Source organism: Kribbella sp. NPDC004138 (genome assembly GCF_053603655.1).
On record NZ_JBSGFZ010000013.1, the window covers coordinates 1 to 110,965 of the forward strand.

Annotated in this window: 116 protein-coding genes (1 of these 116 cut by a window edge); 58 read left to right on the top strand and 58 right to left on the bottom strand. The window is 69.2% G+C overall.

Going from position 1 to position 110,965, the window contains the following annotated elements:
* From ACWEOO_RS19285 to ACWEOO_RS19300, 4 genes are all read left to right on the top strand, one after another.
* Positions 1-555, top strand: a 555-nt coding sequence (locus ACWEOO_RS19285; RefSeq protein ID WP_452144146.1) for an ABC transporter ATP-binding protein, incomplete at its 5' end; no start/stop codon positions are given.
* Between the two features lie 4 nt (positions 556-559).
* Positions 560-994 carry a phosphatase domain-containing protein gene (locus tag ACWEOO_RS19290; protein WP_452144147.1) on the top strand — a complete coding sequence of 145 codons (435 nt, stop codon included), beginning with the start codon at positions 560-562 and terminating at the stop codon, positions 992-994.
* A gap of 21 nt (positions 995-1,015) precedes the next feature.
* On the top strand, positions 1,016-1,411 hold the full coding sequence (locus ACWEOO_RS19295; protein WP_452144148.1) for a RidA family protein: 396 nt from the start codon (positions 1,016-1,018) through the stop codon (positions 1,409-1,411).
* On the top strand, positions 1,408-1,935 hold the full coding sequence (locus ACWEOO_RS19300; RefSeq protein ID WP_452144149.1) for a GrpB family protein: 528 nt from the start codon (positions 1,408-1,410) through the stop codon (positions 1,933-1,935). Before ACWEOO_RS19295 ends, ACWEOO_RS19300 begins: the two co-directional genes overlap by 4 nt.
* Positions 1,936-1,994: 59 nt before the next feature.
* Here ACWEOO_RS19300 and ACWEOO_RS19305 read toward each other — a convergent pair whose 3' ends face one another.
* On the bottom strand, positions 1,995-2,396 hold the full coding sequence (locus ACWEOO_RS19305) for a hypothetical protein (protein ID WP_452144150.1): 402 nt from the start codon (positions 2,394-2,396) through the stop codon (positions 1,995-1,997).
* Positions 2,393-2,890, bottom strand: a complete 498-nt coding sequence (locus ACWEOO_RS19310) for a DoxX family protein (protein ID WP_452144151.1) — start codon at positions 2,888-2,890, stop codon at positions 2,393-2,395. The genes ACWEOO_RS19305 and ACWEOO_RS19310 overlap by 4 nt, the downstream gene beginning before the upstream one ends.
* An 82-nt stretch (positions 2,891-2,972) precedes the next feature.
* Here ACWEOO_RS19310 and ACWEOO_RS19315 point away from each other — a divergent pair, with 82 nt between their 5' ends.
* Positions 2,973-3,605: a MerR family transcriptional regulator gene (locus ACWEOO_RS19315; protein WP_452144152.1), complete on the top strand. Its 633-nt coding sequence runs from the start codon at positions 2,973-2,975 to the stop codon at positions 3,603-3,605.
* On the opposite strand, the gene ACWEOO_RS19320 is transcribed toward ACWEOO_RS19315, so the two are convergent.
* On the bottom strand, positions 3,602-4,075 hold the full coding sequence (locus ACWEOO_RS19320; protein WP_452144153.1) for a MarR family winged helix-turn-helix transcriptional regulator: 474 nt from the start codon (positions 4,073-4,075) through the stop codon (positions 3,602-3,604). The genes ACWEOO_RS19315 and ACWEOO_RS19320 overlap by 4 nt on opposite strands.
* Positions 4,076-4,175: 100 nt before the next feature.
* Here ACWEOO_RS19320 and ACWEOO_RS19325 point away from each other — a divergent pair, with 100 nt between their 5' ends.
* Complete coding sequence (locus ACWEOO_RS19325; protein ID WP_452144154.1) at positions 4,176-4,757, top strand: NADPH-dependent FMN reductase; 582 nt, start codon at positions 4,176-4,178, stop codon at positions 4,755-4,757.
* Entirely contained in the window at positions 4,754-5,116 is a 363-nt protein-coding gene (locus ACWEOO_RS19330) for a DoxX family protein (RefSeq protein ID WP_359936067.1), read from the top strand. Before ACWEOO_RS19325 ends, ACWEOO_RS19330 begins: the two co-directional genes overlap by 4 nt.
* Before the next feature lie 5 nt (positions 5,117-5,121).
* Here ACWEOO_RS19330 and dnaB read toward each other — a convergent pair whose 3' ends face one another.
* Positions 5,122-6,915: a replicative DNA helicase gene (gene dnaB, locus ACWEOO_RS19335; RefSeq protein ID WP_452144316.1), complete on the bottom strand. Its 1,794-nt coding sequence runs from the start codon at positions 6,913-6,915 to the stop codon at positions 5,122-5,124.
* A gap of 417 nt (positions 6,916-7,332) precedes the next feature.
* Here dnaB and ACWEOO_RS19340 point away from each other — a divergent pair, with 417 nt between their 5' ends.
* Both ACWEOO_RS19340 and ACWEOO_RS19345 read left to right on the top strand, forming a co-directional pair.
* Complete coding sequence (locus ACWEOO_RS19340; protein WP_452144155.1) at positions 7,333-8,655, top strand: MATE family efflux transporter; 1,323 nt, start codon at positions 7,333-7,335, stop codon at positions 8,653-8,655.
* 41 nt (positions 8,656-8,696) lie between these two features.
* A complete protein-coding gene (locus tag ACWEOO_RS19345) occupies positions 8,697-9,440 on the top strand; it encodes a hypothetical protein (RefSeq protein ID WP_452144156.1) in 744 nt (247 codons plus the stop codon).
* Here ACWEOO_RS19345 and ACWEOO_RS19350 read toward each other — a convergent pair.
* Genes ACWEOO_RS19350 through ACWEOO_RS19395 form a run of 10 tightly spaced genes read right to left on the bottom strand, consistent with a single transcriptional unit; the run spans position 9,437 to position 19,392 of the window.
* Positions 9,437-9,790: a YrdB family protein gene (locus ACWEOO_RS19350; RefSeq protein ID WP_452144157.1), complete on the bottom strand. Its 354-nt coding sequence runs from the start codon at positions 9,788-9,790 to the stop codon at positions 9,437-9,439. The two genes, ACWEOO_RS19345 and ACWEOO_RS19350, sit on opposite strands and share 4 nt — an antisense overlap.
* A gap of 14 nt (positions 9,791-9,804) precedes the next feature.
* The gene (locus ACWEOO_RS19355) at positions 9,805-10,182 is read right to left on the bottom strand and encodes a DUF4913 domain-containing protein (RefSeq protein WP_360164705.1); all 378 of its coding nucleotides are present in this window, start codon (positions 10,180-10,182) and stop codon (positions 9,805-9,807) included.
* The gene (locus ACWEOO_RS19360; RefSeq protein ID WP_359936076.1) at positions 10,172-12,007 is read right to left on the bottom strand and encodes a type IV secretory system conjugative DNA transfer family protein; all 1,836 of its coding nucleotides are present in this window, start codon (positions 12,005-12,007) and stop codon (positions 10,172-10,174) included. The genes ACWEOO_RS19355 and ACWEOO_RS19360 overlap by 11 nt, the downstream gene beginning before the upstream one ends.
* 6 nt (positions 12,008-12,013) lie before the next feature.
* Entirely contained in the window at positions 12,014-13,609 is a 1,596-nt protein-coding gene (locus tag ACWEOO_RS19365) for an ATP/GTP-binding protein (protein WP_452144158.1), read from the bottom strand.
* 34 nt (positions 13,610-13,643) lie between these two features.
* On the bottom strand, positions 13,644-15,152 hold the full coding sequence (locus ACWEOO_RS19370) for an SCO6880 family protein (RefSeq protein ID WP_363706457.1): 1,509 nt from the start codon (positions 15,150-15,152) through the stop codon (positions 13,644-13,646).
* Entirely contained in the window at positions 15,139-16,752 is a 1,614-nt protein-coding gene (locus ACWEOO_RS19375; RefSeq protein ID WP_452144159.1) for a type IV secretion system protein, read from the bottom strand. The genes ACWEOO_RS19370 and ACWEOO_RS19375 overlap by 14 nt, the downstream gene beginning before the upstream one ends.
* Before the next feature lies 1 nt (position 16,753).
* The gene (locus ACWEOO_RS19380; RefSeq protein WP_363706460.1) at positions 16,754-17,611 is read right to left on the bottom strand and encodes a hypothetical protein; all 858 of its coding nucleotides are present in this window, start codon (positions 17,609-17,611) and stop codon (positions 16,754-16,756) included.
* A complete protein-coding gene (locus ACWEOO_RS19385; protein ID WP_452144160.1) occupies positions 17,608-18,474 on the bottom strand; it encodes a PT domain-containing protein in 867 nt (288 codons plus the stop codon). Before ACWEOO_RS19385 ends, ACWEOO_RS19380 begins: the two co-directional genes overlap by 4 nt.
* The gene (locus ACWEOO_RS19390) at positions 18,475-18,756 is read right to left on the bottom strand and encodes a TrbC/VirB2 family protein (protein ID WP_363706464.1); all 282 of its coding nucleotides are present in this window, start codon (positions 18,754-18,756) and stop codon (positions 18,475-18,477) included. It abuts the gene before it with no gap.
* A 15-nt stretch (positions 18,757-18,771) separates the two neighbouring features.
* Complete coding sequence (locus tag ACWEOO_RS19395; RefSeq protein WP_359936090.1) at positions 18,772-19,392, bottom strand: DUF6668 family protein; 621 nt, start codon at positions 19,390-19,392, stop codon at positions 18,772-18,774.
* A gap of 248 nt (positions 19,393-19,640) precedes the next feature.
* Between ACWEOO_RS19395 and ACWEOO_RS19400 the strand changes: the two genes are divergently transcribed.
* Both ACWEOO_RS19400 and ACWEOO_RS19405 read left to right on the top strand, forming a co-directional pair.
* Positions 19,641-21,056, top strand: coding sequence for a hypothetical protein (locus ACWEOO_RS19400; protein ID WP_452144161.1), 1,416 nt, complete (start codon positions 19,641-19,643; stop codon positions 21,054-21,056).
* Positions 21,053-21,250, top strand: coding sequence for a hypothetical protein (locus tag ACWEOO_RS19405; RefSeq protein WP_359936094.1), 198 nt, complete (start codon positions 21,053-21,055; stop codon positions 21,248-21,250). The genes ACWEOO_RS19400 and ACWEOO_RS19405 overlap by 4 nt, the downstream gene beginning before the upstream one ends.
* A 102-nt stretch (positions 21,251-21,352) precedes the next feature.
* Here ACWEOO_RS19405 and rplI read toward each other — a convergent pair whose 3' ends face one another.
* The 5 genes from rplI to ACWEOO_RS19430 all read right to left on the bottom strand — a co-directional run bounded on the left by rplI (position 21,353) and on the right by ACWEOO_RS19430 (position 24,421).
* Positions 21,353-21,799 carry a 50S ribosomal protein L9 gene (rplI, locus tag ACWEOO_RS19410; protein WP_359936096.1) on the bottom strand — a complete coding sequence of 149 codons (447 nt, stop codon included), beginning with the start codon at positions 21,797-21,799 and terminating at the stop codon, positions 21,353-21,355.
* A gap of 14 nt (positions 21,800-21,813) precedes the next feature.
* Complete coding sequence (rpsR, locus tag ACWEOO_RS19415) at positions 21,814-22,047, bottom strand: 30S ribosomal protein S18 (protein ID WP_012924539.1); 234 nt, start codon at positions 22,045-22,047, stop codon at positions 21,814-21,816.
* 72 nt (positions 22,048-22,119) lie between these two features.
* On the bottom strand, positions 22,120-22,707 hold the full coding sequence (locus ACWEOO_RS19420; RefSeq protein ID WP_452144162.1) for a single-stranded DNA-binding protein: 588 nt from the start codon (positions 22,705-22,707) through the stop codon (positions 22,120-22,122).
* A 92-nt stretch (positions 22,708-22,799) separates the two neighbouring features.
* Positions 22,800-23,090, bottom strand: a complete 291-nt coding sequence (rpsF, locus tag ACWEOO_RS19425; protein WP_130386399.1) for a 30S ribosomal protein S6 — start codon at positions 23,088-23,090, stop codon at positions 22,800-22,802.
* A 197-nt stretch (positions 23,091-23,287) separates the two neighbouring features.
* A complete protein-coding gene (locus tag ACWEOO_RS19430; protein WP_452144163.1) occupies positions 23,288-24,421 on the bottom strand; it encodes an MFS transporter in 1,134 nt (377 codons plus the stop codon).
* A gap of 94 nt (positions 24,422-24,515) precedes the next feature.
* On the opposite strand from ACWEOO_RS19430, the gene ACWEOO_RS19435 reads away from it, so the two are divergent.
* Both ACWEOO_RS19435 and ACWEOO_RS19440 read left to right on the top strand, forming a co-directional pair.
* Entirely contained in the window at positions 24,516-25,016 is a 501-nt protein-coding gene (locus ACWEOO_RS19435; protein WP_359936103.1) for an Lrp/AsnC family transcriptional regulator, read from the top strand.
* 31 nt (positions 25,017-25,047) lie between these two features.
* Positions 25,048-25,854, top strand: coding sequence for a deoxyribonuclease IV (locus ACWEOO_RS19440; RefSeq protein WP_452144164.1), 807 nt, complete (start codon positions 25,048-25,050; stop codon positions 25,852-25,854).
* On the opposite strand, the gene ACWEOO_RS19445 is transcribed toward ACWEOO_RS19440, so the two are convergent.
* Positions 25,844-26,371: a hypothetical protein gene (locus ACWEOO_RS19445; protein ID WP_452144165.1), complete on the bottom strand. Its 528-nt coding sequence runs from the start codon at positions 26,369-26,371 to the stop codon at positions 25,844-25,846. The two genes, ACWEOO_RS19440 and ACWEOO_RS19445, sit on opposite strands and share 11 nt — an antisense overlap.
* 28 nt (positions 26,372-26,399) lie before the next feature.
* Between ACWEOO_RS19445 and ACWEOO_RS19450 the strand changes: the two genes are divergently transcribed.
* Positions 26,400-26,930 (top strand): NUDIX domain-containing protein, encoded by a 531-nt coding sequence (locus ACWEOO_RS19450; RefSeq protein WP_452144166.1) that lies wholly within the window; start codon positions 26,400-26,402, stop codon positions 26,928-26,930.
* Here the strand turns inward: ACWEOO_RS19450 and ACWEOO_RS19455 are convergent.
* From ACWEOO_RS19455 to ACWEOO_RS19465, 3 genes are read right to left on the bottom strand one after another with little or no spacing between them, the layout of a single operon-like run.
* Entirely contained in the window at positions 26,899-28,107 is a 1,209-nt protein-coding gene (locus ACWEOO_RS19455; RefSeq protein WP_452144167.1) for an MFS transporter, read from the bottom strand. The genes ACWEOO_RS19450 and ACWEOO_RS19455 overlap by 32 nt on opposite strands.
* 31 nt (positions 28,108-28,138) lie before the next feature.
* The gene (locus ACWEOO_RS19460) at positions 28,139-28,852 is read right to left on the bottom strand and encodes an SDR family NAD(P)-dependent oxidoreductase (RefSeq protein WP_452144168.1); all 714 of its coding nucleotides are present in this window, start codon (positions 28,850-28,852) and stop codon (positions 28,139-28,141) included.
* Positions 28,849-29,412, bottom strand: a complete 564-nt coding sequence (locus ACWEOO_RS19465; protein ID WP_452144169.1) for a TetR/AcrR family transcriptional regulator — start codon at positions 29,410-29,412, stop codon at positions 28,849-28,851. The genes ACWEOO_RS19460 and ACWEOO_RS19465 overlap by 4 nt, the downstream gene beginning before the upstream one ends.
* Positions 29,413-29,533: 121 nt before the next feature.
* Between ACWEOO_RS19465 and ACWEOO_RS19470 the strand changes: the two genes are divergently transcribed.
* The 4 genes from ACWEOO_RS19470 (at position 29,534) to ACWEOO_RS19485 (ending at position 33,472) form a co-directional block, all read left to right on the top strand.
* Positions 29,534-30,451: an SDR family NAD(P)-dependent oxidoreductase gene (locus ACWEOO_RS19470; RefSeq protein WP_452144170.1), complete on the top strand. Its 918-nt coding sequence runs from the start codon at positions 29,534-29,536 to the stop codon at positions 30,449-30,451.
* A gap of 127 nt (positions 30,452-30,578) precedes the next feature.
* Positions 30,579-31,709, top strand: coding sequence for a lipid II:glycine glycyltransferase FemX (locus ACWEOO_RS19475; protein WP_452144171.1), 1,131 nt, complete (start codon positions 30,579-30,581; stop codon positions 31,707-31,709).
* Between the two features lie 4 nt (positions 31,710-31,713).
* Entirely contained in the window at positions 31,714-32,715 is a 1,002-nt protein-coding gene (locus ACWEOO_RS19480; RefSeq protein WP_359936121.1) for an alanine racemase, read from the top strand.
* Positions 32,716-32,749: 34 nt separating this feature from the next.
* Positions 32,750-33,472 carry a methyltransferase domain-containing protein gene (locus ACWEOO_RS19485; RefSeq protein WP_452144172.1) on the top strand — a complete coding sequence of 241 codons (723 nt, stop codon included), beginning with the start codon at positions 32,750-32,752 and terminating at the stop codon, positions 33,470-33,472.
* A 43-nt stretch (positions 33,473-33,515) separates the two neighbouring features.
* On the opposite strand, the gene ACWEOO_RS19490 is transcribed toward ACWEOO_RS19485, so the two are convergent.
* Positions 33,516-34,673: an NAD-dependent epimerase/dehydratase family protein gene (locus tag ACWEOO_RS19490; protein WP_452144173.1), complete on the bottom strand. Its 1,158-nt coding sequence runs from the start codon at positions 34,671-34,673 to the stop codon at positions 33,516-33,518.
* A 156-nt stretch (positions 34,674-34,829) separates the two neighbouring features.
* Here ACWEOO_RS19490 and ACWEOO_RS19495 point away from each other — a divergent pair, with 156 nt between their 5' ends.
* Positions 34,830-35,303: a GtrA family protein gene (locus tag ACWEOO_RS19495; RefSeq protein ID WP_452144174.1), complete on the top strand. Its 474-nt coding sequence runs from the start codon at positions 34,830-34,832 to the stop codon at positions 35,301-35,303.
* On the opposite strand, the gene ACWEOO_RS19500 is transcribed toward ACWEOO_RS19495, so the two are convergent.
* Both ACWEOO_RS19500 and ACWEOO_RS19505 read right to left on the bottom strand, forming a co-directional pair.
* Positions 35,203-37,389 (bottom strand): glycosyltransferase family 2 protein, encoded by a 2,187-nt coding sequence (locus tag ACWEOO_RS19500; RefSeq protein WP_452144175.1) that lies wholly within the window; start codon positions 37,387-37,389, stop codon positions 35,203-35,205. The two genes, ACWEOO_RS19495 and ACWEOO_RS19500, sit on opposite strands and share 101 nt — an antisense overlap.
* Complete coding sequence (locus ACWEOO_RS19505; protein ID WP_452144176.1) at positions 37,386-38,285, bottom strand: NAD-dependent epimerase/dehydratase family protein; 900 nt, start codon at positions 38,283-38,285, stop codon at positions 37,386-37,388. Before ACWEOO_RS19505 ends, ACWEOO_RS19500 begins: the two co-directional genes overlap by 4 nt.
* Positions 38,286-38,545: 260 nt before the next feature.
* Here ACWEOO_RS19505 and ACWEOO_RS19510 point away from each other — a divergent pair, with 260 nt between their 5' ends.
* The gene (locus ACWEOO_RS19510; protein WP_452144177.1) at positions 38,546-42,496 is read left to right on the top strand and encodes a GH92 family glycosyl hydrolase; all 3,951 of its coding nucleotides are present in this window, start codon (positions 38,546-38,548) and stop codon (positions 42,494-42,496) included.
* 160 nt (positions 42,497-42,656) lie between these two features.
* Here the strand turns inward: ACWEOO_RS19510 and ACWEOO_RS19515 are convergent, their stop codons facing one another.
* From ACWEOO_RS19515 to ACWEOO_RS19535, 5 genes are all read right to left on the bottom strand, one after another.
* Positions 42,657-42,971 (bottom strand): hypothetical protein, encoded by a 315-nt coding sequence (locus ACWEOO_RS19515; RefSeq protein WP_359936147.1) that lies wholly within the window; start codon positions 42,969-42,971, stop codon positions 42,657-42,659.
* Positions 42,972-43,018: 47 nt separating this feature from the next.
* Complete coding sequence (locus ACWEOO_RS19520; protein ID WP_452144178.1) at positions 43,019-44,212, bottom strand: mannosyltransferase family protein; 1,194 nt, start codon at positions 44,210-44,212, stop codon at positions 43,019-43,021.
* 82 nt (positions 44,213-44,294) lie between these two features.
* A complete protein-coding gene (locus ACWEOO_RS19525) occupies positions 44,295-46,526 on the bottom strand; it encodes a transglycosylase domain-containing protein (RefSeq protein ID WP_452144179.1) in 2,232 nt (743 codons plus the stop codon).
* Positions 46,527-46,652: 126 nt separating this feature from the next.
* Positions 46,653-47,603 carry a TIGR00366 family protein gene (locus ACWEOO_RS19530; protein ID WP_452144317.1) on the bottom strand — a complete coding sequence of 317 codons (951 nt, stop codon included), beginning with the start codon at positions 47,601-47,603 and terminating at the stop codon, positions 46,653-46,655.
* Positions 47,492-47,893, bottom strand: a complete 402-nt coding sequence (locus ACWEOO_RS19535; RefSeq protein WP_452144180.1) for a hypothetical protein — start codon at positions 47,891-47,893, stop codon at positions 47,492-47,494. The genes ACWEOO_RS19530 and ACWEOO_RS19535 overlap by 112 nt, the downstream gene beginning before the upstream one ends.
* Positions 47,894-48,108: 215 nt before the next feature.
* Between ACWEOO_RS19535 and ACWEOO_RS19540 the strand changes: the two genes are divergently transcribed.
* The 12 genes from ACWEOO_RS19540 (at position 48,109) to ACWEOO_RS19595 (ending at position 57,891) form a co-directional block, all read left to right on the top strand.
* Positions 48,109-48,693, top strand: coding sequence for a PadR family transcriptional regulator (locus tag ACWEOO_RS19540; RefSeq protein WP_131284360.1), 585 nt, complete (start codon positions 48,109-48,111; stop codon positions 48,691-48,693).
* Positions 48,690-49,769, top strand: a complete 1,080-nt coding sequence (locus tag ACWEOO_RS19545; RefSeq protein WP_452144181.1) for an inositol-3-phosphate synthase — start codon at positions 48,690-48,692, stop codon at positions 49,767-49,769. Before ACWEOO_RS19540 ends, ACWEOO_RS19545 begins: the two co-directional genes overlap by 4 nt.
* Before the next feature lie 22 nt (positions 49,770-49,791).
* Entirely contained in the window at positions 49,792-50,622 is an 831-nt protein-coding gene (locus ACWEOO_RS19550) for a DUF72 domain-containing protein (RefSeq protein ID WP_452144182.1), read from the top strand.
* Positions 50,623-50,768: 146 nt separating this feature from the next.
* Entirely contained in the window at positions 50,769-51,182 is a 414-nt protein-coding gene (locus ACWEOO_RS19555; protein WP_355693811.1) for an ester cyclase, read from the top strand.
* Between the two features lie 112 nt (positions 51,183-51,294).
* Positions 51,295-51,516, top strand: coding sequence for a hypothetical protein (locus tag ACWEOO_RS19560; protein WP_452144183.1), 222 nt, complete (start codon positions 51,295-51,297; stop codon positions 51,514-51,516).
* Positions 51,513-52,535, top strand: coding sequence for a hypothetical protein (locus ACWEOO_RS19565; protein WP_452144184.1), 1,023 nt, complete (start codon positions 51,513-51,515; stop codon positions 52,533-52,535). The genes ACWEOO_RS19560 and ACWEOO_RS19565 overlap by 4 nt, the downstream gene beginning before the upstream one ends.
* On the top strand, positions 52,516-52,959 hold the full coding sequence (locus ACWEOO_RS19570) for a hypothetical protein (protein ID WP_452144185.1): 444 nt from the start codon (positions 52,516-52,518) through the stop codon (positions 52,957-52,959). Before ACWEOO_RS19565 ends, ACWEOO_RS19570 begins: the two co-directional genes overlap by 20 nt.
* Before the next feature lie 15 nt (positions 52,960-52,974).
* Entirely contained in the window at positions 52,975-54,081 is a 1,107-nt protein-coding gene (locus ACWEOO_RS19575; protein WP_452144186.1) for a hypothetical protein, read from the top strand.
* A 119-nt stretch (positions 54,082-54,200) separates the two neighbouring features.
* Positions 54,201-55,388, top strand: a complete 1,188-nt coding sequence (locus tag ACWEOO_RS19580) for a M20 metallopeptidase family protein (RefSeq protein WP_452144187.1) — start codon at positions 54,201-54,203, stop codon at positions 55,386-55,388.
* 128 nt (positions 55,389-55,516) lie between these two features.
* Positions 55,517-55,726, top strand: a complete 210-nt coding sequence (locus tag ACWEOO_RS19585; protein WP_359936169.1) for a hypothetical protein — start codon at positions 55,517-55,519, stop codon at positions 55,724-55,726.
* Entirely contained in the window at positions 55,723-56,070 is a 348-nt protein-coding gene (locus tag ACWEOO_RS19590) for an ArsR/SmtB family transcription factor (protein ID WP_363706524.1), read from the top strand. The genes ACWEOO_RS19585 and ACWEOO_RS19590 overlap by 4 nt, the downstream gene beginning before the upstream one ends.
* 114 nt (positions 56,071-56,184) lie before the next feature.
* Positions 56,185-57,891, top strand: a complete 1,707-nt coding sequence (locus ACWEOO_RS19595; RefSeq protein ID WP_452144188.1) for a SulP family inorganic anion transporter — start codon at positions 56,185-56,187, stop codon at positions 57,889-57,891.
* Between the two features lie 170 nt (positions 57,892-58,061).
* On the opposite strand, the gene ACWEOO_RS19600 is transcribed toward ACWEOO_RS19595, so the two are convergent.
* A complete protein-coding gene (locus ACWEOO_RS19600) occupies positions 58,062-58,550 on the bottom strand; it encodes a MarR family winged helix-turn-helix transcriptional regulator (protein ID WP_452144189.1) in 489 nt (162 codons plus the stop codon).
* A gap of 95 nt (positions 58,551-58,645) precedes the next feature.
* On the opposite strand from ACWEOO_RS19600, the gene ACWEOO_RS19605 reads away from it, so the two are divergent.
* Positions 58,646-59,068, top strand: coding sequence for a nuclear transport factor 2 family protein (locus ACWEOO_RS19605; RefSeq protein ID WP_452144190.1), 423 nt, complete (start codon positions 58,646-58,648; stop codon positions 59,066-59,068).
* A 51-nt stretch (positions 59,069-59,119) separates the two neighbouring features.
* On the opposite strand, the gene ACWEOO_RS19610 is transcribed toward ACWEOO_RS19605, so the two are convergent.
* Positions 59,120-60,049, bottom strand: coding sequence for a pre-peptidase C-terminal domain-containing protein (locus tag ACWEOO_RS19610; protein WP_452144191.1), 930 nt, complete (start codon positions 60,047-60,049; stop codon positions 59,120-59,122).
* 253 nt (positions 60,050-60,302) lie between these two features.
* Positions 60,303-61,760 (bottom strand): M12 family metallo-peptidase, encoded by a 1,458-nt coding sequence (locus ACWEOO_RS19615; protein WP_452144192.1) that lies wholly within the window; start codon positions 61,758-61,760, stop codon positions 60,303-60,305.
* A 148-nt stretch (positions 61,761-61,908) separates the two neighbouring features.
* Here ACWEOO_RS19615 and ACWEOO_RS19620 point away from each other — a divergent pair, with 148 nt between their 5' ends.
* On the top strand, positions 61,909-62,370 hold the full coding sequence (locus ACWEOO_RS19620; protein ID WP_452144193.1) for a YciI family protein: 462 nt from the start codon (positions 61,909-61,911) through the stop codon (positions 62,368-62,370).
* On the opposite strand, the gene ACWEOO_RS19625 is transcribed toward ACWEOO_RS19620, so the two are convergent.
* Genes ACWEOO_RS19625 through ACWEOO_RS19635 form a run of 3 tightly spaced genes read right to left on the bottom strand, consistent with a single transcriptional unit; the run spans position 62,352 to position 64,731 of the window.
* Positions 62,352-63,476, bottom strand: coding sequence for a zinc-dependent alcohol dehydrogenase family protein (locus tag ACWEOO_RS19625; RefSeq protein WP_452144194.1), 1,125 nt, complete (start codon positions 63,474-63,476; stop codon positions 62,352-62,354). The two genes, ACWEOO_RS19620 and ACWEOO_RS19625, sit on opposite strands and share 19 nt — an antisense overlap.
* Positions 63,473-63,889, bottom strand: coding sequence for an acyl-CoA thioesterase (locus ACWEOO_RS19630; protein WP_363706537.1), 417 nt, complete (start codon positions 63,887-63,889; stop codon positions 63,473-63,475). Before ACWEOO_RS19630 ends, ACWEOO_RS19625 begins: the two co-directional genes overlap by 4 nt.
* Positions 63,886-64,731: an SAM-dependent methyltransferase gene (locus ACWEOO_RS19635; protein ID WP_452144195.1), complete on the bottom strand. Its 846-nt coding sequence runs from the start codon at positions 64,729-64,731 to the stop codon at positions 63,886-63,888. The genes ACWEOO_RS19630 and ACWEOO_RS19635 overlap by 4 nt, the downstream gene beginning before the upstream one ends.
* A 187-nt stretch (positions 64,732-64,918) precedes the next feature.
* Here ACWEOO_RS19635 and ACWEOO_RS19640 point away from each other — a divergent pair, with 187 nt between their 5' ends.
* On the top strand, positions 64,919-65,398 hold the full coding sequence (locus tag ACWEOO_RS19640; protein ID WP_452144196.1) for a DUF4188 domain-containing protein: 480 nt from the start codon (positions 64,919-64,921) through the stop codon (positions 65,396-65,398).
* Positions 65,399-65,411: 13 nt separating this feature from the next.
* A complete protein-coding gene (locus tag ACWEOO_RS19645; RefSeq protein ID WP_452144197.1) occupies positions 65,412-66,752 on the top strand; it encodes an MFS transporter in 1,341 nt (446 codons plus the stop codon).
* On the opposite strand, the gene ACWEOO_RS19650 is transcribed toward ACWEOO_RS19645, so the two are convergent.
* The 4 genes from ACWEOO_RS19650 to ACWEOO_RS19665 all read right to left on the bottom strand — a co-directional run bounded on the left by ACWEOO_RS19650 (position 66,654) and on the right by ACWEOO_RS19665 (position 71,030).
* Positions 66,654-67,841 (bottom strand): ABC transporter permease, encoded by a 1,188-nt coding sequence (locus ACWEOO_RS19650; RefSeq protein WP_452144198.1) that lies wholly within the window; start codon positions 67,839-67,841, stop codon positions 66,654-66,656. The genes ACWEOO_RS19645 and ACWEOO_RS19650 overlap by 99 nt on opposite strands.
* A gap of 164 nt (positions 67,842-68,005) precedes the next feature.
* Positions 68,006-68,695, bottom strand: a complete 690-nt coding sequence (locus ACWEOO_RS19655) for an ABC transporter ATP-binding protein (protein ID WP_355693776.1) — start codon at positions 68,693-68,695, stop codon at positions 68,006-68,008.
* Positions 68,692-69,987 (bottom strand): peptidoglycan-binding protein, encoded by a 1,296-nt coding sequence (locus ACWEOO_RS19660; RefSeq protein WP_452144199.1) that lies wholly within the window; start codon positions 69,985-69,987, stop codon positions 68,692-68,694. Before ACWEOO_RS19660 ends, ACWEOO_RS19655 begins: the two co-directional genes overlap by 4 nt.
* Positions 69,984-71,030: a hypothetical protein gene (locus ACWEOO_RS19665; RefSeq protein WP_452144200.1), complete on the bottom strand. Its 1,047-nt coding sequence runs from the start codon at positions 71,028-71,030 to the stop codon at positions 69,984-69,986. Before ACWEOO_RS19665 ends, ACWEOO_RS19660 begins: the two co-directional genes overlap by 4 nt.
* A 113-nt stretch (positions 71,031-71,143) precedes the next feature.
* On the opposite strand from ACWEOO_RS19665, the gene ACWEOO_RS19670 reads away from it, so the two are divergent.
* The 3 genes from ACWEOO_RS19670 (at position 71,144) to ACWEOO_RS19680 (ending at position 74,231) form a co-directional block, all read left to right on the top strand.
* Entirely contained in the window at positions 71,144-71,842 is a 699-nt protein-coding gene (locus ACWEOO_RS19670) for a response regulator transcription factor (protein ID WP_452144201.1), read from the top strand.
* Positions 71,832-73,721 carry a sensor histidine kinase gene (locus ACWEOO_RS19675; RefSeq protein WP_452144202.1) on the top strand — a complete coding sequence of 630 codons (1,890 nt, stop codon included), beginning with the start codon at positions 71,832-71,834 and terminating at the stop codon, positions 73,719-73,721. The genes ACWEOO_RS19670 and ACWEOO_RS19675 overlap by 11 nt, the downstream gene beginning before the upstream one ends.
* Positions 73,722-73,808: 87 nt before the next feature.
* On the top strand, positions 73,809-74,231 hold the full coding sequence (locus tag ACWEOO_RS19680) for an MmcQ/YjbR family DNA-binding protein (protein ID WP_452144203.1): 423 nt from the start codon (positions 73,809-73,811) through the stop codon (positions 74,229-74,231).
* Positions 74,232-74,246: 15 nt separating this feature from the next.
* Here ACWEOO_RS19680 and ACWEOO_RS19685 read toward each other — a convergent pair whose 3' ends face one another.
* From ACWEOO_RS19685 to ACWEOO_RS19710, 6 genes are read right to left on the bottom strand one after another with little or no spacing between them, the layout of a single operon-like run.
* Complete coding sequence (locus ACWEOO_RS19685; RefSeq protein ID WP_359935018.1) at positions 74,247-75,194, bottom strand: LLM class F420-dependent oxidoreductase; 948 nt, start codon at positions 75,192-75,194, stop codon at positions 74,247-74,249.
* Positions 75,195-75,938: an SDR family oxidoreductase gene (locus ACWEOO_RS19690; RefSeq protein ID WP_452144204.1), complete on the bottom strand. Its 744-nt coding sequence runs from the start codon at positions 75,936-75,938 to the stop codon at positions 75,195-75,197. It abuts the gene before it with no gap.
* Positions 75,939-75,946: 8 nt separating this feature from the next.
* Positions 75,947-76,600: a histidine phosphatase family protein gene (locus tag ACWEOO_RS19695; protein WP_452144205.1), complete on the bottom strand. Its 654-nt coding sequence runs from the start codon at positions 76,598-76,600 to the stop codon at positions 75,947-75,949.
* Positions 76,601-77,650 (bottom strand): phosphotransferase family protein, encoded by a 1,050-nt coding sequence (locus ACWEOO_RS19700; RefSeq protein WP_452144206.1) that lies wholly within the window; start codon positions 77,648-77,650, stop codon positions 76,601-76,603.
* Between the two features lie 5 nt (positions 77,651-77,655).
* Positions 77,656-78,459: an SDR family NAD(P)-dependent oxidoreductase gene (locus ACWEOO_RS19705; protein ID WP_452144207.1), complete on the bottom strand. Its 804-nt coding sequence runs from the start codon at positions 78,457-78,459 to the stop codon at positions 77,656-77,658.
* Positions 78,456-79,697 carry an acyl-CoA dehydrogenase family protein gene (locus ACWEOO_RS19710; RefSeq protein ID WP_452144208.1) on the bottom strand — a complete coding sequence of 414 codons (1,242 nt, stop codon included), beginning with the start codon at positions 79,695-79,697 and terminating at the stop codon, positions 78,456-78,458. The genes ACWEOO_RS19705 and ACWEOO_RS19710 overlap by 4 nt, the downstream gene beginning before the upstream one ends.
* Before the next feature lie 56 nt (positions 79,698-79,753).
* Between ACWEOO_RS19710 and ACWEOO_RS19715 the strand changes: the two genes are divergently transcribed.
* On the top strand, positions 79,754-80,341 hold the full coding sequence (locus tag ACWEOO_RS19715) for a TetR/AcrR family transcriptional regulator (protein ID WP_452144209.1): 588 nt from the start codon (positions 79,754-79,756) through the stop codon (positions 80,339-80,341).
* 38 nt (positions 80,342-80,379) lie between these two features.
* Here the strand turns inward: ACWEOO_RS19715 and ACWEOO_RS19720 are convergent, their stop codons facing one another.
* From ACWEOO_RS19720 to ACWEOO_RS19730, 3 genes are all read right to left on the bottom strand, one after another.
* Complete coding sequence (locus ACWEOO_RS19720) at positions 80,380-82,506, bottom strand: prealbumin-like fold domain-containing protein (RefSeq protein WP_452144210.1); 2,127 nt, start codon at positions 82,504-82,506, stop codon at positions 80,380-80,382.
* 544 nt (positions 82,507-83,050) lie between these two features.
* The gene (locus tag ACWEOO_RS19725; protein WP_452144211.1) at positions 83,051-84,502 is read right to left on the bottom strand and encodes a M81 family metallopeptidase; all 1,452 of its coding nucleotides are present in this window, start codon (positions 84,500-84,502) and stop codon (positions 83,051-83,053) included.
* A gap of 63 nt (positions 84,503-84,565) precedes the next feature.
* Complete coding sequence (locus ACWEOO_RS19730) at positions 84,566-85,588, bottom strand: LacI family DNA-binding transcriptional regulator (protein ID WP_452144212.1); 1,023 nt, start codon at positions 85,586-85,588, stop codon at positions 84,566-84,568.
* Between the two features lie 113 nt (positions 85,589-85,701).
* Here ACWEOO_RS19730 and ACWEOO_RS19735 point away from each other — a divergent pair, with 113 nt between their 5' ends.
* Entirely contained in the window at positions 85,702-87,597 is a 1,896-nt protein-coding gene (locus ACWEOO_RS19735) for a discoidin domain-containing protein (protein WP_452144213.1), read from the top strand.
* Here the strand turns inward: ACWEOO_RS19735 and ACWEOO_RS19740 are convergent.
* A complete protein-coding gene (locus tag ACWEOO_RS19740; protein WP_452144214.1) occupies positions 87,588-88,817 on the bottom strand; it encodes an amidase in 1,230 nt (409 codons plus the stop codon). The two genes, ACWEOO_RS19735 and ACWEOO_RS19740, sit on opposite strands and share 10 nt — an antisense overlap.
* 68 nt (positions 88,818-88,885) lie before the next feature.
* Here ACWEOO_RS19740 and ACWEOO_RS19745 point away from each other — a divergent pair, with 68 nt between their 5' ends.
* Positions 88,886-89,335 carry a GNAT family N-acetyltransferase gene (locus tag ACWEOO_RS19745; protein WP_452144215.1) on the top strand — a complete coding sequence of 150 codons (450 nt, stop codon included), beginning with the start codon at positions 88,886-88,888 and terminating at the stop codon, positions 89,333-89,335.
* Here the strand turns inward: ACWEOO_RS19745 and ACWEOO_RS19750 are convergent.
* Positions 89,332-89,943 carry a hypothetical protein gene (locus ACWEOO_RS19750; RefSeq protein WP_452144216.1) on the bottom strand — a complete coding sequence of 204 codons (612 nt, stop codon included), beginning with the start codon at positions 89,941-89,943 and terminating at the stop codon, positions 89,332-89,334. The genes ACWEOO_RS19745 and ACWEOO_RS19750 overlap by 4 nt on opposite strands.
* 18 nt (positions 89,944-89,961) lie before the next feature.
* Between ACWEOO_RS19750 and ACWEOO_RS19755 the strand changes: the two genes are divergently transcribed.
* Positions 89,962-90,756, top strand: a complete 795-nt coding sequence (locus tag ACWEOO_RS19755) for an aminotransferase class IV (RefSeq protein WP_452144217.1) — start codon at positions 89,962-89,964, stop codon at positions 90,754-90,756.
* Here ACWEOO_RS19755 and ACWEOO_RS19760 read toward each other — a convergent pair.
* Positions 90,731-92,191, bottom strand: a complete 1,461-nt coding sequence (locus ACWEOO_RS19760; RefSeq protein WP_452144218.1) for a CCA tRNA nucleotidyltransferase — start codon at positions 92,189-92,191, stop codon at positions 90,731-90,733. The genes ACWEOO_RS19755 and ACWEOO_RS19760 overlap by 26 nt on opposite strands.
* A gap of 24 nt (positions 92,192-92,215) precedes the next feature.
* Between ACWEOO_RS19760 and ACWEOO_RS19765 the strand changes: the two genes are divergently transcribed.
* The 10 genes from ACWEOO_RS19765 to ACWEOO_RS19810 all read left to right on the top strand — a co-directional run bounded on the left by ACWEOO_RS19765 (position 92,216) and on the right by ACWEOO_RS19810 (position 103,001).
* On the top strand, positions 92,216-94,513 hold the full coding sequence (locus ACWEOO_RS19765) for a hypothetical protein (protein WP_452144219.1): 2,298 nt from the start codon (positions 92,216-92,218) through the stop codon (positions 94,511-94,513).
* On the top strand, positions 94,506-96,152 hold the full coding sequence (gene murJ / locus ACWEOO_RS19770; protein ID WP_452144220.1) for a murein biosynthesis integral membrane protein MurJ: 1,647 nt from the start codon (positions 94,506-94,508) through the stop codon (positions 96,150-96,152). Before ACWEOO_RS19765 ends, murJ begins: the two co-directional genes overlap by 8 nt.
* A 102-nt stretch (positions 96,153-96,254) precedes the next feature.
* Complete coding sequence (locus tag ACWEOO_RS19775) at positions 96,255-97,922, top strand: protein kinase family protein (protein ID WP_452144221.1); 1,668 nt, start codon at positions 96,255-96,257, stop codon at positions 97,920-97,922.
* Positions 97,919-98,647, top strand: a complete 729-nt coding sequence (sigM, locus tag ACWEOO_RS19780; RefSeq protein WP_359934980.1) for an RNA polymerase sigma factor SigM — start codon at positions 97,919-97,921, stop codon at positions 98,645-98,647. The genes ACWEOO_RS19775 and sigM overlap by 4 nt, the downstream gene beginning before the upstream one ends.
* 124 nt (positions 98,648-98,771) lie before the next feature.
* Complete coding sequence (locus tag ACWEOO_RS19785; RefSeq protein WP_452144222.1) at positions 98,772-99,533, top strand: anti-sigma factor family protein; 762 nt, start codon at positions 98,772-98,774, stop codon at positions 99,531-99,533.
* A gap of 153 nt (positions 99,534-99,686) precedes the next feature.
* Complete coding sequence (gene trxB, locus ACWEOO_RS19790; protein ID WP_452144223.1) at positions 99,687-100,676, top strand: thioredoxin-disulfide reductase; 990 nt, start codon at positions 99,687-99,689, stop codon at positions 100,674-100,676.
* Between the two features lie 47 nt (positions 100,677-100,723).
* The gene (gene trxA / locus ACWEOO_RS19795; protein ID WP_355475881.1) at positions 100,724-101,041 is read left to right on the top strand and encodes a thioredoxin; all 318 of its coding nucleotides are present in this window, start codon (positions 100,724-100,726) and stop codon (positions 101,039-101,041) included.
* A gap of 43 nt (positions 101,042-101,084) precedes the next feature.
* Positions 101,085-102,209 carry an N-acetylmuramoyl-L-alanine amidase gene (locus ACWEOO_RS19800; protein ID WP_452144224.1) on the top strand — a complete coding sequence of 375 codons (1,125 nt, stop codon included), beginning with the start codon at positions 101,085-101,087 and terminating at the stop codon, positions 102,207-102,209.
* Positions 102,210-102,294: 85 nt separating this feature from the next.
* Entirely contained in the window at positions 102,295-102,549 is a 255-nt protein-coding gene (locus tag ACWEOO_RS19805; RefSeq protein ID WP_452144225.1) for a type II toxin-antitoxin system prevent-host-death family antitoxin, read from the top strand.
* The gene (locus ACWEOO_RS19810) at positions 102,546-103,001 is read left to right on the top strand and encodes a type II toxin-antitoxin system VapC family toxin (protein ID WP_452144226.1); all 456 of its coding nucleotides are present in this window, start codon (positions 102,546-102,548) and stop codon (positions 102,999-103,001) included. The genes ACWEOO_RS19805 and ACWEOO_RS19810 overlap by 4 nt, the downstream gene beginning before the upstream one ends.
* Here ACWEOO_RS19810 and ACWEOO_RS19815 read toward each other — a convergent pair.
* Positions 102,979-105,108 (bottom strand): MMPL family transporter, encoded by a 2,130-nt coding sequence (locus ACWEOO_RS19815; protein WP_452144227.1) that lies wholly within the window; start codon positions 105,106-105,108, stop codon positions 102,979-102,981. The genes ACWEOO_RS19810 and ACWEOO_RS19815 overlap by 23 nt on opposite strands.
* 73 nt (positions 105,109-105,181) lie before the next feature.
* Here ACWEOO_RS19815 and ACWEOO_RS19820 point away from each other — a divergent pair, with 73 nt between their 5' ends.
* Positions 105,182-105,508, top strand: a complete 327-nt coding sequence (locus tag ACWEOO_RS19820) for a PadR family transcriptional regulator (protein WP_359934966.1) — start codon at positions 105,182-105,184, stop codon at positions 105,506-105,508.
* Here ACWEOO_RS19820 and ACWEOO_RS19825 read toward each other — a convergent pair.
* From ACWEOO_RS19825 to ACWEOO_RS19840, 4 genes are read right to left on the bottom strand one after another with little or no spacing between them, the layout of a single operon-like run.
* Positions 105,488-106,126, bottom strand: a complete 639-nt coding sequence (locus tag ACWEOO_RS19825; RefSeq protein ID WP_452144228.1) for a permease prefix domain 1-containing protein — start codon at positions 106,124-106,126, stop codon at positions 105,488-105,490. The genes ACWEOO_RS19820 and ACWEOO_RS19825 overlap by 21 nt on opposite strands.
* A 29-nt stretch (positions 106,127-106,155) precedes the next feature.
* A complete protein-coding gene (locus ACWEOO_RS19830; RefSeq protein ID WP_452144229.1) occupies positions 106,156-106,548 on the bottom strand; it encodes a DUF2784 domain-containing protein in 393 nt (130 codons plus the stop codon).
* Positions 106,549-106,550: 2 nt separating this feature from the next.
* Complete coding sequence (locus tag ACWEOO_RS19835) at positions 106,551-107,204, bottom strand: GNAT family N-acetyltransferase (RefSeq protein ID WP_359934960.1); 654 nt, start codon at positions 107,202-107,204, stop codon at positions 106,551-106,553.
* A gap of 47 nt (positions 107,205-107,251) precedes the next feature.
* Positions 107,252-107,449 carry a hypothetical protein gene (locus ACWEOO_RS19840; protein ID WP_452144230.1) on the bottom strand — a complete coding sequence of 66 codons (198 nt, stop codon included), beginning with the start codon at positions 107,447-107,449 and terminating at the stop codon, positions 107,252-107,254.
* 195 nt (positions 107,450-107,644) lie between these two features.
* Between ACWEOO_RS19840 and ACWEOO_RS19845 the strand changes: the two genes are divergently transcribed.
* The 4 genes from ACWEOO_RS19845 to ACWEOO_RS19860 all read left to right on the top strand — a co-directional run.
* A complete protein-coding gene (locus ACWEOO_RS19845) occupies positions 107,645-108,955 on the top strand; it encodes an aminotransferase-like domain-containing protein (RefSeq protein WP_359934956.1) in 1,311 nt (436 codons plus the stop codon).
* A gap of 144 nt (positions 108,956-109,099) precedes the next feature.
* Positions 109,100-110,047 carry a D-alanine--D-alanine ligase family protein gene (locus tag ACWEOO_RS19850; protein ID WP_359934954.1) on the top strand — a complete coding sequence of 316 codons (948 nt, stop codon included), beginning with the start codon at positions 109,100-109,102 and terminating at the stop codon, positions 110,045-110,047.
* Between the two features lie 15 nt (positions 110,048-110,062).
* Positions 110,063-110,887, top strand: a complete 825-nt coding sequence (locus tag ACWEOO_RS19855) for an SURF1 family protein (protein WP_452144231.1) — start codon at positions 110,063-110,065, stop codon at positions 110,885-110,887.
* Positions 110,884-110,965, top strand: the 5' end (the start) of a protein-coding gene (locus ACWEOO_RS19860) for a DUF3817 domain-containing protein (RefSeq protein WP_359934950.1). Its footprint extends 275 nt past the window's final position; only the first 82 of its 357 coding nucleotides appear in the window; its start codon is at positions 110,884-110,886; the stop codon falls past the right edge of the window. Before ACWEOO_RS19855 ends, ACWEOO_RS19860 begins: the two co-directional genes overlap by 4 nt.

Below are 110,965 nucleotides of genomic sequence, written 5' to 3' on the forward strand. Positions count from 1 at the left end.
ACCCGCACGCAGATCGCCGAGCTGCAGCACCGGCTCGGTGTCACCACCGTCTACGTCACGCACGACCAGATCGAGGCCATGACCATGGGCGACCGTGTCGCGGTCCTCAAGGACGGCGTGCTGCAGCAGGTCGACACCCCGCTGAACCTCTACGACCGGCCGCGGAACAAGTTCGTGGCCGGCTTCATCGGCTCGCCGGCGATGAACCTGATCACCGCCGAGATCACCGACGGCGGCGCCAAGATCGGCGACTACGTCGTACCGATCGCCCGGGACGTACTGGCCAAGGCCGGCGACGACAAGACACTCACGCTCGGCATCCGGCCGGAGGCGTTCCACCTCGCCGACGACGGCCTGCCGGTGAAGGTCTCGGTGATCGAGGAGCTCGGCTCGGACGCGTACCTGTACGGGACCGCCGAGCACACCAGCGACCAGATCATCGCCCGGATCGGCACCCGCCTGCACAACGACAAGGGCACCGTCGTCCACCTGGCGCCGGACCCCGAGAAGCTGCACCTGTTCTCGACCTCCACGGAGGACCGCCTTGTAGCTTGACCCTGTGGGTCATTGGGAGAAGGACACACCAGGTGTGATGGAGCTGCCGTCGGGTCGGCTCGTCCGCGGACGCGGTCTGCGGCACGGCCCGGCGGCAGAGCCATTTCCGACGTACGGCGTGTACCTGCTCGGCAAGGAACCGCCGGACGTGCCGTGGGAGACGCGGTGGATCAAGTGGCCGGACTTCCGGCTGCCCGTTGACCGCGCCCAGGCGCTGACGGTCTTCCGCGAGGCGCTGGAGCGGTCCGGGACCGGCCGGGTCGAGTTCGCCTGCGGCGGCGGGCGCGGACGGACCGGAACGGCGCTCGCGTGTCTTGCGGTCCTCGACGGCGTACCCGCTGACCAGGCCGTCGACTACGTCCGGCAGCGCTTCGACAAGCACGCGGTGGAGACGCCGTGGCAACGCCGGTACGTGCTAAATCTGTTGACCCGGAGCTGACCCATCGCGTTGGGTCGAGGCGTGACGATCGAGCGGAGCAACCCGGACGGACTCCACGCCACGCCGGGATACCACCACGTGACGCGCGTCCAGGCGGAAACTCTGGTCTACCTGGCCGGGCAGTGTCCCTTGCAGCCGTCCGGCGAGCTGGCCGCGGGCGGGCTCGAGGGGCAGACCGCGCAGGTGATCACGAACATCCTCACCGCCCTGAAGTCCGCGGGCGCCACGCCCGAGGACGTCGTCCGCACGGTGATCTACGTGGCCAGCCCGGAGCGCGAACAGCTGAGCGCGGTCTGGACCCAACTCAATGCGTCACCGCTGGCGCCGGCCTTCGCGACGGCAAGCACCCTGCTGGGCGTCGCCCAGCTCGGCTTCCCAGGACAGCTCGTCGAGATCGACGTGACCGCGGCGCTGTGATCGTTCCCGCCGAGGTCGTCGACTACGATCCCCGCTGGCCGCTCTGGTTCGACGAGATCCGCGCGCGGCTCGTGCCGTATGTCGACGGCCTCGTGGTCGAGCACGTCGGCAGCACCGCCGTACCCGGGCTGGCCGCGAAGCCGATCATCGACGTCGACGTCGTCGTCCCGTCCGCCGAGCTGGTACCGACGGCGATCGCCCGGCTGGAGGCCGCCGGCTACCGGCACGAGGGCGATCTGGGCATCTCCGGCCGAGAGGCCTTCGCGCTGCCGCCGGACGCTGTGCACTACCACCACTTGTACGTCGTTGTCGAAGGCAACGGGGCGCACCAGGACCACGTGCTGCTCCGCGACCACCTGCGGGCGAACGCGGCGGATCGGGAGCGGTACGCCGCACGCAAGCGCGAGCTCGCGCATCTGCTCACGACCGACCGCACCGCGTACGTCTCCGGCAAGGGCGCACTGGTCGAGGAGCTGATTGCTAGAGCGGGTGGTTCGGGTGCAGACGCCGGGCTCGGGTCGTAGCGGCGCCTGAGCTTGGCGAGCCGGCTGTAGTCGTCGTACGCCTCGTCCGGGCATTTGCGCTAGGCAACGATGAGGCCGACGCCGAGGGTGAGGACCCCGACGGCGAGTGACGCCGCGCCGAGCCACAGGACCCAGAGGAACTGGTTCGGTTCGGTGCGGTCCTTGCCGGCCGACGAGGCGAAGAAGCCGCCGGACATCAGGATCGCCGCGATCGGGATCGCCAGCCGCGCGACCCACAGCCAGAAGCCGCTCAGCCCGGTCTGGTCGACGTACAGCAGGCCGACCAGGCTGAGGATGACGAGCACGCCGGCGTGTGCGTGACCGGCCCGGGCGAACGACTTCTGGAATCCCGTCATCGGCACCTGGCCGCGGACGATCTTGGTCATGAAGTAGCCGCCGAACTGGATCGTCACGATCGTGAGCAGGACGACACCGGCGATGACGCGGGATGCGTCGGTCATGCGTAGACCTCTTCTCGGACAGGCGCGGTCGCGCGGGAGCTGCGCGCCACCCACAGGGCGACGGCGAGATACAGGATCTGTTCGGGGATGCGCTGCCACAGTGGCGTCGCCTCCCCGCCGGCGAACGGCACGTCGGCGACGGCAGCGTGAATGTTGGCGGGCAGCAGGCCGACGAACAGCGCGGCCAGCGCGTAGCCGGCGGCCTTGCGGGTGGATGCGATCAGCAGGCCTACGGCGCCGAGCAGCTCGAGGACGCCGGTGAGGTAGACGAGCGCACCGGCGTACGGCAGGAACGGCGGGACCATCCGCACCATGTCGGCGTGGTTGGGCATCACCGTCACGCTCGCCGGGACGAAGTGCGCGCTCGCGGTCAGCACCAGCATCACCGCCATCGCGTGCGCGGCGGCGACCGGCCAGGTGCTGAACCGCCGGACGCCGAACGCGCCCAGGGCCCGGAACCCGAGGGTGCCCAGGATCAGTACGAGCGGGATCAATCGACTCGCCTCCTTATGGATAGTGGAAGTATCCGCTTATGGATACTGATACTATCCATCGCAGACAACAGGAAGGCAAGCGATGCGAATCGGGGAACTGAGCAAGGCCACCGGCGTCCCGGTGCCGACGATCAAGTACTACCTGCGCGAAGGCCTGCTGCCCGCGGGCGAACTCAGCAGCCCGAACCAGGCGTCGTACGGCGACGCGCACGTGCGCCGGCTTCGGCTGATCCGCGCGCTCATCGAGCTCGCACAGGTCCCGGTCGCCACTGTGAAGGAGATCCTCGAGTCACTCGACGCGGACACCGAGCCGTTGCACGAGCAGATCGGGCGCGCGCACCGCGCCCTGACCCCCGCCCGCCGCCTGTCCGCCACCGACGAGGCCCGGGCCGCCGCGACGACCCAGGTCAGCGATCTGATCGCCGCCCGCGGATGGTCCGTCGAGGCGGACGCCCCCGCACTGGCCACCCTCGTCGACACGGTCGCAGCCCTCCGCACGCTCGGCCAGGAGGGCCTGGTCGCGCACCTCGACGACTACGCGGACGCGGTCGAACGCTTCGCCCGGATCGAGATCGAGGGCGTCACCAAGAACCCGACCCGCGACCAGCTCGCCGAGTCGGTCGTGATCGGCACCATCCTCGGCGAGACCTTGATCGCATCCCTCCGCCTACTCGCGCAGGAGTCCATCTCGGCGGACCTCTGGAAGAACCGCTAACAGTCGCCGAGCAGTCCCGGGAGCAGCTTGGTCAGCGCCTTCTGGAGCGCACGGCGATCGGTCTCGGTCAGCGGGTCGAAGACCAGCTGGCGAACCAGTTCGACGTGTCCTGGCGCGGCCTTCACGAGCTCCGCGTAGCCCTCGGGCGTGAGGATCGCGTTGGTGAAGCGGCCGTCCTCCGGGTCGGGCTCGCGCCGCACCAGGCCGCGGTTCTCCAGCCGGCGCATGAGGTGCGACAGCCGGGAGAGCTCGGAGTTGGCGAGGATCGCGAGCTGACTCAGGCGCATCGTGTGGTCGGGCTGGTCAGACAGTCCGGCCAGGACGTAGTACTCCAGGAAGCTCAGGTTCGAGTCGCGCTGCAGTTGCTCACCGAGCGCACCCGTGAGCAGCGCCATCATCAGCTGCAGCGTCTTCCAGGTCTCGAGCTCGTCGGCCGTCAGCCAGCGAGGCTCGGTCGCTTCGCTCCCCATGGGTGCAGCATAGCCACCGGAGCAATGACTTGAACGTTCATGTCAACCGGCCTATCGTGGGAGATGACATGAACATTCAAGTCAACCCTGTGAAGGAATCATGAGCGACCTGAAGATCGCGGTCATTCTCGGCAGCACCCGGCCCGGACGCAACGGCAAGGCGGTGGCCGACTGGGTGATGACCCAGGCCGAGCGCCGCAGCGGCGCGTCGTACGAGCTGATCGATCTGCTCGACTACCCGCTGCCGCACCTCGACGAGGCGATGCCACCGTCGGCCGGGCAGTACGCCGGCGCGCACACGAAGGCCTGGGCCGAGAAGATCGCGGCGTACGACGGGTTCGTGTTCGTCACGCCGGAGTACAACCACTCCACGTCCGGCGTGCTGAAGAACGCGATCGACTATCTGTACGCCGAGTGGAACAACAAGGCCGCCGGCTTCGTGTCGTACGGCTCGCTCGGCGGGGCGCGGGCGATCGAGCACCTGCGCGCCATCAGCGCGGAGCTTCAGCTCGCCGACGTCCGGCAGCAGCTGTCGTTCTCGCTGTTCACCGACTTCGAGAACTTCTCGGTCTTCCGCCCGGGGCCGCAGTACGCCGACCAGGCCACCGCCCTGTTCGACCAGGTCGAGTCGTGGGCCGGCGCCCTCAAGCAGCTCCGCGCCGCCGAGCCGGTCGCCGCATGAACCTCACCGTCTGGATCGTCTCCGGGCTGCTGGCCGCGATGTTCCTGCTGTCCGGCGTGATGAAGGTGCCGGCCACCAAGGAGTCGCTGGCCGGCAATCCCCGGATGGGCTGGGCGGCCCCGTTCCCGATCGAACTGATCAAGGTCATCGGCGTCGCGGAGATCGCCGGCGCCGCCGGTCTCATCCTCCCGCGCGCGTTCGACACCGCCACCTGGCTCGTGCCCGCGGCGGCCATCGGCCTGGTCGTCGTCATGGCCGGCGCCATCATCACCCACGCCCGCCGCACCGAATGGTCCAGCGTCGCCGTGAACGCCGTACTCCTCGCCCTCGCGCTGTTCGTCGCGATCGAACGCTTCTGAACCACTCAGCCGTCGTGGGCCATGTCCACGAAACGTGAGTAGTGCCCCTGGAACGCCACCACCACGTCCGCGGTCGGCCCGTTCCGGTGCTTGGCGACGATGAAGTCCGCCTCACCGGGCCGGGTCGACTCGCGCTCGTAGGCGTCTTCGCGGTGGAGAAGGATGACAACGTCGGCATCTTGTTCGAGCGAGCCCGATTCGCGGAGGTCGGAGGCCATGGGGCGTTTGTCGGAGCGTTGTTCGGAGCCTCGGTTGAGCTGGCAGATGGCGACGACCGGGAGCTCGAGCTCCTTGGCGAGGAGTTTGATCGAGCGGGAGAACTCGGAGACCTCGAGCTGGCGGGACTCGACCTTCTTGCCCGACGTCATCAGCTGGAGGTAATCGATGACGATCAGTTTGAGGTCGTGGCGCTGCTTGAGGCGGCGGGCCTTGGCGCGGATCTCCATCATCGTCAGGTTCGGCGAGTCGTCGATGAACAGCGGGGCCTCGGAGACCTCGCCCATCTTGCGGGCCAGCCGGGCCCAGTCCTCGTCGGTCATCTTGCCGTTGCGCATGTGGTGCAGCGGGACCTTCGCCTCCGCCGACAGCAGTCGCATGGTGATCTCGTTGCGGCTCATCTCCAGCGAGAAGATGCACGAGGTCAGGCCGTGCTTGATCGAGCAGGACCGGGCGAAGTCCAGGCCGAGGGTGGAGTTGTGGGTCGGGATCATCGTCTTGCCGGCCAGGTACAGATGGTCGGCGTTGTCGACCTCGACGCACCGCACCGGCACGCTGTCGACCGGGTCGACCCACTCGAGCCGCCGCTCCCCCTCGCCGTGCGGCGCGGCCGGGAAGCCGTGGCCGGTGATCTGCCGCGGCGCCGACCCGGGGATCGGCGGTGTCAGCCCGGGACTCGCCGACATCGCCGTGTGCAGGTCGGCGGTCGTGCAGACCACCGGGCGGCCGCCGTCCTCGACGCGCCACTGGTGCTCGGCGTCGGCGACGATCGTGCTGCCGTCGGAGAACGACAGCCGGAAACAGGGGCGGTCCACCATCACCTCGGTCGCCGCCACGACCGTGGTCGGCAGGCCGTTGGCGTCGAGCAACTGATCGCCGACCGCGACCTCGGCCATCGTGGTCCAGCCGGTCGGGGTCGGCAGCGGGGTGTCGAGCGCGAGCGCCTTCCCCATGGCGGGACGTGCGGCGACGATGATCATCTGGCCGGGGTGCAGGCCGTTGGTCAGCTCGTCCAGGTCGGTGAACCCGGTCGGCACGCCGACCATCGCGTCACCGCGGGAGTCGATCGCCTCGATCTCGTCGAGCGCGCCCTCCATGATGTCCTTCAGCGGCGCGTAGTCCTCGGCGGTCCGCTTCTCGGTGACCGAGTAGATCTCCGCCTGCGCCTCGTCGACGACGTCGTCGACCTCGCCCTCACCCGCATACCCGAGCTGGACGATCTTGGTGCCGGCCTCGACGAGGCGGCGCAGGATCGCCTTCTCCCGGACGATGTGCGCGTAGTAGCTCGCGTTGGCCGCGAGCGGGACGGACGCGACCAGGGTGTGCACATACGGCGCGCCGCCGATCCGGGTCATCTCGCCGCGCTTGGTGAGCTCGGCGGCGACCGTGATCGCGTCGGCCGGCTCGCCCCGCGCATACAGATCGGTGACCGCGTCGAAGACGACCTCGTGCGCCGGCCGGTAGAAGTCCGTGCCGCGCAGGTTCTCGATCACGTCGGCGATCGCATCCTTGCTCAGCATCATCGCGCCGAGCACGCACTGCTCGGCGGCGAGATCCTGGGGAGGGGTGCGGTCGAAGCCCATCTCCGGCCGGCGCTCTTCGTGGCCGCCGTCCTGGCCCCCGCGGAACTCCGCCACGCTCACTTCGTCCGACCTCCTCGTCCGCCGCTGCCCCAGCCACCACCGGGCCGGGTTCGAACACCTGCTCGAACCTTAGCCACGGCCCACCGACAGTTTCCGGAGCTGCTCACGACAGCGGCCTCGCGACCGTACGCCGGTCATGTCGCCGATGGCCACTCGGTCGTCCACACCCCCTGTGGACCAATCGTGGATAACCCGGCTACGGGCTGTGCACAGGTTGGGCACAACCCTGTGGATATCTGCGGACAGGAACTCACAAGCAGCGCCTGACCTGCGGTTTCACCAGTGCACAACTGTGGAGGAGAAAAAGTCTGAGACGAATTTCCACAACCCCCGGCAGGCCTGGGTACCCTCGCTCCGGTGAGACGTCGACGATGGGTGGGGGAACAGGACCGGGAGATCCTCCGGCTGGCCGTCCCGGCGTTCTTCGCGCTCGTCTCGGAGCCGCTGATGCTGCTCGCGGACTCCGCCATCGTCGGCCACCTCGGCACGCCGCAGCTGGCCGCACTGGGGGTCGCGGGCACGATCCTGCAGACGCTCGTCGGGATCTGTGTCTTCCTTGCCTACGGCACCACGTCCGCCGTCGCCCGGCGGATCGGCGCCGGCGACCACAAGGGCGCCCTTGCCCAAGGCATCGACGGGCTCTGGCTGGCTCTGCTTCTCGGCGTCGTCCTCGCCCTCCTCGGGCTGGCGCTGGCGCCGCAGGCGATCGGCGCTTTCGACCCGTCGCCGGAAGTGGCCGGCCACGCCGTCACGTACCTGCGGATCTCCTGCTTCGGCATCCCCTCGATGCTGCTCCTGCTCGCCGCCACCGGCGTCCTGCGCGGGTTGCAGGACACCAAGACGCCGATGATCGTCGCGATCACCGCCAACCTCGCCAACATCGGGCTGAACGTCCTGCTCGTCTACGGCCTGCGGCTGGACATCGCCGGCTCCGCGCTCGGTACGGCGCTCGCACAGACAGGTGCCGGCGTCGCACTCGTCGTGGTCGTGGTCCGCGGCGCCCGCCGCGACGGCGCCAAGCTCCGCCCGGACCGTCCCGGCATCCTGGCCTCCGCGCAGATGGGTGTACCGCTCATCGTCCGCACACTGACGCTGCGCGCGGCCATCATCCTGCTCACGTTCGTCGCCACGGCCCTCGGGACGACGTCCGTCGCGGCCCACCAGGTCGCGTTCACGCTGTGGTCGTTCCTCGCGCTCGCCCTGGACGCGATCGCGATCGCCGCGCAGGCACTCACCGGCCGCGCGCTCGGCGCCGGTGACGTGGCGGGGACCCGCGCGATCACGCGCCGGATGATGTGGTGGGGCCTGTTCTCCGGGCTGGTCGGCGGCCTCGCGCTGTGGGGGCTGCGCGACATCTACGTCCCGTGGTTCACCAGCGACCCCGACGTACGCCGTACGCTCGCCGCGATCCTGATCGTCTCCGCGGTGTGGCAGCCGATCAACGGCGTCGTGTTCGTGCTGGACGGCGTCCTCATCGGCGCCGGCGACGGGCGGTACCTCGCGCTGGCCGGGATCGTCGCGCTCGCGCTGTACGTCCCGCTCGCGCTCGCGGTGCTCTGGCTGGACGGCGGGATCGTCGCGCTGTGGTGGGCGTTCGGCGGGTACATGCTGCTGCGTTTCCTCACGCTGACCCTGCGCGAGCGGAGCGACGCCTGGCTGGTTACCGGAGCTACCCGCTGACCCTGCGGTGCGGCATCGTGGAGCCGGAGGAAAGGACCGGCATGCCAGACACCGACGACGACCAGTCCGTCGAGCTCGAGCCCGATCAGCGGGCGCAGGGCGACGACGACACCGAGGCCGCGCGTGAGCGGCGTGCGGCCCAGGCCCGCGCCGAGGCCGGCAGCCGTCCGACCCACGACCTCGCCGAGGAGGAAGCCGCGCGCGAGGACGAGGAGGACCTCCGGGAACGTCGCGACCAGGAGGACGCGGAAGCGCGCGCCGAGCGGCTCGAGGAGCGTGCGACCGCCGACGAGCGGACGCTGGGAGAGCGGCGCGACCGCGACGAGCTGCTCGACGAGGAGGCCGCCCGGGCCTTCCAGCTCGCATACGCCGACGAGGACGCCCGCGACCGGTACCGGCAGTACGCCGCGAACGACGTACAGCGTGGCATCAGCGACCGGGCACACGGCCGGCACCTGCTGGACGAGGCCGCCGTCCAGCGCGGCGAGATCGGATCCGCGGAGCTCAGCGCGCAAGGACGCCGGTACCAGAATGCGGCGACCATCGAGGAACGCAAGGCCGTCCGCGACGACGGCATCGCCGACGCGTACGACGCCTCCGCGCGCGAGCGTCGCCGCGAGGCGCAGCCCAGCGCGAGCGAGGCCGTCCGCAAGCCGCCGGAGGACGCGCCCGAGGCGCAGCTCCCCCAGGCCCGCCGCCACGTGCGCGGCCGCGGCAAGGTCCGCAACCAGCAGGGCAAGGTCGTGAAGCCGAACCGCGCGAGCGAGCCCGATCTCGAGATCTAGGCCGGTTTCGAGGGTTCCAGCTTCTGGGTGTGGATGATCAGCAGGTTCACCGCGACCACCACGACGAACCCGACGGCGAGCAGCGGGTGCCCCAGGCTCCACAGCGCGGCACCCGCGAGGCCGAACACGAGGACCTTCACGGTCCAGCGGGCTGCCGGCGTCGTCCGGGTCGCGGTCGGCGCCGCGAAGCGGCCCCACACGATCGCCGTCACGAGCGGCAACCCGAGCGCGAGCAGCCAGCGGACGAGCGTCGTACCGCCGGTCTCCCAGCCCCACCAGGCGAAGATTCCGAGGGCAACCAGCTCGGCGAGGAACGCCAGTAGCAGGTTGCCCCACGCCCAAAATTTCACCACAGGCACATGGGCTAGATCCCGCGGATGTTGGGCTGCCGCTGGTCGAAGAACAGGCCGGCCGGCGGCTCCTGGACCGGGAGCGGCGGGATCGGGTAGTCGGTGTGCGTGTTGTTCCGGCAGGCGGCGAACGGGCCGTCCGGGTCCAGCAGCGCCATCATGTGCGGGTCCGCGTGGTCACGCCACCAGACCGACATCCCGGTCGCCGGGTCCAGACGGAGGTGCTCCCAGGCCCGCCAGATCGAGTCGAGCCGGCTGAGCGCCTCCGCGTGCCGGTACCACTCGGGGCACCAGATGAACTGCTGCCCGAGCCGGCGGGTGTAGAGGTAGATCAGCCGGTCCTCGACGAACGCCGCGACGTGCGGGTAGAAGAGCTCCTGTTCACCATCCACCGCGGTTGTCCCCTTCGTTCTGCTCCCAGACCGGCCGCTCAGGACCGCGCTGCGGCAGAGGTGCCTGCTGAGACGCCACCCAGGGGTTGTTGCTCACCGGGACGTTCGCTGCCGCTCCCGGATCGTACTTCGCCAACGACGCCTTCACCGCACCGGCGTCCGGCCGGGTGAACCACGGGACGGTCTTCACCAGTGTGGCCGGGATCCCGGACGGGAACACGACCGCGCGGCCGGGCGGCATCGAGGCGAGGTCGGAGACCTCCATGATGTTGTGCCGCTGGACCTGCTGGCTGGTGCCGCGCTTGCCCTCGTTGTACGACACCGAGCTCGAACTGATGTCGTAGTCGCCGATCATCTTGCTCAGGTTCTCGAGGAAGGTCGCGTCCGCGGCGCCGCCGCCGTACACCCGGATGTTGGCCGAGCCCCACAGCTTCTGCATGCCGTGATCGCCCCAGCACTCCTGGCCCTGCGCCCAGGACTGCAGGATCGTCATCAGCACGATGCCGCGGGAGCCGAAGTGCGAGTACAGGTCGGGGAGGTTCTTCCACCGGCACACGTTCGCGGCCTCGTCGAGGACGCCGACCAGCGGGCTGGGCATCCGGCCCATCGGGCAGCCGCGGGCATACTGCTCGGCGGCCTCCACGACGGCGACGGTCAGCGCGGTGACCAGCGGGCCCGCCGTACCAGCGCCTTCCTTGGACAGGCTGTACAGCGTGCCGCCGTTGCGGACGAACTCGTGCGGGTTGAACTGCGGGCGGTTGTCGTTCGGGCCGTTCGGGATGACCCAGCGGGTGACCTTGCGGTTCACCAGGAACTGGGCGCTCTGCTGGGCCGTGCCGTAGACACCCGCGCGCTGCTTGTCCGGCGCGTTGATGACACCGGACAGAGCGTCCGCCGACAGCTGCAGACCCGGGGTGTTGCGCAGGATCCGCTCGGGCTCGTCGTTCCGCTGGTCGGCCAGCCAGGTGTACACCTGGGTGATCGGCCGCTTGGCGACCGCGGCCGCGAGCAGCAGACCGGCCAGCAGGTCGGTGCCGGCGGCGTCGAAGAACGCGTCGGTCTGCGCACCCTGCTGGCGCTGCGAGGCGACGAAGTGCTCGGCGAGCTCACGGGCCTTGGTCTCGTCGGTGATGTAGGTCAGCGGGTTCCACCACCAGTTCGGCGGCTCCTCGCAGACCTCCTGCGGGTCGAACACCCACAGCGGGCCCTTCTCCGAGCGCGGCCCGCGGGTCGCGTCGACGATGTCGCGCTTGTTGGAAGTGGCGACGACGCAGCCGGGCGCATCCAGGATCGCCGGCACCGCGCGCGACGTGGTCTTACCGGTTCGGGGACCCCAGATGTCGACGTGCATGTCTTCCCAGTTGCCGAACACCTCCAGGTTGTCCCGGACCGTCCGGCCGATCAGGATCCCGGGGCCCGCGTGCCCGGCGCCGAGCTGGTTCGCCTTCTCCTGGGCGCCTTCGCGGGTGAGCTTGTAGATCTCCGAGCGCTTCGACATCAGCTGCGCCTGCCGGTCCACCCGGCCGATCGAACGCTCCCGGTTGCGGAAGACCATCCAGCCGCCGGCGGCCAGGCCGAGCAGCACCACGACCTCGACGACCAGGATGCCGGTGGCCGCGCCGGACCACTCCAGGTTGCCCTTCGACAGGTCGACGATCGCGTCGAACGGGTTCCCCGGCGTCCGCGAGCCGTTGATCGCGGACGCGACCTTGAGCGCGATCCACATCGAGAAGACCACCAGCGCGACCACGCCGATGATCACGAAGATGAAGACGGCCTCGGGTGAGATGCCACCCGGGCCGGTGCTCTTCCTGCCCTGCGCCATGACTCGTCAGCTCCCCACGCGGGTGGTCGGGTCGGGCGGCGGCAGCAGCATCGGGTCGTCCAGGCTGTACTCGCCGACGACCTCCTGGGTGCCGTCCGGGGCGACCTCCACCTTCTGCGGCTTGCCGTCGTTGCTGGTCGTCCACAGCTTGTTGGTGTCGTTGATCTCGCGCTCGACGGAGGTGAGGCCGACGTGCACCGGGATCCCCGGCCGGCCACCGACCTTGATCAGGAAGTTCCCTCGGCCGGGAGGTGCGGCCTCCTTGCCGGTGGACGGGTCCCACGCGGGCGGGTCCTGCCAGCCGACGAGCATGTTCTGCTCCTCCATGGACATCGACACGACCTCGGTCAGGTTGTCCATCTCGGCACGCGGCAGACCGCCGCAGATGACCATGCCGGAGCGCTCGACGAAACCCTTCGCCTTCATCCGGTCCTCGGGGTTCGGCAGCGCGAGCAGGTCGGACATGGTGTGCGAGATCATCGCCATCCCGACACCGCGCTGCCGGTTCAGACGGGTCAGCGCGTCGACCCGGTCGACCAGGCCGCTCCCGGCCCGCAGCACCCGCCACAGCTCGTCGAGGATGACGAAGTAGTGCCGCCGTGGCTCCAGGCCGGCGTCGGCCAGCGCCTGCGAGACCGCGACCGCGCCGAACCCGTACGACCAGCAGGCCAGCAGTACGGCGGCCTGCAGGCTGGTCTCGGAGTCGTCGACGTTGGACACGTCGAACACCACCGGACGGTCCATCTGCATCGGGTTGTCGGTCGGCGCGGAGAAGATCTCGCCCAGCCGGCCACCGCCGACCAGACCGATCAGCGACGCCTCCAGGCCCTCGGTGATCTGCCGGTACCGGTCCAGGCTGCCGCGGTCCAGGGCGACGTTGCGGACCCGGTCCGGGGCGTCCTGGATGACCTGCAGCAGGTCCTTGAGCACCGGCGTGCCCTGGAACCGCTCGTCGAGGACCTTGAGCGCCTCGTCGAGGATGGTCTCCTCGCGGTCGTTCGGGTTCTGGTTCCGCATGATCGCGATCAGCGCCGAGACCATCGTCTGCCGGCGACCGTGCGCGTCGGCCTGGATCGCCTCCCGGGCCTTGCCGGTCAGCCGGAGCGCGGCCTCCCGGGACTCGCCCGGGTCGAGCACGTTCAGGTGCCCGCGGCCGCGGCCGAGCTGGATGACCTGGCCGCCGAGGGCCTCGATCAGGTCCTTGTAGTCGGGCTTCAGGTCGCCGAGCACCAGCGGCATCACGCCGTACCCGGCCATGCCGAGCGCCATCCGCCGGGTGATCGTCGACTTGCCCAGACCCGGCTTGCCGAGGACGAACATCGACGGGTTCGAGATCAGCTTGGCCCGCATGAACCAGCTGATCGGGTCGCAGCACATCGTCGCGCCGGACAGGATGTTCCGGCCGATCGGTACGCCGACCATCGGGCTGCCGGTGCCGGCCGAGAACGGCCACATCCCGCAGACCTGGACCGTCGTACCGCGCCATTCCTGCGGGGCCTGCAGGTACGTCGAGTAGCCGGCGCCCATACCGGGCCAGCCACGGGGCATCGGCCGCCGCCCGCGGCGGCTCGGGTCGACCGGCTTCTTCTGCTTCTTGCTCACTGTGACCCCCCAGGTGTCACTGTGCGAAGTCTCATCATAGGGATTCCCGCAGCCCCGCCGGTACCGCGAGGTGGTTCTGGACGACGATGCCGAGCGGCAGCGCGGCGACGAACGCGGAGTCCTGTGAGCCGTACACCGGCCGGAGCAGAACGCGCGCGGTGGCGCCGAGGTTGTCGATCGCGGCGATCATGTCCGGGATCTGCTCGGCGGTCATCACGGTGCCGGTGACGGCCATGCCGAAGTTGACCAGGCCGGCGCCCCGCGCCTCTTCCTGCGCGGACCGGTCGGCGGCCCGTGCCTCGGCCAGGTTGCGCGCGGACGGCCGGGCCGAGGCCGTGGCGCGGAACGACGCGTTGCGCTTGTCGGCTTCCACCATCCGGGCCGCCGTACCGGCGTCGAGCGGGCGGTAGAGCATCGTCACGCGCTTGCGGTCGATGTCGGGGTGCGGCGCGACCAGCTGGGACAGCACCGACGAGAACACCTCGCCGCGCGGAGCCTGCGACATCTGCCAGGTCACCGACCAGGCGGAGTCGTGCCGGTACTTGTCCCAGAACGACTGGGTGGCGGCCGGGCCGACATCGGTCCACTGCAACTCCGGCGGCATGCCCTGGGCGCGTGCTTCGTCGATCAGCGCGGCCGACGCCGGGTCGTAGGCGATCCGGATCGCCTCGCACAGCTCCTGCGCGCTGACCGGCCGGGCGGCGCCCGCACCGGTCGCGTTCAGGCTCTGGGTGAGCGCGGGCAGCCGGGCCGCGAGCTCGCGGCCCATGTCGTCTTCCTTGCGGCGCTTGCCGCTCCGGTCGGTGCCCTTGAAGGTCAGCGCGACCCGGGCCGAGACCAGCGCCGAGCCCTCCGGGTAGGTCTGGACGACCTCGGTCAGCATCGCCCGGGCGATCGCCGGGCTCCCGTCCACCATGTTGCCGCCGACCTCGCGGCGCAGCCGGATACCGGTGTCGGGCGCGCTCTCCACCGTCACTGACGCGGCGACGATGCCCGGCTCGTGGCCGAGGGAGGCCAGCCACTGACCCCAGTGCGCCACCCAGACGTCGACCTGCTCCTCGTCGACGAGGGAGGCGCCGTCGGGCTCGGCGTTGATCACGACGGTGAAGTGCCGGGTGCTCGGGTAGTAGAGCAGCGCGAACGGCCGTCCGTACGAGTCCTGGTACTCGCTCAACTGGGAAGCGGCGGCCAGCCCGGGGAGCTGGAACTTGCCCCAGGCGGTCCGGCCGAGCGGTCCGGAGCGGTAAATGTTGTGCTTAGCCATCTTTGCTCGTTGCCATCCAATGTGCGTCGAGAGCCGTTGCAGCGTGGAGTACCCGTGCTTGTCCTTCGTGACCAGCAGGCCGAGTGCCGCGCCCACGATCAGCAAGCTGATGAGGGCGGCCTTGATGCCGCCCGCCATCGTCGCGATCACGACGAGCAGCAGGCCACCCATCATGATGGCGGTGCCGAGCATGCCCAGGCCGGCGATGCCCGCCGAGGCGGGCCTGCGCCAGTTGCCGTAGGTGCGAGGAGCGCGTCGTACGTTCTCAGCTGCTGCCACTTGGTCCGTCCGGTGGTGGTTGGTAGTTGTCGCGGTCGTCGTCGCGATAGTCGCGCGGTGCGCGGTCGCGCTCGCGGCTCAGGTCGCCGCCCCGGCCGCTGCCGGTGGGGCCGCCGCCACCCCCACCGCCGCCGCCCCCACCCTGGGAGCCTTGGGAGCCCTGGTCCATCTCGTCGTTGCCCATCGTCTCGGACGCGGCCGTCTGGGCGACCGCCTTGGTCGCGTCGACACCGGCCTTGACCGCGACCACCGCGACCGCAGCCGGTCCGGCAGCAGCCGCCGCTCCACCACCAGCAGCCGCGGCTCCACCGCCGGCTGCCGCGCCACCACCACCGGCTGCCGCACCACCGGCCGCTCCGCCGCCGGCTCCACCGGCGGCACCTGCAGCACCGCCCTCGCCGCCGGCCGCTGCGCCTTGGGCACCGCCGCCTCCGCCGCCACCGCCGCCGCTCGGGGCCTGCTGCGACGCCCGTCCGACGTTCTGTGCACCGCTCGGGCCGTCACCGCCACCGCCACCACCGCCGTCGGCGCCTTGGTCGGCGCCCTTGCTCACCATGTCGCCGACCTTGTCGGCACCGACCATCTTGGCCGCGATCATTCCGGCACCGGCCGACCCCGCGGTCGCCCCGACCATCGGCACGATGAACCGCATCAGCGCCGGCATCGCGAACAGCGCGAGCACCAGCATCGTGAGGCCGGTGACCACGTTCATCACCATGCTGCCGATCTCGTCCGGGTTGCTGGCGTCGTAGTGCAGTGGGGCGCCGTTGTCCGAGACCAGCCGGATCGCCGTCGCGTAGACGATGGCCGCTACCGGCTTGTAGAGGATGAAGGCGAGCAGCCAGGAGATGATGCGTTTGAACCAGCTCCGGCCCATCTCGGTGTTCGTCGCGGCGGCCGCGATCGGCAGCACGCCGAGCAGCAGGACCAGCATGGCGCTGCGGACGACCATCAGCACGATCTGGATCAGGCTGGCGATCACGCACAGGATGCCGACCGCGATCATGATCCCGATCAGCACCGGTGAGCCGGCGATGCCGACGATCGCGGCGAATCCCAGGACCGCGCCCATCTTCTCGCCGAAGGCCTGCGAGTCGCCGGAGCCGATGTTCTGGCAGCCGTCGACCCAACCGGCGGTCTTCGAGTCGAGCGCGCTGCTGATGATGCAGCTGGAGAAGATGTCGCCGACGGTGATCAGCGCCTGGGCGACGGCGATCGAGAACGCCGCGGCCACGGCGAGGGTGATCAGCGAGCGGAGCAGCTCGCGGGCCGACTCGCCGCGCTGCGTCCAGGCCATCTGGATGGCGCCGACGATCAGCCCGATCGCGGCGATGAAGAGCGCGATGAACTGCGTGTGCTGCCAGATCCAGTCCACCGTGTCGTTGGCCGGCCTGCCCTGATCGTTGCCGACAGCAATGGTCGGCACGTAGACCCAGAAGGTGGCGATCGTGCTCATCAGGGTTCCGACCGCTGCGCCGATGGCTTTGAGAATTGGCTCGAACACGAACTTCATCACCAGTTCCATGACAGGGGCGAAGACGACCTCGAGGGCTTTCTTCATGAGGTCGATCGCCCAGTCGATCACATCGAGCGGAATCACGTCAGGATGTCCTCGGTGAGACGAATCGAAGAATGGCCGGCAGTGCGACGACTGCCACGATCATCAGCGTCACGCCCATGATGATCTTGAGGATGTGCGATGCGCCTTCGGAACCCATCAGACTGAATGCGGTGGCATAGATGATCGCGGCCACCGGTTTATAGATGATGAACGAGGCCAGCCAGGCCAGGGCGCGCTTGAACCACATCATGCCCATCTCGGTGTTGGTCGCCGCCGCGGTCAGCGGAAGCACGCCGACCAGCAGCACGAGCATCCCGTACCGGACGATCATCAGCGCCAACTGGATGATCGCCGTGATGACCATCAGGATGCCGACGAAGATGACCAGCAACCAGCCGAACGGCTCGTCCATCATGTCGAGCAGGTTCTTCGCGTAGTTGTGGTCGTCCTTCTTCAGCGCCGCGTTGATGATCCACGACGAGAACCCGTCCGCGGCCGAGATCAGCGTGCCGGCGAACACCGTCGCCGACCCGGTCACTACGACCAGGGTGACCAGCGACTTGAGGATGTCTCTGGCCGGCTCACCGCGATGCGAGACCGCCATCTGGATCGCGCCGACGACGACCGCGAGCGAGGCGATGAACACCATGATGAAGTTGGTGTGCTGCTGGATCCATACGGCCGGGGTGTTCTCGGCGATGTTCGGGGTCGGGATGTAGACCCAGAGCAGGCCGACGGCCTTCATGACCGCTTCGACGGCGTGGATGACGACCCTGGCGATCGCCTCCCAGATGAAGTCGAAGAACTTGCCGAAGGCCCATTCGAGCGCGGTCTTCAGGCCATCCTTGAAGCAGTCGTCCCAGTCCCAGGGCCAGCCCGAGCATCCGAGGATGATCATGCCGCACCACTGAACCTGACGTAGCCGCTGAGACTGGTCAGGATGTCCGGCTCGACCGAGCCGTTGAAGCTGCCGTCGGTCTGCAGCTCGACGTACCAGTCGCTGCGGTACCAGCGCATCGTGATCGGCATCGCGCCGTACGCCTTGCCGTTGAGATCGGCAACGATCTGGATGAGGGCGCGGGTCGCGTTCTCCGGGTAGTCGAGCACCTTGAAGCCGGCGAACTGGACGTCACCGGCGACCGTCGACGGCGTCTTGGCCGTCAGCTTGGCCTGCGCGATGGCCGCGTCCCGGCCCGGCCCCGGGTACACCCGGTTGTGCAGTGTGGCGATGCTGACCTCCGGGTTCTGGATCTGGCCGAGCAGGACCATCGCCGCGAGCACCGCACCCGTCGGCGAATGCGCGAAGCAGGAGCGCACACCGCTCGGGCTGGTGGTCGCCGGCCCGCTCGCCGCCTGGATGGGGATCAGCATCTTCCCCTCGAACTGCCACGAGACCGAGAGCGGCGCGGCGACCCGGGGGATCACCTGGCTCGGGTTCTTGGCGTGGCAGCCGCCGGTGGTGCTGGTGGGCGGTGGCGGAGTGTTCCGGGTGGTGCTCGGTACTTCGGTCGGTGACGCGGGCGGCGGCTCGGTGGGCTGTGCCTCGGTGGGCTGTCCGGTAGGAGCGACCGTGCTCGGTGACTCGGTCGGGTCGGCCGACGGAGTCTCCGACCGGCCTCCCGCCACGAACCACACCACGAGGCAGATCAGCACCGCTCCGATGACGATCGCGGACGCGATGAAGCCACGCTCCTCGAGGAAGCTGGTCTTCTCGCCGTCCGAACCGTCACCGGAGTCCGGGTTCCTACTGAACAGTCCCACTTACGTGGTGCCGCCGAGGGCGTCGACGAGGGCGGTCGCCGCGCCGATGACGATGCAGGCCGCCAGGACCCAGCCGAGCCGGGCGGCGTGCTCGCCACCCTCGCCGCGACGCTGACCGACGGCCATCATGCCGCCGGCGATGATGATGCCGAGGGCACAGATCAGGTACGCGATCCACTTGACCCAGCCGAGAACTTTCCGCAGCCCGTCGGTCACCTCTGTAGGCGGTGGCTCCAACGGCAGGGTGTTCGGGAGGTCGTTGACCAGATGAAGCAACATCATGTTCTCGAGAGCCTTTCAGTACGGGGCGGGATAGTCCGCTGGGTTTGACGCGCGAAGTGCGTAGATGGATTCAAGTACTTCGAAAACCTCGTCCGGCGTGTTGTCAGGCGTGGGAGCCTCCCCTCTGCGCCACTCCTCGATCCACGGGATGTCCCAGACCCTCGGAACACCTCCGCCGACGATGTCGGCGAAGTCGTCGAGCACCCGGGGCAATCGGCCGGGGGCGTCCGCGATCAGCACCAGGCCGAGCACCGCGACACCCTGGACGACGCCCGAGGCCCACTCGATCGCGGCTCGCTGCGCGGCGCGCAGGCCGGACCCATGGGTCCGGGCAACCAGGATCACCGGAGTCGGCACCGGCGGCGGCGGGATCGGCCAGCGATGATTGGCCGCCCTGGTGCCGGGGAGCAGGACCGACATCGTGGTCTCGCCGGCGCCGCCGTGGACACCGACCCACCACAGCGTGTCGGCCGCCGGAATCGCGAACTTGGGCAGGCGCTGATCCTCCGCGGGCGCCGGCACCCCGTGCTGGGGCGCGGACGGCCCCCGCGGGGTGATGTCCGGCTGAGGAGTCGGGCCCGGCGACGGCTGCTGCGGACCCGGAGACTGCTCTCGTGTCCACGGGTTCTGCGTCATGGCCCCTCCTCTCGCGGTGCGTCACAGGCTGTCGCCCACAGTATTCTCTCGCTTTCCGGGTGTACTTTCGTGACCCATCCACAGGCGAGGATGTTTCTACCCCCTTGTCGGGGTCAGTCGAGCCGCCGGGCTCGCGTGGTTTCTGCCTGCCCGGAATCCCTGGCATGCCTCGTGCGGAGGACATGCTAGAACGAGGACGACGTAACCGGTGGAGCGAGGGAGATCTGTGGCGGGAATGAGAGGTCATCGTGGCTGAGAAGATCCCGTCCTGGCCAAAGGTCACGATCCGGCTGTACGACGACCACAACGCCGAGGTGAAGATCGCCGGCCGGAGCCATCCGATCAACCACCACGATCCCCGGCAGGCGGCGCTCCAGCTCGTCAGCGAGCAGGCCGCTCAGCTCGGCCGCGCCGTGAAGGCGACCGCGGTCGAGGCCGACGGCGCCTCCTGGCCGCTGATCATCCACCCGGACGGCCAGGTGGAGGCGATCGAGACCGACCCCCGCAAGGGCAAGAAGCCGGTCTGGCCGATCGTGGTGGCGATGGCCGTGGCGGTGGTGCTGATCGCCGGTACGACGTTGTACATCACCGTCTTCAGCAAGCTGGGCGAGGGCAAGCCGCAGGTGACCGAGTCGCCCAAGCTGCCCGAGCTGCCGGCACCGTCCGTGCACGCCGACGAGTTCCCCCCGAGGACCCAGCCGCTCGGCTACTCGACGCACGCGGGCTGGACGGTCGACATCGCCGCGGACAGCACGCCGGCGATCAAGCCCGACGGCACCGAGGTCGCGATCTTGACCACCGACCAGAAGGTCGCCGTGTTCGACAGCAACGGCAAGGTGCTCTGGCAGGACAAGGTGCCGAAGGACGCCGAGAGCCCGACCTACACCACGATCGACGGCAAGCTCGTGCTGGCGCTCACCACGCCGACCACCCTGTACTACTGGGCGGGCGGCGGCGCCGAGGCGAAGACGATCGAGCTGCCGGACAGCGCCAAGGTGCAGTTCTTCGGCAAGTCGCCACTCATCATGCTGTCGAACGAGTCGGGCGCGATGGTGATCTCGGGCGGCGTCCTCAAGACGGTTCCGGAGAAGCCGCGGAGCTCCACCATCCTGCTCGCCGAGGGCGACCGCACGCTGATGGCGCAGTACTACGGCCCGCTCTTCTGGGCCCAGCCGGACAAGGAGACGGTGGAGGTGAAGCTGCAGCCGCCGGGCGGCGCGGGCTCCATCATCCAGGTGGTCTCGGCCAGCCCCGACTACGTCCAGGCCCTGTGGACCAACGCCAAGAACCCGGAAGAGGTCATCCCGTCGGTGCACTCGTCGGCGAGCGGCAAGGTGGTCGCGAGCTGCGGGTCGATCCGCAACGGCGACAACAACGGCTGGGACTGGGTGCCCGACCCGAACCGGAAGTTCGCCGCCTGGGGTGCGTGCCTCGTCAACCTGACGCTGACCAAGAACAACACCCGGATTCTGCCCGGCTTCCAGCCGCTGTCGGTCAGCGGATCGATGCTCTACGGCACGATCAGCAGCAAGCTGACCGCCGTGTCGCCGAACTGGAACACCTACCCGCAGAACGAGGGCACCACGCGGCCGTGGGGCGTGGCCGGCAAGCGCGCCGTCGTCGTGTACAACTCCGTCCTCTACGCATTGGACCCGGCGACATGAGCCGGCCTACGCGTCGCACGGCGCGGATCGCGACCGCACTGGTTGCCATCGGCATGCTGTTGGCGCCGTCCCGGGCGCTCGCGGACGGCGTCGAGCCGGAGCCGGTCGACTGGCCCACGGTCGAGGCGCCGAGCAGCGGTGGACAGACGGTCGAGCCGCAGCCGGTGGAGTGGCCGGCACCCGAGAAGCCCTGAGGCACTCGCTCCCGAGAAAGCTCCTGAGGCACTCCCTCCCGGAAACGACGAGGCCCGCGTCCCCCGAACGGGGAACGCGGGCCTTGTGCGTGGGTGCCGGTGTCAGCCGGCCGCGACCTCGAGGCGGACCGTGGCGGCCACCTCCGGGTGCAGCTGGACGGCGACCTGGTGCTTGCCGGTGGTCTTGATCGGCGACGCGATCGCGATCGCGCGCTTCTCGACCAGCGGGCCGCCGGCGGCCTTGATGGCGCCGGCGATGTCGGCCGGGGTGACCGAGCCGAACAGGCGGCCGGTGTCGCCGGCCTTGACCTCCAGCGTCACGGCAAGCTGCTCGAGCTGGTTCTTGACCTCGCTCGCGTGCTCCTTGCCCTGGATCGCCCGGGCGTCGCGCGCCCGCTTGATCGTCTGGATCTGCTTCTCGGCGCCGCGGGTCCAGCCGATGGCCAGGCCGCGCGGGACCAGGTAGTTACGGCCGTAGCCGTCCTTGACCTCGACGATGTCGCCGGGGGCTCCGAGGCCCTCGACCTCCTGAGACAGGATGAGCTTCATGGTCCGCGCCTCCCTCAGCGAGCCGTGCTCGTGTACGGCAGCAGGGCCACCTCACGAGCGTTCTTGATAGCGGTGGCCACGTCGCGCTGGTGCTGCACGCAGTTCCCGGTCACCCGGCGGGCGCGGATCTTGCCGCGGTCCGAGATGAACTTGCGCAGCAGCGCGGTGTCCTTGTAATCGACGTACGTCGCCTTGTCCTTGCAGAAGCCGCAGACCTTCTTCTTCGGCTTCCGAATGATCTTGGCCATTGTGGTGCTCTCTTCCTATTTCCAGAGCCCGGCACGGGTGCCGGAATGGTCACTGACTGGATTGCGGGCCGATCAGAACGGGGGCTCCTCCATCGAGCCGCCGCCCTGGCTGGCCCAGGGGTCGTTCTGCGGGGCGGACTGGCCGCCACCGCCCTGCGGGGTCGCCCAGGGGTCGTTCTGCTGACCACCCTGGTTGCCGCCACCCTGGCCGCCGCCGTAGCCGCCGCCTTGGTTGCCGCCACCTTGGTAGCTGCCGCCCTGGTTGCCGCCGCCACCGAAACCGCCGCCGTCAGAGCGGGAGGTCTTGGAGATCTTCAGCGTCGCATACCGCATGCTGGCGCCGATCTCCTCGACGTCACACTCGAAGACGGTCCGCTTGTTCCCGTCGCGGTCGTCGTAGCTGCGCGCCTTCAGGCGCCCGGTCACGACCACTCGGGAACCCCGGGTCAGGGACTCGGCAACGTTCTCGGCCACCTGGCGCCACACCGCGCACGAGATGAAGAGGGTTTCCCCGTCCTTCCACTCGTTGGATTGGCGGTCCAGCGTCCGCGGGGTGCACGCGACGGTGAAATTCGCCACCGCGGCGCCCGAGGGTGTGAACCGCAGTTCCGGATCACCCGTCAGGTTGCCGATCAGGGTGATGGGTGGTTCGCCTGCCATTGCCGTTCCTCCTGCTATCGGGTGTGACTGCGTCTGCAGCTAGTGGTATCGGCCGGAGCCGACAGTTCCGATGACTGCTGACGACCCCAGGCTCAGTGCTGGTCCGGCCGGATGACCTTCGTGCGCAGGATCGACTCGTTCAGCGTGAGCTGACGGTCGAGCTCCTTCACAACCGCCGGCTCGGCGGTCAGGTCGACGACGGCATAAATGCCTTCGGACTTCTTCTTCACGTCATAGGCAAGCTTGCGACGACCCCAGATGTCGAGCTTCTCGACCGTGCCACCTTCCTTGCGGACGATGTTCAGGTACTGGTCGATGGACGGCTCCACGGTGCGCTCATCGAGCTCCGGGTCGAGGATCACCATGACTTCGTAACGACGCATGCGCGAACTCCACCTCCTTCGGACTTGGCGGCCACGGTCTCTCCGTGGCAGGAGGGCGATGCGGTCTGCTCCGCGACGGCACTTGCCGCCGTCGCCAAGCAACGAGCCCGGTCGATGGACCGGGCCACATCCAAAAGAGTACCAGCGTCCGGACGGCCACTTGACCATATCCACAGGCCTGTTGCGATGACTCTCCGTCACCGCTGAGTGACCCGCAGAGTGGTACGCCGCAGCACGAGCAGCACCAACGGTACGGCGAGAACGCACGAGATCACCGCCAACAACAGGTAGCCGCCGAGCGTGTAGAGCCACGGCGACGTGGCGGCGGCAAGCGCCGAGATCGCCCAGATGGACGACTCGACCTTGCTCTCGAACGGCGTGCCGAGCAGCCGGGCGCTCCCGCCCAGATAGCAGAGATTCCACGCGTAGCCGAGCAGGAAGAGCGCCGGGGTGAAGGCCGGTCCGGACTGTGTGGTCAGGACGGCGGCAACGACCAGCAGGAGCAGACCGGTCAGCATGACCGGTCGCGGACCGGTCCGGTCGATCCACCAGCCGGTCAGCGGCGACAGGGCGAACATGCCGAGCGTGTGCGCGGACAGCATCACACCGAGGAGCCCAAGTCCCTCGCCGTGGCTGTGCGTGTGCACAGGGACCGCCGACATGAGCGCGACCATTACCAGGTGCCCGGCAACCATCACGCCGGCGGCCAGGAGGACCGACGTACGCCGGGGCCCCGCCGGCTCCTCGTGCTGCGGGTGTGCCAGCTGCTCGGCGATGTGGACGGTGCGGATGTACGTCGACGCGACCAGCGCGCCGAACACGGCCGCGACCGCGAGCAGGAACGGGCCCGCGACCGCAGGCAGCCCCAGCCACGAGGCGAAGGACTGGGACGGCGCCATCAGGAACGGCCCGCCCGCGGCGCCCGCCGTACTCGCCCACACGACGGCACTCATCGCCGACGCCCGGCGCGCTTCGGGTACGGCCTCGCCGGCGGCGTACCTGGACAGGAGGCTCGCCGCGTTCCCGGCGCCGAGCAGGAACATGCCGGCGACCAGCAGCCCGACCGGCGCGCCTACCGCGGCCACGACGGTCAACGCCGCGCCGGCGACGCCCACGCCGTACCCGAGACAGAGGGCGTGTGCGCGGCCGAGGCGAGTGGTCCACCGGCCGACGGCGATCGCTCCGGCCGCGGTGCCCAGGACGCCGGCCGTGTTCGGGACGCCGGCCAGGCTGGAGCCAAGCTCGTCGGCGGTCAGGATGGTGCTCACCGCGCTCGCGGCGACCATCGCCGCGTTCATCAGCGCGGCGGCGAGAACGACAGGAAGCAGCATGGCCACCACGGTAGGAAGGCGACTGGCCCGGCTGAAGGCACGATGTAAGGCGTACGGCCTTGCGGACGGCCGACATCGAAGGTGTTCTGGGGTGATGACCTTTCAGGAGCGCGAACTGGACTCCACGGACTGGCAGATCCTGGCAGAGCTGCAGTCCGACGGGCGGCTGTCGTTCAACCAGCTCGGCAAGCGGGTCAACCTGTCGCCGCCCGCGGTCGCCGACAGGGTCCGGCGGCTGGAGGAGGCCGGGGTGATCACCGGCTACCGGGCCGACGTGGATCCGGCCAGGGCGGGACAGCCGCTGTCGGCGTTCGTCCAGATGCGGTGCACGACGGGCCGCTGCCTGCTCAAGACCACCCGGGCCGAGGACTTCCCCGAAGTGCTGGAGATCCACAAGCTGAGCGGCAACTCGTGCTCGATGCTGCGCGTCCGCGTCACCTCGATGCGCCACCTCGAAGGGCTCTTCGAACGGCTCGGCGAGCACGGCGAGATGAACACCCACATCGTGCTGTCCACGGAGTTCGAGGGCCGCCCGGTGCAGCCGCCGGCCGCCGAGCACCGCACGGTGACACGGTCGGCCGGATGGGGTTCCTGAACTGTCGGCGGACGGTTCTAGGGTGGTGGGTATGACTGTGAAGCTCGGTGCGCACGTGGACCAGGAAGACCCGCTGGCCGAGGCGGCCGACCGGGGCGCCGACCTGGTGCAGTTCTTCCTGGGGAACCCGCAGGACTACAAGGCGCCCAAGCTCGCGTACGCCGACGGCGAGGAGGCGCTGAAGGAGCGCGCCGCCGCCGCGGGCGTCGACCTCTACGTGCACGCGCCGTACCGGCTGAACGTCGCGAACACGAACAACCGGATCCGGATCCCGAGCCGGAAGCTGCTGCAGCAGACGCTGGACAAGGCCGCCGAGATCGACGTCAAGGGCGTGATCGTGCACGGCGGGCACGTCGGCGACGAGGACGACCCGGAGGCCGGCTTCGACAACTGGCGTAAGTGCATCGAGCGCGCCGAGCTGCCGGTCCCGCTGCTGATCGAGAACACGGCAGGCGGCGAGAACGCGATGGCCCGCCAGCTGGACCGGATCGCGCGGCTCTGGGACGCGGTGCAGGCGTCCGGCAACGACCGCCTGGAGAACGTCGGCTTCTGCCTCGACACCTGCCACTTCCACGCGGCCGGCGAGGAGCTGCCGACGATCGTCGAGAAGGTGCTCGCGATCACCGGCCGGATCGACCTCGTGCACGCGAACGGCTCCCGTGACGAGTTCGGCTCCGGCGCGGACCGGCACAGCAACTTCGAGGAGGGTCACATCGACCCGGCCGCCATCGTCGCGGTCGTGCAGGCCGCAAGCGCCCCGGTCGTCGTCGAGACGCCGAATGCGGACAACGGCCAGAAGGCCGACCTCGACTACCTGCGGGCGCACCTCACGGCGTAGGCGCCTCGGTCTTCTCCAGGCCGTAGAGCCAGTAGGTCACGGCCCACGGAAGCAGGACGGCGAGCGCCGGGGTGTTGTCGGTCGGCACGAGCAGGCCGCAGATCACGACGATCACCATGACCACCGTGCTGCCCTTGAACACGTCGATGGGACCGCGCAGGCGGGTCCGCAGCGTGAGGCGCTTGCGGGCGCACGCGAAGTACGCCGCGGCCAGCGCGAGCAGGCCGAGGAACGCCACCACCGCACCGAGCCAGGCGAAGGCGCTGTAGTCGCTGTCGGACCGGGCGATGCCCACGACCAGGAACACGCCGACCAGAACGGTGAGCCAGGCGCTGGACCACATCAGCCGCTCGATCGTCCGCTCGGCCTTCCCGGGATCCGGCGTCGGTTCGGCCGCGTCCTCGCTCTCCACGGCGGCCCCGGCGTCCCCGTTGTCCCCGTTGTCCTGGGCAGCCTCGGCTTCCACTGCGGCTTCGGTGGCCGCGGTGGGCTCGGGCTCGGGGTCGGGGTGCGCCATGGCAGCGACGGTAGCGCAGAATGAGGTTATGCAGACCTGGGCGGAGCGGTTTCCTGACCTGTTCGCACCGGGCTACTGGGAGTGGGGCGAGCTCGACGTCCGTTACACCGTCGAGGAACCGCCGGACGAGCTGATCAGCAACGTCCACGTCGTCTGCCGGACCGCCGGCGGAATCGTTGTGTGTACCAACGACCTGGGCTGGCGTTTCCTGCCGGGCGGGACCCGTGAGCCCGGCGAGTCGATCGAGGAGCTCGTCCAGCGTGAGCTGCTCGAGGAGGCCGGTGCCCGGCTGACCGGACCGCTCACCTGGCTCGGAGCCCATCGCGCCGACCATCGCCGCGAAACGCCGTACCGTCCGCACCTGCCGCACCCGGTCTCGTACTGGGCCAACTACGTCGCGGACGTCGTCGTCGAGCAGGAGCCGACCAACCCGGACGACGGCGAACAGGTGACCGAAGTGCTGGTGCTGGCGCCGGAGAAGGCCGCCGAGTACCTCGACGGCCGGCCCGAAGAGGTGGGCTCGATCGTCAGACTGGCTCAGGCAATGGAGCTGGTTTAGCCGAGCGCCACGGCAGCAGTACGGCGCTCAGCGTGCAGCAGATGCCCGCGACCCACAGAGCGCCGCGCATCCCGACCAGCGTCGCGAGCACGCCGCCGAGCGCCATGAACGCGGGCTGAACGCACCGTGAGCTGATCGACCAGGACCCGACCACGCGCGCCATGAACCCGTCCTCGGTCACCTCCATGCGGTACGTCGCGAACGACGGGTTGAACGCCCCCGCTCCCACGAGCAGTCCGGTCTCCGCGACCGTGAGCAGCACGAACCCGGCCCACCCGTGCGGCGCCAGCGGGAACAGAAGGAGCCACGGCGCCCGCAGTACGCCGAACACCAGCAGCATCCAGTGCAGCCCGTACTTCCGGGTCAGCCGCGGCGCCATCCGTGCACCGATCACACCGCCGATGCAAGAGATACCGAGGAAGACGCCGTAGCTCCACGCCGACAGCCCCAGGTCGCGCAACATGAAGACGGTCAGCAGCGGCGAGGTCATCATCACCGGCCCGCCGAACAGCTGCGAGTTCCAGAACAGGATGCGCAGCCCGCGGTGCCGCAGGATGTAGCGCCAGCCCGCGGTGATGTCGCGCTTGCCTTCCCGCTTCAGCGGCTCCGGCTCGGGTTGCTGGATCCGCCGGATGCCGAGCGCCGACCCGAGGAACGAGACCGCGTCGACCGCCAGCGTGACGGTCGCGCCGACCAGACCGACCAGCACACCGCCGAGCGCCGGCCCGACACTCAGCGACACCCAGTTCGTCTGCTCGAAGCGGCTGTTCGCCTCGGCCCGTCCCTCGGCCGGGACGAGCGCCTTCAGATGCGCGCCACTCGCCGACTGGAACGCGATCGTCCCGGCCGCCTGGAACACTCCCGCCACGCACAGGTGCGCGTACGTCAGCATGCCGAACGCCGCGGCGACCGGCACCGAGACCAGCGCCGCGAACCGCACCAGGTCGGAGGCGATCATCACCGGCCGTTTCCGCCGCTGCTCGATGAAGTCCCCCATCGGCAACGCGAGCGCCGCACCGGCCACCGCGGACAGCGCGGCGAGCATCGAGACCTGGAAGGTGCTGGAGTCCAGAGCCAGCACGGCGACCAGCGGCAGCGCGCCGAGCCCGACCGCCGATCCGAACGCACTGACCGTGAACGCAACCCACAACCGCCGGAAGTCTCGACCCAAAGACATCCCGCGATCGTAGGGACCGGCACCGACAGAATCAGCGCAGGTTGAGGCCGCCGTCGAGCAGGATGACTTCACCGGTCAGGTAGCCGTTGTGGACAACGGCCGAGATCAGGTCGGCGACGTCCGCCGGCTGCGCGGCACGACGCATCGGGCTCGAGGTTTTCCACAGCTCCTGGGCCGCGGTCCACGACTCGGTGAGCGGCGTGTCGACGAGACCGGGTGCGACCGCGTTCACCCGGACGTCCGGTCCGAGCGCGGCGGCGAGCAACTTCGTCACGTGGTTGAGCGCCGCCTTCGACGCGGCGTACGCGATCGAGCTGCCCTTGGGCCGGACGCCCGCGTGGCTGGTCACGTTGACGATGCATCCGCCGGATTCGCGGAGCGCCGGGAGGGCCGCCGTACACAGCAGCCACGGCGCGATCAGGTTGACGTCGAGCAACCGCCGCCAGTCGTCGGCGGTCAACCTGTCGAGATCCGCGTGCGGCACCGGCCAGCTGATACCGGCGTTGTTCACGAGTACGTCGAGGCGCCCGTGCTCACGCACCACTTCCGGCACCAGCGCCTGCGCCGCGGCGTCGTCCGACAGATCAGCCTGGTGGTACGACCCGCCCAACTCCGCCGCCAAGGCCTGCCCGGCAGCGCGGCTGGACCGCGAGTGCACCGCGACGGTCATCCCGTCCGCGGCCAGGCGCCGTACGGTCGCGGCTCCGATACCGGACGCGGATCCGGTCACCAGAGCAACCTTCATGCGCCGTACCGCAGGCCGTCCATCAGCAGGTCGAGCAGCCGGCCCGCCTGGTCGCGGTCGTCGGCCGCGGCACCGCCGACGCCGCCGATGCTGGCGAGCAGGTCCTTGGCCGAGATGTCCGAGCGGATCTGGCCGGCGGCCGCGCCGGCGTCGAGCAGCGGCTGGACCGCCCCGACGAGGAGCTCGAAGCTCTGGGCGTACGGGTTCGCGCCGGAGGCGAAGACCGCTCGCAGCGCGTCGGCCATGCCCCGCTTGCGGGCCATGTAGTCGATGAAGCGGTCCATCCACGCGCGCAGCGCCTTGTCCGGCGGCAGCTTCGCCAGGAGCTCCGGGGACGCGTCGCAGACCGCTGCCAACTCGTTCCGGTACGCCGCCTCGATCAGCAGCTCACGGGTCGGGAAGTGCCGGTAGAGCGTGCCGATGCCGACGCCGGCGTCCTTCGCGATCCCCTCCAGCGTGGCCTCCAGGCCGCACTTCGTGAACGCGCGTCCCGCGGCCGCCACGATCTGGTCCCGGTTGCGCTGGGCGTCCGCGCGCAGCGGACGCTCACTGGTACTCATCTCCCCTCCCTCCGTGGCCTCACAACCTAGCGGACTTGTTAACCGGAGGTTCCTCCGGTTAACTGGAAATACCGGAGGCTCCTCCGGTTATAGCGTAGCTCGTAGAACAGGACCGAACCTGATGAGCAGGATCACCACTCCTTTCACGCATGACTCCACCGCGGCCGAGGTCGTCGCCGGCGTCGATCTGACCGGTCGCCGGGCCGTCGTCACCGGCGGCGCTTCCGGGATCGGTGTCGAGACCGTCCGGGCTCTCGCCGCGGCGGGCGCCGAGGTCACCCTCGCTGTCCGCAACACCGCCGCCGGCGAACGGGTCGCGGCCCAGATCATCGACACCACCGGCAACAACCACGTCTTCGTCGCGCCGATCGAACTCGCCGACCGCGCCTCGGTGCGCGCCTACGCCGCCACCTGGGACGGGCCGCTGCACATCCTGGTCAACAACGCCGGTGTGATGGCCGAGCCGCTGACCCGGACGCCGGAGGGCTGGGAGCACCAGTTCGCGACCAACCACCTCGGCCATTTCGGGCTCGCCCTCGGCCTGCACGGCGCACTCGCCGCGGCCGGCGACGCGCGGATCGTCTCGGTCAGCTCGAGCGCACACCTGCGCTCGGACGTGCACTTCGACGACATCCACTTCGAGAACCGTCCGTACGACGAGTGGGCGGCGTACGGCCAGTCGAAGACGGCGAACGTGCTGTTCGCGGTCGAGGCGGCCAAGCGCTGGGCGAGTGACGGGATCGTCGCCAACGCCCTGATGCCGGGCGGCATCCGGACACCTCTGCAGCGGCACGTCCCGGACGAGCTCCTCCAGCAGTGGGAGCACTTCCCGTGGAAGACGACCGAGCAGGGCGCCTCCACGTCGGTGCTGCTGGCCGCGTCCCCGCTGGTCGCCGGTGTCACCGGTAAGTACTTCGAGGACAACAACGAGGCCCTGCCGCACGTCGAGGGGCAGGAAGGCGGCGTCGCGGAGTACGCCCTAGATCCGGAGTCGGCCACTCGGTTGTGGGACTTGTCAGAAAGCCTGCTCGTCGACTGAGATCCGACCTTGAGCACGGATCAACCATTCTCCGCGACGGAAAATGGTTGGTGGGTGCTCAAGGTGGCTTTGATCAGAAACCGGCTCAGCTACGGTTCCCGCGGCTGGGCCGGTAACCTGACCGACCGTGAGTGACTTGAGCATCCGGACCATCTCGACGGACGAGCATGCGGCCTACATCGCGGCCCAGCCGTCGGCGAGCTTCCTGCAGACCCCGGGGTGGGCGGCGGTGAAGAGCGAGTGGAAGGCGGAGTCGCTCGGCTGGTACGAACCGGGCACCCCCGGCACCCTCGTCGGCGTCGGGCTGGTGCTGTACCGGCAGATGCCGAAGGTGAAGCGGTACCTCGCTTACCTGCCCGAGGGCCCGGTGATCGACTGGGACGCGATCGACCTCGGCAGCTACCTGCGTCCGCTGGCGGCGCACCTGCTGGAGCGTGGCGCGTTCGGCATCCGGATGGGTCCGCCGGTGGCGACCCGGCGGTGGACCGCACAGACGATCAAGGACGCCATCGCCAGCGGGCAGCAGCCGCGGCTCGGCGACGTCCGGCCGGACGTGATCGAGCCGTCCGGCGCCACGGTTGTCGACAAGCTCCACAAGCTCGGCTGGAAGGCACCCCGGACCGCGGAGGGGTTCGCGGCCGGGCAACCGCAATACGTCTTCCAGGTGCCGCTGGCCGGCCGCACCGAGGACGACCTGCTGAAGGGCATGAACCAGCTCTGGCGGCGCAACATCAAGAAGGCCGGCAAGGCCGGCGTCGAGGTCTCGCAAGGCGGGACCGAGGACATCAAGGCGTTCCACGCGCTGTACGTCGAGACCGCGCAGCGTGACCACTTCACGCCGCGCCCGCTGCCGTACTTCGAGAAGATGTACGCCGCGATGGCCCACCAGCCGGCCGATTGCTGTGACTTCCGGATCTACAACGCCCACCACGAGGGCGACCTGGTCGCGTCGACGATCTGGGTCCGGGTCGGCGGTCATTCCTGGTACTCCTACGGAGCCAGCTCGACCGCCAAACGCGACGTGCGCGGATCGAACGCGATCCAGTGGCGCATGATGACGGACGCACTCGCGGCGGGCGCGTCCGTGTACGACCTACGGGGCATCACCGACACCTTGGACCCGAACGACCCGCACGTCGGGCTGATCCAGTTCAAGACCGGTACCGGCGGCGAGGCCGTCGAGTACGTCGGTGAGTGGGACCTGCCGTTGAACAAGGCGCTCTACACCGCATTCGACCTCTACATGAGACGGCGTTGACACCATGCCCCTAGTCCTGCACGTCGATTCCGATCGATGGCGTGAACACCTGCGTTCCACGTGGAACCCCGACATCGTCCCGGTCGCCAAGGGCAACGGGTACGGGTTCGGCAACCACCGGCTGTTCGCGGAGGCCCGCGCGCTCGGCGCCCGCACGGTCGCGGTCGGCACGTACTTCGAGGTCCCCGCGGACCCCCGCGAGGACGTCGTGGTGCTGTCGCCGTGGCGGCCGTTCCTCGAGGTGCCGCAGAGCAAGAACGTGATCCACACGGTCAGCCGGCTGGCCGACCTGGTCTCGATCCCGGCCGGCAGCCGGGTGCTGATCGAGGTGATGACCTCGATGCGCCGGCACGGCATCGGCGCCCGCGAACTGCGGCACACGATGCTGCTGAACGCGCTCGACCGGATCCGCTTCGAGGGCTGGTCGCTGCACTTCCCGATGGGCGCCGGCGGTACGTCGGCCAACCTCCGCGAGGCGCAGCAGCTGGCGAAGGCGGCGCTCGACGTACGGAAGAACACGTTGTGGGTGTCGCACGTGCCGGCGCAGAAGCTGGGCGACATCGGCGACGACGTGAAGCTGCGGATGGGCACCGGCCTGTGGCTCGGCGACCGCGGCGCGCTGTCGGTCAAGGCGACCGTCCTCGACGTGCACTCGGTCCGCCGGGGCGAGCGCGTCGGCTACCGGCAGCGCCGGGTCAGCGGCGACGGCCACATCCTGATCGTCTCCGGTGGTACGGCGCACGGCGTCGGCCTGGAGGCCCCGACCGCGGCGGCGACCGTGCGGCAGCGCGCGATCGCGATGGCCAAGGGCAGCCTGGACGCGGCCGGCATGGCCCTGTCGCCGTTCAGCATCGAAGGCAAGCAGCGCTGGTTCGCCGAACCGCCGCACATGCAGGCCAGCATGCTGTTCCTGCCGTCGTCGGTGGCCCCGCCGGCGGTCGGCGACGTGATCGACCTCGACGTCCGCTACACCACGACGACCTTCGACAAGGTGTCGATGGATTGACTTCAGGTCCACCTGAAGTTGCAGCGTGGACCGTATGAGGTTTCTGGAACGGATCGAGGAAGGGCCCGGTGCGGCGGAGCTGCGCGCGACGTCGTACCGGATGCTGGCGCTGAAAAGGGGCGCGACCTGCGTCGACGTCGGCTGCGGAGCGGGGCATGCGGTCGCCGAACTGGCGCGCAAGGGCCTGAAGGTGACCGGGATCGATGCCGACCCCGAGGCGGTCGAGGCGGCCCGGGAGCGGGCGCCGGGGGCAATGTTTCACGTGGCACATTCCGGCGAGCTGCCGCTCGAGGACGAGTCGATGGACGGGTACCGCGCGCTGCGGCTGTTCCACCTGCTCGCGGATCCGGTCCCGACGATCGCCGAGGCCCGACGGGTGCTGCGTCCCGGCGGGCGGATCGTGCTGGGCGGGCAGGACTACGGGTTCGTCCTGATCGACAGCTCCGACCAGGACCTGACCGACGTGATCCGCCTCGGCCTCGAGTCCCGTACGGTGTCGCCGCGTGCGCCGCGTACGCTGCGTGATCTCCTGCTCGACGCCGGCTTCCACGACGTCGAGGTCGCCGTCCACACCGAGGTCGTCACCGACTACGAGCTGATGGCGCCGCAGCTGAGCGCAGCCGCCGGCGCCGCGGTCGAGAAGGCGCTCATCACCCAGGAGGACGCCGACACCTGGCTCGCCGAACAATCCGACCGCGGCCGCCGCAACCGCTTCCTCGCCGTACTCCCGACACTTCTTGTCGGTGCACGGCGTTAGCGGGCTACGGCTGATGGATCCAGCCGCAGCCCTGCGTCGAAGGTCAGCTCCGCTTGAGGTGGCCCTGCCAGCGCACGGTCGGGAGTAGCGCGGCCGGGTCGACGCGGTCCTTGTTGGCGGAGACGATGTCGAACATCGACTCGATCAGGGTCTCCGAGAGCAGGTGCGGCTGGAGGCCCAGTCCGACGAGGCCGGTGTGCTTCACGTTGTAGTAGTGCTCGGCCTGCTCGACGCGCGGGTTGTCCAGGTGCTCGACCTGCACCGGGCCCGGGAAGCACTCCGCGACCAGGTCGGCGAGCTGCGCCACCGAGTAGCTCTCGGTCATCTGGTTGAAGACCCGGAACTCGCCGGCGTCCGCCGGGTTCTCGACCGCGAGCCGGATGCACTCGACGGTGTCCCGGATGTCGAGGAAGCCTCGCGTCTGGCCGCCGGCGCCGTACACGGTCAGCGGCTCGCCCAGCACGGCCTGGATGCAGAACCGGTTGAGAACGGTGCCGAACACGGCGTCGTAGTCGAACCGGGTCGCCAGCCGGGAGTCCCGCACGGTCTGCTCGGTCTGCTGTCCGTACACCACGCCCTGGTTGAGATCGGTGACGCGCATCCCCCAGATCCGGCAGCCGAACTCGAGGTTGTGCGAGTCGTGCACCTTGCTGAGGTGGTAGAACGAGCCCGGCTTCTTCGGGTAGAGCATCCGGTCCTTGCGGCCGTTGTGCTCGACCTCCAGCCAGCCTTCCTCGATGTCGATGTTGGGCGTGCCGTACTCGCCCATCGTGCCGAGCTTGACCAGGTGGATGTCCGGGTCCACCTCGGCGATCGCGTACATCAGGTTCAGCGTGCCGACCACGTTGTTGTGCTGGGTGTAGACGGCGTGCTCGCGGTCGATCATCGAGTACGGCGCGGCGCGCTGTTCGGCGAAGTGCACGATCGCGTCCGGCTGGAACTCGCTGAGTACCCGGTAGACGAAGTCGGCGTCGAGCAGATCACCGACGTACGCCGGGATCTCCTGCCCGGAGACCTCCTTCCAGGCGGCGACCCGAGCTTCGAGATCCTCGATCGGGACCAGACTCTGGACGCCCAGCTCACGGTCGTAACCGCGGCGGGCCATGTTGTCGAGCACGGCCGTGTGGTGGCCGCGGTCGGAGAGGTGCAGGGCTGTCGGCCACCCTAGGTAGCCGTCACCGCCCAGGACGAGTACGCGCACGGCTCGGCCGCCTTCCGTCGGGGAAAGTCGTCACAGTCCTTCCTATCCCGAGTACCCGCTCCCGTAACGTGATCGGTCCCACCTATTGGCTGGTAATCGGCTGAGAATTTCCGCCGGACTGCCGCCGGCTGGTCCGGAGGTGCAGAATAGGCCGCGATGCGTGCTCTCACCAAGGTCAAGCTCACTCGCGCCCGATTGTTGCTCTGGGCGAGGTACTCGGCGTCCTCCGTGGTCGCCACCGTGGTCAGCCAGCTCGCGTTCGCTCTGTGTTACTGGTTCGGTACGGCGGCCCTGGTCGCGACCCTGGTCGCGTGGCTGGCCGGTGCGGTCCCGAACTACGTCCTCAACCGCCGCTGGACCTGGGGTCGCAGCGGTCAGAAGTTGCCGTACACAATGATCGTGATCGGCTCCGCGGTCACGGCCGCCGTGGTCACCTCGGTGACCGATCACCTGGTGCAGCCGGTCGACTCACACGCGCTGAAGACGCTGCTGGTGACCGGTTCGTACTTCGGGACCTACGCGGTGCTGTTCATCGTGAAGTTCGTGCTGTTCGATCGGCTGGTGTTCGCCAAGAACCCGCCTGCCGCCGCCGGCGCAGCACGTACTCCCGTAACCACGTCGTCGTCATGACCCGGCCGTAGTTCGCGCCGTACACGACGCCGGGGCCCTTCTTGCTGCTCCCGTCGCCGCGCCGGCGCATCGTCATCGGCAGCTCGACCACGCGGGCGCCGAGCGCAAGCGCACCGAGCAGCAGCTCCGACGACTGGTACTGCGGTTCACGCAACGTGACGGCGGTCGCGAGCTCGGCCCGCATCGCGCGGAAGCCGAAGGAGGTGTCGGTCAGCTTCCGCCGGGTCAGGATCGACGCGAGTACGGCGAACACGCGCACGCCGACCCAGCGCAGCCGGCTGTCCGCGTCCTCCGCTCCGAGCCGGCGCGATCCGGTGACGAAATCGGCCCGGTCGAGCAGGATCGGCTCCAGCAGCGTCTCCAGCTCGTCGTTGTCGTACTGACCGTCGGCGTCGGTCGTGACGATGTACTTCGCCCCGCCCGCCGCGGCCAGGTGGTACCCGAGCCGGAGCGCGGCGCCTTGACCGCGGTTGCTCGGGGCAACGCACACGGACGCCCCGTGCTCGTGGGCGATCTCGGCGGTGTTGTCGGTGGCACCGTCCACGACGACGAGGACGTCGACCGGGAGGCCGGCGCAGGTTCGCGGCATGTCGGTGAGGACCGGGCCGATGCCGCCGGCCTCGTTGTACGCCGCGATGACCACGACGACCGGTGCGAAGTCCGTGTGCTTGAAGGCCTTCACAGCTTCGGAATCGACGGCGTCCGGATAGTCCGCCATCGCAGTGCGCGCCTGGTCCTTGCCGAGCAGGGCACGGAGGCCTATGGCACCTGCCAGTGGGAAGAAGATCAGCCCTGGCAGCTGGTAGCGCCAGGAGAACTCGAATGCGGCTGAGCCGAGCAGGAGGATCACACCGGCCGCTGCCGGGAACAGTGCAGCCGCTCGGAGCTCTCTTGCACGTACGGCCGCAACAAGAGCGAGCAGTACGCACAGGGCGAGCAGTATGCCGGACGTGTAGCCGCCGTGGAGCTGGTAGGCGCGCAGGATGACAGCAGGCGTGTGAGAGACGTGCGGCTCGGACCCTCCCCATTTCACTGCGGCCTTGGTGGTGTTGGGGTCTTTGAGGTTCGGATAGGTGAGCTGGAACTGCCACCGGTCCAGCGGTACGTCGTTGGGCGAGCTGGTGCGCGTCGGCGCGAACCCCTTCGCGAAGTCCTTCAGCGCCGCCCACGTGACGTCCAGCGGCTGGTGCTTGATCACCAGATGCGCGAACTCGGTCGCCAGCTGACGTTTCGTCGTCCCCGGCGGGAGCGGACCGGGCCAGTTCGGGTCGCCGTAGTGGTTATGGGCGTACTTGTCGACGCCCAGACGCTGACCGAGCGGCTCCTTCGGGCAGAACAGTCGGGTGCCCTCGTTGAGCGGCAGCTTGTCGCAGTTGGCGACCGTGGCGGTCCGCCCGTACAGGATCTGGTTCTCGGCGCCGGTGAAGCCCCAGCGGCCCGTTTCCGCGTGGTAGTAGCCGACGTACGCCGCGAAGACGACACCGAAGCCGGCTACGGCGGCAGCGGTCCGGCGTACGACGGCCATCCGCCGCTTGCGCCAGGCGTTCCCGACCACGACCAGGTACAGCACGACGGCGATCAGCAGGACCATGCCGATCGCGCGGACGGTGAACGCGGCGCCCACGAGCACACCGGCGACGGCCGCACGCCGCCAGCCAGGCGCCGCCCTCTTGCCCAGCAGGAGCCAGAGGATCGCCACCAGGATCACGTCGAACGTGGTCTCGGCCATGATGTTCTGCTCGATCTGCACCTGGTACGCGTCAAGCAGGATCGGCGCGGCGGCGAGCGCCGCCAGCCAGCGATAGACGGTGAGCCTGCGCGCGAGGGCGTAGATGGCGACGCCGAGGAGCAGTCCGGTGAGGTGCTGAACGATGACGACGAACGTGAGCCCGCCGATCGCGACCAGCGGGCCGAGCACGAAGTCGTACCCGATGGGGTTGAGCTGGTCCGGGCTCAGCTTGCCCATGTTCGTCAGGTACTGGACGGAGTCGGTGTAGACGATCGCGGGCGTGTAGGCGACGGTCGCGAGGACCCGCAGTACCAGACCCAGCGTGAGGAAGACGGCGAGCAGCCAGTGCTTCCTCACTGCTTTTCGAAGTACCGCCACGTCCGGGCCAGACCGTCTTCGAGCGAGACCGTCGGCTGGTAGCCGAGATCGTTGGCGACGTCCACGACCACCGCCGGCATCTCGCCCGCCGGCGCCTCGATGTGCTCGGCCGGCACCGGCTGCCCGGTCACCGCGCGCACCGTGTCGATCATCTCCAGCACCGAGACGGACCGCCCGGAGCCGATGATCGCGCGGCCGTCGTACCTGGTGTCGAGCGCCCGCAGGACGCCGCTCACCACGTCGTCGATGAACACCAGATCCCGCCGCTGCTGCCCGTCGCCGTACACCTTCACCCCGGTGCCGCTCAGCGCCGCCCTCATCATCCGCGGCACGAAGCTGTCCTTGTGCGACATCCCCGGCCCGTACACGTTCGTGAACCGCAGCGCCGCGGTCGCCATCCCGTAGCTCCCCGAGTACGCCGACAGCAGCATCTCGCACGCCGCCTTCGTCGCGCCGTACGGCGTGAGCGGCCGCAGCGGCAGGTCGACGTTGATCACCGACGTACCGACGTTCCCCACCACCGCGTTGGTCGACGCCAGCACGAACGCCTCGACCCCGCTACCGCGACTCAACTCCAGCAGCACCTGCGTGATCGTCACGTTCTGCGCGAACGTCTGCATCGGCGCATCCACCGACCGCAACACCGACGTCAACGCCGCCAGATGCACCACAGTCGTAGGCCGCGTCTCGAACGCCGCGACACACGTCTCCTGCTCCGCCAGATCCCCCGTCACCACGTGCACCCCGCCGTCCCAGGAAGCATCCGGCGGCTCCCGATCCACAGCAGTAACCGCCACCCCACGCCCCCGCAGAGCCCTCACCACAGCCCGCCCGATGAACCCCGAGGCCCCGGTGACCAGCACACGTTCGTCCATGTGCTTCAACCTACCTCCGGGGTGTCGATCCACCACCATGGGTCGACAGTGCGCTACGAACTATTGACCCGCGGTGACATCGCTGGGCAGGATCGACCCCGAACGCGGGCTGACAACCTTGTCATCGGGGCCGCGTACCCACACCGGTGGACGGGGGCGTCCCGTGGTGCCGGCCGGATGTGCAAGGAGCGTCGATGAATCTCCGCCGCCCACTGGGGCTCGTCACGTCTCTCGCGCTGGTTGTGACAATGTCTGTTGCCATGACGCCAGCGCATGCCGCGTCGCCTGCTGCCTCCGAGCAGCCGGTGGTGAGCGGTTCGTCGTACTTCACCTCGTTCGAGCCCGGGCAACCGCAGCCGGGCTACACCGACACGGTCGAGACCGGTCCGGACGGGAAGCCGCGCACCGAGGGGGTGCGCGGGCCGACGCCGACCGGGATCGGCGGCAGCGAGATGGACAAGGTCACCAAGGTGACCGCGAACGGTGAGAACACCGGTGGCGGCGAGATCGCCACCAACGCCGCGGACGGTGACAAGTTCACCAAGTGGCTGGTGTTCGAGAAGACCGGCTGGCTGGTCTACCAGACCTCGGCCCCGGTGGTGATCAAGAAGTACGCGCTCACCTCGGCGAACGACGCCGACGGCCGCGACCCGCAGAACTGGACCGTGTCCGGGTCGAACGACGGCAGCACCTGGACCACGCTGGACACCCAGACCGGCCAGAGCTTCGAGAACCGTTTCCAGACCAAGGAGTACAGCTTCGCCAACGACACGGCGTACACGTACTTCAAGCTGGACATCACGCTGAACCACGGCGAGAACATCGTCCAGCTGGCCGACTGGTACCTGTCGAACGGCGCCCCGCTGCCGTCGCCCGGTCCGGTCGCCGAGTCGCGGCTGGACTCCGGCCCGACCAGTGCCTACAACGCCCGCGCCCGCGTCGGCTTCACCGGCGTCAAGTCCTTCCGGTACGCCGGGCACCAGGACGCCGAGGGCCGCGGCTACACGTGGAACAAGATCTCCGACGTCGATCTGCAGGTGGGTAAGGACACCCGCCTGTCGTACAAGATCTTCCCGGAGCACGTCGAGGGCGATCTGAGCTACCCGAGCACGTACGCCGCGGTCGACCTGGCGTTCGACGACGGCACCTACCTGAGCGACCTGAAGGCTCGCGATCACCACGGGTTCGAGCTGAGCCCGCGCGGCCAGGGCGACTCCAAGGCGCTCTACACGAACCAGTGGAACAACGTCGAGGCCGATCTCGGCAAGGTGGCGGCCGGCAAGACGATCAAGCGGATCCTGGTCGGCTACGACAAGCCGTCCGGCCCGGCCGACTTCCGCGGCTGGCTCGACGACATCCGGATCGCCGCCGCGATCAACCCGGACCGCGCGGCGCAGAAGACCGTGGCCAAGCACCCGTCGGACTTGGCGCTGACCACGCGCGGCACGAACGCCACGGGCGGTTTCTCGCGGGGCAACAACTTCCCGGCCACCGCCGTACCGCACGGCTTCAACTTCTGGACGCCGGTCACCAATGCGGGGTCTACGTCCTGGCTGTACGACTACGCCAAGGGCAACAACGAGGCGAACCGGCCGACCATGCAGGCGCTGTCGATCAGCCACGAGCCCAGCCCGTGGATGGGTGACCGGCAGACGTTCCAGGTGATGCCGTCCGTCGCGGCGACACCGACCGCGGACCGCAAGGCCCGCGCCTGGTCGTTCAGCCACGACAACGAGATCGCGCGGCCGTACTACTACGGCGTCACGTTCGACAACGGCAACGCGGCCGAGATCGCGCCGACCAACCACGCCGCGCTGTTGCGGTTCAGCTTCCCGGCCGGTAAGGCATCGCTGGTCTTCGACAACGTGAACACCAACGGCGGCCTGACGCTCGACCCGGCGACCGGAGTGGTCACGGGGTACTCCGACGTCAAGAGCGGACTGTCCACGGGCGCCGGCCGGCTGTTCGTGTACGGCGTGGTCGACCAGAAGGTGCTTGCCTCGGGCAAGCTGTCCAACGGTGGCGGGGCCAACGTCGGCGGCTACTTCTCCTTCGACCCCAAGGTGACCCAGGTCCAGCTGCGGATGGCCACCTCGCTGATCGGCACGGAGCAGGCCCGCAAGAACCTGGAGCAGGAGCTCCCGGCGGACTCCAAGTTCAGCAAGGTCAAGGACGCCGCACAGGCCGCCTGGGATGCCAAGTTGAGCACCATCCAGGTCGAGGGTGCCACGGCCGACCAACTGACCAGCCTGTACTCCAACCTCTACCGGCTGTTCCTCTACCCGAACAACGGCTCCGAGAACACCGGCACCACGAAGGACCCGGTGATCAAGTACGCCTCGCCGACGTCGCCGAAGGTAGGCACCGACACCCCGACCACGACCGGCTCGAAGATCGTGGCCGGCCAGACGTACGTGAACAACGGCTTCTGGGACACGTACCGGACCGTGTGGCCGGCGTACTCGCTGTTCGCCCAGGACGAGGCGGCGGAGCTGGTCAACGGGTTCGTCCAGCAGTACAAGGACGGCGGCTGGATCTCCCGCTGGTCCTCCCCCGGCTACGCGAACCTGATGGTCGGTACATCGTCCGACGTCGCCTTCGCGGACGCGTACCTGAAGGGCATCAAGGGGATCGACGTCCAGGCGATGTACGACGCCGCGGTGAAGAACGCGTCCGTCGTACCGCCGTCGCAGAACGTCGGCCGCAAGGGCATGGACCTGGCCACGTTCAACGGCTACACGGCCAACACCACCGGTGAAGGCTTCAGCTGGTCGATGGACGGCTACATCAACGACTTCGGCATCGCGAACCTGTCGAAGGCGCTGTACGACAAGGCGAAGAAGAACGACCCGCGCAAGCAGGAGTACCTGGACAACTACAAGTACTTCCTGAACCGGGCCCGCAACTACGTCACGCTGTACGACCCGACGGTCGGCTTCTTCCAGGGCAAGGGCCCGGACGGTGTCTGGGGCAACTCCCCGAGCACCTTCGACCCGCAGGACTGGGGCCACGACTACACCGAGACCAACGCCTGGAACATGGCGTTCTCGACGCCGCAGGACGGCGCCGGCCTGGCCGCGATCTACGGCGGGCGGGACGGGCTGGCGAAGAAGCTGGACGAGTTCTTCAGTACGCCGGAGGACGCGCTGCACACCGGCGGGTACGGCGGCACCATCCACGAGATGCTCGAGGCGCGCGACGTCCGGATGGGGCAGTACGGCCACAGCAACCAGCCGTCACACCACATCACCTACATGTACGACGTGGCGGGGCAGCCGTGGAAGACGCAGGAGAAGGTCCGCGAGGTGCTGTCGCGGTTGTACCTCGGCTCCGAGATCGGGCAGGGGTACCCGGGTGACGAGGACAACGGCGAGATGTCGTCGTGGTTCCTGTTCAGCGCGCTCGGCTTCTACCCGCTGCAGGTCGGGTCGCCGTCGTACGCGATCGGCTCGCCGCTGTTCACCAAGGCGACGGTCCGGCTGGCCGGCGGCAAGAAGCTGGTGATCAGCGCTCCGAACAACAGCTCGCGCAACGTCTACGTGAAGAGCGTCAAGGTCAACGGCAAGAACTGGACCTCGACCGCGCTGCCGCACGACCTGATCGCCGGCGGCGGCAAGATCGAGTTCGAGATGACCGACCAGCCGAGCAAGTGGGGCACCGGCCGCACCGACGCGCCGCCGTCGATCACCAAGCCGGGCGAGGACCCGATGACGTGGCGTGACTCGACGTCCGACACCGGCGCGGTGATCGGTGCGGGCAGCACGGACGTCTCCGCGCTGATCGACAACGACACGAAGACGCAGGTCACGCTGACCGGTGCACAGCCGACCGTCACCGTGGCCCTGCCGCAGGGTCGTCCGGTCGGCATGTACACGCTGACGAGCGGTGCCACCGGTACCGCGCCGGCGGCGTGGACGCTCGAGGGATCGAACGACGGTACGACGTGGAGCACGGTGGACCGGCGTACCGGCGAGACATGGGCCTGGACGTCGTACACCAGGTCCTTCAGCATCGCCTCGCCGAAGGCCTACACGCAGTACCGCCTGGTACTCACACCGGCGGCCGGCGCCGACGGCGTCACGCTGTCCGAGATCGAACTGCTCGGCACCCTGAAGGGCATCGAGACCGGCACCCACCCGAGCGACAAGCGCGTCGCCGAGACCAAGCCGAGCCCGACACCGTCGCAGTCGATCGACCGCAACTACGGCTGACATGACTGAGGGCGACGGCTGCTGCCGTCGCCCTCGGTACCGTCACCGGCGGAGCCTGCCCCTGAAAGGTTCCGCCGGAAGGTGAAGGAGGGGTGGCGGTCCCCGCCCGGACTGCCACCCCTTCACTTGTATCGACGTTCGAACCCCGTCGAGGGTTGCCTCAGCCCAGAACTGTCCACATGTCGGACAACGCCACGAACCAGGCCACGTTCACGACCAGGACACCGGCCGTCGCGGCGACCGCGAACACCCATCCGAGACCGGCCCGCAGCGCCAGCACCGGCAGCGCCAGAGCCGTCGCCAAACCGCCGAGTTGTACGGCGAACAACGCACCGCCGTGCTCCACCGCACAGCTCACCCCGGTCGGCGGGCACAGTGGGGCGCCGAACTGACGCATCAACGCGTACGCGGCGCCGGCCAGCACACCGACGAGCACCGCCTGCAGGGCGACCCTGCCGATCGTCCGGGCTTCCATGAGATCACGCTATGTACGCGGCAGGTTCAGGGCATGAGCAGAACTACTCAGCCGGACCAGCGGCCGGTGAAGAAGCCGGCCGCCCAGACCGCGGCGAGCGGTATCGCCACGGCCAGATACAGGCGGCCGATCCACGGTCTGCGTCTGGCGAGCACCGCGAGCCCGATCCACAGCGGCCACATGAGCAGGGTGGCCCGGGTGAGCGAGTAGATCCAGAACGACGTACAGAAGGCGCCGATCGTCGCCGCGACCCAGGCGGCCTCACCCCAGGAGCGGCGCCAGAACAGCCAGGCGAGCAGCAGCAGCCCGATGAACAGCGCGACCAGCTCGGCCCGGAACATCCAGGTCCAGTCGCTGCGGTCGGGCGCGAAGTGGCCCTTACTCGCGGCCTCGAAAGTGTGCACCAGTGAGGTCCACGGCCAGGTGAATTCGCGCGCCCAGCCCTTCTCCTGCGCCTCCTGCCAGGCGAACCAGGAGCCGTGGATCTGCTTCAGGTACGCCATGAAGCCGAGCACCGGTACGGCGGGCAGCGCCAGCCACGGCAGCGACAACCAGTCCCGCTTCTTCGACGTCAGGAACTCGACGAGCAGCGCGAAGATCAGGAAGAGCCCGGACACCCGCACCGTCGACGCCAACGCGACGAAGATCGCGGCGCGCGCCCAGCGGCCCTGTCGCGCGGCCAGCCAGGCGGGGAACGCGAACGCGCAGAACAGCGCCTCGGTGTACCCGGCCGCTAGGAAGACGCCGACCGGAGCGCAGTACCAGATCATCGCCGCGTTCGGGCCGAGGCCTTTCAGCTCCGGGAACTCGTACTGCGCCAGGCGCGCGAGATACACGCCCGCGACGGCGCTGGCGACGGCGGACACCACGATGCCGGCGGCGACGTAGCCGATGCCCGTGTAGCTGACCAGCCGCACCAGCAACGGGAAGCCAGGGAAGAACGCGGCCAGCGGCGCACCGGACGGCTCACCGTGGTTGTAGCCGAACTCGGCGACCGCCTTCAGGTGCCAGACGTCCCACTGCAGCCAGGCCTTCCACACGTTCGGGTAGTCGCTGCCCCGGTTGAACAGCAGCGGCGCGGAGATCGACAGCACGAACAGCGCGATCCGGGAGACCAGCCACCACCCGAGCACTTCCCGGGTCATCGCCGTCGGCATCCACCGCTGCCACCCGACCCCGTCGACCCGGGCCCGCCGGGCCCGACCCGGCCGTGACTCGTCGGCGGCCGAACGCTCAAACACGCCCGCACCGCCGCACACCACGGTCCACCCGAGTCACAGCCCTATCGTCCCCCATCCGGGTAGCAGTCCCCGATGGTGGACGCTATTGACCCCCGCCCGGTGTTCGCGGCGTGTCGGTGGGTTGGGTCGGCCCACCGGTCGGCAGCGTCGGGATGACCGGGGTGGTCGTCGTCTGCGTCGGCTTGGTCTTCGTCGGCTTGCCCGTCGGCGTGTTCGGCGGCGGGGTGCTCGGCGGAGGAGTGCTCGGGGGCGGCGTACTGGGCGGAGGAGTGCTCGGGGGCGGCGTACTGGGCGGAGGGGTGTACGTCGGCGTCGACGTGTCCTTGATCTGTTCCTTGTCCGGCTCGTTGAACTCGGCCTCGGGCACGCCGTCGAGAGCGGACTTCATGAACGCCAGCCAAGTCTTCAGCGGCCAGTTGCCGCCGAAGAACGCCGGGTCGTCGCTGTACGGGTCGAGGTCCGACTCACCGGTCGCGCCGGCCCGGTACAGCACCGAGGTGGATTCGTCCGGCGTGTAGCCGGTCCACCACGAGGTCAGCGTCGCCGACCCGTCCTTACAGCCGTCACACGCGGCGTTCGCCTTGCGGTCCTCGACCGCGACACCACCGGCGGTGCCGGTCTTCCCGGCGACTGCGCGGTCGAGATCCTTGGCGCCCTCACCGGTGCCCTTCTCGACCACGTTCTGCAGCGCGTAGTTGACCAGGTTCGCGATCTCCGGCGTGAAGGCCTGCTTCTGCTGCTTCAGGACACTCGCTTCCGACCACAGAACCTTGCCGTCCGGGCCGCGGACTTCCTTGATCACGTGCAGCGGCGTGTACTTGCCCTCGGCAGCGAAGGTCGCGTACGCGTTCGCCATGTCGACCGGCGACGCGTAGGCGTCCGGACCGAGCACCGTCGCCGGTGCCTGCCGGTCCTTCTCCAGCGTCTTCGTCGCCGGGATGCCGGCCGCCTCGGCAGCGTCGACTACCTTGGAAGGGCCGTCGTCCATGTCGTTGTCGACCAGGTCGTAGAAGGCGGTGTTGATCGACTGCTCGGTCGCCTTCATCAGCGTGACGTCGCCGTAGTCGGTGCTGAGCTCGTTGCCGAACTTCTGCCCCTGGACCACGATCGGGCTGTCACCCTGGTAGACGTCCCACAGCGACTTCTTGTCCTGCAGCGCGGCCGCCAGTGCGAACGGCTTGAACGACGAACCGGGCCTGGCTTTCGTCGTCGCCCAGTTCAGCTGACTTTTCAGGAAGTCCGGCCCGCCGTACATCGCCAGCAGCTGGCCGGTGCCCGGTTTCACGGCGGCCATTCCGATGTGCAGGCCGGCGTTCTTCTTCGGGAGCTCCTTGGCGGCATCCAGCATCTTGTTCTGCTGGGTGTAGTTGAAGGTGGTGGTCACCTTCAGGCCGCCGCCGGTGATCTCGTCCTCGTCGAAGCCGCGCTGCGCCAGTTCCTTCCGGGCCATGTCGAGCAGGAAGCCGTTCGGCCCGGCGTACCGGCTGCTCTTCTTCCGCATCTTGCCCAGGTCGGGCAACTTGGCCGCGTACTGCTTCTCCTTGGCTTCGGAGATCGTGCCCATCTGCTGCATGCCGTCGAGGACGTACTTGTACCGCTCGATGATCCGCGCCTTGGTCCGGGGATCCGGGTCGGTGACGTCGAACAGTGTCGGGTTGTTCAGCACGGTCGCGAGCAGAGCCGCCTGCGGGACCGACAGGTCCTTCGGGTCCTTCACCTGGAAGTACGTGTCACCCGCGGCCGCGATACCGTACGCGCCCTGGCCGAAGTAGATCGTGTTGAGGTAGCCCTCGAGGGTCTTGCTCTTGTCCTGCTGCCGGCCGAGCTTGGTCGCGATGAACAGTTCCTTGAACTTCCGGGAGACCGTCCGCTCCTGGGTCAGGTACATGATCTTCACGTACTGCTGGGTGATCGTCGAACCGCCCTGGAGCTGCTCGCCGCGCGCGATGTTGACCGCGGCCCGCACCATGCCGCTCGGGGAGATGCCGGGGTTGGTCCAGAAGGTCCGGTCCTCGGCCGCGATCACCGAGTCCTGGACGTGCTTCGGGATCTGCGCCAGCGGCACCGTGTGCCGGTTCTGCTCGTAGAAGGTGCCCAGCGGGTTGCGGCCGTCGGCGTACGTCACCGTGGTGGTGTTGGTGGCGAACTCCTTGTTCGGGTCCGGGATCTTCGTGGTCTGGTAGACGACGAAGAACGCGGCGACCGAGCCGATGATGCCGAGGAAGACGAGTGCGGCCAGCCAACCGAGCACCCGGACCGCCCAGTGTTTCTTCCGCCGGGGTGGCGGGGCGGCCTTTCTACGAGCTTCACTCACTGTGCAATCCTCGACGATCTCGCGGAAGTCATTGCCCCACAGACTACGGTGGGTGTGGTAATACGCCCGAATCCGCTCCGGATAGTAGCAAGCAGGTCCGGCGGGGCTCAAAGCCGATGCAAGCGGTTACCCCGTCACGTGCGGTGCGAGCAAGGTCACGGCGATCAGCGCCGCCGGAAAACAGGCCAGGAACATCGTGAACGTGTAGCCCATGATGTCGCGCGCCTTGAGGCCCAGGATGGCGAGCGTCGGCAGCATCCAGAACGGTTGCAGCAGGTTCGCGCTCGCCTCGCCCAGGTCGTACACGACGACCATCCACCCGGCGTCGACGCGCAGCTCGTTCGCGGCCTGCAGCACGTACGGCGCCTCGATCACCCACTTGCTGCCGCCGCTCGGGACGAAGATGCCGAGCAGGCACGAGTAGATCGCGACCAGCGGCGGGAACAGGAACTGGTTGCTCGCCTGCACCAGCCACCCGGCGAGGCGCGCGGAGATCCCGGTGTAGGCGATCATGCCGAAGATGCCGCCGTACAAGGGGAACTGGAGCAGTACGCCGGCCGCCGCGGGCGCGCCGTCGCGCACCGCACGCGCCATCCGCCACGGCCGCCAGTGCAGGAGCAGCGCGAGCAGGAACAGGATCAGGTTGACCGTGTTGAGGTCCAGCGCGTTGAAGAAGCTCTTCCCGCTGAAGTAGCGCACCAGGTAGGTCACGCCGAGCAGGACGATCAGCAGACTGAACAGCGGCGAGTGCTCGAGCCAGTCGCCGGGTCTGCGCGTCTCCTGCCGTTGACCGTTGTACGCCGAGCCGCGCCCGATGAGCGGCTTGAGCTCGATGCCGATCTGCTCCGCGGTCCGCGCGTTGCCCTCGCCCGGTGCGATGAACCAGGCCATCGCGACGCCCACGACGTACACGATCAGCGTCGCCACCAGCGCCTGCCAGGTGAAGATCGTGTCGCTGAGCGGGATCAGCCCGCCGGCGTGACCGCCGGCCTTGATGACCTCCTGCACCGGCGGCGGGCTGCTGCTCGCGCTCGCCACCTGCAACGCCGCCGAGCCGGACAGTCCCTGCGCCCACACCGTACCGAGCCCGAGGAACGCCATCGCACCGAGCGCGCGGACCAGAACCCGATGCCCCAGGCATCGACTAACCCGAAGCCCTTGGTCGCGGCCGGGTCGTCGGGGCGCTTCAGCAGCGGCTCACCGGTGACCAGGCCGAACAGCAGCACCACGAACGTGCCGACCAGGACGAAGCCGAACGCGTCCGGCAGCCACTTCTCGGTGAACGCGGTGAACCGCAGCGCCAGCCGGGCGAGCACCCCCTCGGCGGCGATGTCGGGCCTGGCGTGCTTCGCATGACTGTCGGTCATTACTGTCCGCTCCCGAGCTACGACGCTGAGTGTCATTCGATTAACGCAGATAGGCGCCTGACGTAACAGGTTTCCCGGGCGTGCCGTGCGGCGCGGGTGACAAAGGTCTTCTTTGTCAGGGGTTGTCCACAGGTGCCAGGTCTGCTTACAGTGGCGGCACGATGTATCGAGTCGATACATCAGGTCATGACAAACTGGACCGAGGGAGGTGGCTCATGGGAAACCGCAGTGGTGTCCTCGAGCTCGCCGTACTCGGTCTGCTGCACGAAGCGCCGATGCACGGTTACGAGCTCCGCAAGCGCGTCAACGCCCAGTTCGGGTGGGGACGCGTGCTGTCGTTCGGTTCGCTGTACCCGTGCCTGAAAGCGATGCTCCGCAACGGGCTGATCACGGCCGACCCCGGGACGCCGGAGTCGGGCCGGCGGCCCAAGATCGTGTACACGATCACCGCCGACGGCAAGGACTACTTCGCGCACGCGATGCACGAAGCCGGGCCGTCGGCCTGGGAGGACGACACGTTCGGCGTCCGCTTCTCGTTCTTCGGCCGGACCGACCCGGCCACCCGGTTGCGCATCCTCGAGGGCCGCAGGGCCCGGATGGAGGAGCGGCTGGCCAACTTCCGGGCGGCGATGAGCCGGACGGCGGAGCGAGTCGACGCCTACACCCTCGAGCTGCAACGGCACGGCCTGGAGTCGGCCGAGCGCGAGGTCCGCTGGCTGAACGAGCTGATCGACGGCGAGCGGCGGCAACAGCGGCCCCCTGACCAGCACCACCCGCCTACTCAAGGAGATTCCAGATGACCTCGATCCGCGTAGCGATCGTCGGCGTCGGCAACTGCGCCAGCTCGCTCGTCCAGGGCGTGCACTACTACCGCGACGCGAAGCCCGAGGAGCGCGTCCCCGGTCTGATGCACGTCCAGTTCGGCGACTACCACGTCCGGGACGTGGAGTTCGTGGCCGCGTTCGACGTCGACGGCAAGAAGGTCGGGCTGGACCTCGCCGACGCGATCGGCGCCAGCGAGAACAACACGATCAAGATCTGCGACGTGCCGCCGACCGGCATCACGGTGCAGCGCGGTCACACCCTCGACGGCCTCGGCAAGTACTACCGCGAGACCATCACCGAGTCGGACGCCGCGCCGGTCGACGTCGTGGCGACGCTGCGTGAGGCGGCCGTCGACGTCCTGGTCTGCTACCTGCCGGTGGGTTCCGAGCAGGCCGCGAAGTTCTACGCGCAGTGCGCCATCGACGCCGGTGTCGCCTTCGTCAACGCGCTGCCGGTCTTCATCGCCGGCACCAAGGAGTGGGCGGACAAGTTCACCGCCGCCGGCCTGCCGATCGTCGGTGACGACATCAAGTCGCAGATCGGCGCCACCATCACGCACCGGGTGCTGACCAAGCTGTTCGAGGACCGCGGCGTGACCGTGGACCGCACGTACCAGCTGAACGTCGGCGGCAACATGGACTTCAAGAACATGCTCGAGCGCGAGCGGCTGGAGTCCAAGAAGATCAGCAAGACCCAGTCCGTCACGTCGCAACTGCGCGACGAGATCGACGACCGCAACGTGCACATCGGCCCGTCGGACTACGTGGCCTGGCTGGACGACCGCAAGTGGGCGTTCATCCGCCTCGAGGGCCGCAACTTCGGCGACGTCCCGCTGTCCCTGGAGTACAAGCTCGAGGTCTGGGACTCGCCGAACTCGGCCGGCATCATCATCGACGCCATCCGCGCCGCGAAGATCGCCAAGGACCGCGGCATCGGCGGCCCGATCCTGTCCGCGTCGTCGTACTTCATGAAGTCCCCGCCGGAGCAGTACGCCGACGACGTCTGCCGCGAGCTGGTGGAGAAGTTCATCCGCGGCGAGGTCGAGCGCTGAGGTTCCTCGCTAGATTGTGACGATGCGGCTCCACGTGGGATGTGCCCAATGGACACATCCCGCGTGGCCGCAGCCCGGTCGGGAGAAGCTGCGTTCGTATGCCTCGTGGTGCAACGCGGTGGAGAGCAACACCACGTTCTACGGGACGCCGTCCGTGTCGACGGTGGCGTCGTGGGCCGCGCAGACGCCGCCTGACTTCCGGTTCGTGGTGAAACTGCCGCAGGTCGTCACCCACGAGCGCCGGCTAACGAACGTCGACGCCGAATTTCGCGCTTTCCTCGCGGCGATCGAGCCGCTCGGCCCGCGCAACCACGCGGTCTGGATCCAGCTTCCCGCCGCCTTCTCGCCGACCGGCCTCGGCACCCTCGCGGCCTTCCTGCACCAGGCGCCCCGCGAGCACCGGTACGCCGTCGAGGTCCGGCACCGCGACTTCTTCGACGACCCCCGAGCCGCCGCGAACCTGGAACGCGTCCTGGCCCGCGCGAACGCGGAGTGGATCCCGTTCGACACCGGCACACTGTTCGCCCGCCGTCCCACCAGCCTGGCCGAGCGCGACGCCTGGATGAAGAAGCCGCGCGTCTCCCGCCGGACCCGCGCACTGACCGGTCATCCGATCGTCCGCTACATCGGCCGCGACTCCGTGGACGAGACCGTCGAAGGCTGGGCGTACCTCGTCGAACTGGTCGTCACCTGGCTGTCCGAGGGGCGCTCCCCGACGATCTTCCTGCACACCCCGGACAACGCCGAGTCCCTCGACCTCGCCCGCCGCTTCCACGCGACTGTCGCTGCCGCCGCCCCCGAAATCACTCCGCTTCCCGAGCCGATCGCGAGCGAGCCTCCGACCCTGTTCTGAACGTCATGCGTTTGACCTTCGCGCCCGGCCGATGAGCCCCCTTTCCCCCGTACGGGCACGGTGCTTGACTGACCGATGGGGGGACCGGGATGCCGGTCCAGAGGCCGCGACATCGGGCCGCGGCCTTCCGTTGAAAGGGGGCCCTGATGTCCGTGGCACAGACCGAATCCACACTGCGCGACTACCTGGCGGCGCTGTTGAACGGCGGCGACTTCGCGTCGTTCTTCAGCGACGACATCGTGTGGACGACGATGGAGACCGGGGACGAGGTGCGTGGCCGGGAGGCCGTCCGCGACTTCATCCTCGCGATGCACACCCAGCTGTTCGACGCGTCACCGGAAGTCAGGAACGTCGCGTCCGGCGACGGCGTCGCGGCGCTGGAAGCCGTCTTCGTCGGAAAGCACACGGCCGAGTTCGCCGGCGTACCGGCGACAGGCACCACGGTCCGCCTGCCGTACACCGTCTTCTACGACGTCGACGGCGATCGCATCACGGCGCTTCGGGCGTACTTCCCGATGTCAGCGCTGATCCACGAGCTGCAGGAGTCCGCACAGCAGTAGGCCCATCGGTACGCCGGGTGCCTGGGTTATCCACAGTTCCGAAATCCGCCGTGGATTCCGGGGCCGATCTCCGTATGTTCTCCGCCGACTTCACGACTCGGGAGGACATCTCATGCAGCATTCGATCGGTACGCCGCCCAGCCCGACACCCCTCGCACCACCCGACCTGCCGCCGGCCGGACTCGCCCCGCGCGCCGAACGGCAGGCCCGGGCCGACTGGCTGATCACCGAACTCGTCCGCCTCGCGGCCCAGGCCGACGATCCGGAGGATCGCGCGCGCCTGCGCCGCACGGCGGACTCGCTGGTCCGGCTCTCGTCCGCGCTGCGCTCGTGACGACGACTCTGGCGGCCCACCCGACCTCGGTCCCGGAGTTGCTGGCGGCGAGCGGGGACACCGCTCGCGAACTCGCCGGCGCCGACCGGTCCGCGTGGAACGGCCACATCATCGAATCGTCCAGCGCGATGCTCGGCCTGGCCCATTGGGACGGCACCCTCTACCTCGACCGCGAGTCGATCGTCGACCCGCTCCGCCACCTCTACGAACACGCCGGCACGACACGTCCGACACCGACCCTCGTCGCCTACCGCGAGTCCCTGGCAACGCTGCTCCACGAGCATGCCCACTTCCTCGGCCCGGACGGCGCCACCCAGGAAGCGGCCCGCGAAGCCTTCACCAAACCCGGCAGCCGCCAACTGGAGGAAGGCGTCACGGAGGCCTGGGCCCAGGACCACCTCGACGACTTCCTCCGCCGGCTCGGCATCGACAAGGTTGCGCCAGGCATCGATTCCGTCCGCTCCACCGGGTACTACGCCGCCTTCGTCCCCGCCGTCCGCAAGCTCACCGCGGACCTCGACGCCCGCAACGCTCTCTCCCCCGGCGAAACCCTGGCGCTGCTCAACCGCCAGACCGCAGCCGGTCAGTTCCCCCTACTCGTCGACCTCGTCTGCAAGTCCCACGATCTCCCTGACACCGACACCCGCGCCCGCCTCGAAACGATCCTCCGCTCCGGCCTCGCCCACCTCGACACCTATGAACTGGACCGACCCGGCGTCGCCGGCAAGCACTCCCTGGCAACCGCCACTCAGATCCTCACCGATCTCCGCCGCGAAACTCACACCACCGACTCCGCCGGACACCTCGACGACTGTGCCCTCCCACCTCCCGCCCCGATCCGCAGTGCGCCGTCACCCCACGAATCGGCCCTGTCCGGACTCGCCACACCAACATTCAGACATCCGGCAGCCACTCACACGCCGCCCACCCGACCCCACCCCGCGCACCGTCAGTTCGCCCAGCACCGGCAGCCCCCCAGCCGCCGGGATACTGAGGGGCATGGACTACGCGGCGTATGACGCAGAGGAGCAGCGGCTCGTCGAGGCAGTGATGGCCAAAGAGATCCCCGAGGAGCGGCTGCCGATCGAAGTTGAACGACTGCGGAGCCTGGTCCCGACGGTGGAGCCGGCGGCGGATCGGGAGCGTGCCGAGCGGAGCCTGTCCTCACTGGAGTACGTGCTGAACTACAAGGTCCCCCCGATGTCCGACGAGATGGCAGCAGCGCTCAAGGTGCAGTCGCGGGGGCTCGGCTCCACAGGCACCCCGGCAGAGCGCATCGAGCTCCTCCAGGCTGCGATCACCGAGATCGGCCGGATCGCCAAGACCGCGCCAGGAGTCGAGGCAACCCGGATCCGCCAGCTCGGCGAGCCGCTCGCGATGGACATCGAGGGCATCCGCTTCAACAACCCCGACCTACGAGACGCTCCGGGGCACGCCGAGTAGCGCGGACCGTCGACCGTGATCACGAGCTTCGCGGAGCTGATGCGGCTCCAGGCGGACCTCACCGTGGCAGTGATGCGCGCGCACCACTCTGCCTGGAACAAGCGTTACCGGGTGCTCCCGCGCGGCGACGACCAAGTGTCCAAGGTGACCTGGGAGGGCACGATCCTGTACCACCCGCAGGACGTCATCGAGCCGCTGCAGGACATGTTCGATCGTGCCTACCTGCAGCACGACGACGAGACACTCGACAGGTACCGCGAAGCTCTGCGCACCCTGTTCCACGAGAACATCCACCTGCTGGCCGGGCCAGGTACGTCGTTGGCTTTCCCGCTCGATGCGTACGAGGGCAGGGCATACAAGGTCTTCGAGGAGGGAGTCACAGAGCGGGCGACACAGAACGAGCTCGACAACTTCATCGACGAGCTCGGTCTCGAGCAGATCGCTCCCGGCATCAAGAGGCGGCAGAGCCTGCAGGCCTATGCGGCCTACACCCCTGCAGTCGACGCATTCAGTACCGCGGTCGGCGCGGACGTCGGCCTGGAACCCTCCGAGGTCATCCACCGAATAGCGGTGGTGAACACCGCTGAGAAGTTCAAGCTCGCCGCGGACCTCCTGTACACGAAGCATCTGAGCCGACTGGTTCCGGAGACCGCGAGGGCCGACGCGATCAGCCGCATCGCCGAGGCCATGCACGGACCATTCGCCGCTGTCTACGACTACGACAAGAACGACCCCTCGGACCTTCGCATGGCCGGTCTCGCTGGACGGAGCGCATTCCGGAGCGCAACTGCGGAGATCCAGACGATCGCCGAGCACTGGGCCGGCAACCAGGACCTGCGCCGGGCACTTGACGCCGGTCTCGGCGCCACGACGACACCACATCGGACACCGGATCGGACACAGCACGGCAGCCGAGCTTCCGACGGCTCGCAGCCCAACGGTCCGCAGACCGAGGGCTTGCACTCCGAAGGCCCGCACTCCCAAGAACCACGCTCCGACGGTCAGGGCTCTGACGGTCCGGCGCAGGGAGACCAGGGCTCGACTCAGCCGCCGAGCTGGAGCGCTGCGCCTGGCGGGCACCGACGGTCGGCCTCTGGACCTACCAGGTTGTCGCGGGACTGACGCAGTGCAACAAGGTTGGGCGAGCGTGCCCGGGGCACAGCCACGGCGCCGAGGCCGGGTACGGTGACTGGACGCCGGCAGGAGGCGCGGATGAAGAGCCCGCGACGAGAGGAGCATCGGTGGACCTGGTTGCTGAGGGTGCCGAAAGGTTGGCCGAACTGGTCGAGGTCCGGCGGGTGCTCCATCGGGAGCCCGAGGTGGGATTGATCTTGCCTCGGACTCAGGCGGTGGTGATGGATGCACTGGCGGGGTTGCCGCTGGAAATCACCACGGGCACAGAGGTGACGTCGGTCGTGGCGGTGCTGCGAGGCGGGGCACCGGGGCCGACCGTGTTGCTGCGCGGCGACATGGATGCGTTGCCGGTGGTCGAAGAGACCGGCCTCGAGTACGCCGCCGAGAACGGCAACATGCATGCCTGCGGCCACGATCTGCACACCGCGGGGCTGATCGGAGCGGCCCGCTTGCTGAGCGCGCAGCGAGACGAACTGCACGGCAACGTCGTCTTCATGTTCCAGCCGGGCGAGGAGGGTCTCGGCGGCGCGGGATACATGCTGCGCGAGGGTCTTCTGGAGGCAACCGGCGACAAACCGATCGCGGCGTACGCGTTGCACGTCTGGTCGCAGGCACCGAAGGGGACGTTCCAGCTGCGGCCGGGGACGATCATGGCGAGCTCGAACCAGCTCCACATCACGGTGCGCGGGAAGGGCGGGCACGGGTCGATGCCGGATCGCACCGTGGACCCGGTGCCGGTGGTCGCGGAGATCGTGCTGGCGTTGCAGGCGTACACCACGCGGCGGGTGAACGTGTTCGACCCGGTGGTGATCACGGTGACGCAACTGGAGGCGGGCGTCGCGATCAACGTCATCCCGAACACGGCCCGCCTCGGCGCGACCGTCCGCACGCTGTCCGAGGCGATGCTGGAGCAGCTGACTCGTGAACTGCCGGCGTTGGCGGAGCGAATCGCGGCCGCGCACGGCTGCACGGTCGACGCGCGCCTCGACCCGCAGTACCCGGTGACGGTCAACGACGCCGGACGCACGGCGGAAACCACCGAGCTGCTCACTGACGTGTTCGGCGCGGACCGGGTGCAGCGTTTGGAAAACCCCCTGATGGGCGCGGAAGACTTCTCGATGGTCCTTCGCGAGGTACCAGGCACCTTCGCAATGGTCGGCGCACGCCCCGACGACGTCACCCCCGAAGAAGCCCCCTCCAACCACTCGAGCCTCGTCCGCTTCGACGACGCGGTCCTCGCCGACACCTCCGCCGCACTGGCCCACCTAGCCACCCACCACCTGATCCCCTCCTAACCCACACCACCCGCCACCCAGCAACTGCACGCTGCTGGTCGGCGGGGGCTCGGAGTCTTGACGATTTGCATAATTCTTCAATTCGCTACATTCTGAAGCCGTCAGGACGGAGCCGCGGTGGAGGTGTTGTGGGCAGCAGTGAGTTCGCGAGTGATTTGCGGCGGCGGGTGCGTGAGGCGCGCGAGGCGCTGGACGCGGCGAAGGCGGCGGGGGACTTCTACGCCGTGGATGTCCGCACCGGTGAACTCGAGAGTCTGCTGAGGCTGGCACTCGAGCACGACGTCGATGTCGATGAAGGCGGGCTTGGGGCTGCGGGCGACTCCGGGGAGCGGCGATGACGGCGGGGGTTCCGCTGTATCAGGCAAAGGCTGAGTTCTTTCGGGTATTGGGGCACCCGGTTCGGATCCGGGTACTGGAGTTGCTGCAGGATCGGCCGCGGCCGGTGCGGGATCTGCTGGCCGAGATCGGGATCGAGCCGTCCAACCTGTCCCAGCAACTGGCGGTGCTACGCCGCTACGGCATCGTGACCTCGCACCGCGAGGCGTCGACGGTGATCTACGAGCTCGCCGGCGGCGACATCGCCGAGCTGCTGAGAATCGCACGCCGATTCCTGACCGAGATGCTCACCGGCCAAAGCGAACTCCTGGCCGAACTACGCGAAGCCGAAGAGGCAACTCCGTGATCTCGGCGCCAACACCGCCCGAGCCCGATGAGGCGGCCCGGTGAAGGTGGGGTCGGTAGTGCGTGAGGACGAGAAGGTGGCTTGGTGAGGTCGGTGTCGGTCGTTTGGAGGCTTGTGGGGTCGTTGCTTCCGGGGAGGGAGGACCTGGCTGCGATGGTGCGGCAGCCGCGGCGCGATCTTGTTGCGGGGGTGACCGTGGCGATTGTTGCGCTTCCGCTGGCGCTCGGGTTTGGGATCTCGTCCGGGTTGGGGGCGGCTGCGGGTCTGACGACGGCCGTGGTGGCTGGGGCGGTGGCTGCTGCGTTTGGTGGGTCCGGTCTGCAGGTGTCGGGACCTACCGGCGCGATGACCGTGGTGCTGGTGCCGATCATGCATGCACACGGGGCGAGCGGGGTGCTGACGGTTGGGCTGATGGCCGGGCTGATCCTGGTCGGTCTGGCGATTGCCAAGGCCGGGCGCTACATGGCCTTTGTTCCCGCGTCGGTGGTTGAAGGGTTCACGCTCGGCATCGCGTGTGTCATCGGGTTGCAGCAGCTGCCGGCCGCGCTGGGTGTTGCGACGCCACATGGTGACCAGGTCGCCGTGGTGGCCGCTCGCGCGGTCGCGTCGTTCGCGGCACACCCGCACTGGGTGGCCGCAGCGATCGCGATCGGTGTCGCGGTGATCATTCTGGTCGGCGCCCGGATCCGGCCGACGGTTCCGTTGTCGATCGTCGCGGTTGTGGCAGTAACGGTCATCGCGGAGGTCGCCGGTCTGGATGTCGCGCGGATCGGCAGCTTGCCGGACGGCCTTGCCGCACCGTCGCTGTCGTTCCTCGATTTGTCGGCGCTCGGGTCGCTCGCCGGGGCAGCGGTTGCAGTCGCGGCGCTGGCGGCGCTGGAGTCACTGCTGTCGGCGGCGGTCGCCGACGGAATGGGCGTGAACCACAAACATGACCCGGACCGCGAACTGTTCGGCCAGGGACTGGCCAACCTGGCCGCACCACTGTTCGGGGGTGTACCCGCCACCGGCGCGATCGCCCGGACCGCCGTCAATGTCCGCTCCGGAGCAGGCTCGCGCTTGGCCGCGCTCGTCCACGCCGCGCTCCTCGCGGCGATCGTCTACACCGCGGCGCCGCTGGTCGCACGGATCCCGCTCGCGGCGCTGGCCGGGGTGCTGCTGGCCACCTCGATCCGTATGGTCGAAGTCGGCTCGATCCGGGCAATGGCGCGCGCGACACGATCCGACGCCGTCGTACTGACTCTGACTGCTGTCGCGACCCTCGCCCTGGACCTGGTCAAGGCTGTCCTGCTCGGACTCGTCGTCGCCGGCGCGCTCGCGTTGCGAGCGGTCGCGCGCAGCGCCCGCCTGCGGAAGATGCCTCTTCATCCGGATCTGCCTGGTGACCACACCGTCGAGGAACGTGCCCTGCTGGACGAGCACATCGTTGCCTACCGCATCGATGGGCCGCTGCTGTTCGCCGCGCACCGGTTCCTGCTCGAACTGTCCGAGGTCGCGCACGTCTCCGTCGTCATCTTGCGTATGTCAGCGGTCAGCGCGATCGACGCGAGCGGTGCGCTCGTGCTCAAAGACGCCATCGAGAAACTCCAGCGTCGCGGCATCACGGTTCTGATGTCCGGAATCCGCGCCGGTCACCATCGCACGCTGGACGCGCTCGAGGTGATCCACGACCTGTACGCGGCAGGCCGGGTCTTCGCCAGCACGCCCGAGGCGATCCAGGCTGCCCGCTCACATCTCCACCACACCGGCGTCCTGCAGACCGCCGGCACCTCAGACGCCCCGACGTCGCCCACCACCCCAGACACCCACCAAGCGCCCTGACACTGACCCGCCGGCGAGCCGGCGTCAGCGCGGTAAGCAGTTGGGGCGGTAGACCGCCGGGGTGGCGTTAGGGCGGTAGGTCGGCGGGGTGCGCGTCAGGCGGTGAGTTGGACCTTCTTCACGTCGGACGGCGGGAACCTCGGCGGTCTGGGTGGGTTGTCGCGCTGGCATCAGACTCGCGGGGGCGGTTGTTGTGGGGACAGGTGGGTGTTGATTCGGTTGAGGAGGGTGAAGAGCTGGGTGCGTTCCTCGGTGGTCAGGGGTGCGGTGATGTGGGCGTTGACGGTTGTGAGGATGCGGTCCAGCTCCATAAGGCGGTCTTGGCCGGCGGGCGTCAGGGTGATGACGTTGCGGCGTTTGTCGGCGGGGTCGGGGGTGCGGCGGATCCAGCCGCCGGCTTCGAGTTCGTTGAGGACCGCTACCAGGTCGCTCTTGTAGACGCGGGCGCGACCGGCGACGGCGGCCTGGCTCGCGGGGCCGAACTCGTCTAGTGCGGCCAGTACCACGAAGTGGTCCTTGTGTGCGCCCACGGCGCGGAGCGCGTCCGCCGCGACGCGTTGGGTCTGGCCCGCGGTCATCCCGAGCAGGCGTGACAGCTGCACCTTGAGGCGCTCCGGCGTTTCGTCGCCGTGGTCGAAACGCAGCTCACCCGGCTCCATGAGAGCCAGCATACGCCGCTTGCGTTAGTCGGACTAACGATCTATATTCATTGGCACAGCCAACGTTAGACAGACTAATCATTCAGGAGTCCGCCATGACCGACCTGCAAGAACTCATCGACCGCACCGAACTGGCCGACCTGGTCGCCCGCCACAGCCTGTGGATCGACGAGCACCGGTACGACGAGAGCGACCGCCTGTTCACCCAAGACGTCGTCGTCAGGTCCCGCCGCGGCGAGGCCAAGGGCGTCGAGGCGATCATCGCCATGGCGCGAGCGCGTCACGACGACTACGTCCGCACTCTGCACAACAAGTCGAACCTGGTGATCGAGGTCGACGGCGACACCGCGACTGTGCGCGCGCACGACACCGCGGTCTACGTCCTCGACGACAACACCGAGGCGATCGCAGCCGCCGTGCACCTGTACAGCGCGCGCCGTACCGAGGAGGGCTGGCGGTTCGACGGGCTCGAGGTGCGCCCGGTCGCACTGACTGCAGCGCTCGAGCGTGCGCTCTAGGAGCGAGGCCTGTGGCTGGTCGGCCCGCCAGAGGCCGACCAGCCACAGGGATCAGGAGGGCGAGATGCCGAGGGTGTAGGCGCCGCGGCTTCCGTACGTCGAGTAGCCCGTGTTCAACGGGTCGCCGTAGCCCACGTTGTCGATCCGCAGGTAGTACCTACCCGGCTGCAAGCTGCCGCTAACACTCGCGCCGAGCCCCGTCGGCGTACCGGCGTCGCTCTGCCCGGATGCCGGGTCGTTCGAGGCAACGATCGCGCCGGCGCTGTCCAGCAGGTCCAGCTTGATGTCGAGGTTGCCACCGCTCGGAGCGGCGCTCGCCGTCGCGGTGTAGTTGCCGGCAGCACTGACATCGAAACCGTAGACGTCAGTGTCCTCCTCGGCCGCGATGACCCCCGGCACCGGCGGACCGCCGGTCAGCGCGGCGGCGTCGCCGATGGTGTCACCGGCTTCGTCCGCGCGCAGTGCGAGTCCGTGCGAGCCGACGACCGCGAAGTCGTCTTCCGCGTTGTTCGCGTCGGCGTACTCGCCCTTGCTCCATTGGCTGATGCCGCGGTAGTACCCCACGCCCATGATCGGCGCCCACGCGCCGTGGCCCTGGTAGTACCCGACCGTCGACGTACCGTCGTGCGAGAGGCCGACGTTGTGGCCTGCCTCGTGCGACGCGGCCTCGGCGAGGTTCTTCGCGCCAGTGCCGACGCCCTTCGTGAACACCAGCGCCGGCTGGTAGTAGTCATGCTGGCTGGTGCTGTCGTACACGCCGACGTACGCGACCCCGCCGCAGCCACACCCAGACTGGTACCAGGTGTCCGGATCGATCAACACCCGCGTTCCGTACGCGAGGTCCGACGCGCCCGACCGGTCGATCGCGGACTGCGGCGGCTCCTGCGTCGTCACGTCCACGTCGAACGGCGCGTAGTCCTCGGCGACACGAGCCCAGACCTCGTGGACGACGTCCTGCTCGGCGGTGCTCCAACCGGCCACCGGGGTGATGTCGAAGGAGCCTTCTGCGCGGCCGGCAGGCCGGGCTCGCGGAAGAACAGTTTGCTGTCGGCATCGAGCCACGCGGTCTGGTCGGTGGCAAGGATCTGCCGCAACTGGTCCGTGCGCCGGTGCGGCGGATTCTGTTCACTACGGGTTCCTCCTCACGTCCCCCCGGGTGGGCGGATCCCCCCGAACAAGACCCCGGGGCCGTCGATCTCGGTGGGATCGGCGGCCCCGGGGTGGCCAGAGGGTGTCAGCCCGCCGTGACGCGGACGGTGTAGGCGCCGCGGCTGCCGTACGTCGAGTAGCCGGTGTTCAGCGGGTTGCCGTATCCGGTGTTCTCGATCCGCAGGTAGTAGCGGCCGGCCGCGACCTGGCGGTTGATGCTCGCGCTCAGCCCGGTCGGTGTGGCCGAGTTGGACTGTCCGGCCGCCGGGTCCGCGGTGGCGACGACGCCGCCCGACGAGTTCAGCAGCTGGAGCTTGATGTCCAGGTCCGCGCCGGACGCGGCCGCCGACGCGGCGAACGTGAAGGTGCCGGTCGCGAGGTCGATCCGGAAGGTGTCGACGTCGGAGTCGTTGGCGTAGACGCCCTTCACGCTCGTGCCGAGCGTGAGCGCGGTGGCGTCACCGGTGCCGTTGCCGTGGTCGTCGCCCCGCAGCGCCAGCCCGTTCTGGCCGATCACCGCGAAGTCGTCTTCCTTGTTGTTGGCGCCGGAGTACTCGCCCTTGCTCCACTGGCTGATCGCCTTCGAGTAGCCGACGCCCATGATCGGCGCCCAGGCGCCGTGACCGGCGTAGTACCCGACGGACGAGGTGCCGTCGTGCGAGAGGCCGACGTTGTGCCCTGCCTCGTGCGAGGCGGCCTCGGCGATGTTCTTCGCGCCGGTACCGACGCCCTTGGTGAAGACCAGAGCGGGCTGGTAGTACGAGTGGTTGCTGGTGTTGTCGTACACACCGACGTACGCGACGCCGCCGCACCCGCAGCCCGACTGGTACCAGGTGGTCGGGTCGATCAGCACGCGCGTCCCGTACTGCTGGTCGGACGAACCGCTCCGCGTGATCGCGGACGCGGCCGGCTCCTGCGTGGTCACGTCGACGTCGAACGGCGCGTAGTCCTCGGCGATCCGCGCCCAGACGTCCCGGACGACGTCCTGCTCGGCCGTGCTCCAGTTGCTCGTGTTGCCGTCGGTGTCGTACGGCGTGACGTTGACGGTGGCCGGCTTGCCGCCGGTGTTCCACGCCGTACCGGTGATGGTGTGGCCGTCGAAGTCCAGGTAGATGACCCTGTTCGACCCCGGCTTGCTGTGCAACTCGAAGGCCGGACCGGTCGCACCGGCGACGGCGCGGGTCGCCCAGCGCGGCGACGGCGCGGCAGCGGCCTTCAGCTCGCTCCTGGTGGCGACCGGCTCGCGGTAGAACAGCTTGCCGCCACGGTCGAGCCAAGCGGTCCGGTCAGTCGCCAGGATCTGCCGGAGGTGGTCTGTGGACAACTTGTTCTGCGCGGCGATCTCGGTGAGCCGGGACTGGACGCGGCCGAGCGCGGCCTTGCCCTGCAGCTCCTGGCCGAGCAGCTGGTCGATCGGGAGCGGAGCGGGCTGCTGGGCGTCGGCCTGGTTGCCGAGCGCGACGGCCAGGGATCCGAAAACGACGGCGCCGGCACAGGCGAGACCTGCGATCCGGCGCGATCTGGGGCGGGGGCTGTTGGGCATGGGGGCGGGAACTCCTCAGGTACTCCGGCGTGCCTCACTTGACATTCTCACGAGCGGTGTACGCGAACGCACTGAGCGTAGCCTGCCGGATGGTCCCCGCCGCTGTATAGATTCGTCTCGGGATTTAACGTCGACTTGGGAGGGTTCGATGCGGTTCATGATGGTGTTCAAGGCCAACGACGCGTCCGAGGCCGGGCAGCCTCCGACCGAGGAGGGCCTGACCGCGATGGGTCTGGTGATGGCCGAGATGGCGGAGAAGGGCGTCCTGCTCGCGGGCGACGGGCTGCTGCCGAGCTCGCACGGCTTCCGGTTGCAGCTCGACGAGGGCAAGCGCCGGGTGGTCGACGGGCCGTTCGCCGAGACCAAGGAGCTGATCGCCGGGTTCTGCCTGATCGAGGTGGCGTCCCGCGAGGAGGCGGTGGAGTGGGGCTGGCGCTGTATCGCAGCGGACGCGACCGCCGGCGGCAATCCCGAGACGTCCGGGTTGCTGGAGATCCGGCCGGTTGCCACCGCCGAGTTCTTCGGTGACAACTACACAGACGAGGCACAGGACCGCAACGACCACACGTTCCAGAAGGCCGCCGAGAACCTTCAGAACAGCAGCACCTGACGGATCGACGTACCGGCGGCGAGATCGTCGAAGGCCTGGTTGAGGTCGTCGAGTCCAACGGTCGCGGTCAGCAGCCGGTCGACGGGTAGCAGGCCGGCTCGGTACAGGGCGACGTACCGCGGGATGTCGCGGGACGGCACGGACGAACCGAGGTACGAGCCCTTCACCGTGCGCTCTTCCGCGACCAGGCTGACCGCGGGCACGGTGAAGGCCTGCGACGGGTGCGGCAGGCCGACCGTGATCGTGGTGCCGCCGCGGCGGGTGACGGCGTACGCCTGCTCGAGCACCTTCGCGCTGCCGACGGTCTCGAACGCGTACTCCGCGCCGCCCGCCGTCGCCTCCCGCACCTGGTCGACAGCGTCGGGGGCGCGGGCGTCCACCACCGCGGTCGCGCCGAGCTCCTGCGCGAGCTGGAGTTTGGCGGGGACGACGTCCACGGCGACGATCGGGTGCGCTCCGGCGAGGACGGCGCCGAGGAGCGCGGACAGGCCGACGCCGCCGAGACCGAAGACTGCGGTACTGCGGCCCGCGCGGACCTGGGCGGTGTTGACCACCGCGCCGACGCCGGTCATGACCGCGCAGCCGAAGAGGGCCGCGATTTCCGGCGGAAGAGTTGGATCGATCTTCACGGCCGAATGCGCCGAGATCACCGCATGATCCGCAAACCCGGACACCCCGAGATGGTGGTGCAGCTCCCCGGGACGGTCGGTCGTGGTGAGGCGGCGCGTGCCGGTGAGGAGGGTGCCGGTGGTGTTCGCGGCGGCACCCGGTTCACACAAGGCGGGGCGGCCCTCGGCGCAGGGCGCGCAGTTGCCGCAGGCGGGGACGAACGCGCAGACCACGACATCGCCCGGCGCGAACCCGGGAGCCTCGGAGTGCACGACCTCGCCGGTCGCCTCGTGGCCGAGAAGCATCGGCATCACCCGTGGGCGTGAGCCGTCGATCACCGACAGGTCCGAGTGACACAGCCCGGCCGCGCGGATCCGGATCAGCAACTCCCCCGGCCCCGGCGGCGCGAGTTCGACGTCTTCCACCCGCAGCGGCCGCGACGCGGCGTACGGCGCCGGCCGGCCCATCTCCCGCAGGACGGCGCCGCGCACGATCATCGCGTGATCCCTTCGAGGGCCGCGCGGATCCCGTCCGGGACCGGGATCGGGCGACGGTCGTGCCGCCCGACGAACACGTGCACGAACCGGCCGGTCGCGGCCGGCTCGTCAGCATCCTCACGGAACAAGGCGATCTCGTACCGCACGCTGGAGGTGCCGAGCTGCCCGCACCGCAACCCGGCGTCGACGACACCGGGGAACTCGAGCGGCTGCTTGAACGTGCACTGCGAGTCCACGCACAACCCGATCACCTCGCCGCGGTGGATGTCGAGCCCACCGCGGCGGATCAGGAAGTCGTTGATGACCGTGTCGAAGAAGCTGTAGTACTCGACGTTGTTGACGTGCCCGTAGACGTCGTTGTCCTTCCACCGCAGCGTGATCGCCAGGTGGTGCGGATACTCGCTGCGGCTCACGGCTTGCGGCCGACACCCACCCACAGGCTGCACATGACGTCGGTGAACTCGCCCTTGTCGACCATGCGCTGGGTCTCGGCGTCGGGATACCAGCGGAACGGCGACACGACGCCGGGCTCGATCAGCTCGGTGCCCTCGAAGAACTCGGTGACCTCTTCCTTGCTGCGCACCTGCGCGTCGCCGCCGTCGGCCTTGTAGACCACCATCGCCCGCTCCCACAGCTCCGGCGCGAAGTCCGGGGTGCAGTGCGAGAAGATCAGCAGCGAGCCGGGAGCGAGCGGCTCGACGAGCTGACGGACCAGGTCGTACGGCTTCAGGTGGTCCGGCAGGTAGTGGAAGACGCCGACGATGCTGAGCGCGACCGGCTTGCTGAAGTCGATCAGTTCCCGGACCTCGTCCGACTGCAGGATCGACTGCGGGTCGGTGACGTCGGCCTCGAGGTACGCCGTCCGGCCCTCCGGCGTGCTGACCAGCAGCGCGCGGGAGTGCGCGAGGACGATCGGGTCGTTGTCGGCGTACACCACGTGCGCCGACGGGACGATCTCCTGGACGACCTCGTGCAGGTTCGGCTCGGTCGGGATGCCGGTGCCGACGTCCAGGAACTGCGTGATGCCCTGCTCGGCGGCGTACTTCGCCGCGCGGTGCATCCACATCCGGTTCGACAGCGCGGCGGTGCGGAATCCGGGGAAGGCCTGCAGCAAGTGCTCGGCGGCCTGCCGGTCGATCGCGAAGTTGTCCTTCCCGCCCAGGAAGTAGTCGTACACCCGGGCGCCGTGCGGGCGGTCGAGCTTCAACTGCTCGTACATCCGCGGGTCGACGTCGGCATCCTGCGATTCAGTCATGAAAATCCCATCCGCGCTGCGGCTCAGAACTGAGGAGCCATCGTAGCCGGTACACAACGGACTGTGACACCGGCAGCACGACACTACCCCGCACCGGCCGCCTTGCCATCAGCTCCGGCGCGCCATCCCCTGGCCTTTACAGAGGATTGAATCGAACCTGGTCGGTACCGACGTGAGAGGGGCGGACATGAGCGGCGTGATCCAGGGGCGGCAGACCGCGGCGTACGACGGGGAGCTGGTCGTGTTCCTGATCGGGATGCGGGTGAACTCGGTGCGCAAGGTGCGGGAATGGGTGCCGGTGGCGCGGGCGATGGGGCCGATGTTGCGGGAGCTGAGCAACGACGAGGACAGTGGGTTGCTCGGGTTCCGTACGTTGCCGACGTGGCGTGGCGTCACGCTGATCCAGTACTGGGAGTCGGTTGAGAAGCTGGAGGCGTTCGCGAACGACTCCGGCCGGACGCACCGGCCCGCCTGGGTCGACTTTTTCCGCACCTCGTACCAGGGCGGGGCAGTCGGCATCTGGCACGAGACGTACGTCGTACCGGCCGGAAACACCGAGACGATCTACGGCAACATGCCGCTGCTCGGCCTCGGCCGCGCCCGCGGCGTCGAGCCGGTCGGCAAACGCGGCGACACCGCCGCCGAACGGCTGCGCCAGAGCGACTAGTTACAGTGCAAGCGTGCGGTTCATCCGGGATCTGGCGACGTTGCTTCGGCGGCGCGATTTCCGGCGGTTGTTCGCGGTTCGGCTGACGTCGCAGTGCGGCGACGGGGTGTTCCAGGTCGCGCTCGCGTCGTACGTGCTGTTCTCGCCGGAGCGGGCGCCCGACGCGGCGGCGATCGCCGGGCTGTTCGCGGTCTCGCTGCTGCCGTACTCGATCCTCGGCCCGTTCACCGGCGTACTCCTGGACCGGTGGTCGCGCCGCCAGATCCTGTTCGGCGCGAACCTGACCCGCGCCGCGCTGGTGATCGGCATCGGCGCGATCGTCGCGGCCGGTAACGCAGGCGCGTTGTTCTACCTGGCCGTCCTGCTCACGCTCGGCGTCAACCGCTTCCTGCTCTCCGGACTGTCCGCCGGCCTCCCGCACGTCGTCGACCGCGACGAGCTGGTGATGGCGAACGCGGTCACCCCGACGTCCGGTACGGCGGCCTTCCTGGTCGGCGGCGGGATCGGGGCCGGGGTGAAACTGCTGGTCGACTCGGACCTCGCCGTCCTCGGGCTGACGGTCCTCATCTACACAGCCGCCGCGCTGCTCGCCCTCCGGCTGCGGCGCGACCAGCTCGGCCCGGACCTGAGCGGCGACGAACCAGGCATCGTGGAAGCCCTCCGCAGCATCGCAGCCGGGCTTGTGGACGGCGGCCGGCATCTCCGCGAACGCCGGCAGGCCGCCCTCGGCCTCGCCGCGATCGGCTCGCTGCGCTTCTTCTTCGGGCTGCTGACGGTCGCGATGATCCTGCTGTACCGGAACTACTTCTACGGTCCCGGCCAGCTGGATCAAGCGTTCGGTGGACTCGCGATCGCGACCGGTGCGGTCGGCGCCGGCCTGTTCGTCGCCGCGCTCATCACGCCGTGGGGCACGCGGGTGATGATGGCGCTGCGCCGATGGATCACGCTGCTGTTCGCGGCCGCCGCGGTCGTGAGCGCCGTACCGATCGGGCTCTACACGCAGCCCGCGATGGTGATCGGCGGGTTCCTGCTCGGGATCTGCGCGCAGGGGATCAAGATCAGCGTCGACACCCTCGTCCAGACGGGTGTCGACGACGAGTACCGCGGTCGCGTGTTCTCGCTGTACGACATGATCTTCAACGTCGGGCAGGTCTCCGCGGCCGCGCTCGGCGCGGCGATCCTGCCCGACAGCGGGAAGTCGTACCTGGTGCTCGCGCTGGTCGTGGCCGGCTTCGCGATCACCGCGGTGCTGTACTCACGTGCCTCGCAGCGCGGTGATCGGCTGGATGGCGGAGGCCTTCCAGGCGGGATAGGTACCGGCGGCCAGGCCGATGAACGCACCCAGCAGGGGTGAACCGAACGCCAGCCGGTTGTCGAGGATCGGTGTCCAGTCCCGGACCCACGAGACGCCGACGGTCAGGATGACGCCGACCGCCGTGCCGAGCAGTCCGCCGAGGAAGCCGACGATCACACTCTCCACCAGGAACTGAACGGCGATATGTCGTCGCGCCGCGCCGAGGGCCCGGCGCAGGCCGATCTCCGAGATCCGCTCCAGCACCGACAGCAGCGTGACGTTGGCGATGCCGAGCCCTCCGACGAGCAGCGCGACCGCGCCGAGCAGCAGGAACAACGCGTTCAGGTCCGACTCGACCCCCTTCCGTACGGCGCCTTGTTTCGGCGGAGCGTCGACGGTCAGGGTGCTCGGGTTGTTCGGCTCGATCGCGATCGGGGCCTGCTCCGCGATCAGTTGCGCGGCGCCGACCGCCGTACGGATCTCGACCGCGTCCGGCGACTCGAGGTCGTACGCCTGGCGCGCAGTACCGTTCGGCATGATCACCGCGTCGTTCAGCTCGGCCCGGCCGCTGACCGAGTCGAGGATGCCGATCACCGTGTACGGCTCGTCGCCGATGAACACCGCCGGCTGCGAGTCGACCCGGTTGATGCCGAGCCGCTCCGCCGCGTGCTTGCCCAGGACAACCACCTTGTCGGCGCGCTGGTCGTGACCGTCGTCGAAGAACCGGCCGGTCTTGAGCACCGCGCGGACCGCGTCCCAGAGACCTGAGGATCCGGCCATCACCTGGAGGGCCTTCCCGGTACCGCCGTCCAGGCCGGTCACGTTCTGGACCAGGTCGTCGCCGATCTCCAGGTTGCTGACGGTACCGACCGCTTCCACGCCGTTCAGCCGCTTGATCCGGTCCGGCGCGTCCCACGGGAGCTGGGTCGCGGCCTCTCCTTCCTGTCCGCCCTTGTCGTCCGGTTGCACCACCACGCGGGTCGCAGCCGCCAGGTCGAACCGCTGCGTGATCTGCCCGGCGGCTGTCTGCCCGAGCCCGACCGTCCCCACCAGCGCGGCGACACCGAGCACGGTGCCGAGCGTGGTGAGGATCAGCCGGGTAGGCCGGGCGGCGACACCCGCGAGGGCCTCGTCGAGCAGATCCCGCACGGCCGGGCGGGATCTTCCCCGGGGGCGCGGCGAGGCAGTTCGGCTGCCGGACGCACGCCCGATGAGCCGCGCGAGCGCGACCCGCGGACGCGCGCGCCGCCGCGCCGCGCCGCTCCCGGGTGAGGTGGACGGCCCGCCGGTCGGGTCCGGGGGGCCTGCTTCGGTTACCACTGGAGGGTCCCGTCGACGATGCGCACCTGGCGCTGGGCCCGGCGGCTGACGTGGTCGTCGTGGGTGATGACGGCCAGCGTCATGCCCTCGGCGTGCAGTTCGTCGAACACTTGCAGGATCGCCTCCGCGTTCGCGCTGTCCAGGTTGCCGGTCGGCTCGTCGGCGAGCAGCAGGCTGGGTTCGGCGACCAGCGCCCGCGCGATCGCGACGCGCTGCCGCTCACCGCCGGAGAGTGTGGTCGGGGCGAACTCCATCCGGTGCGACAGCCCGACCCGCTCGAGTGCGACTCGGGCGCGCGCCATCCGCTGCCGCCGCGGCACCCCGACGTACACCATCGACAGCGCCACGTTCTCCAGCACGGTCCGGTGGTCGAGCAGGTGGAAGGACTGGAACACGAAGCCGATCCGCTCCCCACGCAGTACGGCGCGCCGCCGCTCCCGCAGGCTCATCGTGTCCACGCCGTCGAGCCGGTAGACCCCGCCCGTCGGGTTGTCCAGCAAGCCGAGCAGGTGCAGCAGCGTCGACTTCCCCGACCCGGACGGCCCCACGATCGACAGGTACTCCCCCTGCCGGATGGTCAGGTCGACGCCCGCGATCGCCCGTACCTCGGGAGGTCCCGGGAAGAACCGCCGTACGCCGATCATCTCGACGACCGGCGCCGGTAAAGCCACTGCGGTACTCATCGCCCGACCACCACCTGGTCGCCCTCGGTCAGCTTCGCGTCGCCCTTGGGCGTGACCTGCGCGAACCCGTCCGCGGTCAGCCCGACCGCGACCGGAACCAGCTCGACCTTCCCGTTCCGCAGGACCTCGACGCGCGACGCACCGTCCGATCCGGACGACAGCGCGGCCACGGGGACGGCGAGAACCTTGCCGCTGGTGCTCTTCACCGGGATCGTCACCCGTACGTTCGCATCTCGCAGCAGCGCCAACTGGCTGGCGGTCAGCGTGTTCGGCGCGACCACCACGTCGTACTGATTGCCGTTCTTCGTGACCCGGCGAACCTTCCCGGCGACCGAGACGCTGTCGCCGAGATCCAGCGTCGCCGCCATCCCCGCCTTGAGCCGCTGCGCGGTCTCCGCGTCGACCTTGACCGTGACGACCAGCGACGCACCGCTGGCCGACATCACCACACCGTTCACCGTCCCGCCGCGCTCGACCTTCACGTCGTCGACGCGGCGCGGCAGCGTCTTCACGTAGACCACCTCGGACACCGGCAGCGGCGTACCGGCCTTGAACTCGGCCTCGTTCTGCGCATCCTTCGCGTCGGCGAGGTTCTCTTCGGCGTCGTCCACAGCGCCTTGCTGAACTGATGTGTCCTTCGCTTTGGCGTCCTTGGCCGCCTTCAGCTGCGACTGCGCCTGCCGGAGCTGCTTCTTCGCGGCGTCGACCTGCTTCTTCGCCTGGTCGACGGCCTGGGTGAACTGCTCGTCCGCCGCCGGGGCGTCGTATCCCGCGTTCTCGTACAGCCGCTCCACGGCCGCCGAGGTGTCCAGGTCGTACTCGTCGTCGACGTCCCCGGGGTCGAGCCCCAGCCGGTCCAGCGTCTGCTCGAGCTGCAGCACGTCAGGTCCCTTGCTTCCGGGCGACAGCGTCCGGTACATCGGCAGGACGCCGGCCAGCCCGATCACCGGCCGCCCGGTGATCTCGAGCAGCGCCTTGCCCTCGGTGAGCGTCGAGCCGACCGCGGGCACCTTGCCGGTCACGATCGGCGCCGTCTTGATCCCGCTGGTCTCGACCCGGATGTTCACCGCGCCGTCGAACGACGCGTCACCCCGGCCGACCACCTTGCTGGACAGGGCCTTCTTCGCCACCGGCACCGTGATCTGGGAGGCCTTCGGGGCCGCGGTCTTGGCGGCGGCGTCCTCCGGCGAGCTGATCCGGCTGCCCGCCACCACACCGATTCCCAGGGAGGCGACGGCCACGCCGGCCACGCTGACGAGCACCCGGCGCCGGGACTTGGGCGAAGCGGTCACCGGTTCGCCATCTCGTCGCGGTACGCCTCGAGCTCGGACTTGTGCTGGTCGACGAACTCCTTCTCGGCCTCGTACTGGACCTTCTTGTACGCGTCCTCGTACCCCTTGGCCTTGCACTTCTGGTCCGCCACCGCCAGGTCGATCTCGGACTTGCGCAGCTCGGCCAGCTTGGTCGCGTCGACCTTGTCGAACGACGGCGGGCCGCTGACCTGGGCCGGGCCGTTCTTCGCCGGCGGCTTGTTCCCGGTCAGCGTGTCGAGTTTCTGCTGGATCTGCTGGCGCGGGTCGTCGACCTTCTTGAATCCCGAGTGTCCGGCGTCGGCCAGACAGTCGGTCCAGGCGGTGGTCGCGTCCACGACCCGCTGGTCGGACTCGATCCGCTTCTGCAGTGCCTGGATGTCCTTGAACAGGCTGTCGAACTTCTTGAAGTCGACGTTCCGATTCGAGTCGTCGCCGTACACCTGCTTGACCGCCTTGCCGCGACAGCCGAGGTCCATCTCGCCGCTCGAGCTCGGGCCGTCCTTACCGCCCTGGATCACAACGGCGCCGTTCCCATTCGCGTTCGGGCCGTTGAGCGCCTTGTCGTAGGCCTTCTGCGCGGCGGGCGACAGCGCGGCGCGGATCTTGGTGTTCGGGTTCGAGTCGTCCTCCCCGGCCTTCGACCAGTCGATCGTGCTGATGCCGTACCCGTACTGCTCGGCGAACTTGTCCGGCGGCAGGTTGAACGCGTCAGCGAACTTGCTCTTCGCGTTCTGCTCCGGCGGTACGGCGACGTACTCGAAGCCCGCCGCCTTCATGCAGGTCACGGTCGCGTCCTCGACCTTGCGCTGCTTGGCCAGGTCCTCCTCCGTCGGCTGCTGCGCGCCGCCGGCCCGCATCGCGATCTTGAACCCGCCGCCGCCGGACGAGCTGACGAAGCCGTCGCCCATGTACTCCGCGAGCGGGCTCTTGTCGCTCTTCTGGTCGGACGCGACCGGCGCCTTGTCGTTCCCGCAGGCGGCCAGCGCCAGGACCGCCACCACGGCGAGTGCAGTTGTCTTCATGGCTGTGGAGCGTGCCGCCCGGGCGGTGAAGAACCTGTGAAGGTCCCGTTTGCACCTGATGCTCTCAGCCGATCTTCATCGGATTCTCATGTCTTTCGGCGACATTGAGGACTATGCCAGCGCGGATCCTGGTCGCCGAAGACGACCTCAAGCAGGCGGAGCTGATCCGGCGGTACCTCGAGCGGGAAGGGCACCTGACCGTCGTCGTACACGACGGCCGGGAGGCGATCGACGAGGCCCGCCGGCGCAGCCCGGACCTGCTGGTGCTCGACGTGATGATGCCGAAGGTCGACGGCCTGGACGTCTGCCGCGTCCTCCGGGCAGACGGTGACGTGCCGATCATCATGCTGACCGCCCGCTCCACCGAGGACGATTTGCTGCTCGGCCTCGATCTCGGCGCGGACGACTACCTGACCAAGCCGTACAACCCACGCGAACTGGTCGCCCGGGTCCGCACGGTCCTGCGTCGGACCCGCAGCCGCGCCGAGGGCGAGGTGTACCGGGTCGGCGAACTGGAGATCGATCCGGCCCGCCACGAGGTCCGGCTTGCGGGCCGCCTGGTCGAGCTGACGCCGGCCGAGTTCAAGATCCTCGCCTGCCTGGCGGCCTCCCCCGGGCGGGCGTTCTCGCGGCAGCAGTTGCTCGAGCACGCGTTCGGCTTCGACCATTACGTGTTCGACCGGACCGTCGACGTACACGTGATGAACCTGCGGAAGAAGATCGAGCCGTCGTCGAACGCCCCGGCGTACCTGAAGACCGTGTACGGCGTGGGCTACAAGCTCGCCGACAAGGCGGTCAGCCATGCGTCGTAGCGTGCTGGTCCGGTTCCTCGGGCTGTCGCTCGCGGTCGCGCTCGGGGCCGTGATCGCGACCGCGGTGATCGCGACGTACAGCACGTCGGAGAAGCTCCAGGGCGAGATCGACGCGAACACGGGTCAGCTGCAGGTCGACGGCGAGATCTACGGCGAGCTGACGCGGTACGCCGCCGATCATCCGACCTGGTCGGGTGTGGACCGTCTGGTGCACGACCTGGCCGACAAGCTCGGCCGGCGGATCGCGGTGACGAGCGAGACCGGCGAGGTGATCGCGGACTCGGCCCGGATGCTCGGCGCCGCGCCCGACCTGCCGTCGGTGCCGGCGGCAACCGTCGACGTGCGCACCTCCGGATTGGGGAAGCTGAGCGGCGCGATGACCGTGTACGCCGCGCGGAAGACCGTCGCCGCGACCGGGGGATTCGTCGCAACCGCCGCGATCGGGCCGCCGTTCGTCGCCTACCCGGAATGGGGTCTGACCGACGACGAACTGAAGGAGCGTGACAAGCTCGCGCAGCAGGCGGCGGACTGCTCCACCGCCAAGGGCAAGCCGGCGAGTGTGAACCGAATCGCCGGGGCCGTCCCCCAGGTGATGGTCGAGTCGACGCAGTCCGTGGCCGGCGTCCGGGTGGAGAAGGCCAACACGCTCGCGGACGACGAGTGCATGCCGACCGGTCTGACCGCGCCGAGCGCGAAGGCGAAGATCGTCAACGACGACGAGGTCAGGCGCTCGACCGCCTGCCTGGACGCCGCCGGGATCGACTACAAGGTCAACGAGTTCCAGGGCCTGAAGTCCGTCGACCCGACGGTGAAGGAACTCGCCGGCGACACGTTCGGCAACTGTCTCCAGCAGGCCCGTGTCCAGGCGCTTACGCCGTACGTCGCTCCGCCCGCGAAGCTCTACCTCGGGGCGAAGAGCACGTTCGACGTCTTCTCCGGCGAAGGCCTGCTCCGTACGGCGGCCACCGCGCTCGGCGTGCTGCTGATCGCGGCACTGGTGATGCTCTTCGCGGGGCGCCGGCTGGTCCGGCCGATCGTGGCACTGACCGGTGCGGCGCAGCGGATGCGGAACGGCGACCACGCGGCGCGGGTGCCGGTGAGCGGGAAGGACGAGGTCGCGCGGCTCGGGCACGCGTTCAACGACATGGCCGAGGCGATCCAGCGGCACGATTTCCAGCGCAAGGCGATGGTCAGCGATGTGGCGCACGAGCTGCGGACACCGCTGGCGAACATCAAGGGCTACCTGGTCGCGTCGGAGGACGGCGTGGTGCCGCTCGATCATGCGCTCGTCACCTCGTTGCTGGAGGAAACGGCTCTGCTCGAACACCTGGTCGCCGATCTCCAGGACCTGGCTCTCGCCGACGCCGGCATGCTCCGCCTGCACCCCGCCGAGCGCGACCTGTCGGAGTTGGTGCAGCAGGTTGTCTCGGCCCACCGGCCGACCGCTGAGCAGGCCGCCGTCACCCTCTCGTCCAAAGCTCGTGGGCCCGCGCCGGCGGTTGTCGACGGCGCACGCATTCGTCAGGCTCTCGGCAACCTGGTCTCGAACGCCATCCGGTACACACCACCCGGCGGCCAAGTGCAGGTCGGCGTACGGCCTGTGGACAACGGCTACAACCTCAGCGTGAGTGACAACGGCACCGGCATCGCGGCGGAACACCTCCCACACCTCTTCGACCGCTTCTACCGCGCGGATGTCTCCCGCACCCGCACCACCGGAGGCAGCGGCCTCGGCCTGGCCATCACCAAGCACCTAGCTGAAGCCCACCACGGCCGCATCACCGTCACGAGCCAGGTAGGCGACGGCTCCACCTTCACCATCTGGATCCCGGCGGGTCCGGATGTGCAGCTCGACAGGAGGTATCGGGCAAGCCCCTAGTGCACCTGAGCGTGATGGCGTCCGCGCGTACGGCGTCTCAAGGGTGCACTACCTGTCGAGCTGCCCGTCGCTCCTAGACTCGGACGCATGGGCGCGAGGAAAGCGCGGGTGGCCGACGTACACGCGATCGCGTCAGGGATGCCGCACGTCACCAAGTGGGAGCGCGACGACGGGACTGATCGGCCCGTGTACCAGGTCGGCGGGAAGTCGTTCGTGTTCTTCCGGACGCCGCGACCGGACGCCGTGGATCCGGTGAGCGGCGCGAAGTACGACGACGTGATCATGATCTGGGTCGAGTCCGAGACCGAGAAGCTCGCGCTGGTGTCCGACGACTCCAACCCGTTCTTCACCACACCGCACTTCGACGGCCACCCATCGGTCCTCGTCCGGGCCGGCGAGCTGGGTGAACTGTCCCGGCAGGAGCTCACCGAGATCATCCAGGACGCCTGGCTGTCCCGCGCCTCGAACCGCCGCGCAACGATGTGGCTGCGAGAGCACCGGTTGAGCTGACCCGCGCTGCCACCGTTAGTTCGGGGTGAGTGAGCGGGCGGTTTCGAGGAGGCTGGTGCCGGTCGGGAGCGTCGCGATGATGGGGGTGTCGAGGCCGTTCTCGACGTAGCGGTTGATGTGGGCCCGGCATTGGGCGGGCGTGCCGTGGACGATCAGGTCGTCGACGAGCTCTACGGGGACGGCGGCCATCGCGGCGTTGCGGTCGCCGGCGGACCAGGCGTCGCGCATCGGTTTCATCAGTTCGGCGCGGCCCAGCCAGTCGTGGAACGCGGCGTACCCAGGCACGGTCAGGTATGTCGCGATCAGGTAGCGCCCGATGTTGCGCGCCATCTCCGCGTCCTCGGTGACGCACACGAAGATCCGCGCGGCGAGTTCCTTGTCCGGGCCGAGCTCGGCGCGCACCCGGCGTACGTCGTCCGCGGACAGCCAGTTCGTGATCGCCCCGTCGGCCTCCCGCGCGGCCAGCCGGAGCATCTGCGGCCGGAGAGCGGCGAGCATGATCGCAGGCGGCACGTCCGGCGCCTTCTCCAGCCGGAACCGCCGGATCGTGAAGCTGTCGAACTCCCCGTCGACCTTCTCCCCCGCGAACGCCTGCCGCAGGAACCGCAGCACGTCGCGGGTCCGCGCCAGCGGCGGGTCGTACGCGATCCCGTTCCACCCGGTCACGATCGTCTCCGACGACGCCCCGATGCCGAGCACGAATCGCCCCGGCGCGAGATCCGCCAGCGCCGCGGCACTCATCGCCAACGCGGCCGGCCCCCGCGTGTGCACCGGTACGACGGCCGTCCCCAGCCGCAACGAAGAGTCCCACTCGGACGCGAGCACGAGCGGAGTGAACGCGTCCGCACCGGCCACCTCCGCCGACCACAGATCCGTGTACCCGAGGTCGAACAACGATGAGATCAACGAACGATGCTCCCGCAGCGGTACGCCGGTCAGCGGCACCGTCAGGCCCCAGCGCATTCAGATCATCCTCTTCAGCACCGGCAGCGGCGCGAACCGCATCACCTGCGCGAGCGGCCACCACGGCCGCGCCGGCACGTACGCCTTCGCCTTCTCCGCCTCGATCGCGGCGACCATCGCGCGCACCCCGATCTCGGTGTCGACGATGAACGGCGCGCGCTCCACGTGCTCGTTCATCTCGGACCGGATGTACCCGGGATAGATCGTGCTGACCTTGATCGGCTTGCCCATCAGCTCCAGCCGCAATCCTTCCCCGAGCGAGGCGAGCCCGGCCTTGGTCGCGGCGTACGTCGTGATCGTCTTCGGGAAGCCGCGCAGCGCGGAGATCGACGCGATCAGCACCAGGTGGCCGGCGTTCCGCGCGCGGAACAGCTCGAGCGCCGCCTCGACCTGCGCGAGCGCGCCGACGAAGTTGGTGAGCGCGGTGTCGCGGTTGGCGTCGAACCTGCCGGTGCCGAGCGGCGCGCCCTTGCCCAGGCCGGCGTTCACGACGACCCGGTCGAGCGGCAGCTCGGCGTCGATCGCCCGGAACACCTTGAACACCTGGTCGTGATCGGTCACATCCAAACTGTGGACAACAACTGTGATCTGTGGATGGCGCTCGGCCAGCTCGGTCCGCAGCGCCTCCAGCCGTTCGGTACGCCGTGCGGTCAGCGCGAGGTCGTGCCCCTTCGCGGCGAACTGCCGCGCCATCTCCGCACCGAGGCCGGAGCTGGCGCCGGTGATCAGGATGTTCCGTCGCATCGGGTGTCCTATCTGTACGTGAGCAGGTCCGCGCCGAGCTGGACATGTTCGTTGTAGCTCACCACGGTCAGCCCGCCGCGACCGGACACGACCTTGGTGATCGCGGTGTTGATCGTCACCGGGTTCAGCTTCGTCCACAGCCCGTCGCCGCCGGACAGCAGCCGGCTCACGACGGCCGCGATCGGCCCGCCGGACGTGAAGACGAGCGCGGTCTCCCCCTTCCCGAGCCGCTCGGCGGTCCGTCGTACCGCGGCCTCGGACCGTTCGCAGAACGCCTGGAAGGTCTCGGTGTACCCGTCGCCGCCGTCGATCCACCGCTGGGTCGCGGCGCTGAACACCTCTTGGAACGCTCGGCGCGGATTGCCGGTCCGCGCGAGATCGGCCACCATCACCGCGTGCCGCCGGTACGCCGGTTTGTGCGCGACGATCACCTCCTGGTGATCGAACTCGTCGAACCCCGGATCCACGTCCGCCGTGAATCCCGCGAGCGTCGCGGTCTGCTGATGCCGGCGCATCGATCCGGACAGCACGAGCGCCGGCTTCACGTCCGCGAAGGTCTCGCCGAGCCGCGCCGCCTGCTGCTCACCAAGGGCGGACAGCTTGTCGTAGTCGCGCGCACCGAACGACGCCTGCGCATGCCGGATCAGATAGATGGCGGGCACTCACGCCTGCCGGATGATCCTGCGGCAGCGCCGCTCGAGCAGGTTCACGGGCAACCAGAAGTTCTTGAAGCGCGGATTCCGGGTCTGCTTGTGGTGATAGCGGTAGTAGATCTGCTGCGCGATCACTGCCAGCCGGAAGAGCCCGAACACCTCGTAGAACGCCCAGTTGTCCGCCGTGAGCCCCGACTGCTTCGCGTAATACTCGACGATCTCCGCCCGCGTGAGCATGCCGGGCACGTCGGACGGCTGCAGCCTGAAGCGGCGGAACGCCCAGTCGTCGTCGGCCTGCACCCAGTAGGCGAGCGCGCTGCCGAGATCCATCAACGGATCCCCCAGCGTTGCCAGCTCCCAATCGAGTACGCCGACCACGCGCAGCGGATCGTCCGGCGCCAGGACGACGTTGTCGAGCCGGAAGTCGTTGTGGATTACGCAGGTGCGTACGTCGGCCGGCTGATGCGCGACCAGCCACGCCATCACCTTCTCGTAGCTCGGCACGTTCCAGGTCTTCGCCTTGCGGTAGCGCTCGGACCAGCCGTTGACCTGGCGTTCGACGTACCCGGCACCGCGCCCGAGATCAGCCAGCCCGGCGGCGACCGGATCGACGGCGTGCAGTTCGGCGAGCGTGTCGATCAACGTGAACCCCAGCTGACGGGTCTGGGCCGGAGTGAGGTCGACGCCCAGCTGGTGATGCCCGGGGATCGTCCCGACGACCCGCTCCATCACGTAGAACTCGGAGCCGATCACCGTCTCGTCATTGCAGTGGGCAACCATCTCCGGGACGTACCGGAAGACCGGCTTCAGGCTCTGCTGGATCCGGAACTCGCGGCCCATGTCGTGCGCGCTCTTCGCCTTGGTCCCCGCGGGCGGCCGCCGCAGGATCAGGTCGTGTCCCGGATAGCTCAGTAAATAGGTGAGGTTGGAGGCCCCGCCGGAGAACTGCTTCACCTCGGGCAGCCCGTCCGGCACCGCGGTCTGCGCCCGCAGCCAGGCGTCGACGGCGGGTACGTCGAACGCGTCCTCGTCCCGCACCGGCCGAGCACCGTCCGGCACGCCCGTCACCGCCCGTCCGTCGGTCGTGTCTCCGCTCCGTGCTCAGCACGTTCGTCCGCACGCGCGGCGATCCTGCGCATCTGGCGGTCGTACAGCGGGCGGGCGAACCGCTTGGTCAGCCAGGCGAGCTGTGCCGGCCGGTCCGGGACGATCAGGAACCGCTGCTTCTTGATCCCGTCGATGACTGCGACCGCGATGTCGTCCGCGGACCGCGGCGACTTCTCGATCAGCTGCCGCGCGGTCGCGCCCATCGCGCTGTCCGCACCGCGGATCGAGTCCGCGAGGTTGGTCCGGAAGAACGACGGGCAGACCACCGACACGGTCACGCCGTACGGATGGAGCTCGTACGACAGCGTCTCGGAGAGCGCGACGACGCCGGCCTTCACCGTGTTGTACGAGCTCATCATCGGCGGATGGACCAGGCCGGCCGCCGACGCGGTGTTCACGATGTGACCGGCGCGCTGCCGTTTGAACAGCGGGACGAACGCCCGGCAACCGCGGACCACGCCCATCAGGTTGATGTCGACGACCCGGTCCCATTCGTCCAGCGTCTCGACGTCGATGCGCCCGCCGGTCGCGATACCGGCGTTGTTCACCAGGATGTCCAGGCCACCCCAGTTCTCCTCGCACCACGCGACCGCGGCGTCCCAGTCCTCCGGGGTGCGGACGTCCAGCTTCAGGTACGGCGTACTCCCCGGAGCGTCCGTCGACACGTCGGTGCCGAGCACCTGGTGGCCGTCAGCAACGAACCGGGCGACCAGGGCGGCGCCCAGCCCGCTCGCGGCACCGGTGACGAGAACCCGACTCACTTCGCCTCCTGAGCGGCCGCGAGATACGACGCGAGCTCGATCCTCGCGATCACCCCACGATGCACCTCGTCGGGGCCGTCGGCCAGTCGCAACGCGCGGGCGCTCGTCCACGCGGCCGCGAGCGGGAAGTCCTCGGACAGCCCACCGCCGCCGTGCAACTGGATCGCCATGTCGATGACGTCCTGCGCCATCCGCGGTACGGCGACCTTGATCTGGCTGACCTCACTCAACGCTCCGACGAGCCCCTGCGTGTCCAGCAGGTACGCGGTCTGCAGCACGAGCAGCCGAGCCTGGTTGATCGCGATCCGTGCGTCCGCGATCCGCTCACGGTTGCCGCCGAGGTTGACCAGCGGCTTGCCGAACGCGGTCCGGCTGGTGCCGCGCTGCAGGGCGAGCTCGAGCGCCTTCTCGGCCAGGCCGACCAGCCGCATGCAGTGGTGCACGCGCCCCGGACCGAGGCGGCCCTGGGCGATCTCGAACGCCCGGCCCGGTCCGACCAGGATGTTCGCGGCCGGCACCCGAACCTCGGTGAAGGACACCTCGCCGTGGCCGTGCGGCTCGTCGTACCTGCTCATCGCGGGGAGCAGCCGCTCGACCTTCACGCCCGGGGTGTCGCGCGGGACGAGGACCATCGTGTGGCGCTCGTACCGGTGTGCGTCCGGGGAGGTCAGGCCCATGAAGATGAGCAGCTCGCAGTCCGGGTGACCGACGCCGGTGCTCCACCATTTACGGCCGTTCAGCACGACGTCGTCACCGTCGACGACCGCCGTGGCCTGCATGTTCGTGGCGTCGGAGGACGCGACGTCCGGCTCGGTCATGCAGAACGCGGAGCGGATCGTGCCGTCCAGCAGCGGCTCCAGCCAGCGCTTCTTCTGCTCGTCGTTGCCGTAGCGGAGCAGGACCTCCATGTTCCCGGTGTCCGGTGCGTTGCAGTTGAAGATGTACGGCGCGATGAAGGACCGGCCGGTCAGCTCCGCGATCGGGGCGTAATCGAGGTTGCTGAGGCCTACGCCGTACTGCTCGTTGCCTGGTTCCGCGGGCGGGAGGAACAGGTTCCACAGGCCTGCGTCGCGGGCTTTCGCCTGCAGGTCCTTGATCAGCGGCTGCGGCTGCCACGGGTCACCGGCGGTGCGGATCGCATGGTGCAGCTCCGCCTCGACCGGCTCGATCTCGCTCCGCAGGAAGGCTTCCACGCGGGTGATCAGCTCTTGAGCCCGGGCCGAAGGTTCGAACCCCATCAAGACTCCTCTCCCTCGCCTTGACCGTAGCGGGCCTCTAAGCAATGCTCAATAGCATGGATCACCGGCTGTCAGCGGAAGACCGCAAGAAGCAACTGGTCAAGATCGGCCTGATGATGCTTCGCGACCAACCGATCCATGAGCTGTCCATCGACGCGATCGCCGCCGAGGCCGGAATCTCCCGCGGACTGCTGTTCCACTACTTCCCGAGCAAGCGCGACTACTACCTCGCGGTCATCTCCGCGGCCGGCCGCCGCCTGCTCCGGGTCACGAAGCCGGACGACGCGCTGCCGCCCGAGGAGCAGCTGCGCGAGATGCTCGTCCAGTTCGTTGCGTTCATCACCCGTCGCCGGACGGCGTACATCTCGTTCGTCCGCGGCGCCGCCGGCGGCGACGACTTCGCCGTCAAGGTGTACGACGAGACGCGCGCGGGCCTGACCAAGCGCGTCCTCACCTACCTGGGCACGCCCGACGTGGCCGATGAGCCCACCTCCCAGGACTACCTCCGCATCCACGCCTGGCTGTCGTACGCCGAGGACCTGGCGATCGAGTGGTCCGGTCTCCCCGAGGCGGATCGGCCGTACTCGGCCGACCACCTCGTCGACCACTCGATCGAGGCCCTCCAGATGCTGCGGAAGTTGTAGATCGGGACCGGCCGTGACGACCGGCCCCGATCGGACTGTCAGCCGTTGGCGAGAGTGAAGCGCTCCACGCCGCAGGCCGAGGTGGCCGGGTTGTTGTTGGTGTCGCCGCTGTAGGTGACCTGCCAGCGCCAGGTCCCGAGCGTGCTCGCGACGAAGGACGTGTTGGTCGTGCTGTACGTCCCGTTGCCGTTCACGGTCACCGTCTGCGTGTACGCCCCGGCGCCGGCGCAGGTCGCGTCAGCAGGAGCGAACAGCTTGAACGTGATCGTGCCCGTCGGAGTGAGGGCGCCGCTGATCGTGGCGTCGTCGTTCGGGATCAGGTTCGGTGCAGTGCTGATCGCCGGGCTCTTCTTGGTCACGACGAGGTGCTCACTGGTGCACACGCTCGTCGCCCCGTTGTTGTTGGCGTCGCCGCTGTACACGGCCTGCCAGTAGTAGTCGCCCGCGGTGTTGAACGTGATCGCGTTGGAGTCAGGCACGACGCCGTTCGTCACGTTCACCGTGCCGGCACTCTGCGCGCCGGTCGAGCAAGCGTTGTCGGTGTAGACCGTGTAGGTCACGGTCCCGCCGGCGTTCGCCGTGGCGTTGCTCAGCGTCGCCGAGTCGTGAACGCTGCCGCCGACCTCGACGGTCGCGGCCGACAAGGTGGTCGCGATGGTCGGCGACTTCTTGGTCACGACCAGATGCTCACTGGTGCAGACGCTGGTTGCCGGGTCGTTGTTCGAGTCCCCGCTGTAGGCGGCCTGCCAGTAGAAGTCACCGGTCGAGTTGAAGGTGACCGCGTCGGAGTCGGGCACGACACCGTTCGTCACCGTCTTGGTCCCCGCGTCCGCGAAGCTCGTGGAGCAGGTGGAGTCGGAGTACACGGTGTAGGTCACCGTTCCACCGGCGTTCGCCGTCGCTCCGGTCAGGGTCGAGGAGTCGTGCACTGTGCCTCCGACCACGACCGTATCTGCCGACAGCGTGGTGGTGATGGCCGGCTGCTTGTTGATGTGGTTGGTGTAGGTGCAGTCGACCACGCCCTCAGGCGCCATCGTGATGTTCGTTGTCGCACCACTGAGCGAGTAGCTGGTCCCGGTACCGGTCGCGGTACAGGCGAGGTTCTTCAGCGTCCAGCCGGTCGGCAGGGTCGACTCGGTCACGCTGTAGTTGCCGGCCTGGACCTGGGTCGCGCTGCTGTAGGTCTGCATGCCACCGTTGGACAGGTTGAACGTCGAGGGGCTGAGTCCACCGGTTGTGGTGTAGCCGAACGAGGCGTCGCCGTTCTCGGTGACCTTGCGGATGATGATCTTGCCGCAGTTCGCGATGTTCACCGGCTGCGGTGCGACGAAGTCCTTGACCTCGGCCGGGAACGACGCCGACGAGCGGCTCTTCAGGAACGCGCTGCCGAACGCGGTGCACTGACCGGCCGGGAAGATTCCGGCATCGGTCATGTTGATGGCTGCCTCACCGAACTCCAGTCCGGCGAGAGTCCCACCGGCGATCGGTTCGGTGATGGTGCCGGCGTTGACCGCACCTTCGGCGAAACCGGCGGCGCTGAGGTCGACCCGCTGGCCCCAGCACGGCAGGGAGTTCGCCGAGAAGCACTGGCTTGCCGCGCCCGTGGTGGTCCACTTGAGCAGGCCGAGTACGGGGTTGCCGCCACCGTTGGTGAAATCGAAGGTGATCAGCAGGTCGCCGGCGCTCCGGTTGAGCGTCTTCTGGCCGGTCGTGGTCAGGTTCGGCTGCGCCAGTTTGTTGATCTCGAAGTCCATGTTGGCCGAACCGAGGACGTTCGACCGCTCCCATGCCAAGTACAGGTAGACCTTGCCGTTGGCTGCGGTCTCGCTGGCGACGTAGAAGCGTGTGAGGTCGCTCTTCTGCGGCGGAATCGAACCGGTGACCACGGTGACGTTCGGGTCGTCTTCCTTCGTGCCTTGACCGAACGAGTTGTCGGACGAACCGCTGGTCAGGTCGTCGCCGCGGACACGGTTCGGGGCGTTCACCCAGTCGGTGTTTCCGCCGGTGTTGACGATCATGTTGCCGTCGTTGCCTTCGAAGCTGCTCCCGGCCAGGTTCGCGTTGGCGTTCGGCACCAAGGCCGCCGCCAGCAGCGCGACGCCGGACGCGAGGATCAGGGGACGCCGGAAACGCCGAAGCGTCCGCGGCTCTGTTCGCGATGTCACGGTGGTGTGCCCTTCTGTTTGAGCACGAAACTGCGGTACTGCGGTCGTGTCCGGGGAGCGATAGGGAGCAGAGAGGCTTACTCGTGCGGACGCGGCTTCGTCCTGCCGTCAGCAGAACGGCGGCCGGCGGATCGACGGCGTGATCGGGGCGGCATGGACGCGCCCGCGATCGCCGGGTGCACGCCGCAAACACGGCGGAGCACGGCCGGTCGGCCGGACCTCGTCCGGCGCACGTCGACGGCCCATGGGTCCCCCCACCTGGAACGTCGCCGGCCTCGGGTCCCCACCCCAAGCGACGCTCCGTCACGATCAGCGTCACCCACGTAAGCGCTACCCCCAGCACCACGATCACGAGGCGTTATGAAGCTACACCCACCCCCCACCGCCAGCAAGACATCGCACCGATGCCCAGGGCAAGAAATGAAACCCGCGCCACCGCACCCGCCTCGGCACAGTGCACTTTCGCGGCTACTACCGGCGGTCGCGAACTACCGCCCGCGTTCACCTACCGGCACAGCGCCACGGCCCACCACGGACGCGTGGGTCAGATTCTTTCGGGCTTCAGGTCGGGGTCTCCCATGTCAGGGTCGAAGGGGAACAGGGGCCGTTGTACACCGTGGTGGCCCAGGCGGAGGAGGTCCTGGTCCACGCCGCCTGGGGTGAGCGCAAGGAGCCAATCGGCGGCGAGGTTGTAGAGCTCTGGTTCGAGGTAGCCGATCTTGACGATGACCAGGTCGGTGGTCGCGGGGTCGAGGCCGAGGAGGGTGAAGTCGGCGATGTGGTGGTACGGCTTGCGGCGGGTGGTGAGGATCGAGTGCAGGCCGCCGACCTGCACGACCGCGACAGTCCCGCCGACGGGATCCTCGGAGATCGAGAACACGGTGCCGGACAGCACGACCGGGCCCGCGGGGCCGGAGTCGACCTTGCCGCCGGCGGTGACCTCGACCGGGTTGCCGACGCCGGCGGCGACGCAGGCGGCGACCGCCTCGGCGTCGGCGATGCTGGCGTGGATCGCGGTGGCCTTGCCGGAGGTCAGTTCCTCGATCGTGAGCAGCTCACCGAGGGTCCACGACGTGTCACCGGCGCCGCCCGCCGTCGGGTTGTCGCCGGAGTCGCTGATCAGGAACGGCCGCGCGGTGGAAGCGAGCCCGGCCGCAACGCACTCGTGCAGGGTTCCGGTGGGCGCCACGAACTCGAACCCGTCCCGGGCGTCCCAGTACGCCCGCGCCAACTCGGCAGCGCGCTCGGTGATCAGCGCGTCGTCGTCGCCGGTGACGACGACGGCGGCCCGGCACCGCGGCTCGTCGGCCCACGCGTACCCGACCCACACGGCCGCGTCCAGAACGCCAGGTTCGTCCGCGATCTCGCCGACGCGCTGGTAGATCGACTTGGCCGGCTCGAGCCGCGTCGAGGTCTTCTCACCCGGCAGCAGCACCGGCACCTGCACCCACGCCTTCCCCGGCTTCCCGAGCCCGGACCGGACCCGCTCGACCAGGTTCCGCAGGGCGCGTTCGCGGCTCTCCATCGCGTCCTCGTGCGGCGCCATCCGGTAGCAGGTGATGAGGTCGACCGCCGTACCGAGCTCGCGGGACACGTTGCCGTGCAGGTCCATCGATGCGGACACCAGCACGTCAGGGCCGAGCACAGCCCGGATCCGCGTGGCCAGGTCGGCCTCCGCGTCCTGTCGCCCGACGACGCTCATCGCGCCGTGGATGTCGAAGAAGAACCCGTCCAGCTCACCGGCACTCTCGAGGCGCGTGATGATCTCGGCGGACAGGTCGTCGTACACCTCCGGCAGAACCGCTCCGCCGGGCAGGGAGCGTGCGTGCAGCAGCGGGACCCACTCGATCCCCTGCGCCCAGTCCTTGCCGAGGAAGTCGTACCGCTCCAGGATGCGGTCACCGCGGCGGACGTCGAAGTCGGCGAGGCCGGCCCGGTGTGGCGAGAACGTGCTGGACTCGATGGCGATCCCGGCGATGCCGATCCGAAGGTTCATGTCTAAAACCTGCCACAACCGAGCCGTTTCGCGCACGGCCTAACTCCGCATCTGGACACTGGGTCAGCGAAGGTCGGGTGGTGGGGCCGTTGAGGCCCGGGGGGTAAGGGTGGTGGCCAGTTCCACGTGCAGGGCCTCTAGGGCGTGGCGGTCCAGGAGGCGGATGAGGAGGCTGACGGCCATCCGGCCCATCTCCTGCAGGGGCTGGCGGACCGTGGTGAGCTGAGGGGTCGTGGCGCGGCTGAGGTCGAGGTCGTCGAAGCCGGCGATCGACACATCGCCGGGCACTGACAGGCCGCGCTCATGAGCGGCTTGGAGCGCTCCGACGGCGGCCTTGTCGTTGAAGGCGACCAGCGCCGTCGGGCGGGGATCGAGGTCGAGCAGATCGCCCGCGGCGCGGTAGCCGTGCTGCGTGGTCGGCTGGTCGTGGCGGATGAGCGAGGGGTCGGGCAGGATGCCGGCGTCGGCGAGGGCCGCGGAATGACCGCTGAGCCGGGCATCGGCAGCGAGCCACTCCCGCGGGCCGGCGATCACGCCGATCCGGGTGTGCCCCAGCCCGGTCAGGTACGTCGTGAGTTGCCGCGCGCCCGAGTGGTGGGCAGCGGACACGGACGGGATGTCGGGCGGAAGCGCCGTCCGCGGGTCCACGACGACGAACGGGAAACGGCGCGCACTCAGCCGGACCAGCTCGTCACTCGACTCCGGCGGAAGAATCAGAATCGCGCCGGCGAGTGAGCGCTGGGCGGGCAGCCGGCCGAGCACGCGCTCGTGCTGCGCGGCCTCGCCGGCGTTCAGGACAACTTGCCGGCCGTGACGGTCGAGCGTCTCGGCGATCGACGAGACGATCAGCCCGAAGTAGTCGGTGAGCACGTACGGACACCGCACGTAGACGGCTCCGTCGACCGGTTTCGCCGTACCGCCACGCGGTGCGGGGGCGCGCAGGCCGAGTTCCTCGATCGCCTGCTCGACGAGCTGCCGGGTCTCGGGCGCCACGCTGCCCGCCTGGTTCAGGACGCGGGACACCGTCGCGATCGACACCCCGGTCGCCGCCGCGACGTCCCGAACGGTCGCTTTAGCACGTGGCATTTGTTACATCCGTCTGTTTCACGCTCAGCACTCTAAACCCACGCTCCCAGACCTTGACAGTCCTCGGCGGCGAGCGTTTTCTGTGGCCGTTTGTTTCATCCCTGAGGAGTGCGATGAGAACACCCGTCTTCGGCGTCGCCCTTGCTCTCGCGGCGGCATCACTCACCGGGCCCGCCCAGGCCCAGCCCCCGACGACCCAGGTCCAGGTCTGGGTCACCACACCGGACCGCGCCGAGTTGCTGCACGAGCGCGCGCCGGTCACCTTCCACGACGGCGCGAGCGACCGGACCACGATCACGGTCGACCCGCGCACGACGTACCAGACCATGGACGGCTTCGGCGCCTCGATCACCGACTCGTCCGCCGACGTCCTGTACCGGCTCAGCCCGGCCGATCGCGAGCAGACGATGCGGTCGCTGTTCGACCCGCGACAGGGCATCGGCGTCAGCTTCCTGCGGCAGCCCGTCGGCTCGTCCGACTTCACGGCAGCGGCCGAGCACTACACGTACGACGACGTACCCGCGGGCCGGACGGACTTCGGACTGCGGCACTTCAGCATCGCCCACGACGAGCAGCAGGTGCTGCCGCTGCTCCGCCGCGCGAAGCAGCTCAACCCGCAGCTCAAGGTGATGGCCACGCCGTGGAGCCCGCCGGCCTGGATGAAGACCGGCGACTCACTCGTCGGCGGCCGCCTCAGGGACGACCCGAAGGTGTACGACGCGTACGCGCGCTACCTGGTGAAGTTCGTGCAGGCGTACACGCGGGCCGGCGTACCTGTCGACTTCCTCTCGATCCAGAACGAGCCGCAGAACCGCAAGCCGAGCGCGTACCCCGGCACGGACCTGCCGGTCCGCCAGGAAGCGGCAGTGATCACCGCCCTGGGTCCGCTGCTGCAGGAGGTCAGCCCGCGGACCAAGATCCTCGGCTACGACCACAACTGGACCACGCACCCCGGCGACATCGCCTCCACCCCGCCCGGTGAGGACCCGGAGACCGACTACCCGTACAAGCTGCTGCGGACCTCGGCGGCGAAGTGGATCGCGGGTACGGCGTACCACTGCTACTCCGGCGACCCGTCCAAGCAGACCGACCTGCACAAGGCCTTCCCGTCGAAGGGGATCTGGTTCACCGAGTGCTCCGGCTCGCACGGGCCGAACGACACCCCACCGCAGATCTTCCGCGGCACGCTCACCTGGCATGCCCGCACGCTGATGCTCGGTACGACGCGGAACTGGGCGAAGTCGGTCGTGAACTGGAACATCGCCCTCGACTCGACCGGCGGCCCGCACCTCGGCGGCTGCGACACGTGCACCGGCCTGGTGACCCTGCAGCCGGACGGCACGGTGTCGACGGACGCGGAGTACTACACGATCGGCCACCTGTCGAAGTTCGTGAAGCCGGGCGCGGTGCGGATCGCAAGCACGTCGTACGGGACGACCGGGTGGAACGGGCAGCTGATGTCGGCCGCGTTCCGCAACCCGGACGGTACGACGGCGCTCCTTGTCCACAACGAGAACGACGATCCGCGCTCGTTCGCTGTGGCGCTCGGAGACGAGACCTTCGAGTACGAACTGCCAGGCGGGTCGATCGCGACCTTCACCTGGGGACGGACGGCAGCGGACGCGCCGCAGCAGTTGACGCCGCAGAGCGCGTCGGCGAGCATCAACGGAGCCGATGCCGGTCTGCTGATCGACGCGGACGGATCGACCGTGTGGCAGAGCAAGACGGCGCAGGCACCAGGTCAGTGGGTGCAGGTGGACCTGGGGAAGGCACAGACGTTCCGGCAGGTCGCGTTGGACAGCGGCGGGAACATCGGTGACTACGCGCACGGCCATACGGTTGCTGTCAGCAACGACGGGAGCAGCTGGCGGACCGTTGCCACTGGTACGTCGAGCAGTCAGCTGACGACGGCCGAGTTGCCGCTTACGCGGGCACGGTACATCCGGGTCACGCAGAACGGCACTGCCGGTAACTGGTGGAGCCTCGCGGATCTGCGGGTCTACCGCTGAGCTTCGATCCAGCACGCGACCGCGGCCACCTGCTCATTGCTCGCAGCAATGATCTGCAGGCCCACGGGAAGGCCGTCAGCCGGGATCGGCAGGCTGACGGCCACGTGCCTGGTGAGGTTCGCCAGGCGGGTGTTGTTCAGTAGTTGCCGGCGTACGTCGGCGTCGGGGGTGGTGAGTGGCGGGGCTGTGGTGAGGACTGTCGGGGTGATGACCGCGTCGACCGTGGCCAGCACCGCGTCGAGCTCGGCCGTGATCGCTGCTGCTTGTTCTTTGGCTCGCTCGTACTCGGCCGGCTGCACCAGCGCGGCTTCGCGCAGGCGCTGGCGGACGTCTGGCTGGTAGCTGTCCTGAATCCGGTCCTTGTGGTTGGCAACCGCTTCCGGGCCTTGCAGATTCGCAGCTGTGGAGAAACTTGTGGACCAATCGGGCAGCTGCACGTCAACTGTGTCGAGTTTCTCCACAGCCGCCAGCCAGGCACTGCGAACCTCAGGACTGAGGTGTAGGTACTCAGCGTTCGTCACGATGCCGAGGCGAGACCGAGCGCTGGGCTCGGGGGTCGTGGTTTCGGTCAGGGCAGTCAGGGCGTAGCTGGCGTCTCTGGCAGTGCGGGTCAGGAAGCCGACGTGGTCGAGGGTCTGGGACAGGGGGAAGACGCGGTCGGTCGGCAGCGTGTTGTAGGTCGGTTTGAAGCCGACGACTCCACACAGCGCGGCCGGGATGCGTACTGAGCCCGCAGTGTCCGTCCCGATCGCGAGCGGGACGACCCCGGCCGCCACCGCGGCTGCTGAGCCCGAGCTGGAGCCGCCAGTCATCCGCGACGGGTCGTGCGGGTTGCGGCACGGGCCGACGCGGTTCGACGTGCCGGTACAGCCGTACGCGAACTCATGGGTGTGCGAGAGGCCGATCACGATCGCCCCCGCGGCGCGCAACCGGCGTACGACCTCGGCGTCCTGGCGAGCGACCTCGTCCATCGACGCGGACCCGCAGCGGTACGGCAGGCCTTCGACCTCGACGATCTCCTTCACCAGCACGGGCACCCCGGCGAGCGCACCCGTGCGGTCGTGCACCGCGGCCGCCTTGCGCGCACCGTCCACGTCGAGGTGCACGATGGCGTTCAGGTGCGCCACGGCAGCCGCACGCGTCAACGCGTCCTCGACCAGCAGCACCGGATCCAGCACGCCGGCCCGCACCAGCGCGGCAGTCTCCTCCAACGTCCTCACTCGCCCATCAGACCACGGAGAGGAAACGGAAACAGGAGCGTCACGCCGTGTTGCTACCGTCCGATGGCATGGTGATCGAGGGAGTGGAACTGCGGCCGGCACCGCCGACGGACGCGGAAGTACTGGCCCTGACCACGGCGCAACAGGCCGAACTGGCGGCGATGTACGGCGAGGACCAGCCGCTCGTCGCGCTGCATCCCGACATCGCGTTCACGCTGCTCACGCTGGATGGAGCACCGGTCGGCTGCGTCGGCCTGCAACCGGTCGCGCCGGGCGTCGGCGAGATCAAACGGATGTACGTCGCTCCCTCCGCGCGCGGCTGGGGCCTGTCCCGCATCCTGCTCGAGGCCGTCGAGGCGTCGGCCCGCACCGGCGGAATGACCCGGCTCCGCCTCGAAACCGGCACCAAGCAGGTCGAAGCGATCGCCCTCTACACGAACCACGGCTACCGCCCCACCCCGCCGTACCCGCCCTTCGAGAACGAGATCGCCTCGCTCTGCTACGCGAAGGACATCTAGAGGTTCAGCACCAGGTCGTCGCCGTCGCGGTGAAAGCCGAGGTTCTTCAGGTACGGCGTGGAGTCGCGCATCCGGGGCGACGCGAGGACCTGTCGGAACCCGCGATCGGTGAAGACGTCACTGCGCCGGTAGACGAACTCACCCGGCGTGAAGTCGCGGTACTTCGGGACCGCGTAGTCGAGATCGATCTGCGCCCGGCCGTCGCCGGCATCGTGTGCGAGGACGACGCCGACGGTGCGGTCGCCGTGCTGCACCAGGAACGCGTACTGGCTGGTGCCGGGCGTGAAACCGGGGTTGAACCGGGTGATCTCCTTCTGGTGCCGGTCGAGGATGTAGCCGAGGTACTCGTCGGACTCGTCCACCTGCAGCACCTGGTACTCCTTCTCGTCGTGCCGGTGCCGGAGCAGCCGCCACAGGTGCACGACGTTGATGACCGCGAGCACCGCGTTCATGCCGACCATCGGCCACACGCCGACCACGGCGTTGAACCCGACCAGGATCACGCAGCCGACCAGGTTCAGGACCCGCAGCCGCAGGATCCGGGTCTGCAGCAGTGACAACACGACGAGCGCGGATCCGCCCCACCCGATGATGCTCCACACGTCCACACGGCGAGACTAGGGCCTGTGAGCGATTTCCTGTTGCTGGACGGCACCCGGTCACCGGCGGTCGACGCGACGTTGCTGCGAGCAACGGCGTACGGGCATTTCACGTCGATGCAGGTGCGCGACGGGCACGTCGACGGGCTGGAGCTGCACTTCGAGCGCCTGGACCGCAGCACGCGGGAGGTCTTCGGGCAGCCGTTGCCCGAGGATCGGGTCCGTCGCGACCTGCAGGCGGCGCTCGAGCAGGCAGGTACCGGCGATCTCTCGATCCGCGTCAACGTCTTCGCCACCGACGAGCTTCACCTGCTGATCCGAGTCGGCCCGCCGGTCCCGGCCGGCACCGAGCCGCTGCGTCTGCTTGCGTTCCAGCACGAGCGCGGTGTCCCGCACCTGAAGCACACCGGCACCTTCGACCTCACCTACTACGCCCGCAAGGCCGAACGGTCCGGCTACGACGACGCCGTCTTCTACAGCGCGACCGGCGAGATCTCCGAAGCCTCGATCTGGAACATCTGCTTCGCCCGCGGGCCGCACCTCGTCTTCCCGTCGGCGCCGGCACTCCCTGGCATCCGCCAGCAGGTTCTCCAACGCGGCCTGGACGACTACACCACCATGCCGGTCCCGCTGGCCGACCTGACGACGTACGACGCCGCGTACCTCACCAACTCGATCGACCCGGCGCTCCCGGTCGCCTCGATCACCACGCAGGACGGCACCGCAACGTACGAGCCGCACCCGATCTCGGCGGACACCATCGCGAAGGCCTACGCGGCCGTCCCCGCGCAACCGATCAGGAGCGGTTCGACCACCAGGTGAGGAGCTCTTCCCGGGCGCGGTCCTCGCCGAGCGGGCCCTGGTCGAGGCGGAGGTCCATGAGGAACTTGTAGGCCTCGCCGACGTCGCGGCCCGGCGGGATGCCGAGGATCTCCATGATCTGGTTGCCGTCGAGGTCGGGGCGCAGGGCGTCGAGCTCCTCCTGCTCCTGCAAGCGTTCGATGCGTTCCTCGAGGTCGTCGTACGCGGCCCGCAGCGAGTCCGCCTTGCGGCGGTTGCGGGTCGTGCAATCCGCCCGGGTCAGGATGTGCAGCCGGTCGAGCTGGTCGCCGGCATCGCGGACGTAGCGGCGGACCGCGGAGTCCGTCCACTCGCCGTCGCCGTACCCGTGGAAGCGCAGGTGCAGCTCGATCAGCTTGCTGACCTGGTCGATCTGCTCGTTGCTGAACCGCAGCGCCTTCATCCGCTTGCGGGCCAGCTTGGCCCCGACCACGTCGTGGTGATGGAACGTCACTTTGCCGCCGGCTTCGTTCCGCTTCGTCTTCGGTTTACCGATGTCATGGATCAGCGCCGCGAACCGAACGACGAAATCCGGCGTCGAAACAGAGAGACGAGACTCCAGATCGATGGCCTGATCGAGGACGGTGAGCGAGTGCTGGTAGACGTCCTTGTGCCGATGGTGCTCGTCGACCTGGAGCTTCAGGGCCGGCAGCTCGGGCAGCACGTGCTCGGCCAAGCCGGTCGAGACCAGCAGGTCGAGCCCGATCCGCGGGTGATCGGAGCAGATCAGCTTCTCCAGTTCGTCCCGGACCCGCTCGGCGGACACGATCGTGATCCGGTCGGCCATCGCGGTCATCGCCGCGACCACGGCCAGGTCCGGCGTGAAGCCGAGCTGTGCGGCGAACCGGGCCGCCCGCATCATCCGCAGCGGGTCGTCGGAGAACGAGTCCTCCGGTGTCCCGGGCGTCCGGATCCGGCGGTTCGCGACGTCCTCGATCCCGCCGTACGGGTCGATGAACTGCCGCGACGGCAGCCGGACCGCCATCGCGTTCATCGCGAAGTCCCGGCGGGCCAGATCGCCCTCCAGGGAGTCGCCGTAGGCCACCTCCGGTTTGCGCGAGGTGGGATCGTAGGTTTCCGACCTGTAGGTCGTGATCTCCAGGACCCACTCACCCTTGCGACAACCGATGGTGCCGAACGCCTTGCCGATATCCCAGACATGGTCCGCCCAGCCGGACAGCAACCGCTCGATCACGTCCGGGTGCGCTGACGTGGTGAAGTCCAGATCCTTGCTCCCCCGGCCGAGGAGAATGTCCCGGACCGGACCGCCGACCAGCGCGATCTCGTGGCCCGCGGCGGTGAACCGGGATCCCAGTTCGTCGACGACCGGAGCGAGTTGCAGCAGGGCCTGGACGGCGCGCTGCTGTACCGCGGACAACGATCCGGCTGAGGCTGACTGGTCGGCAAAGGGTGACACGGGGAACTAGGTTACGGTGACGGCGTGTTCAGACGGCGACTGAGGCTCCCAGCGGTGCTGGGCGCTTGCCTGTTGGTTGCTGCTTCGGCAGCGACCCTGGCCGCTCCGGCCGAGGCCGCGCCGAGCGACGAGCCGACCGTCCAGGTCACGATCGACTCGTTCGGCCCGGCCGCGCCGAAGGTCGGCGAGCAGGTCGTGATCAAGGGCCGGGTGACGAACACCAGCTCGGTGACGTTCGACGACCCGCAGGCCCTGGCCTGTATCGGCCGGACGCGGCTGGCCAGCACCGCCGCCCTGGACGCGATCCCCACCGAGCAGAACGTCCCGATGAACGACCGGGACAGCTGCCGCAACCTGACGAACGACGAGCAGACCTTCCAGCCGTTCGAGCAGCCACTGGCGCCGAAGCAGACGGTCGAGTTCACCTTGACGGTGCCGTGGAAGGAATGGCGGATCAACGACCATACCGGCGTGTACGTCGTCGGCGTCACGTTCCGCGGCAAGCCGCCGAACAGCGAGCGTGTGATGGCCGGCCGGGCCCGCACCCTGATGCCGGTGCTCGGCCAGGAGCCGCTGACCCGATCGGTCAACACCGCGCTCGTCGTACCGCTGCGGCACCGCCCGACCCAGCTCGGCGGCAAGAACTTCGCCAACGAGTCGCTGGCCCGGTCCCTGGCTCCGTCCGGGTCGCTCGGCCGGCTGCTCGCGCTCGGCCGGCAGCACAAGGTGACCTGGCTGGTCGACCCGGCGATGCTCGACGAGATCCGGCAGATCGCCACGGAGTATGTGGTGGTCGGCGAGAATGGACAGGCCACGCCCGGCACCGGCAAGGCCGTTGCGACCGCCTGGCTCAAGGAGTTCGAGGCCGGCCGGGCCCGCGGCAACCAGATCGTGCTGCTGCCGTACGGCGACCCGGACGTGGCCGGCCTCGTGGACTCCGGCGACCCGCTGAAGAAGCTGGTCGCCCGGGCCCGGACGAAGACCGAGCGGTCCGGCGGCGAGCTGGCCCCCGGATTCACCAACGGCCTCTGGCTCGAAGGCGGCGGCGCCGCGAGCCGCTACCTGGCTGCCGCGGCCGGCGGGTTCCCGGGCTCCACCCCCGACGACCTGAACCTGGTCAGCAGCTCCTCGTGGTCGGCTGCCACGCGGCCGGTCCTGACCACCACCCCCGTGTACAACGTCCTCACGCCGGGCGGCACGCATCGCGCGGAGCGCACGGTGATCGCCGACTCGTCCCTGACCGCCGGCGGCCCCGACCCGGAGACCGCCGAGAGTCCGCTCCAGGTGCGGCAGCGGTTCGCGGCCGTCACCGCGCTGATCGCGGCTGCGGGCAAGAGCACCGCTTCGGTGGTCGTCGCGCCGCCGCGCGGCTGGGACAGTGACGGCGTCGCGACCGCCACGCTCGCGGGCAGCCTCTCGCTGCCCTGGATCAAGGCCACCGACGTCGCCGGCGTGGTGGCGGCCAACCCGCGACCGCAGGACACCAAGGCACCGGCCGCGCCGAAGACGAACGGCGTACTCACCGAGTCCCACCTGCAGAGCGTCAAGGACCTCGACGAGGCCACCACGACGATGCAGGACCTGCTCGTCGACGGGACCGCGCTGCCCGAGGTGATGACGCAGGCGCTGCTCCGGTCCACGTCCTCCGGCTGGAACGGTCACCCGGAGGAGGCGCGGCACTTCACCGCGATCGAGCTCGGCTCCGCCAACCAGCAGCTGGGCAAGGTGCACCTGGTGAACGCGAGCGTCGACCGCGGGCTGCGCAAGGAGATCAAGGTCAACCTGGCCGGCAGCAAGGGCACGTTCCCGCTGACGATCACCAACGAGACCGACTGGTCGGTCCGGGTGGGCATCGTGGTCACCTCGGTGAACCGGTCCGACCTGAAGATCAGGACGCCGCAGACCGTCGTGCTCGGTCCCGGTCAGAAGTGGACGCCGCGGATCAACGCGAGCGCCGAGCAGAACGGTCTGATCCGCGCGAACGCCCAGGTGACGAACGCGGCCGGCAATCCGGTGGGCAAGTCCCAGGAACTGCTGATCCAGGCCAGCCAGTACGGCAGCGTCGGCTGGATCCTGGTCGGCGCGGCCTGCGCCCTGCTGTTCGGTACGTCGTTCGTCCGCATCTACCGCCGGGTCCGCACCGAGCGCCGCACCACGGCCGCCGCGAGCGCCACGGCCGGCGCCGCCGACGCGGCGGAGACGACCGAGACGACGGGTCCGGCCGGCCCCCCTGATCCCGCCCACGATCGCCCCGGGACGGACGGCGTCGCCGAAGCCCCGGACGCGTCCCTGAAAGAAGGAGTCGGTTCGAAGGATGGCTGACCGCACCCTGCGCTCCGCGGCGGTGATGGCAGCCGGAACGGTGCTGTCCCGCCTGCTCGGATTCGTCCGGATCGCCCTGCTCGCGGCCGCCATCGGCACCGCGCTGCGCGGCGACATCTTCACCGCCGCGAACACCATCCCGAACAGCCTGTACATCCTGCTCGCCGGCGGTGTGTTCAACACCGTGCTGGTCCCGCAACTGGTGCGGGCGATCAAGAACCACGACGACGGCGGCCAGGATTTCACCAACCGGTTGCTGACCTTCGGCTTCGTCGTGCTCGCGGTCGTCACGGTCGCCTGTGTGCTGGCGGCGCCGGCGATCGCCGAGCTCTACATGCCGAAGGAGCTGCACGAGCCGTCCCGGGCGATCGAGAAGGCGAACATGGTGATGTTCGTCCGCCTGTGCCTGCCGCAGATCTTCTTCTACGGCGCGTTCGTCCTGGTCGGGCAGGTGCTGAACGCGCGCCGCCGGTTCGGTCCGATGATGTGGGCGCCGATCGCGAACAACATCGTCGCGTGCGCCTCGATCGTGGTCTTCCTGTTCGTCTACCGCGTCGGCGACCCGCCCGCGACGTACAGCCACGGCGAGGAGCTGCTGCTCGGTCTCGGCCACACGGTCGGCATCGCCGTCCAGCTCCTGGTCCTGCTCCCGTACCTGCGGGCCAGCGGGCACTTCTACCGGCCGAAGTTCGGTCTCCGCGGTACCGGTCTGGGACACACTGCCCGATTGGGCATCTGGACGGTGCTGTTCGTGGCGGTCAACCAGGTGACCCTGGTCGTCGTCACCCGGCTCGCGATCGCCGGTACCGCCTCGGGCGACCCGGGCGCGAAGGCCGGTCTGTTCGCGTACAGCACCGCGATGCTGATCATCCTGGTGCCGCACGGCATCGTCACGGTCTCGCTCGCCACCGCCGCGCTGCCCCAGATGTCGGCGCTCGCGGCCGACGGCGACACGGCCGAGGTGGCGCAGTTGTCCGCCCGGTCGATCCGGCAGACGCTGGCGATCGTCGTACCGGCGGCGGCCGCGATGATCGCGTTCGCGTATCCGATCGTGACGATCATCGCCGGCTACGGCTCGGGCAAGAACAACCTGACGCTGATGTCGTACACGCTGATGACGCTCGCGCTCGGCATCGTGCCATTCACCATCCAGTACTTCCAGCTGCGCACGTTCTACGCCTTCGAGGACACCCGGACGCCGTTCTTCCTGCAGTGCGTGATCGCGGCGGCCAACATCGCGGCGGCCGTGATCGGGGTCCGGGTGCTGCTCGACCAGGCGCACCTCCGGTTCAGCGGTGTGGTCCTCGGCGCGGCGTACGCCCTCGCGTACCTGGTCGCCGTACTGATCTCCCGGCCGGTGCTGCGCCGCAAGGTGCCGCGGGTCCCGGGTGCCGGGATCGGCCTGCCGCTGCTCGCGATGGTGATCGCCGCGGTGGCCGGCGCCGGCGCCGGACGGGTCGTGCTCTGGGTGCTCGGCCTGGCGATCGACTGGTCCGGCCCGCTCGGCGCGGTCCTCGAGCTGGCGGTCGCGGGGGTCGTGATGCTGCCGGTGTACGCCGCGGTGGCCCGGGTACTCCGTATCCACGAAGTGAACGACGTGGTGTCCATGGTCACATCGAAGCTGCCGATCCGCCGCTGATCCGGACCGCTTGTGCGTTAGTGCACCACCTGTCCGGTCAGCGGGGCACTACGATGGGGCCTGCGATCAGGCCGCTGGGCATCAAGGAGGGCGAGAGACACCGTGTCGAACCAGACCGTGAGTCCTGGTGCCCTCTTGGCCGGGCGGTACCGGATCGCCGAGCTGCTCGCGGAGATCGACGGCGCCCGAGTCTGGCGTGCCGTCGACGAGGTGCTCAGCCGCGCGGTCGTCGTCGACGTCCTGCCGGTCGGTGACCCGCGGACCAACCTGCTCTTCGACGCCGCCCGCCGGGCCGCCGCGGCGAACGACCCGCGGTTCCTGCGGGTGCTCGACTGCGACATGCACGACGGCGTGACGTACTGCGTGCGCGAGTGGGCCGGCGGCCGGTCGCTGGAGCGGATGCTCAGCAGCGGCCCGCTCACCGGGCAGCAGGCCGGGTGGCTGGCCCGCGAGGTGTCCGAGGCCCTCGAGAACCTGCACCGCACCGGCTACGCGCACGGCGCGATCAGCCCGGCCACCGTCGTGGTCACCGACGCGGGCGCGATCAAGGTCATCGGCGTCTCCACCGAGGCGGCGCTGCGGTCGTCCGGCGCCGGTTCACCGGAGGAGGACGTCCACTCGCTGGGCGAGCTGCTCTACGCCTCGCTGACCGGCCGCTGGCCCGGCCCGGCTCCCGCCTGGGGCCTGCAGCCCGCGCCGGTCGAGCACGGCCGGCTGCTGAGCCCGCGTCAGGTGCGCGCCGGCGTGCCGCGCTCGCTGGACGACATCAGTGACCGCCTGCTCGGTGACCCGCCGCGACACCACGCGCCGCCGATCACCAGCGCGGCCGGCCTGTCCGCGGCGCTGTCCGGTGTCGTCGGCAGCTCGCACGAGCCGCCGAACCAGATGGACGAGACGGTCCAGGTCGCCCGTCAGAACGGCAGCATCGACGACGCCACCCAGGTGGTGCCGCAGCCCCCGCCGCCCGCGCTCGATCCGACACCGCAGCCGTCGTACGACGCCGAGCAGAACGGGTACGGCGCGCCGCAACCGGCGTACAACCAGGCGGCCGAGACGCGTCCGGTGCGCCGCCAGCCGCCCCCGCCGTCGAACGGGAACGGCCGGCGCCGGCATGACGAGCCGAAGCCGAAAGGCTCGTGGGGCGGCCGGATCCTGATCCTGCTCGCGATCCTTGCGCTGCTGTCGGTGATCGCGATGGCCCAGTTCCTGCTCAAGGGCGCGATGAACAACGACCAGGGCAGCGGCGACGGCGGCGGGACCAAGAGCAGTGCCCCGCCGCAGACCAGCACCACTCCGTCGTCGACCGGCGGCGTGGCGAAGATCGTCGGCGCCAAGGACTTCGACCCGGAGCCGGCCGGCAACGGCAACGAGCACTCCGAGGACGTGAAGAACACCTACGACGGCAAGGCGTCGACGACCTGGACGACGATGTCGTACAGCCGGGCGAACCTCGGCGGCCAGAAGCCCGGCGTCGGCATCTACTACGACCTCGGCGCGCCCACCAGCGTGTCGAAGGTCCAGGTCGCGCTGCAGGGCGACGGCACCAGCGTCCAGCTGCTCGTGCCGAAGAGCGCCGACGGCGCCGCGCCGAGCACGGTGGACGGCTGGAAGCCGGTCGCCGACCAGGATGACCAGCCGGAGGGTACGGTGACCCTTACCCCCTCGGCACCGACCGAGACGCAGTACGTGCTCGTCTGGCTGACGAAGCTGCCGAAGGACGACGGCGGCAAGTACCGGGGCACGATCTCGGAGGTCACGATCCAGAAATGACCGCTCACGTGGACTCGGGCAACCCGCCGCCCCGGCCGGACGTCCCGCGCATCGGCGCGGGCGACCCGGTGGCGCAGGGCGCGGTGCAGCCTGCCGCGGCCGGCGGTCCGGTGAGCTACGACCAGCTGGACGACCACGAGCTGCTCCGGATGCACGTGGCCGGCAACCCGGACTCGTTCGGGTTCCTGGTCAAGCGGCACCGGGACCGGATGTGGGCGGTCGCGATCCGCACCCTCGGCGAGCCCGAGGAGGCGGCGGACGCGCTGCAGGAGGCGTTCATCTCGGCGTTCCGGCGGGCGGACTCGTTCCGCGGGGACGCGAAGGTGACCACCTGGCTGCACCGGATCGTGGTGAACGCCTGTCTGGACCGGATCCGCCGCCGTCAGGTGCGCGCCGCCGACCCGCTGCCCGAGGACGAGGACCGCGCCGCCGAGCTGGCGGGGCCGGCCGAGGACGATCCGGCCGAGGTGCGGGAGCGCCGGCTGGACGTGCTGAACGCACTCAAGCAGATCAACGAGGACCAGCGCGCCGCGCTGGTCCTGGTCGACATGGAGGGCTACTCGATCGAGGAGGCGGCCGCGATCCTCGACTGTGCCCCCGGCACGGTCAAGTCGCGCTGCGCCCGCGGCCGCGCCAAGCTGCTCCCGCTGCTGCGTCATTGGCAGACGACCCGGGAGTCCGACGTACCGGACAAGTCCGCCGCGGAAGCGGTGGGAACCGAATGACCGGGTCCCCCGTCGAAGCGAAGTCGCCTGCCTCTGGCGACCGGACGACCGACGCCTTTGACGGAGTTCTTCCTATGACCCTGTGGCTACGGCTGCGCACCTCCCGTGAGGAGGCGAGCCCCCGATGACCGACCCCGGTCTGCCGACCAGTGAGCACCTCGAGCACCTGGACACGGACACGATCGCCGACCTGATCGAGAACCTGCTGCCCGCGACCGAGGCGCATCGCGCTCGTGAGCATGTGAAGGCCTGCCCCGAGTGCCAGCAGACGTACGACGCCCTCCTGGAGCTGACCAGGGACCTGGCCGAGGAAGGGCGCGCCGACATTCCGATGCCGACCGACGTCGCCGAGCACCTGGACGCGGTGATCGTGTCCGAGTCGGTGCTGCGCGCCTCCACGGTGGGCGTGCACTCGCTGGCCCAGATCCGCGAGGAGCCGCGGCGGCACCTGCCGAAGCTGCTCGGCGCCGCGGCGGGCGTGGTGCTGATCGCCGCGCTCGGCGTCGGTGTGGTGTTCGCCACCAAGGACCAGGGAGGCGACGGCGCCGCGTCCGCCGACCAGAACACCCCGCCCGCCGACACGGTCGCGGTCAGCTCGAAGGACATCGGTCCGTCGACGAAGCGCTGGCTGGACCACACCCCGAGCGCGATCCTGCACGGATCGGCCGACGAGCAGTCGTGCGCACGGTCGTTCGCGGCCTCCCGCCCGAACTCGGACGTCCGGCTCGTCCAGCCCGCCAAGGTGGACGGCAAGCGGGCCACGATCATCGGCCTGCAGGGTGCGCAGCCGAGTCAGATCCAGGTGTTCGCGGTCACCGGATGTAGCGTTCCCGGCGGCTCGCCCAGCTCGTTCTACGAGACCACGGTGACGCTGCGCAACCGCTGAGTCCGCGACCGTGCGTCGAAGCGGTGCCCCGGCCCCGTGATGGGTACCGTATTTGTACGGACCCGCCCCACCGCCCCGGCCCGGCGGGAATGGTCGGCCTCTAGGATCCGTTGAGTACGACGTCACTGTCTCGACGACACGAGGAACGCCTGCATGAGCGACTCCACCACAGTCCGCAACGTCATCATCGTCGGCTCCGGCCCGGCCGGTTACACCGCCGCCGTGTACGCCGCGCGCGCGGCGCTGGAGCCACTGGTCTTCGAGGGTTCCGTCACCGCCGGCGGCGCGCTGATGAACACCACCGAGGTGGAGAACTTCCCCGGTTTCTCGCAGGGCATCATGGGCCCGGCGCTGATGGACGAGATGCGCACGCAGGCCGAGCGGTTCGGCGCCGAGCTGGTACCGGACGACGTGATCAAGGTCGACCTGACCGGCGACATCAAGGTGGTCACCGACTCCGCGGGCACCGAGCACCGCGCCAAGGCCGTCATCCTGGCGATGGGTTCGGGCTACCGGAAGCTGGGCCTGGCCGACGAGGAGCGGATGTCCGGTCACGGCGTGTCCTGGTGTGCGACCTGTGACGGCTTCTTCTTCCGCGACCACGAGATCGCGGTCGTCGGCGGCGGCGACTCGGCCGTCGAGGAGGCCACCTTCCTGACCAAGTTCGCGAAGAAGGTGCACTTGGTGCACCGCCGCGACGAGCTGCGGGCCTCGAAGATCATGGCCGACCGGGCGTACGCCAACGACAAGATCGAGTTCCACTGGAACTCGGCCGTCGACACGATCCACGGCGAGGACAAGCTGACGCACCTGACGCTGAAGGACACCGTCACCGGCGAGACCCGCGAGCTGCCGGCCACCGGCCTGTTCATCGCGATCGGCCACGACCCGCGCTCGGAGCTGGTGAAGGGCCAGGTCGACCTGGACGCGGAGGGCTACGTGCTGGTCAAGCCGAACAGCACCGAGACCAACCTGCCGGGCGTGTTCGCCGCGGGTGACCTGGTCGACCACACCTACCGGCAGGCGATCACCGCGGCCGGCACCGGTTGTGCGGCCGCCCTGGACGCCGAGCGCTTCCTGGCCACCCTCGAGGACGCGGCCACCGCGGCCGCCGCCGCGGCCACCCAGCCCGTCTCTGTCTGACCTGAACCTCACACCTCACTGAAGGAGATACGCCCGTGGGCGAGAAGATGAACGCTGTCACCGACGCCGAGTTCGACCAGACGGTGCTGAAGAGCGACAAGCCGGTCCTGGTCGACTTCTGGGCCGAGTGGTGTGGCCCGTGCCGCCAGGTGTCCCCCATCCTGGAAGAGCTGAACCAGGACCACGGCGACAAGATCACGTTCCTGAAGATGAACGTCGACGAGAACCCGGTCACCCCGAGCAACTATCGCGTTACCGGTATCCCTACGATCAACGTCTACGTGAACGGTGAGCTGGCCAAGTCCATCGTCGGCGCCAAGCCGAAGGCGGCGCTGCTCAAGGAGCTGGCCGACTTCACTGGCTGAGAAGCAGGACAACCCCGTCCGCCACGGTAAGAGGAGCCAGTTGATGGAAGCCCCCCACGGCGTGTACAGGATCGGCGACAGCGGTGAGGCGGTCGCCGAGATCGTCGGCAAGCTGCAGCGGCTCGGGCTGCTGACCGGCGGTCACGACGTCTACGACGAAGCGACCGCGCACGCCGTCCGGGGCTTCCAGCAGCAACGCGGGCTGATGATCGACGGTGTCGTCGGCCCGCAGACCTACCGGGCGATCGACGACGCGCGCTGGCGGCTGGGCGACCGGCTGCTGACCTACGTGCCGTCGCATCCGCTGAGCGGTGACGACGTCCTGAGCCTGCAGGCCAAGCTGCAGGAGCTCGGGTTCGCGGTCGCCCGGATCGACGGGATCTTCGCCGCGGACACCCAGCACGCGGTGACCGAGTTCCAGCGCAACATGGGGCTGCCGGCCGACGGCACCTGCGGCCCGTCGACGTTCAAGGCCCTCGAGCGCATCCGCCCGATGGCGACCGGCGGCCGCCCGGATGCGTTGCGCGCCCGTGAGGCTGTCCGCGCCGCCGGACCGCGACTGTCCGGCAAGACCGTGGTGATCGACCCGGGCCACGGCGGTTTCGACTACGGCTGGGAGGGCTTCGGCCTGCGCGAGTCCGACATCGCGTACGACCTGGCCGCCCGGATCGAGGGCCGTCTCGGCGCCACCGGCGTCCGGGCGTACCTGTCCCGCGGCCGCGACCAGGGGCCGGACGAGCTGGCCCGAGCCGCGTTCGCGAACGAGACGGACGCGAACCTGTGCGTCTCGCTGCACACCGACGGGTCGATGAACCCGCAGGCGCAGGGCGTCGCGACGTACTACTACGGCAACGACCTGCACGGCGCCTCGTCGAGCGTCGGCGAGCAGTTCGCCGGCCTGGTGCAGCGCGAGATCGTCGCCCGGACCGACCTGCTGAACGCCCGGACGCACGCCAAGACGTGGGACCTGCTGCGGCGGACCAAGATGCCCGCGGTGCGGCTGGAGATCGGCTACGTGACGAACCCGCACGACTCCGCCCGGCTGGCCGACCCGGCGTTCCGCGACGTGATCGCCGAGGCGATCGTGGTCGCGATCCAGCGGGTGTACCTGCCGCCGGAGCAGGACGCCGCCACCGGCATGCTCCGCTTCGGGCAACTCACCGTCTGACCACAGTTCGGCGATCGTCGGGTGTATCCCGGAAGAAAGTGGCTACAATGCTCTCGAGGTAAGTAGCCACCTAAGGGAGAGCAGCATGGACGTCGGCATTCGGGAGCTGCGCGACAACCTCAGTCGCTACCTGGCCGAGGTCCGCTCCGGACGCACGGTGACAGTGACAGACCATGGGCAACCGGTCGCCCGCATTGTGCCCGTCGGGCAACCGACGCGACTGGAGCGACTTCGCGCCGAAGGGCGCGTGCAGCCCGCCCGTCAGCGGAAGCAGCCCGCGCCCTTCCCGATTCATGCCGAGGGCTTGGTCGGCGAGCTCATCGACGAGCAGCGCCGGTGATCGGCTATCTCGACACATCGGCTTTCGTACCGCTGCTGGTCAGCGAGCCGAGCAGTGCGGCTTGTCGGCGATTCTGGGATGACGCGGACACCGTGGTGTCGAGTCGACTTCTCTCTGTGGAGACCGCGGCCGCACTCGCGCAGGCACATCGCATGGCGCGCCTCGACGACCAGGCGTATTCGTCGTGTCGCCGGCTGCTGGACCAATTCTGGCCGCAACTCGAGATCACCGAGCTTGACGAGGCATTGATCCAGCGCGCGGCAGAACTCGCGGATCTTCTCGCGCTGCGCGGGTACGACGCCGTCCACTGCGCTTCCGCCGAACAGCTGGAGGACGCCGATCTTGTCGTCGCATCCGGCGACAAGCGCCTCCTCGATGCATGGAAGTCTTTGGGGCTGGCCACGTTCGACACCAATACGCCCGACGACGCTACGAGTGATCCTCGAGCTTGATCTTCGGGAGGATCCGGTCGAGCCCGCTCGGTAGCCACCAGGCGCGGTTGCCGAGCAGGCGCAGGACCGCGGGGACGATGACGCAGCGGATCAGCACGGCGTCGAGCAGCACCGCGGTGGCCAGACCGAGACCGAACTGCTTGAGCATCCGGTCCGGGCTGAGCAGGAACGCGCCGAACACCACGATCATGATCGCAGCCGCCGCGGTGATCACGCTGCCGGTCGTCGCCAGGCCTTCGCGGACCGCCACCCGGGCGTCGCCGGTCCGCCGCCACTCCTCGTGGATCCGGGAGACCAGGAACACCTCGTAGTCCATCGACAGCCCGAACACGATCGCGAAGATCATCACCGGGACGAACGCCTCGATCGGCCCGGCCTGCGCACCGAACCAGCCTTGCTGGAACACCAGCGTGATGGCACCGAGCGAGGCGCCGATGCTCAGCAGGTTGAGGACGGCGGCCTTCAGCGGGATCAGCACCGACCGGAACACCGCCATCAGCAGCAACGCCGACAACCCGACGACGACCAGCACGAAGATCGGCAGCCGCTTGCTCACCGCCGCGGCGAAGTCGTCCGCGGCCGCCGTCGACCCGCCGATCAGGTACGTCGCTCCGGTCCGCCCCTCCAGCGCGGGCAACGTGTCGTCCCGCAACCGCTCGACGAGGTCGCTCGTCGCCGCGTCCTGCGGAGCCGACTTCGGGAACGCCAACACGGTCGCGATCTTGCCGTCCGGCGTCAGTTGCGGCGGTGTCACCGCGGCGACCCCCGGATCGGCGGCCAGCGTCTGGCCCAGCGCCTGCGCCGCGGCCGAGTCGCCCTCCGAGACCACGACGAGCGGACCGTTGAAGCCGGGCCCGAACCCGTCCGCCAGCAGGTCGTACGCCTTCCGGCTCGTCTTGGCCGGATCGTCCGTGCCCGCATCCGCGAACCCGAGCCGCATCCCGAGCGCGGGCAGCGACAGCGCCACCAACGCGACGATGCCGAGCACCAACGGCACCCACGGCCCGCGCTGCACCATCCCGGCCAACCGCCGCCACCCGTCGCCCGGCGTACGCCGCTGCTTCGCGGCATGCTTGCGTACGCTCCGCTCGATCCGCTTCCCGAACAGCGTCAGCAACGACGGCAGCAAGGTCACCGCCGCGAGCATCGTCATCAGGACGGTCAACGTCACACCGAGCGCGACGCCCTGCAGTGAGCCGAGTCCCAGCGCCAACAGGCCGAGCAATGCGATCACCACCGTGCAGCCGGCGAACATCACCGAACGGCCTGCAGTGTCCAGAGCGACGGCTTTCGGGTCGGCCGTGCCCTGCAACAGCTCGTGCCGATAGCGCGAGAAGATCAGCAACGCATAGTCGATGCCGACGCCGAGACCGACCAGCATCATCACCGGCGTCGTGTACTCCGGCACGGTGAAGAAGTGCGACGCGAGCATCAGCAACGCGACCGTGCTGCCGACCGCGAACACGGCGGTCAGCAGCGGGAGTGTTGCCGCCAGCAACGACCCGAACAGGAACACGAGGATCACCAGCGCGGCCAGGATCCCCGCGCCCTCGGACGCGCCGCCCGAACTCTCGGCGGCGTTCCGGGCCAGATCGCCGCCGGCCTCGACCTGGAATCCCGGCCGGGCGAAGTCCTGCGCACGGTGGATGATCGTCCGGACGTCCTCCACCGGCATGTCCGCGGCGGCGACGTCCAGCCCGACCGTGGCGTACGCCGTACGTCGATCTGTCGACATTGCGCCCGGTGCCGTGAACGGATCGGCGACCGAGGCGACGTGCGGGAGGTCGCGGACCGCGGCCAGCATCGACGCGACCCTGGGCTTCTCCGCCGCGAGACCGCCCTCGGCCCGGAACACGAGTTGCACGCTCGCGGTGTCGCCCTGGGGCTGGTGCGCCGCGAAGATGTCCGTCACCCGCTGGGAGTCGGTCCCCGGTAAGGAGTTGTCGTTCTTGTAGTTCGCGCCGACCACGGTCGACGCGACGGTGACCGCGGCCAGCGCGAGCACCCAGAGCACGAGTGCCAGGCCGGCGTGCCGCATGGCCCAGCCGGAAACCCGGTGCAGCACACCGGGCCGGGTTGCTGGTCGGATCGGGGTGTCCACACTCATCGCAGGTCCCTAATAAGTAGATCGGCTACATGTTGCCTCTCGACATTAACAGACCCATGAGTAGACTGGCTACATGAAGGCGGATGCGCTGCGTGGACACCTCGACCCGATGATCCTGGCGGTCGTCGAGCACGAACCGCTGCACGGCTACGCGATCATGGAGGCGTTGCTGGAGCGCAGCGGCGGCGAGCTCGACCTGCCGACCGGCACGCTCTACCCGGCGCTGCGTCGTCTGGAGCGGGCCGGCTACCTGGCCAGCGAGTGGAGCACGGTCGGCGGCCGCAAACGGCGGACGTACCAGCTCACCAGTGCGGGTGCGAAGATGCTTGCCACCGGCAAGCAGGAGTGGGTGACGTTCCGGGCGGTGGTGGAAGGGGTGCTACGCCCAAGCGAGGCGTAGGCCGCGCGTGGCCTGCTGGGCGACTAGAAGCAGCGGCAGCACGACGAAGCCGCAGACCACGCCGAGGCCGAGCAGGCCGTTCGGGTGCGGGCTGGTCAGCGCCATCAGGAGGCTGATCGCGCCGATCGCCGCCGCGTTCGCGAGCGCGAAGCCCGTCGTCACACCGGCCAGGTGGTCCCGGACCAGCGGATACCGCAGGCCGATGCCGGCGGCAACGACCGCGAGGACGGCGCCGGCGATGGCGATCGTGCCGACGTCGCGGACCAGCGCCTGCAGCAGGTCGTTCAGCGGGTTGGGGTCGTCCGGCCCGCTGTTCCAGCTCCAAGCGCCTTCCCGCCACACGATGGGCTGGATGATCAGCGCCGCGAACAGCAGCACCGCCGTACGCCGGCTCTGACTGACGGCAAGATCCGCGCGATAGCCCGGCGCGACCTCCTCGAGGGTCCCGAAGTCGGCCACCGCGTGCTTCTCCGCGGCGCGCCTGTCCATACCGTCCGCCTCGAGGGCCTCGGCGGCGTCGGTCAGATGATCGCGCGCCTCGGCGAGCAGGTCCGCCTTGCGGCGGCGGGGTCCCCAGAGCTCCTTGCCGAGGGCCGCGAGGTAGTCGTCGATAGGCACTTCTCCAGTATGAGGAGCGCGTCCCCGGCTCACGTCCGGGGTCCCACTGACTCACCCCTGAGCTTGGCGCGGCGCCGGTGCCGGAGGACGAAGAATCCGATGTATCCGATCACGACGAGCGCGAAGCCGACCTTCTCTGCGACGGGAGTCGCGCCGTCGGGCCACAACCAGCCGTTGAGGTAGTGCTGGATGTACCCGCCCGCGTACACGCTCTCGCCGCCCTCCCGGCGGAAGAACTTCTCGGTCGCCGTCACCGGACAGCCGAAGTCGACCAGCACGATCACCAGGTTCCACACCACGATCGCGAGGTGGTACCAGATCAGCTTCGGCCAGCGCCAGGCGAGGAACGCGCCGATCACGAAGAACACGAGCAAGGCGCCGTGCACGAGCATCACCACGTCCGCCAGCACCCGATAGATCACGGCTACTCCGGGCCCGACCGCAGCGCGTCGCGGACCGTCACCGGCGCCGCCGGCGACTGCTCCGGACGGATGGCGCCCATCAGGCGCTCGACGGCGGCCTCCATCTCACTGCGCCAGGTGATCGCCGACCGCAGGTCCAGCCGCAGCCGGGGATTGCGCGGGTGCTCGCGCACCACACCGAACCCGACCGCACGCAGGAAGTCGGTCGGCCACACGCAGCCCGGCCCGTCCCAGCGCGAGTCGCCGAAGGCCTCGACCGCGCGGAAACCTCGCTTCAGTACGTCCTTGGCCACCGCCTGGACGAGGATCTTGCCGAGCCCGAGGCCCAAGTACCGCGGCAGGATCCGGCCGGTCGCGAGGACGACGGCGTCCGGGCTGACGGGTGCCGTAGGGAACGCCTGGATCCTGGGCAGGTACGTCGCCGGGGCGTACACCGCGAAGCCGGCCGGCTCGTCGTCGACGTACAGCACGATGCCGGCGGTCCCCCAGTCCAGCAGCAACTGGGACAGCCAGGCTTCCTTCTCCAGCCCGGTGTCGCCGTTGCGGTCGGCCTGCCGCGCCGCCACCGGATCGAGCTCCCAGAACACGCAGTCACGGCACGGGACCGGCAACTCGCCGAGGTTGGCGAGCGTCAGCGGTTCCAGCCGTCGGGCCATCAATGCATCCGTTCAGCGCTACGTGCTGTTGGCTTCGTCACCATCCGTCAGCGGACCGGTTCGGCCGCCGGTTCGGGGACCGGGGCCGGGGTCCGCGCGTCCGGCGTGCGGGTCGCCTCCGGGGCGACGTACCGCTGTTGCACCTTCGCGGCCGGTTGCCGCCGGAACAGCTCGCCGGCGAACCCGGCCAGTACGCCCAGCGCCAGGCCGCCGAGCGCCCATCCGGCTGTCCTGCCCACGCTCATCCCAGATTCCGCCTTCCGGTTCCACCTCTCAGGCCGCACCGCGCCCTCCGGCTGTCTCAGCAGCCAGATTCCGGCATGGTCGAACCTGCCCCTATAAGGCATGGTAGTGAGAGGTCACGCCGATCCCCAGTCCCGACCTGGGTCTGTCGACGTAACCTGGTGACTTCCCCCTCGATCACCGTTGGAGTGGCCCTCGTGAGTGCTGACGTGCCCGATGTCCGGCAGACCCGTCTCGACAACTACGTCGAGGCGTACGCAGCCCGGACGAAGGGCATGACCGCATCGGAGATCCGGGCGCTGTTCTCGGTCGCCAGCCGCCCCGAGGTGGTCTCGCTCGCGGGCGGTATGCCGAACATCGGCGGCCTGCCGCTCGACGTGGTCGGCGGCGCGGTCCGCGACCTGGTGATCGAGAGCGGCGCGACCGCGATGCAGTACGGCTCCGGCCAGGGCGACCCGGCGCTCCGCGACCAGATCTGCGACATCATGCGGCTGGAGGGCATCGAGGCCCATCCCGACGACGTCGTCGTCACGGTCGGCAGCCAGCAGGCCGTCGACCTGGTGACCCGGGTCTTCTGCGATCCGGGCGACGTGGTGATCTGCGAGGCGCCGTCGTACGTCGGCGCGCTCGGCGTGTTCCGCGCGTACCAGTGCGAGGTCGTCCATGTCGCGATGGACGACGACGGCGTGGTGCCGGAGGCGCTGGAGCAGGCGATCGCGTCGGTCCGGGCGGCCGGCAAGCGGATCAAGTTCTTCTACACGATCCCGAACTTCCACAACCCCGCCGGGGTCTCGCTGTCCGACGAGCGGCGGGCGCGGGTGCTGGAGATCTGCCAGCGGGCGGAGCTGCTGATCCTCGAGGACAACCCGTACGGACTGCTCGGATTCGAAGGTGAGCCGCAGCAGGCGTTGCGCGCCGCGGACCGGGAAGGGGTCATCTACCTCGGCTCCTTCTCGAAGACGTTCGCCCCCGGCTTCCGGGTCGGCTGGGCGGTCGCGCCGCACGCCGTCCGCGAGAAACTCGTGCTGGCACAGGAGTCCGCGACCCTGTGCCCGCCGACCTTCAGCCAGCTCGCCATCTCGTCGTACCTGGTCCGGCACGACTGGATGGGGCAGGTGAAGCAGTTCCGGGAGATGTACCGCGAGCGCCGCGACGCGATGCTCGCGGCGCTGGCCGAAAAGATGCCAGCGGCAACCACCTGGACACGGCCGCGGGGCGGGTTCTACGTCTGGCTGACGTTGCCGGACGGGCTGGACGCGAAGGCGATGCTGCCCCGCGCGGTCACCGCACGCGTCGCCTATGTGCCCGGAACGGCCTTCTTCTCCGACGGTTTCGGCTCCCAGTGCATGCGGCTGTCGTACTGTCATCCGACGCCGGAGCGGATCACCGAGGGAGTCGGCCGGCTCGCCGCGGTGATCCACGAGGAGCTCGAGCTCCGCCAGACGTTCGGCCCGCTGCCACCCGGCGCCGGCCGCGAGTACGACGCTCCGGGGCCGGAGCTTTCGTAGGTTTTTCGCCGCTCCGCTTCGCAAAGGTTGCGCAAGGGAGCTGCGGGCGGCCGGGGGTGCGGGAATCGGTAGGGGTACCGTTCGAGTGGGCCTCGGGACCGGCGGCCGTGCCGGAGTCGCCCACGAGTGATCGGGATATTTGTGATGAGTGATCTGGGTCGGGTGCTGGTACTGGCGGGTGGGCTGTCGCACGAGCGGGACGTCTCGTTGCGATCCGGCCGCCGGGTGGCGGACGCGCTGCGCAGTGTCGGCGTCGAGGTCGAACAGCGCGACGTCGACGCCTCGCTGGTCGATCGGCTGCGCGACGATCCCCCGGACGCGGTCTTCCCCGTCCTGCACGGCGTCACCGGCGAGGACGGCGCCCTCCGCCAGGTCCTCGACCTGTACGGCGTTCCGTACGTCGGGGCCGACGCGGCCGCGTGCCGTACGGCGTTCGACAAGCCGGTCGCCGCGACGGTCGTCGGCGCCGCGGGACTGCACACGCCTGCCTCGGTCGTGCTCGGGCACGACACGTTCCGCGAGCTCGGCGCCGCGGCGCTGATGGAGGCAGTGATCCAGCAGGTCGGCCTGCCGCTCGTCGTGAAGCCGGCCCGGGGCGGGTCGGCGCTGGGTGCGTCGATCGTGCGCTCGGTCGAGGAACTGCCGTCGGCGATGGTGAACTGCTACGCCTACGGCCCGGTCGCGTTGATCGAGCAGTACGTCGACGGGACCGAGGTGGCTGTCACGGTCGTCGACACCGGCGACGGGCCGCGGGCGCTGCCTGCCGTCGAGATCCGCCCGGACTCGGGGTTCTACGACTACGAGGCCCGGTACACCGCAGGCGCGACGCAGTTCGTCGTACCTGCTCGGTTGGAGCCTGAGGCCGCCGGTGCCTGCGCCGCGGCCGCCGTCCAGGCGCACCAGGCACTGGGACTGCGCGATCTGTCCAGGACCGACCTCGTGGTCGACGCGGCCGGCGTGCCGTGGTTCCTCGAGGTGAACGTGGCTCCGGGGATGACCGAGACGTCGCTGGTCCCGCTGGCCGCCGAGGCGGCCGGGATCGAGCTCGGCGTCCTCTGCCGCGATCTGCTTGCCACCGCAGCAGCCCGCTGAGCGCCGGACGTAGCAATGCCAGACCCCCGCTCTCCGGAGCCCGCTCGGCCGCTGTGGCGGACCGTGCTGACGCCGCAGTGGTCCGGTCTCCTGGTGCTCGCTTTGGCGCTCGCCGGTGTCATGACCGCCATGGGTGTGTGGCAGTTGAGCGTGTACCAGTCGAAGACGGCGGACGCGACCGCTCAGCGCGCTGCGGCTCCGCCGGTCGCCCTGCAGTCACTGTTCTCCATCGACGAGGGCCTGCCGTCGAAGGCCGTCGGTCGGCGCGTCACCATCGAGGGCACGTGGGGGCCGGCCGCTGACCAGGTGTTCATCGCGGATCGCGCCCAGGACGGCAAGAACGGCTTCTGGGTGCTTTCGCCGCTCATGCTCCCCGGCTCCGGCGCTGTGATGGTCGTCCGCGGCTGGGTGCCTGTCGTGACCGACGCGGCCGCGCAGGCGCCTACCGGTCCGGTGCGGTTGACCGGCTCGGTGGTGGCGTCCGAGGCCGAGGACTCGTCGGCCGACGCCGCCAAGGGGCGGGTGCTGTCGTCGCTGCGGATCCCGACGATCGTGCACCTGGTGAAGTACCGGGTGTACGACGCGTTCGTCGTACAGACCGCTGTCGATGCGGGCGCCGTACCGTCACCGGCACCGGCCGCTGTCGTGCCGCCTCCGCCGCCGACGGATCACGCCGGCCTGCGGAACGTGGCGTACGCCGTGCAGTGGTGGATCTTCGCGGCGTTCACGCTGTGGATGTGGGCCCGGATGGTGCTGGATGCGCACCGCACGCCGCCGGACGCCGGGACGGGCGACCAGGTCGGGGAGCCTGTGGAGTCAAGCGGTACCGTTTCAGCGTGACTTCCTCTGCTGACCCCGCCACTTCCGCCGCCGGCCCGCAGCCGCTCACCCCGGCCGTCCGCGGCGCCCTGATGCGCT

Bases quoted from the DNA above. Each gene is read 5' to 3' on its own strand.
- ACWEOO_RS19305 (WP_452144150.1), bottom strand. From the start codon at position 2,396: ATGACCGACGCATCCCGCGTCATCGCCGGTGTCGTCCTGCTCACGATC.
- ACWEOO_RS19315 (WP_452144152.1), top strand. From the start codon at position 2,973: ATGCGAATCGGGGAACTGAGCAAGGCCACCGGCGTCCCGGTGCCGACG.
- ACWEOO_RS19320 (WP_452144153.1), bottom strand. From the start codon at position 4,075: ATGGGGAGCGAAGCGACCGAGCCTCGCTGGCTGACGGCCGACGAGCTC.
- ACWEOO_RS19325 (WP_452144154.1), top strand. From the start codon at position 4,176: ATGAGCGACCTGAAGATCGCGGTCATTCTCGGCAGCACCCGGCCCGGA.
- ACWEOO_RS19330 (WP_359936067.1), top strand. From the start codon at position 4,754: ATGAACCTCACCGTCTGGATCGTCTCCGGGCTGCTGGCCGCGATGTTC.
- dnaB (WP_452144316.1), bottom strand. From the start codon at position 6,915: ATGGGCTTCGACCGCACCCCTCCCCAGGATCTCGCCGCCGAGCAGTGC.
- ACWEOO_RS19345 (WP_452144156.1), top strand. From the start codon at position 8,697: ATGCCAGACACCGACGACGACCAGTCCGTCGAGCTCGAGCCCGATCAG.
- ACWEOO_RS19360 (WP_359936076.1), bottom strand. From the start codon at position 12,007: ATGGCGCAGGGCAGGAAGAGCACCGGCCCGGGTGGCATCTCACCCGAG.
- ACWEOO_RS19380 (WP_363706460.1), bottom strand. From the start codon at position 17,611: ATGATCATCCTCGGATGCTCGGGCTGGCCCTGGGACTGGGACGACTGC.
- ACWEOO_RS19390 (WP_363706464.1), bottom strand. From the start codon at position 18,756: ATGATGTTGCTTCATCTGGTCAACGACCTCCCGAACACCCTGCCGTTG.
- ACWEOO_RS19395 (WP_359936090.1), bottom strand. From the start codon at position 19,392: ATGACGCAGAACCCGTGGACACGAGAGCAGTCTCCGGGTCCGCAGCAG.
- ACWEOO_RS19405 (WP_359936094.1), top strand. From the start codon at position 21,053: ATGAGCCGGCCTACGCGTCGCACGGCGCGGATCGCGACCGCACTGGTT.
- rplI (WP_359936096.1), bottom strand. From the start codon at position 21,799: ATGAAGCTCATCCTGTCTCAGGAGGTCGAGGGCCTCGGAGCCCCCGGC.
- rpsR (WP_012924539.1), bottom strand. From the start codon at position 22,047: ATGGCCAAGATCATTCGGAAGCCGAAGAAGAAGGTCTGCGGCTTCTGC.
- ACWEOO_RS19420 (WP_452144162.1), bottom strand. From the start codon at position 22,707: ATGGCAGGCGAACCACCCATCACCCTGATCGGCAACCTGACGGGTGAT.
- rpsF (WP_130386399.1), bottom strand. From the start codon at position 23,090: ATGCGTCGTTACGAAGTCATGGTGATCCTCGACCCGGAGCTCGATGAG.
- ACWEOO_RS19430 (WP_452144163.1), bottom strand. From the start codon at position 24,421: ATGCTGCTTCCTGTCGTTCTCGCCGCCGCGCTGATGAACGCGGCGATG.
- ACWEOO_RS19435 (WP_359936103.1), top strand. From the start codon at position 24,516: ATGACCTTTCAGGAGCGCGAACTGGACTCCACGGACTGGCAGATCCTG.
- ACWEOO_RS19440 (WP_452144164.1), top strand. From the start codon at position 25,048: ATGACTGTGAAGCTCGGTGCGCACGTGGACCAGGAAGACCCGCTGGCC.
- ACWEOO_RS19445 (WP_452144165.1), bottom strand. From the start codon at position 26,371: ATGGCGCACCCCGACCCCGAGCCCGAGCCCACCGCGGCCACCGAAGCC.
- ACWEOO_RS19450 (WP_452144166.1), top strand. From the start codon at position 26,400: ATGCAGACCTGGGCGGAGCGGTTTCCTGACCTGTTCGCACCGGGCTAC.
- ACWEOO_RS19455 (WP_452144167.1), bottom strand. From the start codon at position 28,107: ATGTCTTTGGGTCGAGACTTCCGGCGGTTGTGGGTTGCGTTCACGGTC.
- ACWEOO_RS19460 (WP_452144168.1), bottom strand. From the start codon at position 28,852: ATGAAGGTTGCTCTGGTGACCGGATCCGCGTCCGGTATCGGAGCCGCG.
- ACWEOO_RS19465 (WP_452144169.1), bottom strand. From the start codon at position 29,412: ATGAGTACCAGTGAGCGTCCGCTGCGCGCGGACGCCCAGCGCAACCGG.
- ACWEOO_RS19470 (WP_452144170.1), top strand. From the start codon at position 29,534: ATGAGCAGGATCACCACTCCTTTCACGCATGACTCCACCGCGGCCGAG.
- ACWEOO_RS19480 (WP_359936121.1), top strand. From the start codon at position 31,714: ATGCCCCTAGTCCTGCACGTCGATTCCGATCGATGGCGTGAACACCTG.
- ACWEOO_RS19485 (WP_452144172.1), top strand. From the start codon at position 32,750: ATGAGGTTTCTGGAACGGATCGAGGAAGGGCCCGGTGCGGCGGAGCTG.
- ACWEOO_RS19495 (WP_452144174.1), top strand. From the start codon at position 34,830: ATGCGTGCTCTCACCAAGGTCAAGCTCACTCGCGCCCGATTGTTGCTC.
- ACWEOO_RS19505 (WP_452144176.1), bottom strand. From the start codon at position 38,285: ATGGACGAACGTGTGCTGGTCACCGGGGCCTCGGGGTTCATCGGGCGG.
- ACWEOO_RS19510 (WP_452144177.1), top strand. From the start codon at position 38,546: ATGACGCCAGCGCATGCCGCGTCGCCTGCTGCCTCCGAGCAGCCGGTG.
- ACWEOO_RS19515 (WP_359936147.1), bottom strand. From the start codon at position 42,971: ATGGAAGCCCGGACGATCGGCAGGGTCGCCCTGCAGGCGGTGCTCGTC.
- ACWEOO_RS19535 (WP_452144180.1), bottom strand. From the start codon at position 47,893: ATGACCGACAGTCATGCGAAGCACGCCAGGCCCGACATCGCCGCCGAG.
- ACWEOO_RS19540 (WP_131284360.1), top strand. From the start codon at position 48,109: ATGGGAAACCGCAGTGGTGTCCTCGAGCTCGCCGTACTCGGTCTGCTG.
- ACWEOO_RS19545 (WP_452144181.1), top strand. From the start codon at position 48,690: ATGACCTCGATCCGCGTAGCGATCGTCGGCGTCGGCAACTGCGCCAGC.
- ACWEOO_RS19550 (WP_452144182.1), top strand. From the start codon at position 49,792: ATGCGGCTCCACGTGGGATGTGCCCAATGGACACATCCCGCGTGGCCG.
- ACWEOO_RS19555 (WP_355693811.1), top strand. From the start codon at position 50,769: ATGTCCGTGGCACAGACCGAATCCACACTGCGCGACTACCTGGCGGCG.
- ACWEOO_RS19560 (WP_452144183.1), top strand. From the start codon at position 51,295: ATGCAGCATTCGATCGGTACGCCGCCCAGCCCGACACCCCTCGCACCA.
- ACWEOO_RS19570 (WP_452144185.1), top strand. From the start codon at position 52,516: ATGGACTACGCGGCGTATGACGCAGAGGAGCAGCGGCTCGTCGAGGCA.
- ACWEOO_RS19590 (WP_363706524.1), top strand. From the start codon at position 55,723: ATGACGGCGGGGGTTCCGCTGTATCAGGCAAAGGCTGAGTTCTTTCGG.
- ACWEOO_RS19600 (WP_452144189.1), bottom strand. From the start codon at position 58,550: ATGGAGCCGGGTGAGCTGCGTTTCGACCACGGCGACGAAACGCCGGAG.
- ACWEOO_RS19605 (WP_452144190.1), top strand. From the start codon at position 58,646: ATGACCGACCTGCAAGAACTCATCGACCGCACCGAACTGGCCGACCTG.
- ACWEOO_RS19615 (WP_452144192.1), bottom strand. From the start codon at position 61,760: ATGCCCAACAGCCCCCGCCCCAGATCGCGCCGGATCGCAGGTCTCGCC.
- ACWEOO_RS19620 (WP_452144193.1), top strand. From the start codon at position 61,909: ATGCGGTTCATGATGGTGTTCAAGGCCAACGACGCGTCCGAGGCCGGG.
- ACWEOO_RS19625 (WP_452144194.1), bottom strand. From the start codon at position 63,476: ATGATCGTGCGCGGCGCCGTCCTGCGGGAGATGGGCCGGCCGGCGCCG.
- ACWEOO_RS19635 (WP_452144195.1), bottom strand. From the start codon at position 64,731: ATGACTGAATCGCAGGATGCCGACGTCGACCCGCGGATGTACGAGCAG.
- ACWEOO_RS19640 (WP_452144196.1), top strand. From the start codon at position 64,919: ATGAGCGGCGTGATCCAGGGGCGGCAGACCGCGGCGTACGACGGGGAG.
- ACWEOO_RS19655 (WP_355693776.1), bottom strand. From the start codon at position 68,695: ATGAGTACCGCAGTGGCTTTACCGGCGCCGGTCGTCGAGATGATCGGC.
- ACWEOO_RS19665 (WP_452144200.1), bottom strand. From the start codon at position 71,030: ATGAAGACAACTGCACTCGCCGTGGTGGCGGTCCTGGCGCTGGCCGCC.
- ACWEOO_RS19670 (WP_452144201.1), top strand. From the start codon at position 71,144: ATGCCAGCGCGGATCCTGGTCGCCGAAGACGACCTCAAGCAGGCGGAG.
- ACWEOO_RS19675 (WP_452144202.1), top strand. From the start codon at position 71,832: ATGCGTCGTAGCGTGCTGGTCCGGTTCCTCGGGCTGTCGCTCGCGGTC.
- ACWEOO_RS19680 (WP_452144203.1), top strand. From the start codon at position 73,809: ATGGGCGCGAGGAAAGCGCGGGTGGCCGACGTACACGCGATCGCGTCA.
- ACWEOO_RS19685 (WP_359935018.1), bottom strand. From the start codon at position 75,194: ATGCGCTGGGGCCTGACGGTGCCGCTGACCGGCGTACCGCTGCGGGAG.
- ACWEOO_RS19690 (WP_452144204.1), bottom strand. From the start codon at position 75,938: ATGCGACGGAACATCCTGATCACCGGCGCCAGCTCCGGCCTCGGTGCG.
- ACWEOO_RS19710 (WP_452144208.1), bottom strand. From the start codon at position 79,697: ATGGGGTTCGAACCTTCGGCCCGGGCTCAAGAGCTGATCACCCGCGTG.
- ACWEOO_RS19715 (WP_452144209.1), top strand. From the start codon at position 79,754: ATGGATCACCGGCTGTCAGCGGAAGACCGCAAGAAGCAACTGGTCAAG.
- ACWEOO_RS19725 (WP_452144211.1), bottom strand. From the start codon at position 84,502: ATGAACCTTCGGATCGGCATCGCCGGGATCGCCATCGAGTCCAGCACG.
- ACWEOO_RS19730 (WP_452144212.1), bottom strand. From the start codon at position 85,588: ATGCCACGTGCTAAAGCGACCGTTCGGGACGTCGCGGCGGCGACCGGG.
- ACWEOO_RS19735 (WP_452144213.1), top strand. From the start codon at position 85,702: ATGAGAACACCCGTCTTCGGCGTCGCCCTTGCTCTCGCGGCGGCATCA.
- ACWEOO_RS19745 (WP_452144215.1), top strand. From the start codon at position 88,886: ATGGTGATCGAGGGAGTGGAACTGCGGCCGGCACCGCCGACGGACGCG.
- murJ (WP_452144220.1), top strand. From the start codon at position 94,506: ATGGCTGACCGCACCCTGCGCTCCGCGGCGGTGATGGCAGCCGGAACG.
- sigM (WP_359934980.1), top strand. From the start codon at position 97,919: ATGACCGCTCACGTGGACTCGGGCAACCCGCCGCCCCGGCCGGACGTC.
- ACWEOO_RS19785 (WP_452144222.1), top strand. From the start codon at position 98,772: ATGACCGACCCCGGTCTGCCGACCAGTGAGCACCTCGAGCACCTGGAC.
- trxB (WP_452144223.1), top strand. From the start codon at position 99,687: ATGAGCGACTCCACCACAGTCCGCAACGTCATCATCGTCGGCTCCGGC.
- trxA (WP_355475881.1), top strand. From the start codon at position 100,724: ATGAACGCTGTCACCGACGCCGAGTTCGACCAGACGGTGCTGAAGAGC.
- ACWEOO_RS19800 (WP_452144224.1), top strand. From the start codon at position 101,085: ATGGAAGCCCCCCACGGCGTGTACAGGATCGGCGACAGCGGTGAGGCG.
- ACWEOO_RS19805 (WP_452144225.1), top strand. From the start codon at position 102,295: ATGGACGTCGGCATTCGGGAGCTGCGCGACAACCTCAGTCGCTACCTG.
- ACWEOO_RS19815 (WP_452144227.1), bottom strand. From the start codon at position 105,108: ATGAGTGTGGACACCCCGATCCGACCAGCAACCCGGCCCGGTGTGCTG.
- ACWEOO_RS19820 (WP_359934966.1), top strand. From the start codon at position 105,182: ATGAAGGCGGATGCGCTGCGTGGACACCTCGACCCGATGATCCTGGCG.
- ACWEOO_RS19835 (WP_359934960.1), bottom strand. From the start codon at position 107,204: ATGGCCCGACGGCTGGAACCGCTGACGCTCGCCAACCTCGGCGAGTTG.
- ACWEOO_RS19840 (WP_452144230.1), bottom strand. From the start codon at position 107,449: ATGAGCGTGGGCAGGACAGCCGGATGGGCGCTCGGCGGCCTGGCGCTG.
- ACWEOO_RS19850 (WP_359934954.1), top strand. From the start codon at position 109,100: ATGAGTGATCTGGGTCGGGTGCTGGTACTGGCGGGTGGGCTGTCGCAC.
- ACWEOO_RS19855 (WP_452144231.1), top strand. From the start codon at position 110,063: ATGCCAGACCCCCGCTCTCCGGAGCCCGCTCGGCCGCTGTGGCGGACC.